Here is a 112,957-nt window from a genome sequence, read left to right on the forward strand (position 1 = left end):
GATGGCAAGGTGGTGTACGCCGCCGGGCACTTTAGCCCGCTGTCACCTCCGCCAATCCCGGTTGTGCCAGAATGGTCGCCGGTAGTTAAGGTGCCAGGACATTACCGTTCAGCTCCGCCTGCGGCCAGCAAGGTGGGCGCAGTGGTGCAGATGCACCAGTGTATTGGGAGCTGCGGCGTGCATGGGCACGCGCACGGCATTGCCCGCCAGTCGGATATTCCGGTGTCGGACGATCGGGCGTTCTGGGGCGTGCTGGGCTGTTCTTGCTTCGCGTTTTAGATTGTGCGGTTTGATGCCCTCTCCCCGTGGGAGAGGGAGAAAACAAAAAGGCCCGCATTAGCGGGCCTTTTTCGTAAACCGTGCCAATTACAGGCTGGATACGTTCTCGGTCAGGTACTTAGCAACACCTTCTGGAGATGCAGCCATACCTTCTTTCCCTTTTTCCCACTGAGCCGGGCACACTTCACCGTGCTCTTCGTGGAATTGCAGCGCGTCAACCATACGCAGCATTTCGTCGATGTTACGACCCAGTGGCAGATCGTTCACAACCTGGTGACGAACGATGCCGTTCGCGTCGATCAGGAAGGAGCCACGCAGTGCAACGCCAGCGTCCGGGTGTTCGATACCGTAAGCCTGCTGGATTTCGCGTTTGATGTCCGCAACCATTGCGTATTTCACCGCACCGATGCCGCCGTTGTCGACAGGGGTGTTACGCCATGCGTTGTGTACAAATTCAGAGTCGAAGGAGACGCCAACAACTTCTACGCCACGCTTCTGGAATTCTTCGTAACGTTTGTCGAACGCGATCAGCTCAGACGGGCAAACGAAAGTGAAGTCCATTGGCCAGAAGAACAGAACGGTCGCTTTACCGTTGGTGTGCTGTTTGAAGTTGAAGTTTTCAACGATTTCACCGTTGCCCAGAACTGCTGCAGCTGTAAAATCCGGAGCCGGACGAGTTACCAGAACCATATGATTCTCCTGTAGATACTAAGGTTATTTGGAACGCAACGCGGGCCAGTATAGAGAGTGCCCGCTAATAAGACAAAGAGGTGGTGACAATCGTTCCACAAGCTTTCGCCTATCAATCATTCTTTAATTAAAGTTGCTTACTTTTGGCCTGGGCCATCATGCGCGGATAAAACTGCCAGAAACGCGTTTCCAGCGCATCGTAATGTTCGTCCAGGTCATGCCAGGAATCACGCAGCGCATCCAGTCGCGGGCGACGGCTCGCCATGCCGTTCAACACGTTCTGGATAAAGTCCATCTCGCGATAGCGCTCAAGCCAGCGTTCAGACCACAGGTAATTATTCAGATTCACAAAGCGCGGCGGCGACTCTGGCAAAATAAGAGAAACCTGCTGATGGGCATAGTGCACAAACTCCGGCAATGGCATCTCCGGCGAGAGTTGTGCCCAGTGGCGCGACAGAAAGTGGTCCCACATGACATCGAGCGTAATCGGCGCAACGCGGCGCGTTTCGGGGCGGAACCAGGCTTTGGCTTCCGTCACTTCGGGCAGATTATCAGTCAGCACGTCGATACGGCGGTGCATAAAAATCCCGTCGACTATCTCTGGAGCATAGTTCTCGGCAGGGTTGCCACGGACAAAATCGGCCAGCAAATTGCCGGAAAGAGAGCTGTCAGCGAGATGAGCGAGATGCAGGTGAGCGAGAAAATTCATGCGTTTTATTTGTCCGGTGGCGGCTAGTTGTTGCAGCAAAAGAGTGTGAGCACTAGACTATGCCGCCTGTTTTTAAGTCACGAGTATACGTCATGCGCGTCGCCGATTTTTCCTTTGAACTACCTGATTCCCTGATTGCTCACTATCCAATGCCTGAGCGCAGCAGCTGTCGCTTGCTGTCACTGGACGGGCCAACGGGCGCGCTGACGCACGGTACTTTCACCGATTTGCTCGACAAGCTCAACCCTGGCGATCTGCTGGTCTTTAACAATACCCGCGTGATCCCGGCGCGTCTGTTTGGCCGTAAAGCCAGCGGCGGGAAGATTGAAGTGCTGGTCGAACGTATGCTCGATGATAAACGTATTCTGGCACATATTCGCGCATCCAAAGCACCGAAGCCGGGGGCCGAGCTGCTGCTGGGCGACGACGAGAGCATTAAAGCGACCATGACCGCGCGCCACGATGCGCTGTTTGAAGTGGAGTTCAACGACGAACGCACGGTGCTCGATATTCTGAACACCATCGGCCACATGCCGCTGCCGCCGTACATTGAGCGCCCGGACGAAGAGGCCGACCGCGAGCTTTACCAGACCGTCTACAGCCAGAAGCCTGGTGCGGTAGCCGCGCCGACGGCGGGCCTGCACTTTGATGAACCGTTGCTTGAAAAACTGCGCGCAAAAGGCGTTGAGATGGCGTTTGTGACGCTTCACGTGGGCGCGGGGACTTTCCAGCCGGTTCGTGTCGACAGCATCGAAGACCACATCATGCACTCCGAATATGCTGAAGTGCCGCAGGACGTTGTTGATGCGGTGCTGGCGGCGAAAGCCCGCGGCAGCCGCGTAATTGCTGTAGGGACGACCTCAGTACGTTCGCTGGAAAGCGCCGCGCAGGCCGCCCAAAATGGCCTGATCGAGCCGTTCTTTGGCGATACGCAGATCTTTATTTACCCGGGCTACCAGTACAAGGTGATTGACGCGCTGGTGACCAACTTCCATCTGCCTGAATCCACGCTGATTATGCTGGTTTCCGCATTTGCGGGTTATCAGCACACGATGACCGCATACAAGTCTGCGGTAGAACAAAAATATCGCTTTTTTAGCTACGGGGACGCGATGTTTATCACGTACAATCCGCAGGCTTTGAATGAGCGTGTCGGGGAATAAGTCCGCGGCACCAGAATAATGTGTCGGACTGTTTTTCTGGCACAGAGGAATAAAAATGAAATTTGAACTCGATACCACCGACGGCCGCGCGCGTCGCGGTCGCCTGGTGTTTGATCGCGGCGTGGTGGAAACCCCCGCGTTTATGCCTGTGGGCACCTACGGCACCGTAAAAGGGATGACGCCGGAAGAAGTTGAAGCCACTGGCGCGCAGATTATCCTCGGCAATACCTTCCACCTGTGGCTGCGTCCTGGTCAGGAGATCATGAAGCTGCACGGCGACCTGCATGACTTCATGCAGTGGAAAGGGCCAATCCTCACCGATTCCGGTGGTTTCCAGGTCTTCAGCCTCGGTGATATCCGCAAGATCACCGAGAAGGGCGTTCACTTCCGTAACCCGATCAACGGCGATCCGATTTTCCTCGATCCGGAAAAATCGATGGAGATTCAGTACGATCTCGGTTCCGACATCGTGATGATCTTCGACGAATGTACGCCATACCCGGCGGACTGGGATTACGCGAAACGTTCCATGGAGATGTCTCTGCGTTGGGCGCAGCGTAGCCGCGACCGTTTTGACTCTCTTGAAAACAAAAACGCGCTGTTCGGCATTATCCAGGGCAGTGTTTACGAAGATTTACGCGATATCTCTGTTAAAGGTCTGGTAGAGATAGGTTTTGATGGCTACGCTGTCGGCGGTTTGGCTGTGGGTGAGCCAAAGGAAGACATGCATCGCATTCTTGAACATGTCTGCCCGCAAATCCCGGCAGATAAACCACGTTACCTGATGGGTGTGGGTAAACCAGAAGATCTGGTTGAAGGTGTGCGCCGCGGCATTGATATGTTCGACTGCGTCATGCCAACCCGTAACGCGCGTAACGGTCATCTGTTTGTTACCGATGGCGTGGTGAAAATCCGTAACGCGAAGCATAAGAGTGACACCAGCCCGCTCGATTCTGAGTGCGATTGCTATACCTGTCGCAATTATTCCCGCGCATATTTGCATCATCTCGATCGTTGCAACGAGATTTTGGGCGCGCGTCTCAATACCATTCATAATCTTCGTTATTATCAGCGCTTAATGGCTGGTTTACGTAAGGCTATCGAAGAGGGTAAATTAGAGAGCTTCGTGACCGATTTCTACCAACGTCAGGGTCGGGATGTTCCACCTTTGAACGTTGATTAATTTTAATAATGAGGGAATTTGAATGAGCTTTTTTATTTCTGATGCGGTAGCAGCAACAGGTGCTCCAGCGCAGGGCAGCCCAATGTCTCTGATTCTGATGCTGGTTGTGTTCGGCCTGATCTTCTATTTCATGATCCTGCGTCCACAGCAGAAGCGCACCAAAGAGCACAAAAACCTGATGAACTCCATTGCGAAAGGCGATGAAGTACTGACCAACGGTGGCCTGGTGGGTCGCGTAACCAAAGTAGCTGAAAGCGGCTACATTGCTATCGCACTGAACGACACCACTGAAGTGGTTATCAAACGTGACTTCGTAGCTGCCGTTCTGCCGAAAGGCACCATGAAGGCGCTGTAATCCCAACTTTTCCCAAAGGGAACTGCCGTGTTAAACCGTTATCCTTTGTGGAAGTACATCATGCTGGTCGTCGTGATTCTCGTCGGCCTGCTGTACGCGCTTCCCAACCTGTATGGTGAGGATCCGGCCGTTCAAATCACTGGCGCGCGCGGTGTCGCCGCCAGTGAGCAAACGCTGATCCAGGTCCAGAAAACGTTACAAGAAGAAAAAATTACCGCTAAGTCTGTGGCACTGGAAGAGGGCGCTATTCTTGCTCGCTTCGACACCACCGACACGCAGCTCCGCGCTCGTGAAGCGCTGATGGGCGTGCTGGGTGATAAATATGTCGTGGCGCTGAACCTTGCTCCTGCAACCCCGCGTTGGCTGGCTGCATTAAACGCAGAGCCAATGAAACTCGGTCTTGACCTGCGTGGTGGTGTTCACTTCCTGATGGAAGTGGATATGGACACCGCACTGGGCAAATTGCAGGAACAGAATATCGACAGCCTGCGCAGCGATCTGCGTGATAAAGGCATCGCGTACACCACCGTGCGTAAAGAAGATAACTACGGCATGAGCATCACGTTCCGCGACAGCGCGGCACGCGACCAGGCTGTAACTTACCTGTCTCAACGTCACCGTGATCTGGTGATCACCTCTCAGGGCAGCAACCAGCTGCGTGCGGTGATGACGGATGCACGTCTGAGCGAAGCGCGTGAATACGCGGTTCAGCAGAACATCAACATTCTGCGTAACCGTGTAAACCAACTGGGCGTGGCTGAACCACTGGTACAGCGTCAGGGTGCTGACCGTATTGTGGTTGAACTGCCAGGTATCCAGGACACTGCGCGTGCGAAAGAGATTCTGGGTGCGACTGCAACGCTTGAGTTCCGTCTGGTTAACTCTAACGTCGATCAGTCCGCTGCTGCCGCGGGCCGTATCCCGGGCGACTCTGAAGTGAAACAGACGCGTGAAGGCCAGCCAGTTGTGCTGTACAAACGCGTGATCCTGACCGGTGACCATATCACCGACTCCACTTCAAGCCAGGATGAATACAACCAGCCGCAGGTTAACATCTCGCTGGATAGCGCGGGTGGTAACATCATGTCTAACTTCACCAAGGACAACATCAATAAACCGATGGCGACCCTGTTCGTGGAGTACAAAGACAGCGGTAAGAAAGATGCCAACGGCCGTGCCGTGCTGGTGAAAGAGGAAGAGGTGATTAACGTCGCCACTATCCAGTCTCGTCTGGGTAATAGCTTCCGTATCACCGGTATCAGCAACCCGAACGAAGCACGTCAGCTCTCTCTGCTGCTGCGTGCCGGTGCGCTGATTGCGCCAATCCAGATTGTTGAAGAACGTACCATTGGTCCTACTCTGGGTATGCAAAACATCCAGCAGGGTCTGGAAGCGTGTCTGGCCGGTCTGGTGGTCTCTATCCTGTTCATGATCTTCTTCTATAAGAAGTTTGGTCTGATTGCGACGTCCGCGCTGCTGGCTAACCTGGTGCTGATCATCGGCATCATGTCCCTGCTGCCGGGTGCAACGCTGACCATGCCGGGGATTGCGGGTATCGTTCTGACCCTTGCGGTGGCGGTCGACGCCAACGTACTGATCAACGAACGTATCAAAGAAGAACTGAGCAACGGTCGTTCTGTGCAGCAGGCGATTGAAGAAGGCTATAAAGGCGCTTTCAGCTCTATCTTCGATGCGAACGTAACAACACTGATTAAGGTTCTTATCCTGTATGCAGTGGGTACTGGCGCGATCAAAGGCTTTGCGATTACTACCGGTATCGGTGTTGCAACGTCGATGTTTACTGCTATTGTCGGCACCCGTGCCATCGTGAACCTGCTGTACGGCGGCAAGCGCGTCAAAAAGCTGTCTATCTGAGGAGTGCGTTGTGGCACAGGAATATACTGTTGAACAATTAAACCACGGCCGTAAAGTCTGGGACTTTATGCGCTGGGACTACTGGGCCTTCGGCATTTCAGGTTTTCTGCTGATTCTGTCCATCGTCATTATGGGTGTGAAAGGCTTTAACTGGGGTCTCGATTTTACCGGCGGTACGGTAATTGAAATTTCCCTGGAAAAACCGATTGATATGGACCAGATGCGCGAATCGCTGCAGAAAGCGGGCTTTGAAGAGCCGCTGCTGCAAAACTTCGGCAGCAGCCGCGACATCATGGTGCGTATGCCGCCGGTACACGATGCCAACGGCAGCCAGGAGCTGGGCAGCAAGGTCGTTAGCGTGATTAACGAAACGACCAGCCAGAACGCAGCGGTTAAGCGTATTGAGTTCGTGGGCCCAAGCGTCGGTGCTGACCTGGCGCAAACCGGTGCAATGGCGCTGATGGTGGCGCTGATTTCCATCCTGGTTTACGTGGGTTTCCGCTTCGAATGGCGTCTGGCGGCTGGTGTGGTTATCGCACTGGCGCACGACGTGGTGATCACCATGGGTGTACTGTCTCTGTTCCACATTGAGATTGACCTGACTATCGTGGCATCCCTGATGTCCGTTATCGGTTACTCACTGAACGACAGTATCGTGGTATCTGACCGTATTCGTGAAAACTTCCGTAAGATCCGTCGCGGTACGCCGTACGAAATCTTTAACGTGTCGTTGACCCAGACGCTGCACCGTACCTTGATCACATCCGGTACAACCTTGATGGTTATCCTGATGCTGTATCTCTTCGGTGGCCCGGTGCTGGAAGGCTTCTCACTGACCATGCTTATTGGTGTGACTATCGGTACTGCTTCGTCTATTTACGTTGCATCCGCTCTGGCACTGAAACTTGGCATGAAGCGCGAGCACCTGCTCCAGCAGAAAGTCGAAAAAGAAGGGGCGGATCAGCCGTCAATTCTGCCGTAAGACATGGTCTTATGCGTGATAAAAATCCCGGTCTGTTGGCCGGGATTTTTTTTATCTGCTGCTGACAAACACTCCTGACAGTATGCTGTCAGGAGGGCTGTCATACACTCCTTCTGAACCCAAACAACAGGCAGGAGGAAGTATGAAAAGTGTCATTAACTGGTTTGAAATCCCCGTCGCAGATATGGATCGTGCCGTCAAATTCTACGAGCCGGTCATGCAGGTCGCGCTGCGTCGTGAAAAAATGGATTGTGCAGAGCTGGCGGTATTCCCGCATGAAGACCCGGCGACGGGCGGCGCGCTGGCTAAATTTGATGGCATTACACCCTCACAGCAGGGCGCTATTATTTATCTGCATACTGACAATCTGGCCGCCACGCTCGACAGGATCGCGTCTGCGGGCGGTGAATGCGTGTTTGGCCCGCTAGAGCTGCCACGCGGTATTGGCACCATTGCCCTGTTTACCGACAGCGAAGATAACCGGGTTGGCCTCCATCAACCTGCCTGAGAGCTGAAGAGACTATGACCCGACGCGCTGACCGTTTATTTCAGATTGTGCAGATCCTGCGGGGCAGGCGTCTGACGACGGCAGCGCATCTGGCAGAGCGGCTCGGGGTTTCTGAGAGAACCGTTTATCGCGATATCCGCGACCTTTCCCTTTCTGGTGTGCCGGTGGAGGGTGAGGCTGGGAGCGGTTATCGTCTGATGTCTGGTTTTGATTTACCGCCGCTGATGCTGACAAACAAAGAGTCTGAAGCGCTAATGGTGGCCATCCGACTGCTGAAAACCTGGGGCGGGGAGTCACTGTCGCGTGAGCTGGAATCGGCCCAGGAAAAGGTGCTGGCGATCCTGCCGGAAGAGAGTCGTCGTAAGGCGGAGCAAACGCGAATTTATGCGCCAGATATTGCCCTGCAAAACCATTCCCGCAATCACTTCGATGTGATTCATCAGGCGATATCTGCCCAGCGGGTTCTGGCACTGCATTATCGGGATGAAGCCGGGCAGCTCTCAAAGCGTGAGGTTCAGCCGCTGGGGTTGTTCTTCTGGGGGGAACGCTGGCTGCTGGCAGCCTGGTGTGAGCGGCGCGATGACTATCGCTGCTTCCGGCTCGACAGGTGTCTTAACATTGTGCAGACAGAACGGCGGTTTAGCGAGAGTGCGGACAGGTCGCTGGCGGATTTTTTACGTAAGGTTAAGCAGTAAAAAAGCCGGGTGGCAAGGTAAAAGCAAAACGGCAACGTGTGTTGCCGTTTTTAGTGTTTATTCCCTCTCCCTGTGGGAGAGGGGCAGGGTGAGGGCATCAGCCCGCACAATCCCGCAGTGATTAGAAGTTGTAACCTACCACCAGGTAACCACCCCAACCGGTAGAACGAACGCTGAAGTCACCGTCGCCGAAGTTCAGGCTGGCGTCGTCGTTCCACTGACCACCGTTGTGCCAGTAACGCGCAACAACAGAGTAGTGCCAGTGATCGTAGTTCAGCGCCAGGATGTGGCTGGAAGCGATGGAGTTGTTGGTACGCGCTTTCTTACCGTTCAGGTCACGGAAGTCGTTGTCGCCCAGGTCTGAACCCCAGTCAAAGTTGGTGAAGCCGATGTAGCTCAGGTTGCCGCCCCACAGCTGGGTGATTGGCACAAAGTATTTCACTTTGAAACGGTAGCCATCCCACTCGTTCTCGTTCGCGGCACCGTAGTTCTGCCACTGGTATTTCGCGTAGACGTTCATGGACAGGCTCATCGGCAGGCCGGTGTCGATGTCGGTACCCAGACCCATATACCAGGTGCTCTGACGACCGGACTTGTTGCGGCCCATGTCGTAGATGTAGTTGTTTGCGAAGTACCATTCTTTGAATGGACCGAACGCCAGGCTGGTGCCGGTCAGCTTATCAATGGAGAAACGTGGTTCAATTTCCATGAACAGCGGGGAACCGTGGTTCCAGATACCTTTCGCATCGGTGTTACCACCGAAGAATACAGGCGCATCCATATAACCGTAGAAATCAAACCAGTCTTTCTTGGCGAAAGCTTCGTACTCAAGGTAGGTATCGTTACGGATCTGCGGTCCGAAACGGGTGTGGTAGCTGCCTACCACGTTTACGCTCTGGTGCCACCAGTCGGAAAGATATTGTGGTTTGTCGTTTTCCGCTGCGTTAGCAGTGAAAGAGGAGGAAAGTGCCAGTACTGCGCCGGCTGCAAGTAATGTTTTTTTCATAATCATGCCACTGATTGAAATTCCCTTCCGGGAGTGAAAAATGCGCGATTTGCGTTTCAAAATATTTCGTGTTTCTGCGGAGCCTATTATAGGAATCCTTGCTCACAAAAATATGTGTTGTTTCACATATCTCTCACATGCGTAATCGATTGCGTTCACGTTTGCGTACTTTAAACGGCCGGGATTGTAACGGCAAACATTTATGTTGCCAATCCATACGAAATGTAAATGTTAGCGGAGTGACATTGCACCCCGCTGAAAAGGAGGGTTATTGCGCGGCGGGCTGGATATCGTGAATGCGGATAAAACCTAACTGGTCCGGGGTAAGACCGCTCAGCTGAAGCGGAATATCAACATCGCTCGGCGCCAGTGTGCTGGCGGGGGCCGTGAAAAGTTGGTTCTTCACGTTCACTTCCTGGTAGCTCTCGGTGGTGCCCTGGATCTGACCCCACTCTACAGTGCCGCTAAATGCAGGCAGCGGATCGTTGGACTCGCCGTGAATGCGCAATGTTACTCGCGTACCATCTGCATTGGCCGCCACGTTGACCATCGACATTTTCAACGTGCCAATCTGGCTATTGAGCCGGGCAGGGGTATTTGCCCCTGGCAGCAGATAAACGCCGCTGGTGGATTTCACATTCAGTGCGTTTTGTTGAGTGATCTTCACCGTCTCTTTATTCAGCTTATCCATGGCTGAATTGAGCGTGCTCACGCTTTGTTTCATCTCGTGAACTTCAGTTTGCTGTGCACAGGCACTGAGTGTGAAGAGGCTTCCCACCAGGAAAATTCTTATGTAACGTCTTGTCATTGCGTTAATTTCCTTGAAATAACGGATTACCGTAATGGTAGCCAGCATCTTACCGTCAGGTATAGATCCTTTGTCTCAAAAAGCTCTTCCTTTGTTGTCAGCCCAGATCAGGGTAAAATAGAGGAAAGTTAACCGCATAGTCAGGACACCGTATGCATTGCCCATTCTGCTCCGCCGTGGATACCAAAGTAATCGACTCTCGTCTTGTGGGCGAAGGCTCGTCTGTACGCCGTCGTCGGCAATGTCTGGTGTGTAACGAACGTTTCACCACTTTCGAAGTGGCTGAACTGGTGATGCCGCGCGTGGTGAAAAGCAACGACGTGCGTGAGCCATTCAACGAAGAAAAACTGCGCAGCGGGATGCTAAAAGCACTGGAAAAACGGCCAGTCAGCGCAGATGACGTTGAAACAGCGTTAAATCACATTAAATCCTATCTTCGTGGTTTAGGGGAGCGTGAGGTGCCGAGCAAAATGATCGGCAACCTGGTGATGGAGCAGCTTAAAAAGCTCGATAAAGTCGCGTATATCCGCTTCGCCTCTGTGTACCGCAGTTTCGAAGACATCAAAGAGTTCGGCGAAGAGATCGCCCGCCTACAGGATTAAGCTCATGCAGGATGAGATTTACATGGCGCGAGCGCTGAAACTGGCGCAGCGCGGGCGTTTTACCACCCATCCCAACCCGAATGTCGGCTGTGTCATTGTGAAAGATGGCGAAATTGTCGGTGAGGGTTTCCATTATCGTGCCGGTGAGCCTCATGCTGAAGTTCATGCCCTGCGCATGGCCGGTGAAAAGGCGCGTGGCGCGACAGCGTACGTCACTCTTGAGCCTTGCAGCCACCACGGGCGTACCCCACCGTGCTGCGAAGCGCTGATTGCCGCGGGCGTCTCGCGAGTCGTCGCGGCGATGCAGGATCCCAATCCACAGGTTGCCGGGCGCGGTCTTTACCGGCTGCAACAAGAGGGCATCGACGTCAGCCATGGCCTGATGATGCACGATGCCGAAACCATTAATAAGGGTTTCCTTAAGCGTATGCGTACGGGGTTCCCGTATATTCAACTGAAGCTGGGCGCTTCGCTTGACGGCCGTACGGCGATGGCGAACGGTGAAAGCCAGTGGATAACGTCACCGCAAGCAAGGCGCGATGTGCAACGTCTGCGCGCGCAAAGCCATGCTATCCTCACCAGCAGTGAAACCGTTCTGGCTGACGACCCGGCGATGACGGTTCGCTGGGATGAACTGAATGCCGATACTCAGGAGCTGTATCCGCAGGAAAATCTGCGCCAGCCGCTGCGTATTGTGATTGATAGCCAGAATCGCGTAACGCCTGAGCACCGTATCGTCCAGCAGCCAGGTGAAACCTGGTTTGCCCGGACCAAAGCAGACGATCGTAACTGGCCGGAAGGCGTGCGCAGCATTATGGTGCCGGAGCACAACGGGCATCTCGATTTAGTGGTGCTGATGATGCTGCTTGGCAAACAACAGGTGAACAGCATCTGGGTGGAAGCGGGCCCAACGCTTGCCGGTGCGCTGCTCCAGGCTGGGCTTGTGGATGAACTGATTGTCTATGTTGCACCTAAACTGTTAGGAAATGCTGCGCGCGGGTTGTTTGTGCTGCCTGGCCTTGAAAAACTGGCCGATGCCCCACAACTCAAATTCAGCGAGATTCGTCCGGTGGGTCCGGATGTCTGCCTCCATTTAACGACAGCGTAATTGCACCTGAAATAGGGAAGCAGTGCGCAAAGTATTATGATAAAATCCGCCCCCCTGCGGGGCCAAATGAACCCGTAAAGGAAGAGTATGAACATTATTGAAGCTGCTGTAGCTACCCCGGACGCTCGCGTCGCCATCACCATTGCGCGTTTCAACAACTTCATCAACGACAGCCTGCTGGAAGGTGCAATTGACGCCCTGAAACGTATCGGCCAGGTTAAAGATGACAACATTACCGTTGTTTGGGTTCCAGGTGCTTATGAACTGCCACTGGCAGCAGGCGCGCTGGCAAAAACCGGTAAATACGACGCGGTGATTGCACTGGGTACTGTTATTCGTGGCGGCACTGCGCACTTCGAATACGTTGCGGGCGGTGCAAGCAATGGTCTGGCACACGTAGCGCAGGATGCTGAAATTCCTGTCGCGTTCGGCGTGCTGACCACCGAAAGTATTGAACAAGCCATCGAACGCGCTGGCACCAAAGCCGGTAACAAAGGTGCAGAAGCTGCACTGACCGCGCTTGAAATGATCAATGTATTGAAAGCCATCAAGGCCTGATTTTTTTGTAAGGGGAATTCCGTGAAACCTGCTGCTCGTCGCCGCGCCCGTGAATGTGCCGTCCAGGCACTTTACTCCTGGCAGTTGTCCCAGAACGACATCGCTGATGTTGAATACCAGTTCCTGTCAGAGCAAGACGTGAAAGACGTTGATGTTCTGTACTTCCGTGAACTGCTGTCGGGAGTGGCGACTAATAGCGCGTATCTCGATGGTCTGATGAAGCCATACCTGTCTCGTCTGCTCGACGAGCTGGGTCAGGTTGAAAAAGCAGTGTTGCGTATTGCGCTGTTTGAGCTGTCTAAACGTGATGATGTGCCGTACAAAGTGGCCATCAACGAAGCCATCGAACTGGCGAAAACCTTCGGTGCTGAAGACAGCCACAAATTTGTAAACGGCGTGCTGGATAAAGCCGCACCTGCGATCCGTCCCCACAAAAAGTGATCCGCAAACCGGAGCTTCGCATTGCCTTGCCGGCAGTGCGGCTCCGGTTTTTTCTTTTATCTGCTGAGGCATAACGCATGGCATGTGGAGAATTTTCCCTGATTGCCCGTTATTTCGACCGTGTCAGAACCTCTCGTCTTGATGTTGAAACTGGAATCGGCGACGACTGCGCACTTCTCAATATTCCCGAAAAACAGACGCTGGCGATCAGCACCGACACCTTAGTGTGCGGACGTCATTTCTTACCCGATATCGATCCTGCCGACCTGGCCTATAAAGCGCTGGCGGTAAACGTGAGCGATTTGGCGGCAATGGGTGCCGATCCTGCGTGGCTAACGCTGGCATTAACTCTGCCGAATGTGGATGAAGCCTGGCTCGAAACGTTCAGCGATGCGCTGTTTGAACAACTCAATTATTACGATATGCAGCTGATTGGCGGTGATACCACTGCGGGTCCGCTGTCGATGACGCTGGCTATCCACGGCTATGTGCCTGTTGGGCGAGCGCTTAAGCGCTCGGGAGCAAAACCGGGTGACTGGATCTACGTCACCGGTACGCCGGGTGATAGCGCCGCAGGGCTGGCTATTCTTCAGGATCGTTTAACGGTTGACGATGCCGAGGACGCAGACTATCTGGTGAAACGTCATCTGCGCCCAACGCCGCGAATTCTTCACGGCCAGGCACTGCGCGAGCGCGCGAGCTCGGCCATCGATCTTTCTGACGGGCTGATTTCCGATCTGGGTCATATCCTGAAGGCCAGCGGAACAGGTGCGCGTATTGACCTGGATCTGTTCCCGCTTTCAGCGCAGATCCGTCGCCATGTCGAACCCGAGCAGGCCCTGCGCTGGGCGCTCTCTGGTGGCGAAGATTATGAGCTGTGCTTTACCGTCCCGGAACTGAATCGCGGTACGCTGGATGTGGCGCTGGGTCACCTTGGTGCACCGTTTACCTGCATCGGACAGATCCTTCCTGAAAGTGAAGGGATGCAGTTTGTTCGTGAAGGCGCGCCGGTCACGCTCGACTGGAAAGGATACGATCACTTCGCGTAAGTTTCTTGCCGGGTGGCGGCTTCGCCTTACCCGGCCTACAAAACAGCTAAAGCGAAGCCGCCACCCGGCGTTTGTTTATTTAAATCCCACCACCGGATGCGGCTCATACGGCGTTTCCAGCTCGGCAATCTGCTCCGGCGTCAGGGTTAAATCCACGGCATTGAGCAACTCGTCCAGTTGCTCTTCCCGCGATGTACCAATGATCGGTGCCGCAACCCCACGCTTGCTCAGCAACCACGCCAGCGCCACCTGAGCTCGTGTAGCCCCGGTATCGTCAGCTATTCCCGCCAGACGTTCGGCAATAAGGGCATCGCTGGCCTCTGTGGCGTCATACAGCGTTTTACCAAATGCATCCGACACTGAACGGGCGGTGGTTTCGCCCCACGGGCGGGTTAAACGTCCGCGAGCCAGCGGGCTCCATGGAATAACCGCGACGCCTTCCTGATAGCAGAGCGGCAGCATCTCGCGCTCTTCTTCGCGATAAATCAGATTGTAGTGATCCTGCATGGTGACAAAGCGCGCCCAGCCATGCTGTGCCTGGAGGTTTAACGCGGTAGCAAACTGAGCTGCGTGCATGGAAGAGGCGCCGATGTACCGTGCTTTGCCAGCTTTGACCACATCATTAAGCGCTTCCAGCGTTTCTTCAACAGGCGTGTTGTAATCCCAACGGTGGATTTGCAGAAGATCGACGTAATCCATATTCAGGCGTCTGAGGCTATCATCAATGGAACGCAGGATCTGCCCGCGTGAAAGCCCTTCCGGTAAATCGCCAGTCTTATGGAAGACCTTTGTCGCCACCACCACGTCATCGCGGCGGGCAAAGTCACGCAGGGCGCGCCCGACAATCTCTTCACTGCTGCCGTCTGAGTAACTGTTGGCGGTATCAAAGAAATTAATGCCGCCGTCGATAGCGCGTTTGATGATAAGACGGCTGCTCTCTTCCGGTAGTGTCCAGGCGTGATTTCCCCGGTCAGGCTCGCCAAATGTCATACAGCCGAGACATAGTCGGGAAACCTTAAGGTCTGTTTTTCCTAATGTATTGTATTGCATGGTTCCACTCCTGCTGATTGCGTAAAGCGTTACCTTTAAGCATAGCAGGAGCGGAAAGGGGAGGGTTTAGGCCAGCCAGGCGTGAAGTTTACCTGTATCGCTCAGAGCGTGCCGGAGAGCGAAGGGCTGAAGATTGCCCGGGAATGTGCTCCGGTAATACTTGACTGGAAAGGATTTGATCACTTTGCATAAATCAGAGCTTGTCCTGCTTAATACATCCCCACGTAACCTCAAGATGCAGATTTCATCTCTGAATAAACACGGATTACTGAAATAACGATTGTTCCGGGTATGCACGTTCATTAACTTCCACTTTCACGCTATCGGATTCAGGTTAGGGTTGTAAGGTAATGAAGTTATATTTTTTTAAAAACGGATCGCAAAGTTTAATTAGGTTATTGGATTTATTAGAGGGGTGTTATTCATTGCGTGAATGTCGTTGATATAATTTCTCTGTTTGATTTGTTTACTCTGTTTTTATCTTGATGTGTGGCATATGATGTTCCTGGCGTGAGGGCATAATTTACAGGATTGTTGGTTCGTATACTCTGAGGGACGAATATGTATAGTATGAATTTTCCGTGCGAGTTACTATTTCAGACAGAAAATAGAATTAATGATGCAAGTACAGATGATATGCGGCATAGTGATTTGTCTGCTTTAGAACTGCAATCATTAGGGTTAAACGATGTTTCGACTATAGTTGATCCCTATAGCATGACCTTCAAAGATAACACTGTTAAATACCTTAACTATCCATTTATTACAGGGTATTCCTTTAAAGACGATCAAAGCGTTACTCATGATGAATGTGTCAGTATTCTTTTTGATGAAATGAGAGAGTTGTCTGGATTGTTTGCTTCTGGGAGTTATAAACATTTAATTGGAGAGATGATTAACCATTTTCAACATGGAAATGGCAGACCTTTTGGCTATAACGCGTTACTCAACGGAGCATTTTCTGATCTTCTCAGGGCAAAGCAATATAAAGAAACTACGCTCGGTGTTATCAGAGATGTAATTAATGATTATGTCAGTGACAGGCGTAAACAAGTTGGTAGTCAGAATTTCATATGGGATGTACGAAAAGAAATATTAGGGAAGAAATTGCCTAAGTTTAATGATTTCGAAGACAGATTCAACGGAATGGGGATCGCCGTCCATGATATCTATTTCCAGAGAATTGTTATGCTTAATTTTAGACGATACCAGATAGGGTGGGAGGCGGATATATTATTTGAAGCGCAGGATCATTTTGGCCTGGGGCGAGAAGATATTACTAAAAAACTATACCAAAGCTTCAGGTTTTTTCGGATATGGTTTGTTCTTCAGCGATACAACTGCTTTTCATTTAAACCTTTTGTGACGAACTTCAATGCTTCTGTAAAACTGACGGGGCGATAATGATATGAAAAAATCCTGGTTTATTTATGCTGCGATTGCTTTGGCTGTGATTGTTTTTAGTTTCTGGGATCATATTTATCCTGTAAAAATCATTGATGTTCATCGCAGTACTGATAGCTTTGGCTATGATTATATTATCGTTGACCATTTCCCGTTAACGGATCGGGGGCGAATTAACTGGTGGTTATCTCAGCGGGATATGCTTAAGAAAAAATACAACATTCCCTCCGGGCGGAGATTTGTTTTGACGGTCTGGGATGTGGGGGACGGGTATCTGCGGGACTCGCCGCGAGAGGATTATTTCTGTTTTCCTGACATGAAAGCCGAGAAAAATTGTATTGAGAAAAATGAACTTCTTGAGGTTACTTTCAGATTTCCTGAAAGTAATAAGATCAGGTTTATCGTTGGTGGTACTCGATACATTATGAATAAAAAAGATGGTTCGATGACTAAGGAGCGGTACTGAAAGCCGCGATTGGGCAGTATCAAATTATCGGAGCGATAATGCTATGAAAAAATCCTGGTTTATTTATCTGGCAATTTCAGTAGTTGTGATTGCTTTTAGTCTTTGGGATGATATTTACCCTGTAAAAATCATAGATGTCCATCGCAGTACTGATCACTCTGGCTATGATGATATTATCGTTGACCATTTCCCGTTAACGGAACGGGGGAGAATTAACTGGTGGTTGTCTCAGCGGGATATGCTTAAGAAAAAATACAACATTCCCTCCGGGCAGGAATTTGTTTTGACGGTCTGGGACGTGGGGGAGGGGTATCTGCGGGACTCTCCGCGAGAAGATTATTTTTGTTTTCCTGATATGACATCAGAGAAGAACTGTATTGAAAAAAACGAACTCCTTGCAGTTGATACCAGATTTTCTGATGAAAACAAAGTTAATTTTATTATCGGTGATAATAAGTACATCATGGATAAAAAAGATGGCTCGATGACTAAGGCTCGGTATTAAAAACCGTGATTGGGCAGTATCGAATTATCGGAGCGATAATGATATGAAAAAATCCTGGTTTATTTATTTGGCGATTGCGCTGGTTGTGATTGCTTCTAGTTTTTGGAATGATATTTACCCTGTAAAAATCATTGATGTCCATCGCAGTACTGATAAGTTTGATTATGATGACATTATCGTTGACCATTTCCCATTAACGGATCGGGGGCGAATTAACTGGTGGCTATCTCAGCGGGATATGCTTAAGAATAAATATAACATCCCCTCCGGGCAGGAATTTGTTTTGATGGTCTGGGATGTGGGGGACGGGTATCTGCGGGACTCTCCGCGAGAGGATTATTTTTGTTTTCCTGATATGACATCAGAGAAAAACTGTATTGAAAAAAATAATCTTCTTAAGGTTGATGCCAGGTTTTCTGATGAAAACAAAATTAATTTTATTATCGGTGATAATAAGTACATTATGGATAAAAAAGATGGTTCGATAACTAAAGAGCGGTACTGAATGCTACTTTGGCGATGTGTTCAACGGCTTGATTAATTCCGCTCTGCTCCCGCTAACAAAATAAGTCTAACAGGAGCAGTGGGGAAGGTGTTATGCCAGCCAGGCGCGGATTTTAGCTTCAATACCTGCGGCATCAAGGCCGATGGCTGCACGGGCTTCGTCTTGCGTCCCTTGCGGGATAAAGTGATCCGGCAGACCGAGGTTCAGCACTGGAACTGCTTTACGGTGTGCCATCAGCACCTCGTTCACGCCACTGCCAGCCCCGCCCATGATGGCGTTCTCTTCGAGCGTCACCAGCACGTCATGGCCTTCAGCCATGCTCAGGATCAGAGATTCATCAAGCGGCTTCACAAAACGCATATCCACCAGGGTGGCATTCAGCGTTTCGGCAACCTTAGCAGCTTCCGGCATCAGCGTACCGAAGTTCAGAATCGCCACTTTTTCACCGCGACGTTTCACCAGACCTTTGCCAATGGTCAGTTTTTCCAGCGGTTGCAGCTCCACGCCCACTGCGTTGCCGCGCGGGTAGCGAACGGCACTTGGGCCATCCTGATAGTGGTAGCCGGTAAACAGCATCTGGCGACATTCGTTTTCGTCGCTTGGGGTCATGATAACCATGTCCGGGATGCAGCGCAGGAAGGAGAGGTCAAATGCCCCCTGATGCGTCTGCCCGTCGGCCCCAACAATCCCTGCGCGGTCGATGGCGAACAGCACCGGCAGTTTCTGGATGGCGACGTCATGGATCACCTGGTCATAGGCGCGTTGCAGGAAGGTGGAGTAAATCGCGACAACCGGTTTGTAGCCGCCGATCGCCAGCCCTGCCGCGAACGTCACCGCGTGTTGTTCCGCAATCGCAACGTCGAAATACTGGTCAGGGTATTTTTTCGAAAACTCCACCATGCCAGAGCCTTCGCGCATGGCCGGGGTGATGGCCATCAGCTTGTTATCTTTGGCCGCCGTTTCGCACAGCCAGTCGCCGAAGATTTTTGAATAGCTCGGCATCCCGCCGCTGCTTTTTGGCAGGCAGCCGCTGGTTGGGTCAAACTTCGGTACCGCGTGGAAGGTAATTGGATCTTTTTCCGCAGGTTCGTAACCACGCCCTTTTTTGGTCATGATGTGCAGGAACTGCGGGCCTTTCAGGTCGCGCATGTTCTTGAGTGTGGACACCAGCCCCAGAACGTCGTGGCCGTCGACCGGGCCGATATAGTTAAAGCCCAGCTCTTCAAACAGCGTGCCAGGCACAACCATGCCTTTGATATGTTCTTCGGTACGTTTGAGCAGCTCTTTGATAGGCGGAACGCCAGAGAAGACTTTTTTGCCACCTTCGCGAAGCGTGGAGTACAGCTTGCCGGAGAGCAACTGCGCCAGGTGGTTATTCAGCGCGCCAACGTTCTCCGAGATGGACATCTCGTTGTCGTTGAGGATAACCAGCATGTCCGGTTTGATATCACCCGCATGGTTCATGGCCTCAAACGCCATACCGGCGGTGATCGCCCCGTCGCCAATCACGCAGACGGTGCGGCGCTGCTTGTTCTCTTTTTCGGCAGCGACAGCAATACCGATACCCGCGGAAATGGAGGTAGAAGAGTGGCCGACGCTTAATACATCGAATTCGCTCTCTCCGCGCCACGGGAACGGATGCAGGCCGCCTTTCTGGCGAATAGTGCCAATCTTATCGCGACGGCCGGTCAGAATTTTGTGCGGATATGCCTGGTGACCCACGTCCCAGATTAACTGATCAAACGGCGTGTTATAGACGTAATGCAGCGCCACGGTCAGTTCAACCGTGCCAAGCCCGGAGGCGAAATGGCCGCTGGAGCGGCTAACGCTGTCGAGCAGGTAGCGACGCAGTTCGTCGCACAATTTCGGCAGGCTCTCTTTCGGCAACAGGCGCAACTCCTGAGTGGAGTCAACTAACGCCAGTGTCGGGTATTTGGCAATATCAAAACTCATCAAAGGCTCATCGAGATATATAGTTTATTTATCACGCTGGATTATATAGTCCGCTAGCGCTTCCAGTGCCGAGGTATCCAGTGATTGCGCGGCCAGTTGATTCAGTGACTGGCGGGCATCATCAATCAGGTCCCGGGCTTTTCGTTGGGCTTGCTCAAGGCCCAGAAGGGCGGGATAGGTGCTTTTGCCAAGCTGCTGATCGGCACCCTGACGTTTACCCAATGTTGCAGTATCGCCCACCACATCCAGAATGTCATCCTGAACCTGGAACGCCAGACCGATACTTTCTGCGTATCTGTCCAGAATCGGCAGGGCTTTGCGTCCCTGTTCACCCGCACTCAGCGCGCCCAGACGAACGGCAGCGCGGATTAACGCACCCGTTTTGTGGCGGTGAATACGCTCAAGCTGTTCCAGATTAACCTGACGTCCTTCGGCCTCAAGATCCAGCGCTTGTCCACCGCACATCCCTGCAACGCCACTGGCCATGGCCAGTTCGGAAACCATTGCCAGGCGATCGCGATCGGCCACTTCGGTCATTGGCGCATCGCTTAAAATCGAAAATGCCAGCGTTTGCAGGGCATCGCCCGCCAGAATGGCATTCGCTTCGCCAAACTTGATGTGGCAGGTTGGCTGACCACGACGCAAATCGTCGTCGTCCATGGCCGGCAAATCATCATGGATCAGCGAATAAGCGTGGATGCATTCAACGGCAGCAGCCGGAGCATCCAGGGTGTTTTCGCTGATGCCAAACATCTTTCCGGTGGCATAGACCAGGAACGGGCGCAGGCGCTTTCCACCCAAGAGTGCGCCATAGTGCATGGCCTCAACCAGTGGAGTGTTCTGAAAAGGCTGCGGTTCAATAAAGCGGCGCAACGCATCGTTGGCACGCACAACGCACGCCTGAAGCTGTGTGGAAAAATCCATTTACTCGGCGTCCGGTGTGAAAGGTGTTGTCGCGGCATCTTCGGCTTCGGAGAGCAGGATCTGCACGCGCTGCTCAGCCTGCTGTAATTTAATCTGCCCCTGGCGTGCGAGCTGCACCCCACGTTCAAATTCGTTAAGTGCGTCTTCCAGCGGCAGATCGCCACTCTCAAGACGGGTGACAATTTGCTCCAGTTCACTCAGCGCAGTTTCGAAACTGGCCGGTGCGTCATTTTTCTTCGGCATAGTGAATGTCTGACTCTCATATTTTCTGCCCTGTCATGGTAACGGACTCGGGCGGATAAGCAAATAACGCGCAATGTGCACAGGAGCCGCGCGATGGTGGTATACTTGCGCGCCTGGATGCAGCCTTCGGTATAGGGGCTGTTGTACTTTTCCATTACAAGCCTTAATAAGCTTGCCTAAGAAACATTGCCGCCATGAAGTTTATCATTAAATTGTTCCCTGAAATCACTATCAAAAGCCAATCTGTGCGTTTGCGCTTTATTAAAATTTTGACCGGGAACATCCGTAACGTTCTGAAGCATTATGACGAAACGCTGGCCGTTGTTCGTCACTGGGATCACGTTGAAGTTCGCGCCAAAGACGAAAACAAACGTCTTGATATCCGCGATGCGCTGACCCGTATCCCGGGGATCCACCATATTCTGGAAGTGGAAGATGTCCCGTTCACCGATATGCACGACATCTTCGAAAAAGCGTTGGTGCAGTACCGCGACCAGATCGAAGGCAAAACCTTCTGTGTCCGCGTGAAGCGTCGTGGCAAACACGAATTCAGCTCCATTGAAGTGGAACGTTACGTGGGCGGTGGTCTGAACCAGCACGTTGAGACTGCGCGCGTGCGCCTGACCAACCCGGACGTGACCGTTAACCTGGAGATCGAAAACGATCGCCTGTTGCTGGTGAAAGGCCGCTACGAAGGTATCGGCGGCTTCCCGATCGGGACGCAGGAAGATGTGCTGTCCCTGATTTCCGGCGGTTTTGACTCCGGTGTTTCCAGCTACATGCTGATGCGCCGTGGCTGCCGCGTTCACTACTGCTTCTTTAACCTGGGCGGCGCGGCGCATGAAATCGGTGTCCGTCAGGTGGCGCATTACCTGTGGAACCGCTTCGGCAGCTCGCATCGTGTGCGTTTTGTCGCGATCAACTTTGAGCCGGTGGTTGGCGAAATCCTCGAAAAAGTGGACGACGGCCAGATGGGCGTGGTGCTCAAGCGTATGATGGTACGCGCAGCGTCCAAAGTGGCGGAGCGTTATGGCGTGCAGGCGCTGGTGACCGGTGAAGCGCTGGGCCAGGTGTCCAGCCAGACGCTGACCAACCTGCGTCTTATCGACAATGTGTCTGATACCCTGATCCTGCGTCCGCTTATCTCTCACGATAAAGAACACATCATCGATCTGGCACGCGAAATCGGCACCGAAGATTTTGCCCGCACTATGCCGGAATACTGTGGCGTTATCTCAAAAAGCCCAACGGTAAAAGCGGTGAAGGCGAAGATCGAAGCGGAAGAAGAGAACTTCGATTTCGCTATTCTGGAGAAGGTGGTGGCGGAAGCGTCCAACATCGATATCCGCGAGATTGCCCAGCAGACCCAGCAGGAAGTGGTTGAAGTTGAAACCGTCAGCGGTTTTGGCGCCAACGATGCGATTCTGGATATCCGTTCTGTTGATGAGCAGGATGATAAGCCGCTGAAAGTTGACGGTGTGGAAGTGGTTTCCCTGCCGTTCTACAAGCTGAGCACGAAGTTTGGTGACCTCGACCAGAGCAAAACGTATCTGCTGTGGTGTGAACGTGGGGTGATGAGCCGCTTGCAGGCGCTGTATCTGCGCGAGCAGGGCTTTGCTAATGTGAAGGTGTATCGCCCGTAGGGAAGTGCGGCCTGATGCCCTCACCCCGACCCTCTCCCACAGGGAGAGGGCGCAAACATTAAAAACGGCAACCTTTGGTTGCCGTTTTGCTTTTACCTCGCGCCACCCGGCTTTTCTATGCACTATTCTTCATAGTAGTTATAAATTCCCGCAGGCATGACCAGCGACGACGCCACTTCGTACGCCTTCTCCCGCCCGACCAGCAGGTCAATGATCTTTAAGCCAAAATCAATCGCAGTTCCAGGCCCCTGGCTGGTCAGCAGGTTGACGCGCGGATCCCAGACAACGCGTTTATCCACCCAGTGCGCTTCCGGGATCGTATCCTTAAGCCCTGGGAAACCGGTCATATTGCCGATGGGGAAGATATCATGAGGAATCAGAACCGTTCCGGCTGCGGCGCAAATTGTGGCGACGATACGGCCAGAGAGGTGAAACTGCCTGACCGTTTCGACGAGCAGTGGGCTGTCGCGAAAACACTCTGCGCCCTTCAGGCCGCCGGGCAGAACGATAATGTCGTAATCACCGTCAGCCACCTGTACCAGTGGGGCATCCGCAAGGATTTTCACCCCTCGTGAGCAGGTGATAGCCAGATTACCGTCGCTGGCAACGCTCGCGGTGGTGACATTAATACCGCCACGCACCATCAGGTCGATGGTGGTGACGGCTTCCATTTCTTCGCTACCAGGGGCGAGGCATACCAGTGCCGACGCGCTCATACTCACTCTCCTTACGTTTAACCAGGTCATACAGGCGGGCGTTTTCCGGTACGGCAATACCGTGCGCGCGGGCGCGCTTTAACAGATAGCCGGTGATGTAGTCTACCTCGGTGTGGCGCAACGCCCGAACGTCCTGCAACATCGAAGAGATATTTTCTGCCGTACTATCAATAACCTGCTCAACATAATAGCGTAAATCGTCTGCCGACGTGTGTAAGCCTTCACGTTCGATCACAGAGGCCACTTCAGCACAGAGGGTGGCGACCTCTTGCGGATGGTTTTTTAGCTCGCCGTTAGGGCAATCCCACAGCGCAGTAAGTGGGTTAATGACGCAATTAACTGCCAGCTTGCGCCACAGCTGAGGGCGAATGTTGTTGTGCCAGGCGACATCTGGCAGCACCTTTTGCAGAACATCAGCCAGATAACTGTAATCACCATCCTGTTCGCGGGCCGGGCCAATATGGGTAACACCGCTGGCGACATGCACAATGATATTGCCATCACGCCGTGCAGCATGGGTGGTTGTCGCCATCAGCAGCGGCTGCGGGATGCTTTTCAGCTCATCAATGGTTCCCATGCCGTTATGCAGCAGCAGGATGGGGGATGTCGGGGGCAGTTGCGCCGCCAGCGCTTTCACGGCATCCGACACCTGCCACGCTTTGAGCGTGACCAGCAGTAAGTCGCTTTGCGCCAAAAAATCAGGATCGTTTGCAGTGAGTGATTCGTTAAAGATGCTTCCGTCTTCATCTATCAGGTTTACACTACAGTAGGGCTGGGGCACACGCAGCCAACCTTGTACCTCGTGTCCGTGTTTGCATAGTGCCGTCAGCCATAATTGACCAAGGGCTCCGCATCCGAGCACTGTAATTTTCATTGTTCCTCCTCACCTGCAACTGCGCCAGGTGTTACGGCCTAAGTATAGCGCCGTCAGCTAAGCTTCTCGTTATGCCTCGTTGCGGGTATTATGCAACGCAACAAAAATGAAGGGAGAAGAAAAGATGCCATCTTTCGATATTGTTTCCGAAGTTGATATCCAGGAAGTTCGTAACGGCGTTGATAACGCAAGCCGTGAAGTTGAGTCACGTTTTGATTTTCGTGGCGTAGAGGCGACTTTTGAGCTGAACGATGCAAATAAGACTATCAAGGTTCTGAGCGAGTCTGATTTCCAGGTCAATCAGCTGCTTGATATTCTGCGTGCCAAGTTGCTGAAACGCGGCATTGAAGGCGCGTCTCTTGATGTACCAGAAGAGTTCGTGCATAGCGGTAAAACCTGGTTTGTTGAAACCAAACTGAAGCAGGGCATTGAGAGCGCGGTGCAGAAAAAGCTCGTTAAGCTCATCAAAGACAGCAAGCTGAAAGTGCAGGCGCAGATTCAGGGTGAAGAGATCCGTGTGACCGGGAAATCCCGTGACGATCTGCAATCCGTTATGGCGCTGGTTCGCGGCGGCGATCTGGGACAACCGTTCCAGTTTAAAAACTTCCGCGATTAAGACAAAAATGCCCGGTTTTACCGGGCATTTTTTCAGGCTTTCAACGCTTGCTCGACTTCAAAGCGGTTGGTCACTTTGCTGTCGATTTTGACATACGCACTGCGTTCATCCGGCACAATCATCACTTCATTCACGCCGTCTGTGGCTTCCAGTCGCTGCTTCAGCGCATCGCTAATTTCAACGTCATCCGGGATTTCTATACGCAGACTGCTGACATAGCGCGGCTCTTTCATGGTGCTGGCGACCAGTAGCCAGACCATTGCCAGCAGTGCGCCCGCCAGGAACACGGTTTGCGAATCAAACAGGCCATCCACCCAGCCGCCGAGCGAGCCGCCAATAGCGACGCCGATAAACTGGCTGGTGGAGTAAATACCCATTGCCGTGCCTTTATATCCCGCCGGAGATTCTTTGCTGATAAGCGAAGGCAGCAAGGCTTCCATCAGGTTAAATGCCAGGAAGAAGAGCTGAACGCCCGCCACCAGTTCCCAGAAGTGAGGGCCGGAACCCCACAATACGATCTCCGCAATCAGCAGTAGCGCAACGCAGGCGAGAAATACGCGTTTCATCTTGCGCTTCACTTCGGCGTAAATGATAAACGGCACCACGGAGACGAACGAAATCAGCATTGTCACCAGATAAATTTTCCAGTGCTCAGACGCCGGGAAACCCGCTGCCGCCAGTTGGCCGGGAAGGGCAACGAAGGTCGACATCAGCAGAATGTGCAGGCACATAATGCCAAAATTCAGCTTCAGCAGGCGCGGCTCGACAATGACTTTGCTAAAGCAGCCTTTGACCATGCCAGACTCGCGATTCAGCACGTGGTTTTTGCTGTCCGGTACGACCCACAGCGTTAACGCAATGCCGATAGTCGCCAGAATGGCAATCATCCAGAACAGGGCATGAAGACCCAGTTGATGCGTAATGATCGGACCGAGCACCATTGCAATCGCAAAGGTCACGCCAAAGCTTACGCCAATAAACGCCATGGCTTTGGTGCGGTTTTGTTCGCGGGTTAAATCCGACAGCAGCGCCATTACCGCGGCGGCAATCGCCCCGGAACCTTGCAACGCGCGGCCAAGAATAATGCCCCAGATAGAGTGGGAGAGGGCGGCTATTACGCTACCGAGCACAAAGACCAGCAGCCCGCCGACAATCAGTGGTTTACGACCTACGCGGTCAGAAAGCAGGCCAAAGGGGATCTGGAATACTGCCTGCGCTAAACCATAGATACCAATCGCCAGGCCAATCAGCGCTTCGCTGGCGCCTTGCAGTGCCATACCGTACGTGGTCAGAACAGGCAGGACCATAAACATGCCAAGCATCCGCAGCGAGAAAACAGTCCCTAAACCCCAGGTCGCGCGCAATTCGCCTGGCGTCATTTTATTATCGTTCATTACCACCTCAGTTCAAAAGCAGGCCATAGTGTAGTGCGGGGAAGGGGCGGGGTAAATAAAGGGTTATTTAACAAATATTACATGCGCTATTAATAGATTTAGTGAATAAAAAAGGGTGCCGAAGCACCCCTTTTTTATTCACTTGCTATGGCTTACCAGACGTAAGTCAGCAGATTGTGAGAATCTGGCACCATAAAGTCTACAGACATCATTACGGACAACGAGGTGATGGCAACGATTGAGAACACAAACAGTTTGCGCGCCCAGACTTTGTCATCTTCCACTTTGTAACCGCGCAGAGCCATACCGAGCCACCAGACGCTTACTGCGGCTGCCACCACCAGATATTTGTATCCAGCGTAACCGCCCAGAGAGAGCATCAGCGTCGCTACTGCGAAGGCAATGATGTACAGCGTGATATGGTTTTTAGCAACCGAGATGCCTTTCACGACCGGCAGTACCGGAATGTTCGCTGCCTGATAATCCTTGAAGCGGAAAATGGCAATGGCGTAGGAGTGCGGCATCTGCCACAGGCTAAAGATAGCCAGCAGGATCAGCGCACCGCTGTCGAACTCGTTCGTGACGGCACAGTAGCCAATCACCGGCGGCGCAGCGCCGGAGAGAGAACCAATCAGCGTACCGTAGACGGAGTGACGTTTCATATACAGGCTGTAAACGCCCACATAAACCACGAACCCCATCACCCCCAGCCAGCAGGCCAGAGGGTTAGCACCAAACCACAGCAGCATAAAGCCAGCAATACCCAGCAAGGTGGCGTACACCAGCGAGACGGAAGGGGCGATCAGGCCTTTAACCAGCACCCGATTTTTAGTCCTTTCCATCTTCTTGTCGATATCCATGTCGATGTAGTTGTTAAATACACAACCGGACGCAACAACCAGTGACACACCGACCAGCGTGTAGATAAAGAGGGTGTAATCAATGCTGCCCTTAGAGGCCAGCAGGAACCCTCCGATCACGGAGATCAGGTTGCCAAAGATGATGCCTGGTTTCGTTACTTGCAGGTATTGCTTAAACATACTCGCCGCTCTTAGTGAACCATCATGTTGTAGTTGAGGTTCCACATAATCCAGATGGAACCGACTACCAGGATAGCGATGATAATCACGGTAAAGATAAAGGCCGTCATATTCCAGCCTTCATCGGACTTGGTGTTCATGTGCAGGAAGCAAACCAGATGCACCAGAATCTGTACCACTGCGGTGACCAGGACAGTGCCCAGAATCGCCGCGTGAGAAGCAGAACCGCTCATCACCATCCAGAACGGGATAACCGTCAGGATGATCGACAGGATGAAACCTGTCATGTAGGTTTTTACGCTACCGTGGGAAGCGCCATGATCGGTTGAATGACTCATTACATCGCCCCCATCAGATAGACAACAGAGAACACGCAGATCCATACCACGTCCAGGAAGTGCCAGAACAGGCTCAGGCACATGATACGGGTACGGTTAGTGCTGGTCAGGCCGCGACGGGATACCTGGAACATCAGTACCGCCATCCAGATAAGACCAGAGGTCACGTGCAGACCGTGAGTACCTACCAGTGCGAAGAACGCAGACAGGAAGCCACTACGATCCGGGCCCATACCTTCAGCAATCAGGTGATGGAATTCATAGAGTTCCATCCCGATAAATCCAGCACCAAACAACCAGGTCAACGCCAGCCAGGAGACAACCTGGCTCTTGTTGTTTTTGTACATGGCGATAGCCGCCATGCCGTAGGTGATGGAGCTGAATAACAGCAGTGCGGTTTCTACCAGGACGAACGGCAGTTCAAAAATGTCCTTACCGGTCGGGCCGCCAGCAGTGCCGTTCACCAGAACGGCATACGTCGCGAACAGACAGCAGAACAGAATGCAGTCGCTCATCAGGTAGATCCAGAAACCGAATACTTTCGTCGGCCCTGTATCGTGGTGCGCATGGTCATGCGCGTGGGCAGTTGAGTGTGCCAAAGTATCAGTTGCCATTTTTCAGCCCCGCTTTAGAAATCTCATCGAAATGCTGGTTTTCCAGTTTTTCGACTTCACGGACTGGTACGTAGTAGTCCACGTCCTCGTCAAAGCTCTTCACAATCCAGCTGATCAGGATGCCGGCAAAGCCAACAATCGCCAACCACCAGATGTGCCAGATCATTGCGAAACCAAATACCGTTGCGAAGGCGGCAATAACAATGCCCGCGCCGCTGTTTTTCGGCATGTGGATCTCTTCGTAATGAGCAGGTTGCTTGTACGCTTCACCTTTTTCTTTCATTTCCCAGAATGCGTCGCGCTCATGGATCTGCGGCACAATGGCGAAGTTATAGAACGGAGGTGGAGAAGAGGTCGCCCACTCCAGCGTACGGCCACCCCATGGGTCACCGGTCAGGTCACGGTTCTGTTCGCGGTCGCGAATAGACACGTAGTACTGAATCAGCTGGCACGCGATACCACAGGCAATCAGCACCGCACCACATGCTGCAACAACCAGCATTGGGTGGAATTGCGGATCAATCTGCTGGCTCAGACGACGGGTCATACCCATGAAGCCCAGCACGTACAGCGGCATAAATGCAACGAAGAAGCCGATGATCCAGAACCAGAACGCGCGTTTACCCCAGGTTTCGTTCAGCGTGAAGCCAAACGCTTTTGGCCACCAGTAGGTTACGCCAGCGAAGCAGCCGAAGACCACACCACCGATGATAACGTTATGGAAGTGCGCAATCAGGAACAGACTGTTGTGCAGAACGAAGTCAGCACCCGGTACAGCCAGCAGTACGCCGGTCATACCACCCACGGAGAAGGTCACGATGAAGCCGATGGTCCACAGCATTGCTGAGTGGAACACGATGCGACCCTGATACATGGTGAACAGCCAGTTGAAGATCTTAACCCCGGTAGGGATTGCGATAATCATGGTGGTAATACCGAAGAAGGCGTTTACGTTCGCGCCGGCACCCATAGTGAAGAAGTGGTGCAGCCAAACGATGAACGACAGAACGGTAATACACACAGTTGCCCACACCAGAGAGGTGTAACCGAACAGGCGCTTACGCGAGAAGGTTGCTGCGATTTCGGAGAACACACCGAACACAGGCAGAACCAGGATGTACACTTCAGGGTGACCCCAGGCCCAAATCAGGTTGATGTACATCATCATGTTGCCACCCATATCATTCGTGAAGAAATGGGTGCCCAGGTAGCGGTCCAGGGTCAGCAGCGCGATGGTGACAGTCAGAATCGGGAATGAAGCAATAATCAGGATGTTTGCGCACAGAGATGCCCAGGTAAACACTGGCATCTTGAACATGGTCATGCCAGGGGCACGCATCTTGATAATGGTCACGAAGAAGTTAATACCGGTCAGGGTTGTACCGATACCGGAGAGCTGAAGCGCCCAAATCCAGTAGTCGACACCTACGCCAGGACTGTATTCAATTCCTGAAAGCGGCGGGTAGGCCAGCCAGCCGGTCTGTGCGAATTCGCCCACACCCAGTGACAGGTTAACCAGGATTACACCGACAACCGTGAACCAGAAGCTCAGGTTGTTCAGGAACGGGAACGCAACGTCGCGCGCGCCGATTTGCAGCGGCACAACCACGTTCATCAGACCGATAACCAGCGGCATCGCCACGAAGAAGATCATGATAACGCCGTGAGCGGTAAAGATCTGATCGTAGTGGTGCGGCGGCAGGAAGCCCGCTTCGCCCGCAGAGGCAAGCACCTGCTGGCTACGCATCATGATAGCATCCGCAAAGCCACGAATTAACATGACGATACCGACGATGCAGTACATGATGCCGAGTTTTTTGTGGTCAACCGAAGTCAGCCACTCGTTCCACAGGTAGCTCCACTTACCGAAGTAAGTGATTAAGGCCAGTAAGGCCGCACCACCGATGATAATTGCAGCCACCGTAACCACGATAATGGGTTCATGGTAGGGCACTGCATCCAGTGTCAATTTTCCGAACATTTTCTTCCTCGGCCCCTTAGTGAGCGGTTTCCGCGTGGCTCATGTCCATGCCTTCCATACCTTCGTGCGCGCTATGCTCGCCTTCTGGCTGGGACATATTCATGCTCTTGCCGTGATCCATAAATTTGCCAATAACTTCTTTGAACAAATCTGGTTTCACGTTAGAGAAGTACTCCACCTTGTTGTATTCGCTAGGTGCAGCCACTTTGTCGAACGCCGCCATGTCAGACATGGTGTTCTGAGACTGCTTCGCTTTTTCAACCCACTGGTCGAATGCGGCACGGTCTGGCGTCGCGATAGCTTTGAACTTCATACCTGAGAAGCCCGGGCCGCTATAGCTGGCGGAGATACCATCGTAGGTGCCTGCTTCATTCGCGATCAGGTGCAGGTTCGTCTGCATCCCAGCCATCGCGTAAATCTGGCTACCCAGACGCGGGATGAAGAAGGAGTTCATCACGGAGTTGGAGGTCACTTTGAACTGAACCGGAGTGTTCGCCGGGAAGGCGATTTCATTCACGGTAGCAATGCCCTGTTCCGGGTAGATGAAGAACCATTTCCAGTCCATGGAGACGACTTCGATGGTAATCGGTTTTTCATCGTGAACCAGCGGTTTGCTTGGCTCAAGCGAGTGAGTGGTTTTCCATGTCAGCACGGCAAGGAACAGGATGATCAGAATAGGCACTGTCCAGACCACAGCTTCCACTTTATTGGAGTGTGACCAGTTAGGGCTATACTTCGCATCTTTATTGCTCGCACGATACTTCCAGGCGAAACCAACAGCCATCAAAACGGCAGGAATAACCACAATCATCATCAGGCCAAAAGCCGTCAGAATCAATGAACGTTGTTCCAGTCCAATCTGTCCTTTGGGGTCAAGTAGTGCAGAATCGCAGCCACTGAGTAATACAGTGCCTGCAAATAATGACAACCATCCCAAACTTTTATTGTATTTCCTGAGTCTCATTTAACGACCTCAATTCCACGGGAGTCTGGTGGCGTTTAAAGTGTGGGGGCATTTTACGGGAAGGTTACATTACTGTAAACATCATTAGGCCTGTGTCAGGAAGGTGTTACCGGGTTCTGCCGCACATGTCACAAGTGTTGCAAATTATGTCGGTTTTTAAGGCGAAAGCCGCGCGGCACGGGCGTTATAACGAAAGGACCCCCAAGCATACCCTAAAAGGGGCAATTGGTATAACCATTATCAAAAATATACAAATAATTAACAATTAATTATCAATAAAAAGACAACTGAAAAACGAAAATTCAATCTTTCAAATGCTGAATCGTTTAATGAAAAATAGCGCAGCGTAATGGGCTCCAATAATTTCCAAATTCTATCCCGCACAAAACAACAAATATTTTTTTTGCCGGCTGGCGGTTATTTCACCGTTATAATTTCGCTTAGTGATTACAACGGGAAATAACCTTTCGTTTTTTACTTCAGGTTGTGGGCATTTTACGTAATGCCAGGAAATCGAGCGCGCCGCCAGTCAGGATCCCGGCGATAGCCAGCAGGGCTCCAGCGTCGAGCAGAAGGGCTTCGAAGGGAAGCGTAAGAGGGGTTGTTGCATTAATAATTAACACCACGAGCCATAATGCCAGCGCCAGGCAACCCACCATCAACAGGCGTAAAGCAAATCGATAGGCATGTTGATATTCGGTGCGCGGCATAAAATGTTCGGTTTTCTGCGTATATTCCAGCGTCTGACGACAAACCAGTAACAATAAGATCCCCGGCACCGCAGCGACGACAGAGAAAAGATAGAATGTCGGCCAGCCGTGTGCTTCAACAAACCAGCCTGCAATCGGGCCAACATAAACACGCCCTACGGCCGAAAGCGCCGAGAGCAGGGCAAACTGGGTGGCGGAAAACGACTTGTTGCACAAGGTCATCAGCAGCGCGACAAATGCCGCAGTTCCCATGCCGCCGCACAGGTTTTCAAAGAAAACGGCGGTGGCCATACTGATCATGTGCTTGTCGGTAATCGACAACATCCAGTACCCGGCGTTTGAAATACCCTGCAAGATACCGAAGATTAGCAGCGCCCGGAACAGCGTCAGCCGTTGCATCAACACACCACCGTAAAGCGCGCCGACGATAGTGGCAAAGAGGCCCAGCGTTTTGTTGACCACGCCGACTTCACCCGCATCAAACCCGACGCCACGGATCAGGAAGGTGGTTGTCAGGCTCATGGCGAATGCATCGCCAAGCTTATAAAGGACAATCAGCAGCAGAATAAGCCAGGCATTATTGCGGCCAAAGAAGTCACGCAGGGGTTCGGCTACCGCCTGTTCCAGGGAACGAGGCACGGGGATCACATCGCTCGGTTCTGGTGCGAACAGGGTGGCGATAATGCACGGGATAAGCAGGGCGGCCATCAGCCAATACATGCCCTGCCAGCCGAGGTAACGGTCGGCAAGCCACAGCGCCAGCCCGCCTGAAACCAACATGCCCAGGCGATAGCCCAGCACGCTGATAGCCGCGCCAGCACCGCGTTCCTCTGCGGGTAGAACGTCCGTTTTCCAGGCATCAAACACGATGTCCTGAGAGGCTGAACAGAATGCGATCACCACGGCCAGCGCCGCCATCCAGCGCAGCTGGGACGTTGGCTCAAGGAACCCCATAGCGGCAATTGCCAGCAACAGCAGAATTTGGGTCATCACCAGCCAGCCGCGCCGACGCCCCAGGAACGGAGGGGTGTAGCGGTCCATAACCGGTGACCACAAGAATTTGAAAACGTAAGCCTGCCCCACCAGAGAGAAGAAACCGATGGTTTTAAGATCGATGTTTTCTACGGTCATCCAGGCCTGAAGCGTGCCGGAGGTGAGCGCGAGCGGTAAACCGGAGGCGAAGCCGAGGATCAGCAGAATGGCTGATTTCGGTTGCTGGAAAATGCGTAAGTAGTGACTGGACATGAGTCTATAGCGCTGACCCGGCGAAGCGCCGGGTCAGGAAGCAGGATTAACGAGCGTTCTGCTTGATAAAGTCGTGGATGCTGGTGTCCTGAGCCATATCTGCGATGGTGTCGGTCAGCACGCTGTTAACAGCGTCAGCAATATTTTTGTTGGAGGCCTGGAAAGCTCCTTCAACGGAATAGCTGGCGCGGTAGTTTTTGTTCATCTTGTTACCGTTTTTCGCGGTAGCAATGATGGCGATATCCGCTTTGGTGGCGATGTTGTAACGCACGTTACCCTGGGAAACGTCTGCGTACAGGTTGTTCACGATGATCTGCAAATCAACAGCGCCGCTTGGGCCAACCATATAACCGCGTGCGGTCATTTGCTTCTCGAGCACTTCCTGCAACAGGAAGCGCAGGTCGCGTGAGGCGGTCAGCGTTACCTGCTGGTTGTCACGGGTCACTTTTGCCAGTGCTTGATCCTGACGCTGGTCAGCGCCGTTAATGCTCACGGTCACGCCCATCAGACTAGGATCCTGCTGAGGCAGGGTGATTTTTGGTGAGACATCAATAGTTGTTGGCGGGGTAGCGCAGCCTGCCAACATAAAAAGTGCTACCAACGGAAAGAAGATTTTTTTTAACATTTTCAGGTTCTCAACGAATCGTAAGCATATAGAGAGAAAAATTGCCGCCATCATAACATCGCCAACGGCCAGGGGAAGTGGTCAACGCATGTAAATTCATCGCCTTGTCTGAAAACTGACCAGCTTACTGTTTTTCTCCGCCTGTGAATGACAAAACGTATGAGCCTCACAGTGAACTTCATTCGTTTGGCTGAGAAAATCAGACGAAAGCTAAATATTTGTTGTGTTGTTGTAATGGAACCGGTAAAAGCGGCTAACATTTAAAGGGATGGGTGACATCTTAGCGTTGTCGGAGGAGTAATTTCATGATGATACGTGAGCAAATAGAAGACAAATTAAGGGCAGCGTTCAACCCCGTTTTCCTCGAAGTCGTCGATGAAAGCTATCGTCACAACGTACCGGCAGGGTCTGAAAGTCATTTTAAAGTGGTGTTGGTAAGTGACCGCTTCGCTGGAGAGCGTTTTCTTAATCGACACCGTATGATCTACGGCACGTTAACTGAAGAACTTTCGGCAACGGTTCATGCACTGGCGCTTCATACTTACACCATCAAAGAATGGGAAGGCTTGCAAGATACGGTTTTTGCATCGCCACCTTGTCGTGGTGCAGGCACCATCGCCTGAAAAATCGTATTTGCAACCGCTGGAGTTTTTCCAGTATGTTGCTAGCAGATTACGTCAAAACGGCCTTCGGGCCGTTTTGTTTTGTCTGAGTTTTGAGCGTATGGTGCGTTTTTAAGGCTAAAAATAGCCTTAAAGTGTGAAAAAAGCCGCAGCAACATACCCTAACCGTTCTCGACTCACCTAAGTGATGCCGCTATAATGCCGCGTCTTAATGAATGTCTTCGGGATGATTCTGGCGACAGGGAATGTGAATCTGCTAAATAGAGAGCATCCCGGTATTGCGAGACAGATTCAGAGTTGACCGAGCACTGTGATTTTTTTGAGGTAACAAGATGCAAGTTTCAGTTGAAACCACTCAAGGCCTTGGCCGCCGTGTAACGATTACTATCGCTGCTGACAGCATCGAAACTGCTGTGAAAAGCGAGCTGGTCAACGTATCCAAAAAAGTACGTATTGACGGCTTCCGTAAGGGTAAAGTACCGATGAATGTTGTTGCTCAGCGTTATGGCGCCTCCGTGCGTCAGGATGTGCTGGGTGACCTGATGAGCCGCAACTTTATCGATGCGATCATCAAAGAAAAAATCAATCCAGCTGGCGCGCCGAACTACGTTCCAGGCGAATACAAACTGGGCGAAGACTTCACCTACTCTGTAGAGTTCGAAGTGTACCCAGAAGTTGAGCTGAAAGGTCTGGAATCTATCGAAGTTGAAAAACCGATCGTTTCCGTTACCGACGAAGACGTAGACGGGATGCTGGACACCCTGCGCAAGCAGCAGGCGAACTGGAAAGATAAAGAAGGCGCTGTTGACGCGGAAGACCGTGTAACCATCGACTTCACCGGTTCTGTAGACGGCGAAGAGTTCGAAGGCGGTAAAGCGTCTGACTTCGTACTGGCAATGGGCCAGGGTCGTATGATCCCAGGCTTCGAAGACGGTATCAAAGGCCACAAAGCTGGCGAAGAGTTCACTATCGACGTGACCTTCCCGGAAGAATACCACGCTGAAAACCTGAAAGGTAAAGCAGCGAAGTTCGTTATCAACCTGAAGAAAGTTGAAGAGCGCGAACTGCCAGAACTGACTGAAGAATTCATCAAACGTTTCGGCGTTGAAGATGGTTCTGTAGCTGGTCTGCGTACCGAAGTACGTAAAAACATGGAACGCGAGCTGAACGGCGCTGTGCGTAACCGTGTGAAATCTCAGGCGATCGAAGGCCTGGTGAAAGCGAACGAAATCGACGTTCCAGCTGCACTGATTGACAACGAAATCGACGTTCTGCGCCGTCAGGCTGCTCAGCGTTTCGGTGGCAACCAGCAACAAGCGATGGAACTGCCGCGCGAACTGTTCGAAGAGCAAGCTAAACGCCGTGTGGTTGTTGGCCTGCTGCTGGGCGAAGTGATTCGTACCCACGAACTGAAAGCTGACGAAGAGCGTGTGAAAGGCCTGATCGAAGAGATGGCTTCTGCATACGAAGATCCGTCAGAAGTTGTCGAGTTCTACGGCAGCAACAAAGAACTGATGGACAACATGCGCAACGTAGCGCTGGAAGAGCAGGCTGTTGAAGCGGTACTGGCGAAAGCTAAAGTGTCCGAAAAAGCGACCTCTTTCAACGAACTGATGAACCAGCAGGCGTAATTTCGTCTCAACGGTTTAAAGTTTGAACAAAAAACCCGTTGCCTTCCGGCGACGGGTTTTTTTTATCGCACCAATAGCCCAGGAAGAGTGCTAAAACGCCCTTTCAGTGTTAGCGTAACAACAAAAGGTTGTTATGCTTGAAATAGGGCGATGCGAACCCCATAAGTATGTAATCACGATGAATGAGACTGGCTGATAATCCGTCCATAAGGTTACAATCAGTACAGCAGGTGTTTTCAATTTTGATCCAGGAGACGGAAATGTCATACAGTGGCGAACGAGACAACTTTGCACCCCATATGGCTCTGGTGCCAATGGTTATTGAACAGACCTCACGTGGTGAGCGTTCTTTTGATATCTATTCCCGTCTGCTCAAGGAACGCGTTATCTTTCTGACCGGCCAGGTGGAAGACCACATGGCTAACCTGATCGTCGCGCAGATGCTGTTTCTGGAAGCGGAAAACCCGGAAAAAGACATTTACCTGTATATCAACTCACCTGGTGGCGTGATCACGGCGGGTATGTCTATCTACGACACCATGCAATTCATCAAGCCGGATGTGAGCACCATCTGTATGGGACAGGCGGCATCAATGGGTGCCTTCCTGTTAACCGCAGGTGCGAAAGGTAAACGTTTCTGCCTGCCAAACTCCCGCGTGATGATTCACCAGCCGCTGGGCGGATATCAGGGCCAGGCGACGGATATCGAAATCCACGCCCGCGAAATTCTGAAAGTAAAAGCGCGCATGAATGAACTTATGGCGCAGCATACGGGTCAATCCCTTGAGCAGATCGAGCGCGATACCGAGCGCGATCGCTTCCTCTCTGCACCAGAGGCAGTTGAGTACGGCTTAGTCGACTCCGTATTGACCCATCGTAATTGATGCCCGCGACGCGAGTGTGCCGCTATACTAAGGTAGGGCGGCACGCTGCTTGATAGCAGCTTGCGTCTGAGAATGGCATTTGCGTCGTCATGTGCGGCACAAAGAACTTAAAAAGAGGTTTGGACTCATGACAGATAAACGCAAAGATGGTTCGGGCAAACTGCTGTACTGCTCTTTTTGCGGCAAAAGCCAGCATGAAGTGCGTAAACTGATTGCCGGGCCGTCCGTGTATATCTGCGACGAATGTGTCGACTTATGTAATGACATCATTCGCGAAGAGATTAAAGAAGTAGCACCTCACCGTGAGCGTAGCGCGTTGCCAACCCCGCATGAGATTCGTCATCACCTTGACGACTATGTCATCGGTCAGGAACAAGCTAAAAAAGTGCTGGCGGTGGCGGTTTATAACCACTACAAACGCCTGCGTAACGGCGATACCAGCAATGGCGTAGAACTGGGTAAAAGTAACATTCTGCTGATCGGCCCTACCGGGTCCGGTAAAACGCTGCTAGCTGAAACGCTGGCTCGCCTGCTGGATGTTCCGTTCACGATGGCTGATGCCACCACGCTGACCGAAGCCGGTTACGTGGGTGAAGATGTTGAAAACATCATCCAGAAATTGTTGCAGAAGTGCGATTACGATGTGCAGAAAGCGCAGCGTGGGATCGTTTATATCGATGAGATCGATAAAATCTCCCGCAAGTCCGACAACCCATCCATTACGCGTGACGTGTCGGGCGAAGGCGTGCAGCAGGCACTGCTGAAGCTTATCGAAGGTACCGTTGCTGCTGTTCCACCGCAGGGTGGTCGTAAACATCCGCAGCAGGAATTCCTGCAAGTGGATACCTCCAAGATCCTGTTTATCTGTGGTGGTGCGTTTGCGGGTCTGGACAAAGTTATCTCACACCGCGTTGAAACTGGCTCAGGCATCGGTTTTGGCGCGACGGTGAAGTCGACGTCTGAAAAACCGAACGAAGGCGAACTGCTGTCGCAGGTTGAACCCGAAGATCTGATCAAATTTGGTCTGATCCCTGAGTTCATCGGCCGTCTGCCAGTTGTTGCAACGCTGAACGAACTGAGCGAAGACGCTCTGATTCAGATCCTGAAAGAACCGAAAAATGCACTGACTAAACAGTATCAGGCGTTGTTCAATCTGGAAGGTGTTGAGCTGGAGTTCCGTGACGAAGCGCTGGATGCCATTGCGAAAAAAGCAATGGTGCGTAAAACCGGTGCTCGTGGTCTGCGCTCCATCGTTGAAGCTGCGCTGCTTGATACCATGTACGATCTTCCCTCTATGGAAGACGTCGAAAAAGTGGTTATTGATGAGTCAGTCATTGGTGGTCAAACGAAGCCGCTGCTGATTTACGGTAAGCCTGAAGCACAGCAGGCATCTGGCGAATAATTCACCAAATCATACAAGCAGTTATTAAAAAAGGGGGGATTTTATCCCCCCTTTACTTTTTCCGTATTCATGGCGTTGAATGTGTGGGAAACATCCCCATATACTGCTTACATGTTAATGGTTGTGTGAAGCACAGTTACACAACCTGATTACCTGGCGGACACTAAACTAAGAGAGAGCTCTATGAATCCTGAGCGTTCTGAACGCATTGAAATCCCCGTATTGCCGTTGCGCGATGTGGTGGTTTATCCGCACATGGTCATACCCTTATTTGTAGGGCGGGAAAAATCTATCCGTTGCCTTGAAGCCGCCATGGATCATGATAAAAAAATCATGTTGGTTGCGCAGAAAGAAGCTTCAACGGATGAGCCGGGTGTAAACGATCTTTTCACCGTCGGGACCGTGGCCTCTATTTTACAAATGCTGAAACTGCCAGACGGCACCGTCAAAGTGCTGGTCGAAGGTTTGCAGCGTGCGCGTATTACCACTCTGTCTGACAATGGCGAACACTTCTCTGCAAAAGCAGAGTACCTCGATTCGCCACAGCTTGATGAACGTGAGCAGGAAGTGCTGGTGCGCACGGCCATTAGCCAGTTTGAAGGCTATATCAAGCTGAACAAGAAAATCCCACCAGAAGTGCTGACGTCGCTGAACAGCATTGACGATCCTGCACGTCTGGCCGATACCATCGCTGCTCACATGCCGCTGAAACTGGCAGATAAACAGTCTGTGCTGGAGATGTCCGACGTGAATGAACGTCTGGAATATCTGATGGCAATGATGGAATCCGAAATCGATCTGCTCCAGGTTGAGAAACGCATTCGCAACCGCGTGAAAAAGCAGATGGAGAAATCCCAGCGCGAGTACTATCTGAACGAGCAAATGAAGGCGATTCAGAAAGAGCTCGGCGAAATGGACGACGCTCCGGACGAAAACGAAGCGCTGAAGCGTAAGATCGACGCGGCAAAAATGCCGAAAGAGGCGAAAGAAAAAGCGGAAGCAGAACTGCAAAAGCTGAAAATGATGTCTCCGATGTCGGCTGAAGCGACCGTTGTCCGCGGCTACATTGAGTGGATGGTTCAGGTTCCGTGGAATGCCCGCAGCAAGGTCAAAAAAGACCTGCGTCAGGCTCAGGAAATCCTCGATACCGACCACTACGGCCTTGAGCGCGTCAAAGACCGTATCCTTGAGTATCTCGCGGTGCAGAGCCGTGTGAATAAGCTGAAGGGCCCAATCCTGTGCCTGGTAGGGCCTCCAGGGGTAGGTAAAACCTCTTTGGGTCAGTCTATTGCCAAAGCGACCGGGCGTAAGTACATCCGTATGGCGCTTGGCGGCGTGCGTGATGAAGCTGAAATCCGCGGCCACCGTCGTACTTACATCGGTTCAATGCCGGGCAAACTGATTCAGAAGATGGCGAAAGTGGGGGTTAAAAACCCGCTGTTCCTGCTCGATGAAATCGACAAAATGTCGTCTGACATGCGTGGCGATCCTGCGTCAGCACTGCTTGAAGTGCTGGATCCAGAGCAGAACGTTGCATTCAGCGATCACTATCTGGAAGTTGACTACGATCTGAGCGATGTGATGTTCGTAGCGACCTCTAACTCCATGAACATTCCGGCTCCATTGCTGGATCGTATGGAAGTGATCCGTCTGTCCGGTTACACCGAAGACGAAAAACTGAACATCGCCAAACGCCATCTGCTGTCTAAGCAGATTGAGCGTAACGCACTGAAAGATAGCGAGATCACGGTTGACGATAGTGCCATTATCAGCATTATTCGTTACTACACGCGTGAAGCGGGTGTCCGTAGTCTTGAGCGTGAAATCTCTAAACTGTGCCGTAAGGCGGTTAAACAGCTGCTGCTGGATAAAACCCTGAAGCACATCGAGATTAACGGCGACAACCTGCACGAATATCTGGGTGTTCAGCGTTTCGACTACGGTCGTGCGGACAGCGAGAACCGTGTAGGTCAGGTTACCGGTCTGGCATGGACGGAAGTGGGCGGCGATCTGCTGACCATCGAAACCGCCTGTGTTCCGGGCAAAGGTAAGCTGACGTACACCGGCTCCCTGGGTGAAGTGATGCAGGAGTCCATTCAGGCTGCGCTGACTGTGGTGCGCGCGCGCGCGGAAAAACTGGGTATCAACCCGGATTTCTACGAAAAACGCGATATCCACGTCCACGTACCTGAAGGTGCAACACCGAAAGATGGCCCAAGCGCCGGTATTGCCATGTGCACGGCACTGGTTTCGTGTCTGACCGGGAACCCGGTGCGTGCCGATGTGGCGATGACGGGCGAAATCACGCTGCGTGGTCAGGTTCTGCCAATAGGCGGTCTGAAAGAAAAACTTCTGGCTGCACACCGTGGTGGGATCAAAACCGTATTAATTCCGCACGAAAATAAGCGCGACCTGGAAGAGATTCCGGACAACGTTATTGCCGATTTGGACATCCATCCGGTGAAGCGTATTGAGGAAGTTCTGACTCTCGCATTGCAGAATGAACCCTCTGGAATGCAGGTTGTAACTGCAAAATAGTGACCTCGCGCAAAGAGCGTCAATAAAAACAAGGCTGGTAAGTCATTTCGGACTTGCCAGCCTTTTTTTGTATAGCTAATTTAGATTGCTGATTGGGCTAGCCATCAACAACGGGTGTTGTAAGGTCATGGCAGGCCTGATATAACTGCTGCGCGGTCGCGCTGTGAAGGATTCAGGTGCGATATAAATTATAAAGAGAGGAAGAGAACAGTGAATAAATCTCAACTGATTGACAAAATTGCTGCGGGTGCTGATATTTCTAAAGCTGCAGCTGGACGTGCGTTAGATGCTTTAATTGCTTCTGTTACTGAATCTCTGCAAGCTGGGGACGATGTTGCACTGGTAGGTTTCGGTACTTTTGCGGTTAAAGAGCGTGCTGCCCGTACTGGCCGTAACCCTCAGACCGGTAAAGAGATCACCATTGCTGCTGCTAAAGTGCCGGGCTTCCGTGCCGGTAAAGCGCTGAAAGACGCAGTAAACTGATTGCTTTCTCGTTTCAGGGAAGCTGAAAAGTACAAGGGCGCATCATTTGATGTGCCTTTTTTGTTTGTCCAGACCTGATTTGTTCGAGTTTATGCGAGTTGTGGGCTGACAATTGCCCCGGTTTCTTGTCACAATACGACTTTACGCGCGACGGTCAGGATTTTCCGTCAGCGTCAGGTAACCAGTCACCTACAGCGGAGTGTTGTTACACCATGATGGACAGCTTACGCACGGCTGCTAACAGTCTCGTGCTCAAGATTATTTTCGGTATCATTATCGTGTCGTTCATTTTGACCGGCGTGAGCAGTTACCTTATCGGCGCTGGCGCCAACTATGCCGCAAAAGTGAATGGCCAGGAAATCAGCCGTGGACAGTTCGAGAACGCTTTCGCGGGTGAACGTAACCGTATGCAGCAACAGCTGGGCGATCAGTTCTCAGAGCTGGCGGCAAATGAAGGTTACATGAAAACTCTGCGTCAGCAGACGCTGAACCGCCTGATTGACGAAGCGTTGCTTGACCAGTATGCCAGGAATCTGGGTCTGGGTATCAGCGACGAGCAGGTTAAAAAAGCCATTTTCTCTACGCAGGCATTCCAGTCTAACGGCAAATTCGATAACGCACGCTACAACAGCATCGTTAATCAGATGGGCATGACTGCTGACCAATACGCCCAGGCGCTGCGCAATCAGCTGACAACTCAGCAGCTGATCAATGCCGTGGTGGGTACTGATTTTATGCTCAAAGGCGAAACTGACGAGCTGGCTGCACTGGTGTCTCAGCAGCGTGTTGTCCGTGAAGCAACCATTGATGTTGCTGCCCTGGCTGCGAAACAGCAGGTGAGCGATGACGAAGTTAACGCTTACTATGAGCAGAACAAGAACGCCTTCGTTGCGCCAGAACAGTTCCGTGTAAGCTACATCAAACTGGATGCTGCTGCGTTGCAGGAAACGGCCTCTGACGCGGACATTCAGTCTTACTACGATCAGCATCAGGATCAGTTCACTCAGCCTCAGCGTAACCGTTACAGCGTGATTCAGACCAAAACTGAAGCTGATGCTAAAGCCGTGCTGGATGAGCTGAACAAAGGTGCTGATTTCGCGACAGTAGCCAAAGCAAAATCCACTGACATTATCTCCGCAAAAAATGGCGGTGATATGGGCTGGCTGGAAGACGCAACGACTCCGGATGAACTGAAAAACGCCGGCCTGAAAGAGAAAGGCCAGCTGTCTGGTGTTATCAAATCTTCCGTTGGCTTCCTGGTTGCACGTCTTGACGACATTGAAGCGGCGAAAACCAAACCACTGGCTGACGTTCGTGACGATATCGCCTCGAAAGTGAAACAGGAAAAAGCGCTGGATGCCTTCTATGCCTTGCAGCAGAAAGTGAGTGACGCTGCCAGCAATGACAACGAATCACTGGCGGGTGCAGAGCAGGCTGCCGGCGCGAAAGCGGTTGAGACGGGCTGGTTTGGTCACGACAACCTGCCGGAAGAGCTGAACTTTAAACCGGTTTCTGATGCCATCTTCAACGGTGGTCTGGTGGGCGAGAACGGCACACCGGGTAGCAACTCTGACATCATTACCGTAGACGGCGACCGCGCATTCGTTCTGCGTGTGACCGAGCACAAAGCAGAGGCGGTAAAACCGCTGGCAGAAGTGAAAGATCAGGTTGTCGCACAGGTTAAGCACAACAAAGCAGAGCAGCAGGCGAAACTGGATGCTGAGAAGATCCTGGCCGACCTGAAAGCAGGTAAAGATGATGCGCTGAAAGCGGCGGGTCTGAGCTTCGGTGAGGCGAAAACGCTGAGCCGCACGGGTCAGGATCCTGTCAGCCAGGCGGCATTTGGTCTTAGCCTGCCTGCGAAAGATAAGCCAAGCTTCGGCACAACCTCCGACATGCAGGGTAACATTGTTCTGCTGGCGCTGGATGAAGTGAAAGCAGGCACCATGCCAGAAGCGCAGAAGAAAGCGATGGTTCAGGGCATTACGCAAAACAATGCCCAGATCGCATTCGAAGCAATGATGAGCAACCTGCGTAAAGAAGCCAAAATCAAGCTGGGTGACATCATTACTCAGCAGCAATAATTACGTATCTGCTCGCAGATTTTCGTAACGTACTGCAATATCTAAAGGCCGCTTTCGCGGCCTTTTCCATTTCTGCAATCTGCTGTTTGTACCTGTTTTGCGGCGCGGCTATCGTGACGTGGCTGTCAACAAACAAGGAGATAACAGCATGAAACGTGGAATCAAAGCGCTCTTCATTACTCTGGCGCTTGCCAGTGGTGGGATTGTACAGGTGGCAAATGCTGCCACGGCAGTTGATAAAACACCGGCTGTGCAGACTAAAGCCGAGTCATCGGTAAATGGGCAGACGGCTTCTCCATCAAAAGCAGTGCCTGGCGCCAAAAGCGTAAATGATGACGGTACGCGAGTCAGTATCAACTCAGCTTCTGCGGAAGATCTCGCCCGCGCAATGAACGGTGTCGGGCTGAAAAAAGCGCAGGCTATCGTCAGCTACCGTGAAGAGTATGGTCCTTTTAAAACCATCGACGATCTTAAGCAAGTTCCGGGCATGGGCAGTTCACTGGTTGAGCGCAATCTCTCACACCTGACGTTGTAATCACGCAATTACTTGCACAGCGGCAAAAATTTGCCAGGATAAAGAGGTCATACCAGTTATGACCTCTAATCCTATAACAACAGTAAAGGCTATTGCGCTATGCAGACAAAAATCAAAGTCCGCGGGTATCACCTCGATGTGTACCAGCATGTGAATAACGCCCGCTATCTCGAATTTCTTGAAGAGGCTCGCTGGGACGGGCTGGAAAACAGCGAAAGCTTTCAGTGGCTGACCGCGCACAACATCGCATTCGTGGTCGTCAATATTAATATCAACTACCGTCGTCCGGCCGTGTTGGGAGATGTCCTTACCGTCACCAGCCAGGTTCAGCAGCTAAACGGGAAAAGTGGTGTGTTAAGCCAGGTGGTAACACTTGATCCTGAAGGGCAGGTGGTTGCCGATGCGCTGATCACCTTTGTCTGTATTGATCTTAAAACCCAGAAAGCGCTGCCGCTGGAAGGTGAACTGCGTGAAAAGCTGGAGTTGATGATCGTGTAGATTTTTTGTCTTTTATAAAAGACAAAAGGTTTTGTCAGGGATAGAATAATGGACAGGGACTACGTCGTTGTACGTTACCAGACCCGTGATGGGAAAATTCCGTGTGAGGAATGGGTAACGAAAATGCAGAAGAAGGATCCGGAGTTAGCATTTCGGATCCTTCTGCGAATAGACCGGGCGGAAAAAGGCAATTTCGGGAATTATCGTTATCTGAGAAGCGGCGTCTGGGAAATGAAAATGGATTTTGGTCCCGGTTATCGAGTCTATTTTGCTGTTGAACATCGGGAGGTCCTGTTGCTGCTAGTTGGCAGTGACAAAAAGGGCCAATCATCGGACATAAAACTGGCAATAGGCTATTGGAAAGACTATCAAAAGGATAAACCGGATGAGAAAAAGTGAACGAAACTATCCTGCTTCCGTCAGCCATGATGAGGCCGTCGTTAAGATGCTTCGAGAAAATCCGTCTTACGCTCAGCTATACCTTCAGGTTGCTTTGGAGGAGATTTACGAAGACCAGGGGATCCCGGCATATTTAATTGCGTTAAGGCGAGTCATTGAAGCCCAGGGCGGTATTGGCGAAATCTCTGCAAAAGCAGGGCTTTCCCGTCAACAGCTTTACCGAACCCTGTCAGGAAACGGCAACCCAACGCTGACAACGCTGGTGAAAGTCACCCGTGCTGCCGGCGTAAAACTGTTCGACAGCACGGCGAAGTAACTTATTTCAGCCCGGTCTTTTTCTGCAAGGCTGCCATCACGCCAGCTTTATCAGCCAGATAGTGGTTCAGCCCATTCGCACGCAGATTACAGGCCGCGCACTGGCCGCAACCGTCGCCCTTAATGCCGTTGTAGCAGGTGAGGGTTTCGCTGCGGACCATATCCAGTTTGCCCCAGTAGTCGGCCAGCGCCCAGGTCTCTGCTTTATCGAGCCACATCAGCGGCGTTTCAAAGCGGATATCTTTCGCCATCCCCAGATTTACCGCGTGATTGAGCGCTTTAACAAACTCATCGCGGCAGTCCGGGTAGCCGGAGAAGTCGGTTTCACAGACGCCGGTGATCACGGCTTCGGCTTTTACCTGATAGGCGTAAATCGCAGTCAGGGTCAGGAACAGGATGTTACGGCCTGGTACGAAGGTATTCGGAATGCCGCTGGCATCAGGTTCGTAGTCAGGAACAGGAATACTGTCGCGGGTGAGGCTACTGACGGCCAGTTCATTTAGCAGCGTAACGTCCAGTACCTTGTGCGCACGCGCCCCCAGTTTCAGCGCCAGTTCGCGGGCAACGTCGATTTCAGCACGATGACGCTGGCCATAATCGAAAGTTACACAGTGAACTTCATCATACTGATGAAGGGCCTGAACCAGGCAGGTAGTGGAATCTTGTCCTCCGCTGAACACGACGACGGCACGTTTCATAAATTATCTCGACAGTGACGGTAAAGCGTCATGTTACCGCCTGACCACGACGGCGACCAGCTTCTTCACGATTTCGGTGCTGGCAACCAGGCCTGCGTGAAATCAAACCAGCCACGGGTATTCAGTTGGATACCGTTCACACCCGGAGGGGCGCTGATTTGATACTGGTAGTTGAACAAGGGCGTCAGCACTGCGCTCTCCATTAATCCAGTGAATATAGTTTTAAGACCGATATGCCGTGCTTGCTCATCGGCCTGGGTCTGAACGGCATCCAGTGTAGCCTGCAAATGGGCAAACTGAGGGGCGCTCAGCAGATGCGGCCAGAGCGCATCGCAGCGTAGCCACTGCTCAAGCGTATATTCCGGTGCTTCGCCGATTAATCTGTCACCCATCATGATGTCCGCATCTGCAAGCCTCAGACAGCCATCCCACGTTTTCGCGTCGTGGAATATCACCGTAAGGTCACATCCTTGCTGCGCAAGATATTGTTTTAACTGGTTCGCCATCGTGTGTAGCTCGACGGGCAGATGGTAAATCAGGGTCAGCGTTTTCGGCAGTTGAACATCCCTGAGCGCCGGCCACTGCGGAATACTCCATCCGGGGAGCATTTCCTGCGTTGGGGTAATCAGCCCCTCGTTCAGCGGCAGCGTATGCAAGAGTTCAGTGAGGTGGATGATATTGATCAGCCGTCTTGCCTGCATTTCGCTTAATCGTGGGCTCTGTTTCAGGGTGAGATAGCAAAAGCCCAGGCTGGTGCTATTACTCACCAGACGCAGGCTGGCCAGTTCGTCAGGCTCCCCAATGGCGATTTGCACGGGATGACGGCAGCTTGTACCCAGCCCATAGTCAAAGAGTGTCGGTGTTATCCAGAACTCAATCGCTTTTAACAGGGGATGGCTCAGGTGATATTGCTCGTGACTCTCCAGGCGAACCAGATCGGGATCATACACGGTCAGACGGAACGGCCCGCTGCCCGTCATGGCCTGTTCAGGATGCGCCAGGCGACTGCAATACGTCGCCAGCCGGTGCGCAAGCCAGTAATCCGGCTGATGCAAAATAAAGGTCAGGCACTGGGGATGCGTCACGTCGATGCGCGAGACACTCTGGAACAGTTTACGCAGGGCCGGTAAGGCCAGCAGTGCTGTCAGACTTTGCTGTAGCTGCACCGTTTCGACTTTATCGCCGTTGTGCCAGTGCAGCGTGGAGCGGATGTAAAAATCCCAGCGTAGCCCATCGGCTGATACCTCCCAGTGGTGAGCAAGATCGCCCGTGGGTTCGCTGCTGGTGCCGTTAAAACGCGTCAGCCCGGAGAACACTTGCCCTGCCAGGTGCTGCTCAGCTCGCCCGGGTAAAAAGCCCGGGACAAGTGGATCCAGGGAGCGGTAATAGGGGATCCGCAGCGTCGGGGTGTCATTTTGCCAAAGCCCGCCCAGATAAGGGTGGAGCAGCGCGCGCAAATCTTCAGGCGCAAGCTGCGCCAGTTCCAGCGCGTTATGCTGGTGCCCGCTTTTGAGTGCCTCTTCCATCATCTCATTACGCAGCGATTCTGGCGTGACATGAAACGTGAGAGTGCCGCGCTTACCGCGCCCGGACTGGGCCTGCCAGCTTAACCAGCCTGCCTCCTGTGCCTGGCGCAGGAGTGTGCGCACATGCCGCTCACTGCAAAAACAGCGGCTGGCGAGCTCGGTAATGGTGACCTGCTGCGGCGCACCTGCTGAAGGTTGCCACAGGCGTTGATACTGATTGAGGCGATTAAGCTGGCGCATGATAAACCCGGAACAATAATTTCCATCTATTCACTATTACTTCCGTATATCTCAGGCAATACTGATGCACAAGTTAAACGCATCACATTTTCGGGAGTAATCATGGCCAGGCTCGCTGCATTTGATATGGACGGCACTCTGTTAATGCCGGATCACCGTTTAGGCGATAAAACCCTGAATACCCTGAAGCGCCTGCATGAGCATGATATTACCCTGACTTTTGCCACGGGCCGCCATGTGCTGGAAATGCGCCATCTGCTCGGGGCTTTTTCGCTGGATGCGTTTCTGATAACCGGCAACGGGACGCGAATTCACTCCGTTGAAGGGGATGTATTGCATCGTCAGGATCTCAGCCCGGAAGTGGCGGATATTGTGCTGCACAGTACCTGGGATACCCAGGCCAGCGTGCATGTCTTTAATGACGAAGGGTGGTTTACCGGGCGAGAAATACCGGAAATGCTGCACGCACATGTCTATAGCGGTTTTAAATATCAGTTAATCGATCTGCGCCGTATTCCCGCGCACTCGGTGACGAAAATCTGTTTCTGCGGCGATCATGACGATCTGTGCCGTCTGCGCATTCAGCTTAATGAGGCATTAGGCGACCGTGCACATTTGACGTTCTCGGCGGTTGATTGCCTGGAGGTGCTGCCAGTGGGCTGCAATAAAGGCTCGGCGCTGGCGGTACTGAGCAACCATCTGGGCTTCACGATGCAGGATTGTATGGCGTTTGGCGACGCCATGAACGACCGCGAGATGCTGGGAAGCGTCGGCCGCGGTCTGATTATGGGGAATGCGATGCCGCAGCTTAAAGCGGAGCTACCTCATCTGCCCGTTATTGGACACTGCCGTAACGAAGCGGTGTCCCACTTTTTGACTCATTGGCTGGACAAAAACAACCTCCCATATTCCCCCGAATAGTGAGACCCTTCCAGCAAGCCAGACTTCGGTCTGGCTTTTTTTATTTCAGCAGCTGCGCGATTTGCGCCTTCCAGGGTTCAATATCACCGATATTCGCCTGCACCCACTCTGCGTTGTAATAGGTATCAAGATAACGCTCGCCGCTGTCGCACAGCAGCGTAACGATAGAGCCGGTGCGACCTTCATCGCGCATCCGCACGGCCAGTTGCAACGCGCCCCACATGTTTGTGCCCGTAGAGGCACCCACTTTGCGGCCGAGCTGTGTTTCCAGCCAGTGCGCTGTCGCAACGCTTGCTGCATCAGGTACGCGCAGCATTTCGTCGACGACATCGGGAATAAACGAGGGCTCAACGCGCGGGCGGCCAATACCTTCAATTTTACTCCCCACCGGGCTACGCAGTGCGGCATCTCGGGTTTGCCAGTAGTCGAGAAATACGGAGTTCTGCGGGTCAACCACCATCAGCTGTGTGTCGTAACCCTGGCAGCGGATGTAGCGGCCAATGGTGGCCGACGTACCGCCCGTGCCTGCGCTCATCACAATGTATGAAGGAACGGGATGAGGTTCGTGCGTCATCTGGCGGAAGATACTGTCCGCGATGTTGTTATTCCCGCGCCAGTCCGTCGCTCGCTCGGCAAAGGTGAACTGATCCATATAGTGACCATTCAGCTCGCGAGCCAGCATTTCAGAAGCGGCGTAAATTTCGCAGGCGCTTTCGACAAAGTGGCAACGCCCGCCGTAAAACTCAATTTGCTCAATTTTGCGTTTGGCCGTGCAGTAGGGCATGACGGCGATAAACGGCAGGCCTAACAGCCGGGCAAAATAGGCTTCGGATACCGCGGTGGAGCCTGATGACGATTCAATGATCGTGGTGCCTTCTTTAATCCAGCCGTTACACAAACCGTATAAGAATAGCGAACGGGCCAGGCGATGTTTCAGGCTACCGGTAGGATGGGTGCTTTCATCTTTCAGGTAGAGCTGAATGCCCGCAAATCCAGGCAGAGCGAGGCGGATTAAATGGGTATCTGCCGAGCGCTGATAGTCGGCATTTATTTCGCTGATGGCATGTTTGACCCAGGTGCTATTCATCGTATGTATCCGTTTGTCATTTTGTGCCCAGCATAGCGAAAAGCACAGAAAAAATTGTTGCTATCTGACCTTTAAAATAGAATGAAGGGAGAAAAATTTTCTCTGCGAGGTGGGTATGCTAGATAAAATTGACCGCAAGCTTCTTTCATTGTTGCAAAGCGACTGCACCCTCTCTTTGCAGGCGCTGGCAGATGCCGTTAATCTGACCACCACACCGTGCTGGAAGCGCCTCAAAAAGCTGGAAGATGACGGCATTTTGCTGGGGCGTGTTGCACTTTTAGATCCCGAAAAATTGGGGCTTGGACTGACCGCATTTGTCCTGATAAAAACGCAGCATCACAGCAGCGACTGGTATTGCCGCTTTGTCACTCAGGTCTCTGAAATGCCGGAGGTTCTCGGGTTCTGGCGCATGGCAGGGGAATATGACTATCTGATGCGCGTCCAGGTGGCCGATATGAAGCGTTACGATGATTTTTATAAGCGACTGGTCAACAGTGTACCGGGCTTGTCGGACGTCACATCGAGCTTCGCTATGGAACAAATAAAATACACCACAGCATTACCTATTGAATAACTTCGTAAAATACCTTCAGGAAAATACCGCGTGCGATTATTTGCCCAACTAAGCTGGTACTTTCGTCGGGAGTGGCAACGCTATCTCGGCGCAGTCTGCCTGCTTATTATCATTGCCATTCTGCAACTGATCCCGCCCAAAGTGGTGGGATATGTGGTGGATGGCGTCACCGAACAGCATTACACCACCGCACGGGTGTTGATGTGGATTGGCACGCTGGTGCTGACAGCGGTGATAGTCTACCTGCTGCGCTACGTCTGGCGCGTCCTGTTATTCGGGGCGTCTTATCAGCTCGCCGTTGAGCTGCGTGAAGACTTTTACCGCCAGCTGAGCCGCCAGCATCCCGAATTTTACCTGCGTCACCGTACCGGGGATTTAATCGCCCGCGCCACCAACGACGTTGACCGTGTGGTGTTTGCCGCCGGGGAAGGGGTGTTAACCCTGGTGGACTCTCTGGTGATGGGGTGCGCGGTACTGATTGTGATGTCGACGCAAATCAGCTGGCAACTGACGCTGCTGGCTCTGCTGCCGATGCCGCTGATGGCGCTGGCGATCAATCGCTACGGCGAAAAACTGCATGAGCGTTTCAAACTGGCGCAGGCGGCGTTTTCATCACTCAACGACCGCACCCAGGAGAGCATGACCAGTATCCGCATGATCAAAGCCTTTGGTCTGGAAGACAGACAGTCCGCGCTGTTTGCTGCCGATGCGGCGGATACCGGAGCGAAAAACATGCGGGTGGCGCGGATCGACGCGCGTTTTGACCCGACGATTTATATCGCTATCGGTATGGCGAACCTGCTGGCTATCGGCGGCGGTAGCTGGATGGTGGTACACGACATGATGACGCTTGGCCAGTTAACCAGTTTCGCGATGTATCTGGGGCTGATGATTTGGCCAATGCTGGCGCTGGCCTGGATGTTTAACATTGTTGAGCGAGGCAGCGCTGCCTACAGCCGCATTCGCGCCATGCTGGCCGAAGCGCCAGTGGTTAACGACGGCAGTGAAACGGTGCCGGAAGGGCGCGGGATAATGAAAGCGGATATCGGTTCGTTTTCCTACCCGCAAACGGAACACCCGGTGCTTGAAAACGTCAATTTCACGCTGCAACCGGGCCAGATGTTGGGCGTTTGCGGCCCGACGGGTTCCGGCAAAAGCACTCTGCTTTCGCTTATTCAGCGTCACTTTGATGTGACTCAGGGGGATATTCGCTTCCACAATATCCCGCTGACGCGCCTGCTGCTGGACGACTGGCGCAGCCGCCTGGCGGTGGTCAGCCAGACACCGTTTTTATTCTCTGACACTGTGGCGAATAACATTGCTCTCGGCCACCCAACGGCGACGCAGGAAGAGATTGAACATGTCGCGCGTCTTGCCAGCGTTCATGACGATATTTTGCGTCTGCCGCAGGGCTATGACACCGAAGTGGGCGAACGTGGCGTGATGCTGTCCGGTGGGCAAAAACAGCGTATTTCGATTGCCCGCGCGCTGCTGCTGAACGCTGAAATCCTGATCCTGGATGATGCGCTTTCGGCGGTGGATGGCCGTACTGAACATCAGATCCTGCACAACCTGCGCCAGTGGGGCGAAGGGCGTACGGTGATCATTAGCGCGCATCGTTTGTCGGCGCTGACCGAAGCCAGTGAAATTCTGGTGATGCAGCACGGGCACATCGCCCAGCGCGGGCAGCACGACCAGCTGACAGAACAACCCGGTTGGTATCGCGATATGTATCGTTATCAGCAGCTTGAAGCTGCGCTGGATGATGCTCCGGAGCAGGATGAGGAGACCACCAATGCGTAAGCTGGGAACGATGTGGCCAACGTTAAAACGACTGCTTTCCTATGGTTCGCCGTGGCGCAAACCGCTGTCGATTGCCGTCCTTCTGCTGTGGATCGCGGCGATTGCTGAAGTGAGCGGCCCGCTGCTCATCAGTTATTTCATCGATAACATGGTGGCGAAACACTATCTGCCGCTGGGGCTGGTGGCGGGATTAGGCGTTGCCTACATTGGGCTACAGCTGACGGCTGCCGGGCTGCACTATACGCAGTCGTTGCTGTTTAACCGCGCGGCCGTCGGCGTCGTGCAGCAGTTACGCACGGACGTGATGGATGCGGCGCTGCGCCAGCCGCTGAGCGAATTCGATACTCAGCCTGTCGGGCAAGTTATCTCGCGGGTGACCAACGATACGGAAGTTATCCGGGATCTGTATGTCACCGTCGTGGCGACGGTATTACGCAGTGCGGCGTTGATTGGCGCAATGCTGGTGGCGATGTTTAGCCTCGACTGGCGCATGGCGCTGGTGGCGATCACCATCTTCCCGGCAGTGCTGATTGTGATGGTTATCTATCAACGCTACAGCACGCCGATTGTTCGTCGCGTGCGTGCGTATCTGGCCGATATCAATGATGGCTTCAACGAAGTGATCAACGGCATGAGCGTCATCCAGCAGTTCCGCCAGCAGGCACGTTTTGGCGAGCGAATGGGGGAGGCCAGTCGTTCACACTACATGGCGCGAATGCAGACGCTGCGCCTGGATGGTTTCCTGTTACGTCCTTTGCTGAGTCTTTTCTCTGCGCTGGTGCTCTGCGGCTTGCTGATGCTGTTTGGTCTGACGTCAGGCGGCACTATTGAAGTGGGCGTGTTGTATGCCTTTATTAGTTATCTTGGGCGTCTCAATGAACCGCTGATTGAGCTCACCACGCAGCAATCCATGCTGCAACAGGCCGTGGTTGCGGGAGAGCGCGTCTTTGAGCTTATGGACCGGCCGCGTCAGACCTACGGTGATGATGACCGTAGTCTGCAAAGCGGTGCTATTACCTTTGATAATGTCTCATTTGCTTATCGTGATGACCGGCTTGTCCTCCAGGACGTTAGCCTTGATGTGCCGTCACGCGGCTTTGTGGCGCTGGTGGGCCATACCGGTAGCGGTAAGAGCACCCTCGCCAGTTTGCTGATGGGTTACTACCCGCTGACAAAAGGGGAGATCCGCCTGGACGGGCGTCCACTGTCTTCCCTGAGCCACAATGTGCTGCGTAAAGGGGTGGCAATGGTGCAGCAAGACCCGGTGGTACTGGCGGATACCTTCTACGCCAACGTCACGCTGGGTAGGCCTTATACGCATGAGCAGGTCTGGGCGGTGCTGGAAACCGTGCAGCTGGCAGAGCTGGCACGCGGTCTGCCCGAGGGTATCGACACCCGACTGGGCGAGCAGGGGAACAATCTCTCGGTTGGGCAAAAACAGCTGCTGGCGCTGGCGCGGGTACTGATTGAAACGCCGCAAGTGCTCATTCTTGATGAGGCAACCGCCAGTATCGACTCCGGTACGGAGCAGGCTATCCAGCAGGCGCTGGCAGCCGTGCGCGATCATACAACGCTTGTCGTCATCGCCCACCGCCTGTCAACGATTGTTGATGCCGATACTATTCTGGTGCTGCATCGCGGCCAGGCCGTTGAGCGCGGGACGCATCGCCAGCTGTTAGAGGCGAAAGGGCGTTACTGGCAGATGTACCAGTTGCAGCTGGCGGGTGAAGAGCTGGCTGCCAGTGCGCGCGAAGAGGAGTCGCTCAGCGCCTGATGCACCAAAATCAGGCAAGGCGCTAACACTCACAACTGTTGGTGCAAAACTGAAACGCATCATGCACTGTCATGGTGCGTTTTTTTTCGCCACTCCATCACAGAATGCCCTGCCGTGCTCATTGCGCCGCTTTTTCCCCCTTTTTTCAATTCTGGCACACCCCTTGCAATATCTCCTGCGTGTTAGCTGCGGCCATTACCGAATTCTGACTGGAGGGGATTTATGAAGCTGGTTACGGTTGTAATCAAACCATTCAAACTTGAAGACGTTCGTGAAGCATTGTCTTCCATGGGTATTCAGGGACTGACTGTCACCGAAGTGAAAGGCTTTGGTCGTCAGAAAGGTCATGCCGAGCTTTATCGTGGGGCGGAATACAGCGTTAACTTCCTGCCTAAAGTGAAGATTGATGTCGCAATCGCTGACGATCAGCTTGATGAAGTGATTGATGTCATTAGCAAAGCGGCCTACACCGGCAAAATTGGCGACGGCAAAATTTTCGTTGCCGAGTTGCAGCGCGTGATTCGTATCCGTACGGGCGAATCCGACGAAGCGGCATTGTAAGTAACTCCTGGCACACAGTGATAGGGATCGAGAAAATGAAGATAGCAACAATCAAAACGGGTCTGGGTTCGCTGGCACTGCTGCCAGGCCTGGCAATGGCTGCCCCTGCGGTGGCAGACAAAGCCGATAACGCCTTTATGATGATCTGCACCGCGCTGGTGCTGTTCATGACTATCCCGGGCATTGCGCTGTTCTACGGCGGCCTGATCCGCGGTAAAAACGTCCTCTCCATGCTGACGCAGGTTGCCGTGACGTTCGCACTGGTGTGCGTGCTGTGGGTGGTCTACGGTTACTCGCTGGCTTTTGGCGAAGGCAACGCCTTCTTCGGCAACCTCAACTGGGCGATGCTGAAAAATATCGAACTGACCGCGCTGATGGGCAGCTTCTATCAGTACATCCACGTTGCCTTCCAGGGGTCGTTCGCCTGTATCACTGTGGGGCTGATTGTGGGTGCACTGGCTGAGCGTATTCGCTTCTCTGCGGTGCTGATCTTTGTGGTGGTCTGGTTGACGCTCTCCTACGTGCCGATTGCGCATATGGTGTGGGGCGGTGGTCTGCTGGCGACGCACGGTGCGCTGGACTTCGCGGGCGGTACTGTTGTGCACATTAACGCTGCGGTAGCAGGCCTGGTTGGTGCATACCTGATTGGCAAACGTGTGGGCTTTGGCAAAGAAGCCTTCAAACCACACAACCTGCCAATGGTGTTTACCGGTACGGCTATCCTCTACTTTGGCTGGTTCGGTTTCAACGCCGGTTCAGCAAGTGCTGCGAACGAAATCGCTGCGCTGGCCTTCGTGAATACCGTTATTGCCACGGCGGGCGCTATCCTCTCCTGGGTATTTGGCGAGTGGGCTGTTCGCGGTAAACCTTCTCTGCTGGGTGCATGTTCTGGTGCGATCGCCGGTCTGGTTGGTATCACCCCTGCGTGTGGCTATGTAGGTGTAGGTGGCGCGCTGCTTATCGGTCTGGTTGCGGGGCTGGCTGGCCTGTGGGGTGTGACTGCGCTGAAACGTGTTCTGCGCGTTGATGACCCTTGCGATGTGTTCGGCGTGCACGGCGTGTGCGGCATCATCGGGTGTATCATGACCGGTATCTTTGCGGCGAAATCACTGGGTGGAGTGGGTTACGCAGAAGGCGTCACCATGGTTCACCAGGTGCTGGTACAGCTGGAAAGTATCGCCATCACCGTTGTCTGGTCTGCCGTTGTGGCCTTTATCGGCTATAAACTGGCTGACATGACCGTCGGTCTGCGTGTTCCCGAAGAACAGGAACGCGAAGGTCTGGACGTCAACAGCCACGGCGAGAATGCGTATAACGCCTGATAAACAGCAAAACGGCAACCTCAGGTTGCCGTTTTTCATGTTTGTACCCTCTCCCGGTGGGAGAGGGTCAGGGTGAGGGCATCAGGCCGCACAAAATTACCCCCGATTACGCATTACCCCTTCCTGCACCGTCGATGCCACCAGAACGCCATCCTGAGTATAAAACTCGCCGCGTACAAACCCGCGAGCGCTGGATGCCGACGTACTTTCCACGCTGTAGAGTAACCAGTCATTCATATTGAACGGGCGGTGGAACCACATGGAGTGGTCAATCGTCGCAACCTGCATCCCTTTTTCCAGGAACCCAACGCCGTGCGGTTGTAGGGCAACCGGCAGGAAGTTGAAGTCTGATGCGTAACCCAGCAGATACTGATGGACGCGGAAATCCTCCGGCACAGTGCCGTTGGCGCGGATCCACACCTGACGCTTTGGCTCAGCAACATGGCCTTTCATCGGGTTATGGAACTCGACAGGGCGAATTTCCAGCGGCTTATCGCACAGGAATTTCTCTTTCACCTGCGGTGGCAGCAGGTGCGCCAGCGCACGCGCGATATCGGTTTCTGATTTAAGCTCTTCTGGCGATGGGGATGGCGGCATCACTTTCTGATGCTCATAACCCGGTTCCGGCGCCTGGAAAGAGGCTGTCATATAAAAGATAGGTTTGCCATTCTGAATGGCGGCCACGCGGCGGGCACTAAAACTGTTGCCGTCACGCAGCACTTCAACGTCATAAACAATCGGTTTGGCGCTGTCGCCAGGGCGTAAGAAGTAGCTGTGGAAAGAGTGCACCAGACGGTCTGCCGGGACGGTCTCTTTAGCGGCATACAATGCCTGTCCAACGACTTGCCCGCCGAAGACCTGGCGTAAGCCCAAATCTTCGCTCTGTCCGCGAAAGAGTCCTTCCTCAATTTTTTCCAGGTTCAGTAATGTCAGCAGATTGTTCAGTGCCTGACTCATAGTTGTCCTCAATAAAACGCCGTGGCGAAAGATAAGCAGAGTATAACGCAGATTTGAAAGTGGTCCGATGGGTAGAATAATCTGAATATCGGGCTGAAATTAGGCATTAATCAGTGATTTGTGCCACACTTGTTACGTTATCTAAATGTTAACGACATCGGATGGGATCGATCCCGCTGGTGCATTGATGATAAGGAGACTTCAATGAAACTCGTGCACATAGTAAGTGGTTTAGCGGTAGCGGTGGCATTGACGGCCTGCGCAGGTAAGCACGCCAATACCCAGGCGCCAGCGCCGGATCCAAATACTGTTGACACGCTTTCGCAGCAGACCTCTCAGCCTAACGTTTCTGGTACGGTATGGATCCGTCAGAAAGTGGCTTTACCGCCAGACGCTGTGTTAACGGTCACCCTGTCGGATGCCTCCCTGGCTGATGCACCTGCCAAAGTGTTGTCGCAAAGAGCGGTGCGTACCATCGGTAAACAGGCTCCGTTCAGCTTCGTGTTGCCGTACAACCCGGCTGAGATCCAGCCTAATGCGCGTATATTGCTGAGTGCAGCAGTCACCGTTAACGGTAAACTGATGTTTATCACTGATACGGTTCAGGAAGTGATTAACCACGGTGGGACAAAAGCCGATCTGAATCTGGTTGCGGTACAGCAGACAGAAGTTCCTGTTTCAGCGCAGCCGCCAGTTGCCGCTGAGCCACCTGCCTCAATCCAGCAGTAATGACCTATGCCCTCTTCCCGGTGAAGAGGGCAGCTTTCTAGTACACCCAGCGATATTTCTGTAAATCGATTTTCCCGCCCCCCGACACCTGTACACCTTCAGCAAGCAATGCCTGACGCTGGCGCTGTAAATCCGGGCCTGTCAGTGAGATGGTCCCGTGACGATTAACCACCCGATGCCAGGGTAGGGTGCTGCCTTCCGGTAACCGTTTCAATACGCCGCCGACCTGACGTGCCGCGCGGGGTGAGCCTGCCAGTCGGGCGACATCTCCGTAAGTGGTTACGTAGCCTTCGGGTATTGAGGCGACAATCTGCCAGACTCTGACAGGGAATGAGTCAGGTAACGGTTCGGGAATCGAATCGAAAGCGTCCATTGTGTTTACCAGACAAGAAAAACCACAGGATAAGCGACCCCTGGTAGATTGTGAAGGCGCAATAACCCTGCTCAGGAGGGCTGCTGGACGGTGAATTCCAGTGCCAGGCCGATCACTTTTGTGCTGCTGGCAGCGGGCTGTTCACGCATTGCCACCAGGCTTTCCAGAAACTTCAGTTTCCTTGCCTGGGTATTGATGATGAGTTTGGCACGCAGGTCGGGCAGGGCCTGCGAGCAGATTGGATAAATCACCCGCCCGGAAACGGCGACAGGAATTCTGCGCAGATTGACGTAACGCACCACACCGACCGTGGAATAGAGCACGGCAACAGGCGTGACAAAAAGCATCGGCTGTTCGCTGATGGTCACGAAATCCAGCAGCAGTTCAGGACGCAGGTAATTCAGCCCCTTGTGGTGAAGGGTTACGCCATCGATGGCCGGCATAGCGAGCGTCAGTGTCTGGGGTAATGTGCTAATCATGGATGTGCCCTGCATGAATGAAACGCATTCGAACAGTGTGGCATAGGCGCGCTAATTTACTGCGAAGAGACTCGCAATCTGTACTTCTCTGGCTGTTACCTGCCTTAAGTTGCATCACGGTTGTGCAATAAACCGTCATCCGAATGCCAGCGGCTTGCAATTGCCGGACAGCACAGGGATAATGCGCCAGCGCGTTGGTTAACAACGCTCTCAATGGGGGCTCTGTTGGTTCTCCCGCAACGCTACTCTGTTCACCAGGTCAGGTCCGGAAGGAAGCAGCCAGGGCAGACGACGTGTGTGCCGGGATGTAGCTGGCAGGGCCCCCACCCATTTCTGCTCTCCTCAGATTTTACCGAATCTTTTTCGTTCCCCAACCTTGTGCTTGTTGCCTAATTCCACAGGAATTAAAGGTATTTAATTCAATATGTAATATATCATTCATTCAACTGAAATATTATTGTCATAAACATGTAATAATAGACTGCCATTTTATATTCGGATGTCTTTTTTCTGTCATAAGTAAAAAATATAAATCTGGATTACATTGTTAACTTCGTGTATTAAATAAAGAACTTATTCCGAAGGGAAGTGACAATCATGGCTACTGCGGTATTAAACGTTAAGATTGATGAAGCGCTAAAAGAAAGACTTCGCCACTACGCAGAAGTAAATAATGAGAATTTAAGCGTGACCACAGAGAAACTGCTACAGCTGGCATTTGAAGCGGTAGAAGAGGTGGGAGTATCGGAAGAGGATATTGATAATCAGCATACGGAAGAAGAGAGTGTAACTCCTTTTACTCCTAAAGAAATCAAGGCTCTACGTAAACTTCTGAAGAAGAGAAAATGAAACAACAACTGTCAACTGCCAATGACTACAAAGAGGCCTGCGATTTGTTGCGTTCAGGCTATGTGAAGCATGTACGTCTTGGCTGGAATGTAGGTAGTGATGAGTTCTTTCGGATTGCGTCTGACTGGTGTGATACTGGCGCAAAAATAAAGAAAGAAGGAGAAAGCTTCGTTATTTCTCTTAAGGGTTTCCCTATTCCTCCTCAGCACTAAGTACCATTCTGTGAAAACTGCTGACTGCATTCATTTCAGTCAGCAGTTTTTATTCTTAATTTCGCTGTGAAATTATTTGTGATAATAATCACGGGTCATTATGTAACCAGCGTAAATTTCAACCCCAGATTTAATCTTCATCACATTAAACAATGCTCCTTTTTATGGCAGGGGCCGTGGTTTTATTTAATGCCGTCCACAGCGGCTTGATTCTCATCAGCGCGCCCTCAAGCTCTGCCGGGTCAAGCGTAAAGGGCATACGCAAATAGCGGTCAAACGCCCCCGACAGGCCAAATCGTGTTCCGGTACCCAGATTAATCCCCAGCGTTTCTGCCCGTGCGGCAAGCTGTGTTGCCTGCATTCCTGGCAGTTCCACCCAGTAAGAAAGCCCGCCTTCCGCGTCGTAGAAAGACCACTCCGGGAAATGTTCACGCAGCAGTTCACCGCACCGCTTACGGCGTTCGGCCAGCATTTGCCGTCGGGCAGGCAAAAACGTGTCGCCGTTTTCGATAAGCCACAGCGTTGCCAGCTGTTCCAGCACCGGTGAGCCCAAATCAAGGGTATCGCGAGTCTGGGCGAGGGTAGCAATGGTGCGCGATGACGCGCGGATCCAGCCCAGACGCAGGCCACCCCAGAAACTTTTTCCTGCCGAGCCCAGGGTGATGACCGTCGCCTCCGGGTTAAAGGATGCCAGCGGCGGGGGCGGTGGAGAATCAAACCAGAGATCCACCATGGTTTCATCGACAACCAGTGTGGTGCGGGTCTGTGCGGCAATGTCGGTTATCGCTTTGCGGGTCGGGATGTCCATACAGCGCCCTGTCGGGTTATGGAAATCCGGCATCAGGTAGGCCAGGCGTGGCGCGGTTTGCGCAAGCGTTGCGGCGAAACCGTCGGTATCCCAGCCCGTTTGTGGTAAGGAGACGCCTACCGGACGACACAACGCCCCCTGGATAGCGGCGATGGCCAGCGGGTAGGTTGGATGATCCACCACAACGCGGTCACCGGGGCCCGTCATCATGCGTAACACCAGCGCGAAGGCGCTGACTGCGCCGTTGACGACCATCACTTCGTCTGCTCGAGTCGCCAGCCCGCGTGCGGTATAGCGTGCGGCAATGGCTTCCCGTAGGGCCAGTAATCCGGACTGATCGTAACCCGTGAGCGAAAGATACTGCGTAATGGCCGATAGCGCGTACGTATAGGCCTGGTGAATTTCCGGCCCGGCGTTGAGTGCCGCGGTGGAAAGATCCAGTGCTACGCTTGCCGCAGAGAGAGTCGGTACGGCCCGGGAATCCGGCAGGATCACGCGTGAACCACTGCCATGACGACTCTCCAGATAACCCTCATCCCGTAGGCGGGCTAATGCACTGCTGATGGTGGTACGACTGACGTCCAGCGAAGAGGCCAGTTCACGCTCGCCCGGCAAACGGGTGTTAAGTGCCAGCCGGCCATCAAGAATAAGCAGGCGCAAGGCATCTGCCAGCTGTCGCCAGAGTGGTGTGCGGGATGTGGTTTGCTGCCAGTGGCCTAACAAGCGTACCAGTGACTGACTACCAAAACGACGAGATGACATATGCAGTCCACTATTTGAAAACTGGACATTAATCATAAGACCATTTTCGCCGAAGATGAAAGCCTGGTTCTTCGGAGAAGATAAAAATGTTACGTCGTCTGGTACAACTTTATGTCGGATTAGGGCTGTATGGTCTTTCAACCGCAATGTTTATTCGTTCCGATCTGGGTGTCGATCCGTGGGACGTATTTCACCTTGGGGTGGCAATACAGCTGGGTATGAGCATTGGTACAGTGATTATTTTAACCGGTGCTGCGGTGCTGCTGTTTTGGGTCCCGCTGCGGCAGTGGCCTGGGCTTGGCACGATAAGTAACGTCATTTGTATTGGCCTGGCTGCCGATGCGACGATGGCGCTGATCCCTGAGCTGACTTCACTTCCCCTGCGTATTGCTCTGCTGGTAGCGGGCATTGTGGTTAATGCGATAGCGACAGGGATGTATATTGGCGCCGGTTTTGGGCCTGGCCCCCGCGACGGCCTGATGACAGGCATTCATGCCCGACTGGGCTGGTCTATCCGCAGTGTGCGTACGTCCATTGAGGTATCGGTGTTACTGATTGGTATCATGCTTGGTGGGTCGTTCGGTGTCGGTACGGTGCTGTATGCATTAACCATTGGCCCGCTGATCCAGATCTGCCTGCCCTGGTTTCGCCAGAAGCCGCAGGTGCAAAAGATACCTCAGCCTGAGCAAGTTGTTTAATTATGCGAAGCGCTCACAAGTATTAACGGCGCGGCTGTGCCAGAATATCGGCATCTCTTGTCGCGATGTCAGAATGCATGAAAGCTATCACTCTTTATGACGTAGCCCTCCTCGCTGGGGTTTCTTATCAGACCGTTTCCCGCGTGATAAATGATGCGGAGCATGTCTCCGCCCGCACGCGGGAAAAGGTGCAGCAGGCCATGGCGGAACTGAACTATGTGCCCAACCGTGGCGCGCAACAGCTGGCGGGTAAACGCACCCGAACGCTGGGTCTGATTACAACCGATCTGGCGCTTCACGCCCCTTCGCAAATTGCTTCTGCGGTAAAAACTCGTGCGGTGGAGAAGGGGGCGAGTGTGCTGATTTCTATGGTGGAACACCCACAACGCTGTCAGGCCGCCGTGCAGGAACTCCTGGCGCAACGTGTTGACGGGCTGCTGGTGAACGTGCCGCTGGAAGACGCTGAAGCCGAACAACTCAGGGCGCTGGCATCACCCGTGCCGGTGCTGTTTTTGGATGTTTCACCCTCTGCGCCGGTTAATAGCCTGGTCTTTGATGCAGCCCAGGGAGCACAACTGGGGGCTGAACATCTTATCTCGTTGGGCCATCAGCGTATTGCCCTGCTGAATGGGCCTGAAAGCTCTGTCTCTGCCAGAGCACGCCGGGTCGGGTGGCAGGCTTCGCTGGCGCAGGCCGGGCTTGAACCTGCCGGTGTAGCATTCGGTGACTGGAGTGCCGCCTCCGGTTACGAAAAGGGTCATCAGCTTATATCGGGCCCGGCGCTGCCGGAGGCGATTCTGGTAGCGAACGATCAGATGGCGTTAGGGGTGATGCGCGCCTGCGCGGAAAAAGGCATTGCTGTGCCCGGGCAGATCTCCGTTGTGGGTTTTGATGACACAACCGATAGCGCCTGGTTCTCTCCGCCATTGACCACGGTTCGCCAGGCATTTCGTGAGGCAGGCGAACGCAGCGTTGAGTGGCTACTGACCGCGTCTTCCGGCAACGAATGCTGGCAAACGCAACTTCCGGTGACCCTTATTACCCGTCACTCCAGCGCCCGCCGCACGTCGCAGCAGGCGGATCGTGAAGATCTGGCCCGGCAGCTGAAAACCCTGGCACTCCTGGCTGAACAATTAGCACGCGAATAGGACTTTTGTGATCTGACTCGCTTCGCCGCGATCGGACGCTTTACCGCAAGGTTTTGCCAGGGCATGTTGACATAAATTGTGAGCGCTTCGCATAGAGGATAATATGTCAAACACATCGCCGCTGACACTCAGCGCACTTCTGGCTCGTCGGGACTGGGAAAATCCTGGTGTTACACAGTGGAACCGGCTGGCGGCCCACGCACCGTTTCACAGCTGGCGTGATGAACAACACGCCAGAGATGAGCAGAAAGCCTTGAATAAGCGTTCTCTTAACGGGGAGTGGCGTTTCAACTTTTATGCCGCGCCAGAACGTGTTCCGCAAGAATGGGTAGATGAAAACTGCGACGACGCTGTTCCGATGCCCGTGCCGTCTAACTGGCAGATGCAGGGCTTTGATACCCCAATTTATACCAACGTCACTTACCCTTTTGCCGTTAACCCGCCCTTTGTCCCGCAAGAAAATCCTACGGGTTGTTATTCGCTCACATTTGAGGTGGACGATGCATGGCTGTTGAGCGGGCAGACCCGAATTATCTTTGATGGGGTGAATTCAGCTTTTCATCTGTGGTGTAACGGCCACTGGATTGGCTATTCCCAGGACAGCCGTCTGCCTGCTGAATTTGATCTCTCGACAGTACTTCGTCCGGGCCTGAACCGCGTAGCAGTCATGGTGCTGCGCTGGTGTGACGGGAGCTATCTTGAAGATCAGGACATGTGGCGGATGAGCGGTATCTTCCGCGATGTGTCGTTACTGCATAAACCGGAAACGCAGATTGCGGATTACCATGTTGTCACTGAGTTAAATACCGAATTAGACCGGGCGGTGCTCAGGGTGGACGTGGCACTTGCCGGAAGCCAATACGCTGAGTGTGACGTGGCGCTTACCCTGTGGCGAAACGGTGAGCCGTGCGCCACGGCAACCCAGCGCCCCGGCTCGGAAATTGTGGATGAGCGCGGCAACTGGGCCGAGCGCTTAACGGTGTCGATGCCTGTTGTGGCACCTGCATTATGGAGCGCCGAAATTCCGGCGCTGTATCGCCTGACGATTGCGCTGAGGGATGCGCAGGGGCGGGTCATCGAGTGCGAGGCCTGTGACGTGGGCTTTCGACGTGTAGAGATAAGCAACGGCCTGCTTAAACTCAATGGCAAACCGTTACTGATTCGCGGCGCTAACCGGCATGAACATCACCCTGAAAACGGGCAGGTGATGGATGAAGCCACCATGCGCCGCGACATCGAGTTGCTGAAGCAGCACAACTTTAACGCGGTGCGCTGTTCGCATTATCCCAACCATCCGTTATGGTACACGCTTTGCGATCGCTATGGCCTGTACGTGGTAGATGAAGCCAACATTGAAACGCACGGCATGGTGCCGATGAGCCGTCTGGCTGACGATCCGCGCTGGTTGCCCGCCATGAGCGAGCGCGTCACCCGCATGGTGCTGCGCGACCGTAATCATCCGTCGATTATCATCTGGTCGCTCGGAAACGAATCCGGCCACGGTGCTAACCACGATGCGCTCTACCGCTGGCTGAAAACCACCGATCCGACCCGTCCGGTGCAGTACGAAGGCGGTGGCGCAAATACCGCAGCAACTGACATTGTGTGCCCGATGTATGCGCGCGTTGATCAGGATCAGCCGTTCCCGGCCGTACCGAAATGGTCAATCAAGAAATGGATCGGGATGCCGGATGAAACACGTCCGCTGATCTTGTGCGAATACGCTCATGCAATGGGCAACAGTTTCGGTGGCTTTGCAAAATACTGGCAGGCGTTTCGAACCCACCCGCGTTTGCAGGGCGGGTTCGTCTGGGACTGGGTTGACCAGGCGCTGACGAAGAAAGACGAAAGCGGCAATGTGTTCTGGGCGTATGGTGGTGATTTTGGTGATAAACCGAATGACCGACAGTTTTGCCTGAACGGACTGGTGTTCCCTGACCGCACGCCGCATCCGGCATTGTATGAAGCCCAGCGCACGCAGCAATTCTTCACCTTTAGCCTGGTAAGTACCTCGCCACTGGTGATTGAGATTAAAAGTGACTACCTGTTCCGCAACACCGATAACGAACAGCTGAGATGGACGATCACCCGGGAAGGGAATGTGCTGGGAGCGGGCGACATTACCCTGAGTATGCCCCCGCAGGGTACACAGCATGTAGAGATCGCACTGCCAGAATTACAGGCTGCGCCGGGCGATGTTTGGCTGAATGTCGAGGTGTATCAGACGCAAAGCACGCCGTGGTCGTCGGCAAATCATCGCTGCGCCTGGGAGCAGTGGCCGCTTCCTGCGCCACTGTATATTGCGCCAGCCCCGCAGCCGGGCGTAACGCCGTTGTTAACGGTGAAAGAGACAGTACTGGAAATAACCCATCAGCAGCAGCGTTGGCACTTTGACCGTGTTTCAGGGGATCTGACGCAGTGGTGGAATGAGGGCGCTGAAACCCTGCTTTCCCCGCTAACGGATAACTTTACCCGTGCGCCGCTGGATAATGATATTGGCGTGAGTGAGGCCACCCGCATTGATCCTAATGCCTGGGTCGAGCGCTGGAAAGCGGCGGGCATGTACGATATGTCTGCCCGGTTATTGCAGTGTGACGGTGAACAGCATAGCGGCGATGTTGTTGTCAGCACGCTTCATGCCTGGGAACACCAGGGCAAAACGCTGTTCCTTAGCCGCAAAACCTGGCAGGTCGATAGCAACGGGGTATTGTATGGTGATGTGCGGGTGCAGGTTGCATCTGATATTCCTGAGCCTGCGCGTATCGGGCTGGATTGTCAGCTTGCCCAAACGCCTGAAACCGTGAGCTGGCAGGGGCTTGGGCCGCACGAAAACTACCCGGACCGAAAACTGGCGGCGCAACAGGGGCGCTGGGAATTACCGCTTAATGCCCTGCAAACGCCTTATATTTTCCCGACGGAGAATGGCTTGCGTTGCGATACCCGTGCGCTTGAATTTGGCGCTCATCGGTTCGCCGGGGATTTCCATTTCTCGTTGAGTCGTTACAGCCAGCAGCAGCTGCGTGATACCACACATCAGCATCTGCTGAGGGAAGAGCCGGGTTGCTGGTTAAATCTGGATGCTTTCCATATGGGCGTGGGTGGCGATGATTCGTGGAGCCCGAGCGTGTCGCCAGAATTTATCCTGCATACCCGCCAGTTGCACTACACCTTTAGCTGGCAGCAAAAGACGCAGTAACGCAAAAGATGCGGCCACGTTTTGTGGCCGCATGGCTCAGGCAAGGATCCCGGTTAACCCGTGAATGCTCATATAAATTCCCACCACTGTTATCAGTGCCGCTGAGATCCACGGCGCTTTTCGTGAAAACTCACTGAATCCCGGCCAGCGTTTGGTGGCATGTTTAAGGCTCAGGGCGGCAATGGCGCCTGAGGCAACCAGCGTTAATGCCAGACCAATACTGAAACTCAACACCAGCGTAGCGCCCAGCGCGAAATGCTTCAGTTGCAGGCAGATCAATAGCACCGTAATGGAGGCCGGGCAGGGGATGAGTCCACCGGTCAACCCGAACATGGCTATCTGCCCTGTCGTGACGTTCTGCCCCTTAAAGCGACGGTTAATGTCCTGAGCATGTGCGCGCTGGTGGGCGTCTTGCCACGCTTCATCAACCAGTTGATGCGAATGATCGTGGTGAGCATGATGGTGATGTTCGTGTTCATGGTGGTGGCCGTGTGGCTGGTTCTCTTTCCAGGTTCTCCATGCCATCCATAGCGCGATCAGAATAATCATCACGCCTGAAATCAGCTGGAACCAGGGTTCAGAGGTATTTGCATCCCAGCCACGGCCAAACCATAAACCTGCCATCGCAATGATCCAGACCACCGCCGTATGGGAAAACGTTGCTGCCAGCCCCAGCAGGATCGCCTGTTTAAGCGTACCGCGGATCGCCACAATAAACGCGGCCATCATCGTTTTTGAGTGCCCAGGTTCAAGGCCATGCAAAGCACCCAGCAGAATTGCGCTCGGCACAAACAGCCACGCGTTGCCTTGTTGCAGGAGTGAAGTGAAATCGTTCATTAAGAATACCGGGGAAGAAAAAGTGCTCTGATACTACTCCCCCCCAGTAGTCTAATACTACCCCCCAGTAGAAAAATACTCAGGGGGAGTAGAGCGTGTTATGCTTCAGTGGCAAAAAATAAGGGAGAGTGAGATGTCGCATACGGTTCGCCACAAGAAGATGTTATTGACCCGCCTGAAGAAAATTCAGGGGCAAAGTTCCGCACTGGAAAAAATGCTCAACAGCGATCATGAGTGCGCAGAGGTGCTTCAGCAGCTGGCGGCGATCCGCGGTGCGGTGAACGGCATGATGATGCAGGTGATCGAAGGGCACTTAACCGATCATGTGGTCAAAGAACCCGAAGAGGCGCAGCGCGAAGCCGATCTTGGCGTGGTTTTGCAGGTGATGAAATCCTATCTCAAATAGAGATTGCGCCTTATGTGTGCTCGAGGTTGTGCTCAGCCCAGAGTATAAATTCCAGTTTCGGGAGTGCCTTACTGTAATACCACCCCTGTCCGTACTGCACGCCGTGGCTGCGCAGCCACGTAAGCTGCCCCTGCGTTTCGATGCCTTCCGCCACCATCGCCAGATCAAGAGACTTCGCCATTTCAATGATATGCGGCGTCACGTTTTTGTACTCCAGCGCATCGACGAAGGATTTATCAATTTTGAGCGTGTCGACATCCAGATCCTGAAGATAGCTGAGGCTGGAATAGCCGGTTCCAAAATCATCAATGTAAATCGCGTGCCCGGAACGACGGAATGCCGCAATGGCCGGTGCGCTGATTTTCGGATCGGCAAAGCCGCGTTCGGTCAGTTCAAGGGCAATTTGCTGCGGGTGAACTCGCCACTGGTTCAACAGGCGGCTTAACAGTGGCGGCAGCTTACCGGACGTCAAATCGGCGGGGGCCAGGTTAACAGAGATATGCTGGCCTGGGTGCTGCTGTAACCAGCTTCCCATATCCTCGAAAACTTTCTCGAAAACCAACTGGGTTAATTGCGAAATAAGCCCGGTCTGCTCGGCCAGCGGCACAAAAATATCGGGTGAAAGGTGACTTCCGTCCGGCTGCGGCCAGCGCGTCAGCGCCTCGGCACCCACCAGTTTCCCACTGCCCAAAGCGATAATCGGCTGATAGTGAACGACAAATTCACGGCTGTTAATGGCGTCAAGCAGGCGATTTCCTGGCGACTGGATCCGGCGCAAGATACGCAGCACAAAAAGCGCGGCGATAAGGCTCACCAGAATGCCAAAAGGGAGCCAGAACAGAAGCTGCTGATGCCAGCTTTCATCGAGTGGTTTTAGCGTGGCCCAGGCGACAATGGTAAAGCCCAGATCGGGGACCGGCTTCGTAACATACATCGCGCCCTTGTATTGCAGATGTGTCACGCCCCGGTTTTCCAGGAGTTCACGGACGTGGGGATCAAGCGTGCTGCTGCTGGCAAAAACGCTGTTGCTGGCAACGCCTACCAGGGCGGCATCAACAGGGAGTGCGCCAAAAGGAATCACATCGACCAGCGAGGCGGGGTCGACCATCACCAGGTAATGCCCGTGTCCCAGCGCGGCCATGTAGCGATTAAATCCAAGATCGTTTTGCTGGGTCAGCCAGGCGTTATAGCCATCAGCAGTGATCCGCATCGGCGGTGGGAACGAAGAGGCGTTACTGGCTTGCTCAAGGGAAGAGCATAGCGGTTTCAGGTTATTGAGGTACATCACTTCCTGGATGTAGCGTGCAGAGAACGCTACCCGACGCATTTCGCGCATTTGCAGCGGGCTACAGGGAACGCCTTCGAAACTCTCTAATTGCTTCAGCGCATCTTTAGCCTGCTGAACAACCCTTTCCGTGCGAACCAACACGCGTGATGAATAGCTGTCCAGCGCGTCGATAAATTCATGTTCCGCCTGGCGGTGGGCCAGCCAGACGCTGAGACAAATGGGAACGAGCACGGAAAAGATCAGAATGCCGGTCACCAGGCTGACCAAATGTCGGGTTCTCATGCTGCTGTTTCCTTTCTCAGATGCCCGCTTCCGGGGCACAGAGTCTGCTCGCCAGAGGAGAAATATTTTATTGCGAAATGATATAGTTATAGCACGTGATGGGGATGGATTTCAGTCCAGCGAAGGCGAATCAGAAAAAAACAATGGCAGGATGAAGCATTGTGCGGGGTTGTTTTTGCAGCATGACTCGGATAGTATTTTGTTATGTTATAACAAAACATGAAGAGTCTACGATGAAACCCAATATCCACCCAGCCTATCGCACCGTCGTTTTCCACGACACCAGTGCCAATGAATATTTTAAAGTCGGTTCGACTATCAAAACCGATCGCGAAATTGAACTCGACGGTGAAACATTCCCGTATGTCACCATCGAGGTATCGTCAAAATCGCATCCGTACTACACCGGTAAGCAGAAGTCATTCTCAACCGAAGGCAGTGCGGCACGTTTCCGCCAGCGCTTTGGTGGCTTTCTTAACGCCAAACGAGGCTAATCATGCAGGTACTTAACTCACTACGCAGTGCAAAACAGCGCCATCCCGATTGCCAGATAGTCAAACGCAAAGGGCGCTTGTACGTTATTTGTAAGTCCAACCCACGTTTTAAAGCGGTGCAGGGACGTAAGAAAAAACGCTAAAAACGTGTTTCGCGCCAACTTTCCAGGGATCTTATCTGCTTGCCATCGGCGGTAAAATTGTCGGTGGCAAGCCAGCTCTGAAAAGCACACTCCAGGGCCTGCCACTCTTTATCAAGGATGGAAAACCAGTCGGTATCCCGGTTATGGCCTTTTACCACCAGCGCCTGACGAAAACGCCCTTCATACTGGAACCCCAGACGCAGTGCGGCGCGACGTGAGGGTTCGTTCAGGCTATTGCACTTCCACTCGTAACGGCGGTATCCCAGCTCGTCAAACACGTAACGCATCAGCAGGTATTGCGCTTCTGTGGACAACGGTGAGCGGCTCATGAGCGGTGAAAAATGCACATGCCCGACTTCCACCACGCCATTCTTAGGATCAATGCGCATCAGGGCCAGAGAGCCCACCGGCAACTGCGTTTGGTTGTCGATGACGGCGAAATGAATCGGGTCGGATAGCTCACATACGCTGGCAATCCACTGAGAATACTCAGCAACCGTTGTATCCGGTTCACGTAATAGCCAGGTCCAGCTGCGGGTGTCTTCAGCCTGCTGATAGGTGGTAAACAGCGCCCCGGCGTGCTCTACACGCAGCGGCTCAAGGCGGCAGTAACGGCCATTAAGTACCACTCTGTCCGGATGCTGGCGTGGCTGCCAGTCGACAAGTTCTTCCCCGATGGGTTGCCCAAACTGATTGAATGTATTCATGTTAATTTCCGTGGTGGTGTAAAGACATTCAGGTTATGAAATAACTGGTTCCTTAAAAAGAACCACCAGGATATGTTTTGTTGGTACCACGGAGGAGAGATGAATATACCTGGCGATGAATTTTATACCCTGATCCTGGATACGCTGAAAAAGCGCGGAGCAGAAACGCTGCAACGCGCGCTCTATCTCGCTTTGCGGGAGGCTATTTTGCACGGACGGCTGCAGGCGGAATCGCGATTGCCAGGCTCTCGCGTCATCGCGCGGCAGCTTGGGCTTTCACGTAACACGGTGAATGCCGCGCTGGAGCAGCTCACGCTTGAAGGCTATTTGCTGCGCAACCGACAGGGTACGCGGGTTGCACAGCTGGCAAAGCGCAATATTGCCCATCCGTCACCCGAGCCTGCCGTCGCGCTCGCAAAACGCGTTTCATTATTGCCTGTGCCTACGCCACGGGGAACGCCGGTTCCTGCATTTACTCCGGGAACGCCCGCCATTAACTATTTTCCACTGCCACTATGGCGGCGTTTATACGACAGGGTACTGCGGGAAGAGGGCAGTGCCCTATTGGGCTATGGGGATCCCGCAGGGGAGCTATCCTTGCGAGAGGCCATTGCCCGGCACCTTGCGTTATCACGCGGTATCACCTGCGATGCCAGCCAGATTGTCATCACCGAAGGCGCGCTCGAAGGCGTTAACCTTTGCACGTTGCTCCTGAGCGAACCCGGGGGTATCGCCTGGATTGAAGATCCCGGTTATGCAGGGGCAAAAAGCGCGTTCGCCAAAACAGGGCTCACGATGGTCGGGATGCCCGTTGATGATGAAGGGATGTGCTGGGAGGGGCAGCATTCAGACGCTCCCTCACTCATTTTTACTTCACCTTCACACCAGTTTCCTTATGGCAGTGTACTCAGCGCCCGTCGGCGTCTGGCGCTGCTGGAGCTGGCTCAGGCGCAAAAGGCGTGGATTGTGGAAGATGACTATGACAGTGAATTTCGCTACACCGGTGAGCCGGTTCCGGCTATGTCAGGCATGATAAAGCACGCGCCGGTGGTCTATCTGGGCACCTTCAGCAAAACGCTTTTTCCCTCGCTTCGTATTGGCTTTATGGTGTTACCCCCTGCGCTGGCGAAGGCGGCACAACCGGCAATTGGCGCATTGTTGCGCGGCGGGCATCGCGCGGAACAGCGTACTCTGGCGTTGTTTATTGAAGAGGGACATTATGCGCGACACCTTGCGGCAATGCGTCGACTTTATCGTAAACGGTACAGACAGTTACGTGAGGTGCTGAATGCTGAACTTAGCGTGGAGCACCGCGTTCTGGCAGGCGAGGGCGGAATGCATCTGACGGTGGCTATTGACGGGATTGATGATAAAGCCATTGTGCAGCAGGCAAGGGCTTTTCAGCTGGCACCTGCTGCATTGAGCGGATACTACCTTGATACAAATAAGGGGCAAACCGGCCTGGTATTAGGATACGGCAATACCTCTGCTTCTCAGTTCACGTCCGGTATCCGACGTTTACAACACCTGATTACGCTGCAACAGGGCGGGACAGCGTAAATACATCGTAGAATGAGAGTTCACCTTTGGTGGCGACCATTTTTTGCAGCTTCTCTTTTTGCCCGGAGTTTACGTCGGGTGAGTGGAGAATGCTGTCGATGAGCTCAGAGGGCACAAAGCGAGTGTTGTACCATTCGCCGTTATAGCAGACGCGAAAATCGAGTACATCGATATCTTCGTAACGATAACGAGGATTAACGTCGAAGAAGAAGAACGCGTTAAACACCACAAACAACACAACCAGAAGCCAGACCGAATCCACCAGGGTTTCGGAACGCAGCATCACAATCAGCGTGGCAAGCCAGGCGGCGTACATCGCAACAAACAGACCAGGATGCTTACGAATAAAGCTAATGCTAAAGCGCGGGCGATTGTCGCGCTTTTCGCGAATGTTCAGGTCGTCGATGGTGGCGGTGAGCAGGCGCTGTATCTCTGTCATTTTTTACCTTCATGAATTTTGAAAATACAGGGGATCTGCCTATTTTAGTGGAGCGGGTGGGGTGAAAAAAGTAACAGTTATGCGGGGAAAGATCATAACAGTTACCCGACACACCCTTACAGCATTTTGATGATTTTGGCGGGATTACCCCCGACGACCGAATTGGCGGGGACATCTTTCGTGACAACGGCCCCAGAGGCCACCACCACATTATCACCAATCGTCACGCCAGGGTTTATCACCGCACGCCCGCCGATCCAGACGTTATTACCGATGGTCACCGGCTTACCGTATTCAACACCGCTGTTGCGCTCGATGGCATCCAGCGGATGTGTTGCCGTATAGATGTGAACGCCCGGCGCGAGCATACAGTTATCACCAATATGGATTGGGCAGACGTCGAGCATCACGCAGTCAAAGTTAGCGTAAAACGCTGTGCCAAGATAGATATTGTAGCCGTAATCACAGCGGAAACTGGGCTCAATATAGGCCCCTTCGCTTTGTCCCAGTAATTCAGCCAGGATCGACTGCCGTTCTGGTTTGTCGTCTGGAGACGTGTGGTTGTAACGATGAACCAGCTGGCGGGCACGCAAGCGATCGGCCCGTAATGTATCGTCACCGGGACGGTAGTGTTCACCTGCAATCATCTTTTGCTTTTCTTCACTCATGGGAGCCTCACTGGAAAAATCGATCACCTACAGGGTAATGGTCATAAACCAGAATGGGAACGTTCCCGAAAAAGGAGTGTGATTACAGTCACAACATTGTTGCGGATAAGCACATTTGTTAAGGGGGCCTGTCCGGCTCACAGGGTTAGCAATACGAAAGGTGAATTCAGCTTAGAAAGTGGTGTTCAGTCTCAACGGTCAGCAGTTCGTGATTAACGTACAAACTTCCATACAGAAGAAGGGATTTTGTCATACAACTTATTCATGGTGAGTTCTGCAAGACGGTGGTCAGCCGCTGAATAAAATACAGCCAGTTCATTATCAGAAAGCTCGTATTTATTTTTTTCAATAACACGTTCAAGCGTGTCTATTGACTGACAACGTCGCAAACGCAGCAAATAATCGATTTTGGTTAATGGTTTATCAGACATAAAATTCACCTTAGTCATTGTAATAATTTTAACAGGATAAGCTAACAGGGTTCGCTCTGCTCACGTTGACGAAACAGCGGAATAGGCGGTTTCCCGATTTACGCCATTTTTGCAAATCCTGTGCGTTAATGCCGTAGCTGCTGAACAACATAAAGGTGTCATCCAGGTATTCGTCAATTTGCTCAATCAGTTTATTATCTTCATTGTACTTAATTTTATAATTAAGTGCGAAGGTCGCTATATGCTCTATCAACTCATTTAGCTGTAAATTGATGGCAGACGTTGGATCATTCACCCAGCCGTGGTTACTTTCATCGAGATTGGCAAGGCAGTCATGGTACAAGGATTCGCAGAGAAATTTCAACTGCGCGATATCATGCCTTTTTGGCGAGTACTCGTCCATAGCGCATCCCCTTCTGAGTGATTTCTTACTCACCGAGCATCAATGTCGGGATGGATACAACATACTTAGCCGCAACGTGCTGTGTTCCTGATATCTCTAACTATAAGCCACTCCGTTCAAGATTTCATCGCGCTATTACGAAAAATTACAATTAAAAAGCGAGTTTGCGAGCGTTTACGCAATAGTCTGGTTTGGACGTGATTTTTTTAACTTAATCAGACCTTGTCTTTTACGGCTTCCTTATGTTTCATCGAGTTAGCATTTACCTTCAAATGAAGTCCAGATTCGGATTTTCTGCAGCTTCGCGTCATTTATTAGGAATATTCCTAATAATCTAAGAGGCGAAATGAAATTAAAAAAACCATAAGCTCTTCGATTAAGTTAACGGTTAAATATGATATGCCTTATTAAGATGGCAGAAAATAAATAATCCGACAATAAGCGTAATTTATGATTTTTAGTGCGAATGAAAAAGGCCGCTAATGCGGCCTTTTTATCGGGTGAAACCGGTATCAGTGATGTTCTACTGAATGACTATGCTCAACATCTTCATTCTTACGGCTGAAGCGGCGACGAACCACCACGAAGAACACCGGTACGAAGAAGATAGCGAGAACGGTCGCGGTGACCATACCGCCCATTACACCTGTACCTACTGCGTTCTGCGCACCGGAGCCAGCACCAGAGCTGATAACCAGCGGCATAACGCCGAGGATAAACGCCAGAGACGTCATCAGGATTGGGCGCAGACGCATACGAACTGCATCAAGCGTCGCCTCAATCAGGCCTTTACCTTCTTTCTCCATCAAGTCTTTGGCGAATTCCACGATAAGTATCGCGTTCTTCGCCGACAAGCCAATGGTTGTCAGCAGGCCCACCTGGAAGTAAACGTCGTTAGTCAGACCACGGAACGTTGCGGCAAGCAGTGCGCCGATAACACCCAGTGGAACAACCAGCATAACGGAGAACGGAATCGACCAGCTCTCATAGAGCGCTGCCAGACACAAGAACACGACAATCAGTGAAATTGCGTACAGGGCAGGGGCCTGGTTACCGGACAGACGTTCCTGATAGGACATCCCCGTCCAGTCATAGCCAATACCCGAAGGCAGCTTGCTGGCCAGTTGCTCCATCATTGCCATCGCTTCACCGGTACTCTTGCCTTCAGCAGCCTGACCGAGGATTTCCATCGATGGCAGACCGTTGTAACGCTCCAGACGCGGTGAACCGTATTCCCAGTGCGACGTAGAGAAGGCGGCGAACGGTACCATCTGGCCGTTAGTGCCGCGTACGTACCAGTTATTGATATCGTTCGGCAACATACGGTATTGCGCTTCAGACATAACGTACACTTTCTTCACACGACCACGGTCGATGAAGTCGTTGACGTAGCTTCCGCCCCAGGCTGCACCCAGCGTGGTATTAATATCGCTGATGGAAACACCCAACGCCTGCGCTTTCTCTTGATCGATATCGACCTTGAACTGCGGCGTATCTTCCAGACCGTTCGGACGAACACCGACCAGCAGATCAGGATGTTTAGCAATTTCACCAAACAGCTGATTACGTGCCTGCGTCAGTTTTTCATGACCCAGACCAGCCTGGTCAATCAGCTGGAAGTCAAAGCCGGTAGCCGTACCCAGTTCGACGATTGCTGGCAGGTTAAAGGCGAAGACCATCGCATCTTTAATCTGCGCGAAGGTGCCCATCGCACGACCGGTGATGGCTTCAACCTTGTTCTCTTTACCAGGACGTTCTGACCAGTCTTTCAGAGAAACGAAGGCGATACCGGTGTTCTGACCACGACCCGCAAAGCCAAAGCCGTTAACCGCAAACACGGATTCAACGTTGTCTTTCTCTTTGGTGAGGTAGTAATCGGTCACTTCATCCAGCACTTTCTGGGTACGCTCTTGCGATGCACCCGCCGGAAGCTGCGCCATTGTCAGGAACACGCCCTGGTCTTCATCTGGCAGGAACGAGCTTGGCAGACGAACAAACAGGTAAGCCATGCCCACCACGATGATGATATACAGCACCAGGTAACGACCGGTACTGCGCAGGATGTTACCTACGCTGTCGGTGTAGTGGTGGGTGCTCTTATCAAACATGCGGTTAAACCAACCGAAGAAGCCTTTATGTTCGCCATGGCCGCCTTTTTGAACAGGCTTCAGCATGGTGGCGCAGAGTGCTGGCGTCAGAATCAACGCCACCAGGACTGACAGCGCCATCGCCGAAACGATGGTGATGGAGAACTGACGGTAGATAGCACCGGTGGAGCCACCGAAGAAGGCCATCGGGATAAATACCGCAGACAGCACCATTGCGATACCGACCAGCGCGCCCTGGATCTGCCCCATCGATTTACGGGTGGCTTCTTTCGGCGGTAGCCCTTCTTCGGCCATTACACGCTCGACGTTTTCTACCACCACGATGGCGTCATCCACGAGCAAGCCGATGGCCAGTACCATCCCGAACATCGTCAGGGTGTTTATCGAATAGCCAAATATCGACAGGATCGCAAAGGTCCCGAGCAGGACAACCGGTACGGCGATGGTTGGGATCAGCGTCGCACGGAAGTTTTGCAGGAACAGGTACATCACCAGGAATACCAGGATGATCGCCTCGACCAGCGTTTTAACCACTTCGTGAATCGAGATTTTTACGAACGGTGTGGTGTCATACGGGTAAACAATCTTCAGACCTGACGGGAAGAACGGTTCCATCTTCTTCAGTTCTGCACGGATAGCTGTCGCCGTGTCCAGGGCGTTTGCACCGGTGGCCAGTTTAATACCCAGACCCGAAGCCGGCTTGCCGTTAAACTTCGCCACGATGTCGTAGTTTTCACCACCCAGTTCGACTTTCGCCACGTCACGCAGGCGAACCTGTGAACCGTCCTGATTCACTTTCAGCAGAATTTTGCTGAATTCATCCGCTGAGGTCAGACGCGTTTGCGCGATGATGGATGCGTTAAGTTGCTGGCCTTTCACCGGTGGCGTACCACCTAACTGACCGGCTGCAACCTGGGCGTTCTGCGCTTTGATGGCGCTGATAACGTCGACAGGCGTTAACTGGAAGTTATTCAGTTTATTCGGGTCCATCCAGATACGCATCGCGTACTGAGAACCGAACAGCTGAACGTCACCCACACCAGAAGTACGGCTGATAGCATCCTTCATGTTGGCGCCCACGTAGTCGGAGATATCCTCCTGGGTCATGGTGCCGTTGGTGTTGATAACGCCGACAACCATCAGGAAGCTACTGGACGATTTCTCGACGCTCACACCCTGCTGTTGTACTTCCTGTGGCAGCAGCGGCATTGCCAGCTGCAATTTGTTCTGTACCTGAACCTGGGCGATATCCGCATCAGTACCTGACTGGAAGGTCAGGGTGATTTGAACCGTACCGGTTGAGTCACTGTTTGAGGACATGTACATCAGGTTATCGATACCGTTCATGTTCTGTTCGATAACCTGAGTCACGGTGTCCTGCACCGTTTTGGCATCAGCCCCAGGGTAGGTCGCGGTGATTGAAACGGCTGGTGGCGCAATCGTTGGATATTGCGCGACCGGCAGCTTCAGGATCGCCAGACCCCCTGCAAGCATGATGATAATGGCAATCACCCACGCAAATATGGGGCGATCGATAAAGAAATTAGGCATGTCTTAACGGCTCCTGTTTAAGTTAAGACTTGGTTTGTTCTGACTGACCGTCGGCTGCGGCTTTTTGTTGAGTGTCAGAAGCGACTTCCTGTGCTTTTACCTGTGCGCCAGGACGTACTTTTTGCAAACCAGTGACAATCACGCGATCGCCATCTTTCAGACCTTCCGTTACCAGCCATTTGTCGCCAATCGCCTGCGCTGCAGTGATATTGCGCGTTTCGACTTTGTCATCTGCACCCACAACCAGCGCGCTCGCATCGCCACGTGGCGTACGGGTCACACCCTGTTGCGGAACCAGAATCGCGGTTGGGTTGGTCCCTTCTTCCAGACGTGCGCGAACGAACATACCCGGTAAAAGGGTGTGGTCAGGGTTCGGGAAAATAGCACGCAGGGTGATGGAACCGGTGGTCTGATCAACGGTGACGTCGGAAAACTCAAGTGTACCCGCCTGCGGGAATTTAATGCCGTCACTGGTGACCAGCTCTACTTTCGCCTTACCGTTTTCCTGTTTCAGCGTACCGTTTGCCAGCTCTTGTTTCAGGCGCAGGAAATCGTTGCTGGATTGGGTAACGTCAACGTAGATAGGATCAAGCTGCTGCACGGTGGCCAGCGCAGTAGTTTGCCCGTTCTGGACCAGCGCGCCTTCCGTAACGGAAGACTTACCAATACGACCGCTAATTGGTGAGGTCACTTTGGTATACGCCAGGTTGATACGTGCAGTTTCAACGGCAGCTTTAGCCGCGACGACGGCTGCATTAGTCTGTTGTGCATCGGCCAAGGCAGTATCGTAATCCTGTTGACTAATGTACTGAGTACCAAGCAGTTTTTTGTAACGATTCAGCGTCAGCTGCGAAATTTTCGCTGCGGCTTCGGCTTTAGCCAGATCGCCTTTTGCGCTCTCGTAAGCGGCCTGATAGGTTGCTGGATCAATCTGATACAGAGAAACACCAGCTTCAACGTCACCACCCTCGGTGAAGTTACGTTTCAGGATGATACCGCTCACCTGAGGACGAACTTCGGCAACGCGATAAGCGCTGGTACGACCGGGCAATTCTGTTGTTATCTGGAGAGGTTCGGACTTGAGCGTCACCACACCCACTTCTGGTGTCTGATGAGCGCCTTGTTGAGCCTGTTTCTCGTCACATCCTGTTAGCGCTAAGCTGCCTGAGAGCATCAGAACGACCGCCAGAGGCGTTAACCCTCTGTTTTTGTTCATATGTAAACCTCGAGTGTCCGATTTCAAATTGATCAAGGGTCCTGAGTCTAAAAACCCATTGCTGCGTTTATATTATCGTCATGCTATGGTACATACATTCATAAATGTATGTAAATCTGACTCCTGTAAATTCACTGACGCATGGCACGAAAAACCAAACAACAAGCACTTGAAACTCGTCAACACATACTTGATGTGGCTATGCGTTTGTTCTCTCAGCAAGGTGTGTCTTCAACCTCACTGGCGCAGATTGCTCAGGCCGCCGGTGTGACGCGGGGAGCGATTTACTGGCATTTTAAAGACAAGTCAGATCTGTTTAGTGAAATCTGGGAGCTTTCAGAATCTAGCATTAGTGATCTAGAGACTGAGTATCGGGCAAAATTCCCCGACGATCCACTCTCAGTATTGAGAGAAATTTTAGTATATATCCTTGAAGCAACAGTCGTTGAAGAACGCCGCCGGTTAATGATGGAAATTATTTTCCATAAATGCGAATTCGTTGGCGAAATGGCGGTTGTCCAGCAGGCGCAACGAAGTCTGAGTCTGGAAAGCTATGACCGTATAGAATATACGCTAAATCAATGTATTCAGGCAAAAATGTTACCTGCCAATTTGCTCACCCGTCGGGCCGCTATCCTGATGCGCGCTTACATTTCGGGTCTGATGGAAAACTGGCTTTTCTCTCCCCAGTCATTTGATTTAAAAAAAGAAGCACGCGATTACGTCGTGATTTTTCTTGAGATGTGTCAGCTTAGCCCAACGCTTCGCGGTGAAACAACGTCCCTGTCGGCTTAAGTCATCCCAGGAATTCTCCCAGAGGTTACGGTTCGCGCTATTCTGCAAAACGCGGGCGTGATATCCTGCACGCCGGACTATTTTCGGTCATTCTCACACATCACATTCATGACTATGCTGCATTACAATCGCTCGCAACACTCTGTTTTTGCATTTATTTTTGTCATGTTGTTTTTCTTTGCGGCAACACCTGCTTCCTATGCCCGCGCAGATAACACCAATGACGTTCCCACGCGTGCCGATGTTCAGTCGCAACTCGATACCCTGAACAAGCAAAAAGATCTGTCGCCACAAGAAAAGCTCGTCCAGCAGGATTTAACCGAAACGCTGGAAACGCTTGATAAAATTGAGCGCGTGAAAGCAGAAACCGCCCAGCTTCGCCAGAAGGTTGCCCAGGCGCCGGACAATATGCGCAAGGCAACTGAGGCGTTGAATGCCTTAAGCGATGTCGATAACGATGATGAAACCCGCAAAACGCTCTCGACGCTGTCGCTGCGTCAGCTGGAGTCTCGCGTAGCGGATCTGCTGGACGACCTGCAAACCGGTCAGTCCGACCTGGCCACTTACAATAGCCAACTGGTGTCGCTGCAAACCCAGCCAGAGCGCGTGCAAAACGCGATGTATTCGGCATCCCAACAGCTACAGCAAATCCGTAACCGTCTGAATGGCACCACCGTTGGGGAAGGGGCTTTACGTCCTACTCAGCAGACGCTGCTGCTGTGCCAGCAGTCGCTTCTTAACGCGCAAATCGAGCAGCAACGTAAGAGCCTGGAAGGCAACACTGTCTTGCAGGATACGCTGCAAAAACAACGCGATTACGTCACTGCAAACATTAATCGTCTTGAGCACCAGCTTCAGCTGTTGCAGGAGGCGGTAAACAGCAAGCGCCTGACGCTCACGGAAAAAACCGCGCAGGAGGCCGTTTCGCCAGACGAGACGGCCCGTATTCAGGCCAACCCGCTGGTTAAACAGGAGCTGGAGGTTAACCATCAGCTCAGCCAGCGCCTTATTCAGGCGACTGAAAGCGGTAACTCGCTGGTTCAGCAAAACATTAAAGTGAAAAACTGGCTGGACCGTGCACTCCAGGCGGAACGCAATATTAAAGAGCAGATTGCCGTACTCAAAGGCAGCCTGTTGTTGTCACGCATTTTGTACCAGCAACAGCAGACGCTGCCGTCCGCGGATGAGCTGGAAGACATGACCAACCGCATTGCCGATTTGCGTCTGGAGCAATTTGACGTAAACCAGCAGCGCGACACGCTTTTCCAGAGCGACGCTTTTGTTGCCAAAGTGGAAGAGGGGCACTCCAGTGATGTGAACCCTGAAGTTCACGATGCGCTGTTGCAGGTGGTGGATATGCGCCGCGAGCTGCTTGACCAGCTCAACAAGCAGCTTGGTAACCAGCTGATGATGGCGATTAACCTGCAAATCAATCAGCAGCAGTTAGTTAGCGTCTCTAAAAATCTTCAGGAGATCCTGACTCAGCAAATTTTCTGGGTAAACAGCAACAAGCCAATGGACTGGGACTGGATTAAATCCTTCCCAGAAACGCTGAAAGCGCAGATCAAGAGCATGAAAATCACCGTGAACTGGGAGAAAGCCTGGCCTGCGGTGATGATTGCCTTCCTGGCCGGTTTGCCGTTACTGCTGATTGCAGGATTGATTCGCTGGCGCCTTGGCTGGCTGAAGAAATATCAGGAGAAGCTGGCTCAGGAAGTAGGCCAACTGCGTAACGACAGCCAGCTTCATACGCCAAAAGCGATCCTGATTGACCTGATCCGCGCCCTGCCGATCTGCCTGCTGATTCTGGCGGCCGGGCTGATCCTGCTTACCATGCAGCTCAATATCAGCGATTTGCTGTGGGCATTCAGTAAAAAACTAGCGCTGTTCTGGCTGGTGTTTGGCGTGTGCTGGAAAGTGCTGGAAAAAGACGGCGTTGCCGTGCGCCACTTCAATATGCCTGAGAAACTGACCAGCCACTGGCGTCGTCAGATTGTGCGTATCAGCCTTGCGCTTTTACCGTTGCACTTCTGGTCGGTGGTGTCTGAGCTTTCTCCGCTGCATCTGATGGATGACGTACTGGGTCAGCTGGTGATTCTGCTGAACCTGCTGCTGATTGCCGTTCTGATGTGGCCGATGTGCCGTGACAGCTGGCGCGATAAAGAGTCTCACAATATTCGTCTGGTCACCGTGACGGTACTGGCGATTATCCCGCTGGCGCTGATGGTGCTGACCGCAACGGGTTATTTCTATACCACGCTGCGTCTTTCCGGGCGCTGGATTGAAACCGTCTATCTGGTGATCGTCTGGAACCTGCTGTACCAGACGGTACTGCGTGGTTTGAGCGTGGCGGCTCGCCGTATCGCTTATCGCCGTGCGATCGCGCGTCGCCAGCATCAGGTGAAAGAGGGGGCCGAAGGCGCGGAACCACAGGAAGAGCCAACCATCGCCCTGGAGCAGGTGAACCAGCAGACGCTGCGTATCACCATGCTGGTTATGGTATCGCTGTTCGGGGTGATGTTCTGGGCTATCTGGTCTGATTTAATTACCGTATTTGCGTATCTCGACAGCATCACTCTCTGGCAGTACAGCGGTACTGAAGCCGGGGCGACGGTGATGAAAAGCGTCACAATGGGCAGCCTGCTCTTTGCGCTGGTGTCGTCGATGGTCGCCTGGGCGCTGATCCGAAACTTACCGGGGCTGCTCGAAGTGCTGGTGCTGTCGCGACTCAAGCTGCGTCAGGGGGCATCGTATGCCATTACCACAATCCTGAACTACGTGATCATTATTGTCGGTGCAATGACGGTCTTTGGCTCGCTTGGCGTGTCATGGGACAAACTGCAATGGCTGGCCGCGGCGCTCTCGGTTGGTCTGGGCTTTGGCTTGCAGGAGATCTTCGGTAACTTCGTCTCTGGCCTGATTATCCTGTTCGAACGCCCGGTGCGCATTGGCGACACCGTGACTATCGGCACCTTCTCCGGGACGGTCAGTAAGATCCGTATTCGTGCCACCACGATAACGGACTTCGATCGTAAAGAGGTGATCATCCCGAACAAAGCGTTCGTGACCGAGCGCCTGATCAACTGGTCGCTCTCCGACACGGTAACCCGCGTGGTGATCCGCCTGGGCGTGGCGTATGGATCGGATCTGGATAAAGTGAAAGAGGTTCTGCTGAAGGCGGCATCCGAACACCCGAAAGTGATGCACGATCCGGCACCGTCGGTATTCTTCACCACCTTTGGCCCGAGCACGCTGGATCACGAACTGCGCTTATACGTGCGCGAACTGCGCGATCGCAGCTATACCGTGGATGAGCTGAACCGCTCTATCGATCGTCTGTGTCGTGAAAACGACATCAATATCGCCTTCAACCAGCTTGAGGTTCACCTGCGTAATGAAAAAGGTGACGAGCATACGGAAGTGAAGCGCGAGATTAAGGGTGACGATCCTACTCCGGCATAATCTATTTTCCCTCTCCCGGTGGGAGAGGGTTAGGGTGAGGGCAACAGGCCTTCACCTTACCCTCAAAATCTTTGCGTACAATCTCCAGCGCCTTCAGCACTGTCTCTACCGGGATCTCATGATTCTCCAGCAGCATAATCAAATCAACGGCCAGTTTGACCTCATCGGGGGCATTTTCCAGTGACATTCGCGGCTCCTTTTAGCGGGTCAGACGTTCTATAACGCGTTCAATCTCATCCAGCGCCTGACGGCAGCGGACAAGGCGGCCTTCCAGGGCGCTAATTTCGCGCATCAATAGCTGCTGCTCTTCCAGCGTTTCACTGCTGTTCAGGCGCGTTTCCCGCTCGCGCTTCATTTCAAACAGGCGGCGTTCGAATTCCTGGTTCTCGAGCCGCTTGCGCTGCCATTTTCCCGCACCCGATGAAGCGCTGTCCCACATACGCAGCGGCCAGGCCGCAATTTCACGGTGCAGGGCGGTTATCTGTTCGGTGAGGTGCTCCGCAAGCCAGGCCACCTGTTCGGCGTGCTCGCTCTGTACCGCGTGGCGCAACTCATCGAGGTTCGCCTGTGCCTCATCAAGATAATCCTTTATCAAGGTGCTACGGGTACGAAAAAGCTGCCGATCAAAGCGCGGTTTCAGCGTTGCATGTCCCATCAGCGGTGTGGCCTGCTCACGCAGAAGCGCCATCTGATTTTGCAGCGTATTCAGAAGCAAGGCTGTTTTCAATCCGCTCTCCAGTGGTAAAGTAGCCGTTCAGTTTGATAACGATTCGCATTATGAAGCGTACTATTCTAATCATCATTGGCTGGCTCGCGGTAGTACTTGGCACTCTGGGCGTTGTTTTACCGCTCTTGCCTACCACGCCTTTTATTCTGCTGGCGGCCTGGTGCTTCGCCCGTTCTTCGCCACGCTTTCACCACTGGCTGTTGTATCGCTCATGGTTTGGCGGTTATCTGCGCCACTGGCAAAAACATCGTGCGATGCCGCCTGGCGCAAAGCCACGGGCGATTGCCGTTATCCTGTTAACCTTCGCCATATCGTTATGGCTGGTGAAAATGATGTGGGTACGCATCCTGCTGCTGGTGATCCTGACTTGTCTGCTCATCTTTATGTGGCGGATCCCGGTGGTTGATGAAAAGCAACAAAAGCACTGACGCCTTATAATGTCTGTTGCAATTATCTTGCGTAGCCAGTAAATTCGACCGTTTTCGAGCACAGGTGCACCTGGTTAAAGGTTAAACAATTGTTACCTTTGCCAACCTCTTACGTGCGCTGTGAGTAACACTGTTTTATTTAGGCACAAACCGATGACCGCAACTGCACAGCAGCTTGAATATCTGAAAAACAGCATCAAAAGCATCCAGGATTATCCAAAGCCTGGCATTCTTTTCCGTGATGTCACCAGCTTGCTGGAAGACCCGAAAGCGTACGCGCTCAGCATTGAACTGCTGGTTGAGCGTTATAAGAACGCCGGGATCACCAAAGTAGTAGGTACTGAAGCCCGTGGCTTCCTGTTCGGCGCACCGGTTGCGCTGGCGATGGGGGTTGGCTTTGTGCCGGTGCGTAAACCACGCAAATTGCCGCGCGAAACCATTGCTGAAAGCTATGAGCTGGAATACGGCACCGATCAACTGGAAATCCACGTTGATGCGATCAAGCCTGGCGACAAAGTGCTGGTGGTGGACGATCTGCTGGCGACTGGCGGCACGATTGAAGCGACCGTGAAGTTGATCCGCCGTCTGGGTGGTGAAGTGACTGACGCCGCATTCATCATCAACCTGTTCGATCTGGGCGGCGAGCAGCGCCTGGAAAAACAAGGTATTACCAGCTACAGCCTGGTGCCATTCCCGGGTCACTGATCCCGATAGTCACAACCTCGCTCAATGGGTGAGGTTGTGATAGCATTCCCCTCCATAAATTCACCTTCCAGCGTTGCAGAGCCTGCCCATGAGTTATCAGGTGTTAGCCCGTAAATGGCGACCACAAACCTTTGCTGACGTTGTCGGTCAGGAACATGTGCTGACGGCCCTGGCGAATGGCTTGTCGCTAGGTCGCATCCATCACGCCTATCTTTTCTCCGGCACCCGTGGCGTCGGTAAAACTTCTATTGCCCGTTTGCTGGCAAAAGGTCTGAACTGCGAAACCGGGATCACCGCGACACCCTGTGGCGTGTGTGATAACTGCCGCGAAATCGAGCAAGGCCGTTTTGTCGATCTGATTGAGATTGATGCCGCCTCGCGCACCAAAGTCGAAGATACCCGCGATCTGCTGGATAACGTCCAGTACGCACCGGCGCGCGGGCGCTTTAAGGTCTACCTGATCGATGAAGTGCACATGCTGTCGCGTCACAGCTTCAACGCCCTGCTGAAAACGCTGGAAGAGCCGCCTGCGCATGTGAAATTCCTGCTGGCGACCACCGATCCGCAAAAGCTGCCGGTGACGATTTTGTCTCGCTGTCTGCAATTCCATCTGAAAGCGCTGGACGTTGAACAGATCCGCGCTCAGCTTGAGCATATTCTCGATGAAGAGAAGATTGTTCATGAGCCACGTGCCCTGCAACTGCTGGCACGCGCGGCAGACGGCAGCCTTCGCGATGCATTAAGCCTTACCGATCAGGCGATCGCCAGCGGTGACGGTAAACTCTCGACCGATGCGGTCAGCACCATGCTCGGCACGCTGGACGATGACCAGGCGCTGTCGCTGATTGAAGCCATGATTGCCGCCAACGGCGAGCGTGTGATGTCGCTGGTCAACGCGGCGGCTGCACGCGGCGTTGAGTGGGAAGGACTGTTGGTTGAAATGCTCAGCCTGCTGCACCGCGTGGCGATGCTGCAACTTTCTCCATCGGCCATTGGTGCCGATATGGCGGTGATAGAGCAGCGGATGCGTGAACTTGCCCGCACCGTGCCGCCAACTGATGTGCAGTTGTATTATCAGACGCTGCTAATCGGCCGCAAAGAGCTACCGTTTGCACCTGACCGCCGTATGGGCGTTGAGATGACCCTGCTGCGCGCGCTGGCGTTCCACCCGCGGATGCCGCTGCCGGAGCCGGAAGTCCCGCAACAATCTTTTGCCCCGGTCGCGCCCACGGCTGTAATGTCGCCGCAGCAGGTGCCACCGCAGCCGACACCGCCGCCACAGCAAAATGTGCCGCTGTCGGACGCCACCAGTTCGGTGCTTGCCGCACGAAGCCAGTTGCAACGTGCGCAGGGAGCAACCAAACCAAAAAAGAGTGAACCGGCAGCGCCAGGCAGAGCGCGGCCGGTAAATAACGCCGCGCTTGAACGACTGGCTTCGGTAACGGAGCGCGTGCAGTCGCGCCCTGCGCCATCCGCGCTTGAGCAAAAAGCCCCGGTGAAGGAAGAGGCTTATCGCTGGAAAGCGACCACGATTATCGAAACGGTAAAGGAAGAGGTCGCGACTCCGAAAGCGCTGAAAAAGGCGCTGGAACATGAAAAAACGCCGGAGCTGGCCGCGAAGCTGGCCGAAGAATCTATTGAGCGCGATGCCTGGGCCGCAGAGGTCAGCAAATTACAGCTGCCGAAGCTGGTGGAGCAGGTAGCGCTTAATGCCTGGAAAGAGCAGGATGGCAATCAGGTTCGCCTGCATCTGCGTCCGGGGCAGCGGCACCTGAATTCCCCGGGGGCGCAAAAAGCGCTGGCTGAGGCGCTCGCCACATTACAGGGTTCGCCGGTTGAATTGACTATCATTGAAGATGATAATCCGGCGGTGCGAACGCCACTGGAGTGGCGACAGGCTATTTATGAAGAGAAGCTCGCGCAGGCGCGTGAGTCGATTATTGCGGATAACAACATCCAGACCCTGCGCCGGTTCTTCGATGCAGACCTGGATGAAGAGAGTATTCGCCCCATTTGATCGTGAGTCTGACTTACGGTTGTAATCATTAAACGTGAAAGAAGAGAGAAGCCTATGTTTGGTGGTAAAGGCGGTCTGGGTGGCCTGATGAAGCAGGCTCAGCAGATGCAGGAAAAAATGCAGAAGATGCAGGAAGAGATCGCTCAGCTGGAAGTCACGGGTGAATCTGGCGCGGGTCTGGTCAAAGTGACCATCAACGGTGCGCACAACTGCCGCCGCGTTGAAATCGATCCAAGTCTGCTCGAAGACGACAAAGAGATGCTGGAAGATCTGGTTGCTGCGGCGTTCAACGATGCTGCTCGCCGTATCGACGAAACTCAGAAAGAGAAAATGGCCTCTGTATCCAGCGGTATGCAACTGCCGCCGGGCTTCAAGATGCCATTCTGATGCAAACCAGTCCGCTGCTCACGCAGTTAATGGAAGCACTGCGCTGCCTGCCGGGTGTTGGCCCGAAGTCGGCGCAGCGCATGGCGTTCACGCTCTTGCAGCGCGACCGCAGCGGCGGGATGCGCCTGGCGCAGGCTTTAACCCGCGCCATGTCAGAAATTGGTCATTGTGCGGATTGCCGTACGTTTACCGAGCAGGACGTCTGTAACATCTGTTCGAACCCGCGTCGTCAGGAAAACGGTCAGATTTGCGTGGTGGAGAGTCCGGCGGACATCTACGCTATCGAACAAACCGGGCAGTTTTCGGGGCGCTATTTCGTGCTGATGGGGCATCTCTCACCTCTGGACGGTATTGGCCCGGATGATATCGGTCTTGACCGCCTTGAACAGCGTCTTAAGTCCGAAACGATCAAAGAGGTGATCCTCGCCACCAATCCAACGGTGGAAGGGGAGGCAACGGCCAACTACATCGCCGAACTGTGCGCAGAGGCAGGCGTTGACGCCAGCCGTATCGCCCACGGCGTACCGGTTGGCGGTGAGCTGGAAATGGTAGACGGTACCACGCTGTCGCACTCTCTGGCCGGACGTCACAAGATTATTTTCTGAACAAACGGAGGCTGCATTCGCGGCCTCCGCTTGAAAAATTTCTCTTCTATCCCCATCTCTCACTCAACGTTTTAAAACCCCATTAAATGGCATTGTTGAGGTCGACTTAGATGAAAGGACAAGAAACCCGTGGTTTCCAGTCAGAAGTAAAACAGCTTCTGCATCTGATGATCCATTCCCTTTATTCCAATAAAGAAATCTTCCTGCGTGAGCTGATTTCCAACGCCTCCGATGCGGCGGACAAGCTGCGTTTCCGCGCGCTGTCTAACCCGGATCTGTATGAAGGCGACGGCGATCTGCGCGTGCGCGTCTCTTTTAATCAAGAGAACCGCACGCTGACCATCGCCGATAACGGCATTGGTATGACCCGTGATGAAGTCATTGACCATCTCGGCACTATCGCTAAATCAGGCACCAAAGCGTTCCTGCAATCCATGGGCTCAGACCAGGCTAAAGACAGCCAACTGATTGGCCAGTTTGGTGTGGGCTTCTACTCTGCATTTATCGTGGCGGACAAAGTGACCGTACGCACCCGTGCTGCGGGTGAGAGCGCTGAAAACGGCGTGTTCTGGGAATCCCAGGGTGAAGGCGAGTACACCGTTGCGGATATCACCAAAGCGGATCGCGGGACTGAGATCACTCTGCACCTGCGTGAAGGCGAAGACGATTTCCTGAACGACTGGCGTGTACGTTCGATCATCAGCAAGTATTCGGACCATATCGCGCTGCCGGTTGAGATCGAAAAACAGGAAGAGAACGACGGCGAAACCGTAGTTTCCTGGGAGAAGATCAACAAGGCGCAGGCGCTGTGGACGCGCAACAAGTCTGAAATCAAAGACGAAGAATACAACGAATTCTACAAGCACATCGCCCACGACTTTACTGACCCGCTGACCTGGAGCCACAACCGTGTGGAAGGTAAGCAGGAGTACACCAGCCTGCTGTATATCCCGGCACAGGCGCCGTGGGATATGTGGAATCGCGATCACAAGCACGGCCTGAAGCTGTATGTCCAGCGCGTGTTCATCATGGATGAAGCCGAGCAGTTCATGCCGAACTACCTGCGTTTCACCCGTGGTTTGATCGATTCCAACGATCTGCCGCTGAACGTCTCCCGTGAAATCTTGCAGGACAGCACCGTCACCCGTAACCTGCGTAACGCGCTGACTAAACGCACGTTGCAGATGCTGGAAAAACTGGCGAAAGACGATGCCGAAAAATACCAGACCTTCTGGAAACAGTTCGGCCTGGTGCTGAAAGAAGGCCCGGCGGAAGATTCCGGCAATATCGAAGCCATTGCTAAGCTGCTGCGCTTTGCCTCCACGCATACTGACTCTTCAGCACAGACCGTGTCGCTGGAAGAGTACGTCGCGCGCATGAAGGAAGGGCAGGAGAAGATTTACTACATCACCGCCGACAGCTATGCCGCCGCGAAGAGCAGCCCGCACCTGGAGCTGCTGCGTAAGAAAGGCATCGAAGTTCTGCTGCTTTCCGACCGCATCGACGAATGGATGATGAACTACCTCACCGAGTTCGCCGGCAAAACCTTCCAGTCCGTTGCCAAAGCCGATGAATCCATCGACAAGCTGGCAGATGAAGTGGATGAAACCGCGAAAGAAGCCGAAAAAGCACTGGAGCCGTTCGTTGAGCGTGTGAAAACCTTGCTGGGCGACCGTGTGAAAGAGGTGCGTTTCACGCATCGTCTGACCGACACCCCGGCGATTGTCACCACCGATGCCGACGAAATGGGCACCCAGATGGCAAAACTGTTCGCTGCGGCGGGCCAGGCGATGCCGGAAGTAAAATATATCTTCGAGCTGAACCCGGATCACCCGCTGGTTAAACGCGCGGCAGATACTCAGGACGAAAGCCGGTTTGCCGAGTGGGTTGAGCTGCTGCTGGATCAGTCTCTGCTGGCCGAACGCGGTACGCTGGAAGATCCTAACCTCTTCATTAAACGTGTGAATGCGCTGCTGCTGGCGTAACTGACCACGCCTCCCCAGGTCTTCTCCCTCTCCCCGCGGGAGAGGGCCGGGGTGAGGGCACCAAATTGCACTAACCCAAATATTCTCCCTCATTAACCGTTTCAGCCGTCCCGCCTTCCTTGAGCCACGTCCGTTCTGGTGGTATTGTTTAGCGCTTTTGAAAAATTGAACCAACTTTTGAGGGGATTTTCGCAATGCGTATTATTCTGCTTGGCGCTCCGGGCGCGGGTAAAGGAACTCAGGCTCAGTTCATCATGGAGAAATACGGTATTCCGCAAATCTCCACCGGTGACATGCTGCGCGCCGCTGTTAAATCTGGCTCCGAGCTGGGTAAACAAGCGAAAGACATCATGGACGCAGGCAAACTGGTTACTGACGAACTGGTTATTGCTCTGGTAAAAGAGCGCATTGCTCAGGAAGACTGCCGTAACGGTTTCCTGCTGGACGGCTTCCCACGCACCATCCCACAAGCTGACGCCATGAAAGAAGCGGGCATCAACGTAGACTATGTTCTGGAATTCGACGTGCCAGACGAGCTGATCGTTGACCGTATCGTGGGTCGTCGCGTACACGCTGCTTCTGGCCGCGTTTACCACATCAAATTCAACCCGCCTAAGGTTGAAGGTAAAGACGACGTGACCGGCGAAGAGCTGACCACCCGTAAAGACGATCAGGAAGAGACCGTGCGTAAGCGCCTGGTGGAATACCATCAGATGACTGCGCCGCTGATCGGCTACTACTCTAAAGAAGCGCAGGCGGGTAACACCAAATACGCGAAAGTAGACGGCACCCAGGCTGTTGCTGACGTACGTGCAGAGCTGGAAAAAATCCTCGGCTAATTGCACCCCACAAAATCATTCGGTCTGCATCGCGGCGGCAAGCACGCGAATCCCCAGGAACATAGAAAACTATTTGACTGGGGTGAGCGTGCGCAGCCAACAAAGAGGCAGGCTGAAGGATGACGTGGGCTCACCCGGATCCCCGGGTGAGAAATCTTCTCAATTCCCTTTCGCTGTAATTGGTTTCGTTTAATCGCATTTCCGCTACAATTGACAACCATTCAAATGGTTAAGAGGCGTGAATGAGTCAGGCGAAAACCGGCATCCTGCTTGCCAATCTGGGCACTCCAGATGCACCCACTCCAGAAGCAGTAAAACGTTACCTGCGACAATTTCTGAGCGACACCCGCGTCGTGGATACCCCGAGACTGCTGTGGTGGCCGCTGTTGCGCGGAGCCATTCTGCCGATTCGTTCCCCGCGTGTGGCGAAACTCTATCAGTCCGTCTGGATGGAAGAAGGGTCGCCGCTGATGGTCTACAGTCGTCGCCAGGAAAAAGCCCTTGCGGCCCGTTTGCCGGATATGCCGGTGGCGCTGGGAATGAGCTACGGCAAGCCTTCGCTTGCCAGTGCGGTTGATGACCTGCTTTCACAGGGCGTTGATCATATCGTGGTGCTGGCGCTGTATCCGCAATACTCTTGCTCGACGGTTGCCGCGGTATGGGATGAACTGGCGCGTATTCTGGCCACTCGCCGCCGTATTCCGGGTATCACGTTCATTCGCGATTACGCTGATAACACACTCTATATTAAAGCGCTGGCAAGCAGTGCCCGGGCATCGTTTGCAAAACACGGTGAGCCGGATGTGTTGCTGCTCTCTTACCACGGTATTCCTCAGCGTTATGCCGATGAAGGTGATGATTATCCTCAGCGCTGCCGTGATACCACGCGAGAGCTGGTTTCAGCGCTCGGATTGCCGCCAGAGAAAGTGATGATGACCTTCCAGTCGCGCTTTGGCCGCGAGCCGTGGCTTACGCCGTATACCGATGAAACCTTGAAAATGCTGGGCGAGAAGGGCGTGAAACACGTTCAGGTGATGTCGCCGGGCTTCTCTGCAGATTGCCTGGAAACGCTGGAAGAGATCGCGGTGCAAAACCGGGAATTTTTCCTGGAGGCTGGTGGTACGAAATACGAGTACATTCCTGCACTTAACGACGATTCAGAGCATATCGATATGATGGTGTCGCTGGTGGCAAACAGCCGCTGATCGCGCTATAGGTCGGGTTTGTGCTACCATTCCCGGCCCATATTCTTTGCATAGCTCATACCATGAAATTTCCCGGTAAACGTAAATCCAAACATTACTTCCCCGTCAATGCCCGCGATCCGCTGCTGCAACAAATTCAGCCGGTAAACGAAACCAGCGCTGCATGGGTGGTCGGTATCGATCAGACCCTGGTGGATATTGAAGCGAAAGTGGATGACGCGTTTGTCGAACGTTACGGTTTGAGCGCCGGGCATTCACTGGTCATTGAAGACGACGTTGCCGAAGCGCTGTATCAGGAGCTGGTGCGCGAAAACCTGATCACCCATCAGTTTGCCGGTGGCACCATCGGCAACACCATGCACAACTATTCCGTACTGGCCGATGACCGTTCCGTATTGCTGGGCGTGATGTGCAGCAATATCGAGATTGGTGGCTATGCCTATCGCTACCTGTGCAACACTTCCAGCCGTACCGATCTGAACTATCTCCAGGGTGTCGACGGGCCAATCGGTCGCTGCTTTACGCTTATCAGCGATTCCGGTGAACGTACCTTTGCCATCAGCCCAGGCCACATGAATAAACTTCGCGCCGACAGTATCCCGGAAGAGGTGATTGCAGGCGCATCTGCGCTGGTATTGACCTCCTATCTGGTCCGCTGCAAGCCGGGTGAGCCGATGCCGGAAGCCACCATGAAGGCGATTGAGTACGCGAAGAAATATAACGTGCCAGTGGTACTGACTCTGGGCACCAAATTCGTGATTGCCGACAACCCGGAGTGGTGGCAGGCGTTCCTGAAAGAGCACGTCTCGATTCTGGCGATGAACGAAGAAGAAGCGGAAGCGCTGACAGGAGAAAGCGATCCGCTGCTGGCATCGGATAAAGCGCTGGACTGGGTGGATCTGGTGCTTTGCACCGCCGGGCCGGTTGGGTTATACATGGCAGGCTTCACTGAAGAAGAGAGCAAACGCAAAACCCAGCATCCGCTGTTGCCGGGCGCCATTGCCGAATTCAACCAGTACGAATTCAGCCGCGCTATGCGTCATAAAGATTGCCAGAACCCGCTGCGTATTTACTCGCACATCGCGCCGTATATGGGCGGGCCTGAGAAGATAATGAATACCAACGGCGCGGGCGACGGAGCGTTGGCCGCGCTGCTGCACGACATTACCGCCAACGCGTACCACAAAACCAATGTGCCTAACTCCAGCAAGCACAAGTTCAGCTGGCTGACCTATTCGTCGCTGGCGCAGGTGTGTAAGTACGCTAACCGCGTGAGTTATCAGGTACTGAACCAGCACTCCCCGCGCTTAACGCGTGGCCTGCCGGAAAGGGAAGACAGCCTCGAAGAGGCGTACTGGGACAGGTAAAAGCAAAACGGCAACCCAGTGGTTGCCGTTTTTAATGTTTGTTCCCTCTCCCTGTGGGAGAGGGCCAGGGTGAGGGCATCAGGCCGCACAAGGTCAAAGCAAAACGGCAACCCAGAGGTTGCCGTTTTTAGTATTTGTTCCCTCTCCCTGTGGGAGAGGGCTAGGGTGAGGGCATCAGGCCGCACAAGGTAAAAGCAAAACGGCAACCAGGTTGCCGTTTTTAGTGTTTGTTCCCTCTCCTTGTGGGAGAGGGTCAGGGTGAGGGCATCAGGCCGCACAATACTTACCCAGTCACCGCCTCTTCAACCGGCGGCTTCTCCAGCAGCGTCAGCATCGTATTCGCAATCTCACGCTCACCCATCACCACCTGATTGGCACCACGCTCAGTAATGTACTCCACTTCATCGTCATAATGGGCGCGGGCGATAATCTCAATATGCGGGCACTTCTCGCGGGCGGATGCCACAATCTCACCGGCTTCGTAGCCATTCGGAATGGTCAGCAGCAGCCAGCGGGCGCAGTCCAGATGCGCCAGGTTCATTATCTCTTCATTGGCCGCATTGCCCAGCACCGCGCGAATGCCGCGCTCGCGCAGCTCATCAACGCGGGTTCGTGAGGTTTCAATCACCACCAGCGGCACACCCTGCGCCATCAGCTTCTCACCCAGCAGGCTACCCACGCGGCCAAAGCCGACCAGCAGCGCATGGTTACAGATATCCACCGGGATCTGCTTCTCTTCTTCGATAGCCTCTTCCAGCGTCTGCTCTTCGAGCGTTTCGGTTTTATCGAGGTATTTTTCCAGCAGCGCGAACAGCACCGGGTTCAGCATGATGGACAAAATAGCCCCTGCCAGCACCAGGTTCTGCCCGGCCTGTGGCAGCAGGTTCAGCGCCATCCCCAGCCCGGCGAGGATGAAGGCGAACTCACCAATTTGCGCCAGGCTGGCGGCGATGGTCAGCGCCGTACGCGGCGAGTGGCCAAACATGCGCACCAGGAAGAAGGCGGCAACCGACTTACCAAAAATGATGATCGCCAGCGTGCCCAGCACCGCCAGCGGCTGCTGGATCAGGACAAGTGGATCGAACAACATCCCGACGGAGACGAAGAACAGTACGGCGAATGCATCGCGCAGCGGCAGGGTGTCGTGCGCGGCACGGTGGCTCAGCTCGGATTCGTTCAGTACCATCCCGGCGAAAAATGCACCCAGCGCAAAGGAGACATCAAACAGCTCCACGGCACCAAAGGCGATACCCAGCGCCAGGGCGAGCACGGAAAGGGTAAACAGTTCGCGCGAACCCGTCGCGGCGCTGCGGGACATGATCCACGGTACCAGGCGACGGCCCACCAGCATCATAATGGCGATAAACGCCACAACCTTACCGATGGTGATACTCATATCCAGCGCCAGAGAAGCAAAACCGACGTTATCTTTTTCCATCATCCCGGCAACCGCTGGCAGCAGAACCAGCGTCAGTACCATCACCAGATCTTCAACAATCAGCCAGCCTATCGCGATTTGCCCGCGCTGGCTGTCTATCAGCTGTCTCTCTTCAAGCGCGCGCAGCAACACCACGGTACTGGCGGTAGAAAGACACAGCCCAAAAACGATGCCGGTCATCAGTGACCAGCCAAGTACGGCCGAAAGCGCCATCCCCAGCAGCGTCGCCACCCCTATCTGGGCGATCGCTCCTGGTATGGCGATAGACTTTACCGCCATCAAATCCTTCAATGAGAAATGTAGACCAACCCCGAACATCAGCAGGATCACGCCCAGTTCTGCCAGTTCAGGAGCCAGTTTGGTATCCGCCACAAAGCCCGGCGTAAAAGGACCCGCCAGTACACCCGCTAACAAATAGCCCACAAGAGGAGAAATTCGCAGTTTATTGGCAATCATGCCGAGGATAAAAGCGAGCACAAGTCCACCAACAATGGTGGTGATTAGCGGTGTGGCGTGATGCATTCCGTCTCCTTTCGTGGTGGGGTGTTCCATTTTTGGTGAAAAACCAAAAAACCGAGTTACAGTTTATGACAATTTTTACCGACATGTTTATGAATAATTGTTGAAGTTTGAATAAAACAGCAATAAGCGTGAAAAAAAGCAGATTTTGACAAATTCAACAGGAAGAAGAAGAGAAAAGCCTTATAGCATCAGGGAGTTTGGCCGCCAAAGTAAAATTTTGACGGCCGGTAAATTACGCTTTGTGACGGTTGTCAGGCAGGAATATGGTCAACATCCCCAAAAGTGGCAGGAAAGCACAGATTTTATAAACCAGGAAGATACTGGTGTGATCGGCAACCATCCCTAACACCGCGGCACCCAGGCCGCCCATACCGAAGGCGAAACCGAAAAATAGCCCGGAAACCATACCGATACGCCCCGGAAGAAGCTCCTGCGCGTAGACCAGGATGGCGGAAAACGCCGAAGCCAGAATAAAACCAATGATGACGGTCAAAATGCCCGTCCATTCAAGGCTTGCGTACGGCAAAATGAGCGTAAAGGGAGCTACACCGAGGATAGAGCCCCAAATGACATATTTACGCCCAATTTTATCGCCAACAGGCCCGCCAATTACCGTACCTGCGGCTACCGCAAACAGGAACGCAAACAGGTGGAACTGCGCGTTTTGTACCGATAATCCGAACTTTTGCATCAGATAAAAGGTGTAATAGCTGCTGATGCTCGCCATATAGAAGTATTTCGAGAAAATCAGCACCAGCAGTACGCTAACTGCCAGAATAACCTTGTTGCGAGGCAGGGGATTGGTAACCTTTACTTTAGGTTTGCCCTTGTTCACCCGATGCTGAGCGGCGTACCAGCGGCTAATCTGCGCCAGCACGATAATCGCCAGCAGGGCGGCCAGGACAAACCATGCCACGTTGCCTTTGCCGTAAGGGGCAATGATCACCGCGGCCAGCAGTGGGCCGAGCGAACTGCCAAAGTTGCCGCCGACCTGGAACAGAGACTGCGCCAGCCCGTGACGCCCGCCAGAGGCCATACGCGCCACGCGGGAAGATTCCGGATGGAATACCGAAGAGCCAGTACCGACGAGCGCAGCGGCAATCAGCACCGCTTCAAAGCTGCCCGCCATCGCCAGCAATACCAACCCGCTTAAGGTGAAGCACATGCCAATCGGCAGTGACCACGGCATCGGATATTTATCCGTCCAGTAGCCCACCACAGGTTGCAGCAGCGACGAGGCCAGCTGGAAGGTCAGGGTGATCATCCCGATCTGTACGAAGGTTAATGAAAACTCAGACTGCAATAACGGGTAGATCGCCAGAATCAGAGACTGGATCATATCGTTGAGCAGATGAGAAAGACTGATTGCGCCTAAAACCTTAAAGGACGTGCGCGAGTGTGGCGGCGACGCCGGAGAGCCCGTAACGGGCTGGGTTGATTCACTGATTGCCATAGAGATGAATACCACGTCGTTTGTTATTAGAAATGCAGGGTGTAATTATTATCCAACTAACATACCCGTCTGTGACATTTGAAGAAAGTCGCAATTCTGAAAACTTATTTGTCTATTCTTGTTACTCATTGTAATTTTTGCGTTTGTCTATGGGTCAGGGAGAGAAGAGATGAAGTTAATGAAGCGTGGCGTGGCGCTAGCGCTGATCGCCGCATGGGGGCTGACAAGCCTGCCTGCACAGGCGTATGAAAAAGACAAAACCTACAAAATCACCATTCTGCATACCAACGATCACCACGGCCATTTCTGGCGCAGCGAATACGGTGAATATGGCCTTTCCGCCCAAAAAACGCTGGTGGATGGCATTCGCAAAGAGGTCGCCGCCGAAGGGGGCAGTGTGCTGCTGCTCTCGGGCGGGGATATTAATACCGGCGTACCGGAATCCGATTTACAGGATGCAGAGCCCGATTTCCGTGGCATGAATTTAATTGGTTACGATGCGATGGCCGTGGGTAACCATGAGTTTGATAATCCGCTGACCGTTCTGCGCCAGCAGGAAAAATGGGCCAAATTCCCGTTCCTCTCGGCCAATATTTATCAGAAAAGCACCGGTGAGCGCCTGTTTAAACCGTGGGCGCTGTTTAAGCGTCAGGATCTGAAAATCGCGGTTATTGGTTTAACCACCGACGACACGGCGAAAATCGGCAACCCGGAATACTTCACCGATATCGAGTTCCGTAAACCGGCAGACGAAGCAAAGCTGGTGATTCAGGAACTCCAGCAGAATGAAAAGCCGGACGTGATTATCGCCACCACGCATATGGGGCACTACGATAATGGCGAGCATGGCTCCAATGCACCGGGTGATGTCGAGATGGCGCGCAGCTTGCCTGCGGGCTCTTTGGCAATGATTGTGGGTGGTCACTCACAAGATCCGGTCTGCATGGCGTCTGAGAATAAAAAACAGGTGGATTACGTGCCAGGCACGCCGTGCGCGCCAGACCGGCAGAACGGTATCTGGATTGTTCAGGCTCATGAGTGGGGTAAATACGTTGGTCGCGCGGACTTTGAATTCCGTAATGGCGAGATGAAACTGGTGCACTACCAGCTGATCCCGGTCAACCTGAAGAAGAAAGTCTCTTACCCGGACGGGAAAAGTGAGCGCGTACTTTACACCCCAGAAATTGCTGAAAACCAGCAGATGCTCTCTCTGCTGACGCCATTCCAGAATAAAGGCAAAGCGCAGCTGGATGTGAAGATTGGCACGCTCAATGGCCGCCTGGAAGGCGATCGCAGCAAAGTCCGCTTCGTGCAGACCAACATGGGGCATCTGGTGCTGGCAGCGCAAATGGCGCGTACCAGCGCAGACTTCGGCGTGATGAGCGGCGGCGGTATTCGTGACTCCATTGAGGGCGGGAATATCACCTATAAAGATGTGCTGAAGGTTCAGCCGTTTGGCAACGTGGTGGTGTATGCCGACATGAGCGGTAAAGAGGTTATCGACTACCTGACCGCCGTGGCGCAGATGAAACCCGATTCGGGAGCGTATCCGCAGTTTGCCAACGTCAGTTTTGTGGCGAAAGACGGTAAGCTCAATGACCTCAAAATCAAAGGCGAGCCGGTTGACCCTGCCAAAACCTACCGCATGGCAACACTGAGCTTTAACGCCACGGGCGGCGATGGCTATCCGCATATTGATAATAAACCGGGCTATGTGAATACCGGCTTTATTGATGCGGAAGTGCTTAAGCAGTTTATTCAGCAGAATTCGCCGATTGACGTGAGTGTGTATGAGCCGAAAGGTGAGGTGAGCTGGCAATAACAGCGCTATTTTGTTCGCCATTTTGAACGCGGGCAATGCTCGGAATCCTCACGTACTTCGTGTACGCTCCGGTTCCTGCGCGTTGTCCGCGTCCAAACTGTCTTCACCAATAACGCGCTGTCCAGGACAATAATCAATCCCTACGCGCAATATCCGCAAATTTCGCGTCCAGCATTTTCGCCAGATCGCCCGCCGCCAGTTCAATATCCAGCCCGCGCTTGCCGCCTGAAATATAGATAGTGTCGAATTCCTGGGAAGGGGCATCAATCAGCGTTGGCAGACGTTTTTTCTGCCCCAGCGGGCTGATCCCACCCACCAGATAACCGGTGGTGCGTTGCGCAACCATCGGATCCGCCATGTCGACCTTTTTTGCGCCCAGCGCTTTGGCAACTTTTTTCAGATCCAACTGACCCGCCACCGGCGTTACCGCCACGGCGAGGTGTTTCATATCGCCATTCACTGCAACCAGCAGCGTTTTGTAAACCTGGTCGGCATTCAGCCCCAGTTTACGCACCACTTCATCACCAAAGTTAGTTTCATTCGGATCGTGATCGTAAGTGTGGATCCTGAAAGAGATTTTGTTTTTTTCGAGTAATTTAACGGCGGGAGTCATAGCTATCCTTCTTACGACAGACAATTCATGCCAAGAGCATACGCCTGACGTTTGTCTAAAAAATAGCACCATCTTGCGCAATAGTATTGGCAGTGATGGTCACTTTGAGCGACAATCGGCTCAACCGAAGGTCTCCTTCGGCATAATAAAAACGATGAAATTCCTCTTTGACGGGCCAATAGAAATATTGGCCATTTTTTTATTTCAGCAGTGACGGCAAATTCCCTTCTCCGTACAAATGTAACGCCCCCACGGCGACCACATAATGCCCGGCTGGCAGCGCATTCAGCGTATGTGTCCATGCCCGGTTACGCTCGTTCATCAGGACATCATACAACGACTGGCTGAACGTGGCGGGTAATTCTGGTTTGTCGTTTACGGGCGGCGTTTCGAGCCACCAGCTCACCATCACCTGAAGCAACCGCGCGTTGGTATGCCAGTGGGTCAGGGTATCATCCAGCAATAATAAGCCATCATCAGGAAGCTGGCGTAACAGCTCAACCTGGCTTTGTGCACCTTCCAGCTCAATGATCGGCAGGCTTCGTGCCCGGGCGGCGTGAAGGAGCTGGTAATCAATACCGTACTCGCCCCGCAATCCCAGACGCTGCGCCTGTGTCGCCTGAAGCACCATGGCAATTTGCCACAGGGGCTGGGTTTCCAGCATCGACAGTGATACGCCCAGCTCATCGGCTACGCGTGTCAGTTCGGCAAGCTGGGTGTCATTCAGGCGCTCGCTAAGCGGAGGAGGGATATCCAGATCGGCAAAAGGGGATTCACTGCCGGAAATATCGGCTTCAACAACCAGGGCATCCGCGTTACGCAGCAGTTTGAGCAGAGAAGGCGGGAGAGGCGACATCCCGGAAGTTCCCATATGGATGCTGCCAACCAGGTGCAGATGTTGTCCGCCAGAAAGTGAGATATCCATGCCCGGCCAGGCATAACGGCGGGGGAACAGGGCGCGAAACGATGTTTTTATACGATTAAACAGACTCATACGCGCTCCATGAATGGAAAGGTTCATGCTAGCGCGTAGAGATGGTTGCTGTAAATAATTTAATCTATACAATAAGAATAATCTTGTTTCATCTGGCTGTATTAGATCTAATTAACGAATGGAAAAATATTATGTCTCTTTTAAGAAAATTCTTGGAGAAAGGGTATTTCCCAAAAGAACTTCCTCCGCAATTTAATACATTGTCATATGCTAATGCTATTATGAGTAATGAAAACATACCTCAGCTCTTTAATTCAGGCTCTTTTCTCACTCGCCCCGCCATTCATAATATTTCTAGGAAAGGAGCGTTACGAAGAAAACTTAGCATCCCAAATCCTGTAAATTATTTCAGGCTAAGTAAAGCAATTGTAGATAATTGGCACGATATTAGCAATTTATTAAACATTTCAGAATTATCAATGACTAAACCAATTTTGAGTCTTGAAAATACTGAAAGAGCATTTCATCAAGACCATTCGCTGAATGAACTTCCTGAACTCCATGCAAAATTACGGAGTCAATATAAATATATTTTAAAAACAGATATATCGAGATTTTATCATACAATATATACACATAGTATACCATGGTGTTTACATACAAAAGCTGTTGCAAAAGCGAATCGCTCTGATGCGTTATATGGGAACTTACTCGATAAAATTTGCCGAGACTTGCAAGATCAGCAAACTATTGGTATTCCTATTGGTCCGGATACTTCATTAGTAATCGCCGAGTCTATTCTCTGTAAAGTTGATGAAGCTTTAAAAGAGAGAGGTATTGTAAATGGGTTTAGATATATTGATGACTATTTTCTTGGATTCAAAACGCTTAGCGAAGCGGAAAGTGCAATTGCAGTGTTACAGGAGCAACTAAATGTATATGAATTAGCATTGAATTCTTCTAAAACTGAAATTATTGTCCTGCCTCATGAGTTCGAAGATCTTTCTATTTCAGAGCTTAGAAATTTTTCCTTTAAAGATGCGAATTATAACCAACGTGCTGATTTGATTTATTATTTTAATAAGGTATTTACCGTTGCTAAATCATCGCCAGAAGAATCAATTATAAAATATGCTGTGTCGCGATTGTTATCTATTAATGTGTCGAATAACAATTACCCGTTGCTAGAAAAATTTTTATTACAATGTATAATATCCGATAGCAGTTCCATAAGATATGTCGTTAAGCATTTTTTGAAGTATAGTAAATTAGGATTTCAGCAGGATATTGAGGCATTGAGTTGTGTGTTGAAACAAATAACAACTAATGAAAGTGTGCATGTTCATGGTAGCGAGATATCCTATTGTTTGTGGATGTATATTTATTTTAATATTAACCTTCCTGAAGAGGTTTTCTTATCAATAAATAAGCTTAGGGATCCTTTTGTTGCCATATTGGTGTGTGATTGTTTTGATAGTGGTTTAATTGATTACACGTGCGATTTGTCATTTTATAACGAACTTATGAGTATGGAAGAATTAAAGGGAGATATGTGGGTTTTTGTATATGAAATGCTCTTTCGAGAGTGGTTTCAACCAACTGGTGATCAAAATCCAATACTGCAAAATGAGTGTTATAATTTTTTAAGAGGCAATGATGTTTCTTTCTATGATAATACCAGAAATGATTTTGATGCATATGTCAAAGCCGATGTGTTAGGTTATGAAATGATCAATTTACATTTGTGAAATTCATTGAAGTGTAAATATTTGGGCGGGTATTTTATTACCCGCCATGGTAATCAATCTTTCGGTTTGAACCGCAACAGCCGGTTTGCGTTACTGACTACAGTAATGGACGACAGTGCCATTGCTGCGCCTGCCACTACCGGGTTGAGTAGCGTGCCGGTCAGCGGCCACAAAATCCCGGCGGCAATCGGAATGCCGAAACTGTTGTAGATAAATGCCCCTAACAGGTTCTGCTTCATATTGCGCAACGTGGCTTTTGAGATGGCCAATGCATCCGCAACGCCCATCAGACTGTGGCGCATCAGGGTGATTGCCGCTGTCTCGATGGCGACATCGCTGCCGCCGCCCATCGCAATCCCCACATCGGCCTGAGCCAGTGCTGGTGCATCGTTGATCCCGTCTCCGACCATGGCCACCTGGCGTCCCTGGCTTTGCAGCGTTTTGATGGCGTCGGCTTTACCCTCTGGCAGCACCCCGGCAATCACCTCATCAATACCGGCCTCGCGGGCAATGGCGTTTGCCGTTGTCGGGTTATCCCCGGTCAGCATCACCAGGCGATAGCCCGCACGGTGCAGGCGTTTCAGGGCATCCACGCTGTCCTGGCGCAGCGGATCGCGTACGGCAATCAGAGCCGCCGCTTTGCCGTCTACAGCCAGCAGTACCGGTGTCGCGCCCTGAGATGCCTGCGCTTCCAGTTCACTGTCCAGTGCTGACGTATCGATACCTTTTTCATTCAGTAGCGCCTGGTTACCCAGCAGCAGCGCGTGTCCTTCTGCTTCACCGCTGACGCCCAGTCCACGCAGGGTGCGGAAGTTATTCGCTTGCGGCAGGGCTGCATCCGCTGCTTTATCGAGAATGGCGCGGGCCAGAGGATGACTGGAACCTTGTTCCAGCGCAGCCGCCAGACGCAGCGCATCGGCTTCGGCGATGCCAGCGGTGTGCACCGCGACCACCTGCGGTTTGCCTTCAGTCAGCGTACCGGTTTTATCAAAGACCAGCGTGTCGAGCGTGCTGGCGCGTTGCAGGGCGTCGGCGTCACGGACCAGAACACCAAACTCAGCGGCACGACCCACGCCTGAGATAATCGACATCGGCGTGGCCAGGCCAAGTGCGCAAGGACAGGCGATGATCAATACCGTGGTGGCAATCACCAGGGTGTAGACAATCTGCGGCGCCGGGCCGAAGAAATACCAGATAGCGGCGCTCAGCAGGGCGATACAGACCACCACGGGCACAAAAATGGCGGAGATTTTATCAGCAAGCTGGCCAATCTCAGGCTTACTGCTCTGGGCCTGACGCACCATACGGATAATGCGCGACAGTGTGGTGTGGCTGCCAACTGCATTGGCGCGGAACAGTACGCTACCGTCCTGCACCACCGTACCGGCGTGTACGGTATCCCCCTGGGATTTTTGCTGTGGGATAGGTTCCCCGGTCAGCATGGCTTCATCAAGCCAGGCATCACCCTGAGTGATTTCGCCGTCAACAGGGACACGGTCGCCGGTGGTCAGGCGCAGCGTCATACCCGGCTGAACTTCAGCCAACGGGACATTTTTCTCGCCGTCGTCTGTGACGACACGTGCGGTTGGCGGCGTTAAATCAAGGAGTCTTTCCAGCGCCTTAGAGGAGCGCTGACGCGCGCGGGCTTCAAGCATATGACCTAAGTTAATCAGGCCGATAATCATCGCGCTCGCTTCATAGTAGAGATGACGCGCTTCCATCGGGAACCACTGCGGCCAGACGTTGACGCTCATCGAATAGAGCCAGGCCGCGCCCGTGCCAAGTGCGACAAGCGTATCCATCGTCGCGGTGCGATTTTTGAGGCTTTTCCAGGCGCTGGAATAGAAGTGACCCCCGGCGAAAATCATGACGCCGAGCGTAATCACACCAATCACCAGCCACAGCGTGCGGTTATCGTCAGTGACCATCATGTTGTCACCGATCATGCCCCACACCATGACCGGAATACCGACCAGCAGCGCGACAATCGCCTGCCAGCGGAAGCGTTTCATGGTGGCTACCGCCGTTTCCTGCTGGCGTTCGCGGCGTTTGGCATCATCTTCGATGGCCTCTGCGCCATAGCCTGCTTTTTCGACGGCCTGCACTAAATCTGCGGCGGAGGCACTGCCCATAATCAGCGCAGTACGCTCCGCAAGGTTGACCCGTGCCTGTGCGACGCCCGGTACGGCCTGCAATGCATTTTGTACCCGGGAAACGCAGCTGGCGCAGCTCATGCCGTTGATCAGCAGCTGTTGGCTGTCATCAATATCATCAGCTACCGGAAGCTCAGGAGTGGCCGCTGTCAGTGCTTCCGACGGGAGTGATGACTCTGCCAGCGGTTTAGCCTTTGGGTGGCTTAACTCCGCTCCGTAACCGGCTTGTTTGATGGTGTCGATCAGCGCATCGGCGCTGGCGCTACCGGTGACGGCAGCATGATCGATAGTCACGTCCGCGCTTTCCACATCAGGACGCTGTTCCAGGCTTTCTTTAACGCGTTTGACACAGTGACCGCAGGAGAGGCCGTCCAGTGTCAGATCAATTGTGTGAGACATAACAAAACTCCCGTATAATTATCTGGTCAGTTATTGACCTTCATAGTGCTTTTCGCTAACTGTTATGAAGGTTAAACCTTCCATCAAGGGGAAGGTCAAGGGGGAAATGTGAATATCAGTGATGTTGCGAAAAAAACCGGATTGACCAGCAAAGCGATTCGTTTTTATGAAGAGAAAGGGCTGGTTACACCGCCACTGCGCAGCGAAAACGGCTACCGCAGTTATACGCAACGGCATCTTGATGAGCTGACGTTACTGCGTCAGGCAAGGCAGGTGGGTTTTAACCTGGAAGAGTGCGGCGAGCTGGTGAACCTGTTCAACGATCCGAAACGTCACAGCGCAGACGTCAAAAAACGTACTCTGGAGAAGGTCGCTGAAATTGAGCGCCATATCATTGAGCTACAGGCGATGCGGGAACAACTGCTGGGGCTGGCAGCTTCCTGTCCGGGGGATGACAGCGCCGATTGTCCGATTATTGATAATCTTACCGGCTGCTGCCATCGCAAGGCCAATGCTTAACAGGCTTTCACGCGCAGGGTAATACCTTCCACCGCAATGACCTCAACCCGCGTTCCAGCGCTGAGGTCATCATCTGCCACCACCGGCCACGAGCTATCACCCACGCGCATGTGTCCGCGGCCATTCACCAGCGTGGTGTCCAGCGTAAAACGCTTGCCGACAATCTGCTGCCCGCGCTGATTCAGATGGGCATCCACCGGTTTCTGCGCCTTCACTCGCGTGCTCAGCCAGCGCCACCACAGCCAGGCCGCAACCAGCGTCAGCACGGCAAACAGCGCACCCTGCCATGCCCAGTCCAGCGGGATAAGCCAGACCAGCAACCCGGTGATCACGGCTGCGATACCGCTCCAGAGCAGGTAACCGTTGCCGCCAAGCATCTCGGCTGCCAGCAATAAGCCACCAAGACTTAGCCAGAAGGCATGAGGATGTGCAACGATAAGCTCAATCATTTCTTACGCTCGTTTCCGCTATCCTTAATGAGCTCGGCAATCCCGGCAATTGAGCCCATCAGGCTGCTGGCATCCAGCGGCATCATCACCACTTTGCTGTTATTCGCAGAGCCAATCTCTTTCAGCGCATCGGTATATTTTTGCGCCACGAAGTAGTTAACAGCCTGGATATCACCGGCAGCAATAGCTTCGGACACCATCTGGGTTGCGCGGGCTTCCGCTTCTGCGGAACGTTCACGCGCCTCAGCCTGAAGAAACGCAGACTGGCGATCGCCTTCCGCTTTCAGGATCTGCGATTGTTTTTCCCCTTCTGCTTTCAGGATCTCTGCCTGACGTACACCTTCGGCCTCAAGGATATAGGCACGCTTGGTACGTTCGGCCTTCATCTGGGCGTTCATCGATGCGATCAGTTCCGCTGGTGGGCGCACGTCACGGATTTCAATACGGGTGACTTTAATTCCCCACGGATTTGTCGCCTCATCCACAATGTGCAGCAGACGTGTATTAATGCTGTCGCGCTGGGAGAGCATTTCGTCCAGCTCCATCGAACCGAGCACGGTACGGATGTTGGTCATCGTCAGGTTAACAATCGCCAGTTCGAGATTGCTGACTTCATACGCCGCTTTAGGCGCATCAATCACCTGAATAAAGCAGACCGCATCAATGGTGACGTTAGCGTTATCTTTGGAGATGATTTCCTGAGAGGGAATATCCAGCACCTGCTCCATCATGTTGATCTTACGACCGATTCTGTCCATGAAAGGCACGATAAGGCTTAAACCAGGCTGCAACGTATTGGTGTAACGACCAAAGCGTTCAACGGTCCACTGATACCCCTGCGGGACAATTTTGACACCCGCACCGACGATAACCAGTGCAACGAAAATAAGGACAGGAATAACGATGAGCATAAAACCTCCTGTTTTGAATGCTGTGATGAGAAGAATTGTGTGTTTGTTATTCGTAAGTATATCGGCTATTGGCCAGAAATTCGCCCCTGTAAAGAGGTGGGAAGTGGATGATAGCTAATAAAAAGCCCTGCCAGATGGCAGGGCCAGAGGATCAGGCTACCGGGTGGGTGTAAGAAAAGTCAGCGATAAACTGCTCGCCCGCATCGGCGATGGCTTTGGATAAACCCTGGTAGTAATTTTCCAGCCCAATGGCTTCAATTTGCTGGATATGCTCGCGGACGGGGGCGCAGAAAAGTACTGCGTTACCCGCCTCAACACGTTTGTTGTTTGGGGGAAGATCGCCTGCGATCGCTTTAAACCATGTTCTGATCCCCTGTTTTAAGCTGTGTGGGGCTTTCGACAGGTTTTCGATACCGGTCAGCACTTGCAGGGTAGGGAACTCATCGGCAAAAACGGCCGTTTTCATGCGTTCGAAGAACTGATTGAAAAGCTCAAATGAGCCCAGATCGGTGACACGAGGCTTGGTGGTTTTACCGTTTTTGTTACCGAGCTTGCTGGCTTCTGGCGTGGCTGCCGGAACTGCGTTGACCTTGTGCAGATCCAGGCCGAACAGCAGGTTACAGTGCGCGCGGCGCTCTTTAAGCGGGTAGGACATCAGCACATCGATAAACTGGGTGGCTTTTACATCCGCAAGATCGTGGTTGATGAGCCACTGTGAACGCGCGAATTCAGCCGGAGTGACAAACCAGTCTGGCACTTCATCGTAACGTTTTGATTTGCCCTTACCGTCAAACTCAATAAAGTGCGCGCCATCATCAAAGGCGAATTTGCAGTTTTTGAAACTCCCGATCGTGGTATTAACGATGAGCGCCTTTTTGACGAAATCAACAACCTCTGCACCGATGACAAAACTTGTGAGTTCCGAAGAATTGATGACTTCCATTAATGTTTCTACAGTAGGAACACCAGGCTTCAGGGAAGAGAACTCATAAAAGATATGTGTCATGCTGCATACTTCCTATAGTGATAAGCGTGCCAATTTGTCCGCCAAAAAGTGTAACACCACTCTATGTCTGAGGCTATTAGCTCTGCGTGCGGGAACTCTGGCGAGATCACAAATGGAAGATATACGTTACTTTTTAATGTCAACATGTCAAACAGGATTGACATATTAAAGACTCATTTTTTTAAGAATCGTGTCTTTTTCTCATCTGAGTAGATGAATACATTAAATACACTTAACTAAGTCTGTGCTTAGATAAAAAAAGCCGCCAGAGCGGCGGCTTTATTACGATACGTTTATGTGCGGCGTGAGGGTTATTTCAGGTAGCCGACGAACCCTTCGCCCTGCTTTAGTAGCGCAACTTTGCCGCTCTTACAGACAACAATGTTGTAAAGACCCTGACGATAGCTTTTCGCTGAAGCGTTGTTTTTATCCAGCGCGGTAAGCATCTTCAATTTCATCCTGACACCTTAATTAATAAGAAAAAGTTAACAGGTCGTGTTTATGACGACCCGAGCATGGCATGGTGAGGGAAATCAGAAATCGCCAGAAATACCGGCACCTGCCATCCAGCCGCTGTCGAAGGATGTTGACGCCTGCATGTTTACCGCGACATGGCTGGTCAGCCCTTTCTGAAGACCGCCTGCCAGTGCTGCTCCGTCGCCGTTTGCCGTGCCGGTGGAAAGTGCCCATGCATTGTCGGAGTGATAGTGCAGGCTGGACATGGCTGCCGCGTTGTTCAGGCCACGCTTCAGATCGTCGCGGGTGTCCTCAATATCTTTCGCGTTATGATCGATTTTCTCACTGTTTTGAGAAATCGCGTCCGAGTTGTTGCTCACTTTGCTGCGTGTGGCCTGATCAATGTAGTAGGTATTTACATGCTGAACCGTTGTGACCGTATTTGTGCCACTCGTCGGGGTAACCGGGACTTTGGTGGACGGCTTCAGGCTGGTTACCGGAATAACAGTCCCATTTGTGGTCGGAGTAATGACCGGCGGCGCGATCAGGGTAGCCTGCTTTTTGGCGATATCCTGGCGGTAAAGTGTCGGGTTCACGGTTGGTACGGTCTGCGTGACAGGCGTTGGCACCTTCATTGGCTTAGGCGTCAATTGAGTCGGCAGCACTGGGGTTTTCTGTGGTACAGACTGGGCGATCCGCGTTGGCACCTTCATTGGCTGCGGGGTCAGCTGGTTTGGCAGCACCGGTGTTTTCTGTGGCACGGACTGTGTAATCTGCGTCGGCACCTTCATTGGTTGCGGTGCGAGCTGAGTCGTCAGCACCGGTGTTTTCTGTGGCACGGACTGTACGATCGGCGTTGGTACCTCGATTGGCTGCGGTGTGAGCTGAATTGGCAGCACCGGTGTTTTCTGCGGCACGGACTGTGTAATCTGCGTCGGCACCTTCATTGGCTGCGGGGTCAGCTGGTTCGGCAGCACCGGTGTTTTCTGCGGCACGGACTGTACGATCGGTGTCGGTACGTTCATTGGCTGCGGTGTCAACTGGGGAAGTAATTTTTGTGGTGCCGCTGTGCGAAGTGCAAACTGCGCGGCATCAACCTGAAGCCTGCCTAATCGGGCATCCTGGCGTGTCTGAGCCACTCGCTTGAGTGCCGCATCGTATGCTTGTGACGCATCTATGGCTTGTGTCGAGTTTGGGCCGTGCATAACGAGCGCATTCCCCTTCGCAAGATTGGCAAGATGCTCGTTATACATCGCCGTGCTATACGATTTATTCGCAAGGTGGGAGAATTGCTGCGCGCCCTGAAGGTTTGCGAGTGCTTGTTCAGGGGTTATTGCATATGTCGCTGGCACAATGCACAGAGCAACAGCAGAGGCCAACAATTTAACGGTGGTTTTCATCTTTTATTTCCTGACGGTAGTACCGGGAGTTAATTTAAGTCAGTTAATTTTTATGACTTTTGAATTGAGTTCTTTCGCTTATTGCAGGCATTATGTTTATGTTTTATAGACTTTTTGATGTCTTTTATTTGGCTGATTCTAGAGTGTGTAAAAGTGTGAAATTTTGACTTCAATCATTAAAAAGTGTTTGCTAAGTTAATATTTAATCACTTTAACTCTGCATTTAGTCTTGTGGTTTCAGATGAAGTGCGCGGTTTTTTTGATCGAAAAATCGTTTAAACCTGCTCTTTACGAGGTTTTTTGGCGGGGAATGGGAAAAAAGAGGCGTTTCTGAAGCGGCTTTTTTGTGTCAGTAGGTCATTCGAATGTATACATTAAGTCTTTTTAAAGTCTTAATGTATACAATCACTGGAAACAATATGAACGACAAAAACGTGATTTTGCATATCAAGGATGTCGGGTATCGTGCCGGAGAGAACACCATTCTTCAGCATGTCGATTTTTGCCTTTCTCCTGGTGAATTCAAACTGATAACAGGTCCGTCAGGCTGTGGCAAAAGTACACTGCTGAAGATTGTTGCGTCCTTACTCAGCCCAACCGAGGGGACAATTCTGTTTGAAGGAAAGGACATCGCTTCACTGTCGCCCGAAAGCTATCGGCAGAAGGTGTCATACAGCGTGCAAACACCTTCGCTGTTTGGCGACACGGTTTACGACAACCTGATCTTTCCGTGGCAGATCCGCGGGAAATCACCAGAACCCCAAAAACTGATTGCCGACCTCGCCCGCTTCGGATTGCCGCAAGAGACTCTGACAAAATCGATAACGGAGCTGTCTGGCGGGGAAAGGCAGCGCGTATCCCTGATCCGTAATTTGCAGTTTTTACCGAAGGTACTACTGCTGGATGAGATAACCAGCGCGCTCGATGAGAGCAACAAGCGCAATGTTAACGACATCATCCATCGGTATACCCGCGAGCAGAACATCGCTGTGCTGTGGGTTACGCACGATGCAAACGAAATTACCCATGCGGATGATGTCATCAGGCTTCAGCCGCAGGGCGGGAAAATGCAGGAGGCAAACCGTGGGTGAGCATAATATAACCAACGAATCGCTGGCGCTCTCTCTGGTGTTGGTGCTGGTGGCGATTGTCGTCAGCTACCGTGAAAAACTGGGGCTGGAAAAAGACATTCTGTGGAGTATCTGCCGGGCGGTCGTTCAGCTCATTATTGTTGGCTATGTGCTGAAGTACATTTTCAACGTCAACAACGCGGTACTGACTCTGCTGATGGTGCTCTTTATCTGCTTCAACGCGGCGTGGAATGCGCAGAAGCGGAGCAAATACATCGATAAGGCGTTTGTTTCGTCGTTTATCGCGATCACGACCGGCACCGCGTTAACGCTGGCGGTGCTGGTGTTGTCAGGCTCGATTGAGTTTACGCCTATGCAGGTTATCCCCATTTCAGGGATGATTGCGGGAAATGCCATGGTGGCCGTGGGGCTATGCTACAACAACCTGGGGCAGCGCTTTAGCAGCGAACAGCAGCAGTTACAGGAAAAACTAAGCCTGGGTGCGACACCGAAAGTGGCCTCGGCACGCCTGATCCGCGAGAGTATTCGTTCGTCTCTGATCCCAACGGTCGATTCCGCAAAAACGGTCGGGCTGGTGAGTTTGCCCGGGATGATGTCAGGGCTGATTTTTGCCGGGATCGACCCGGTAAAAGCGATCAAATATCAGATTATGGTGACGTTCATGCTGCTGTCTACCGCGAGCTTGTCGACCATTATCGCCTGTTATCTGACGTATCGTAAATTCTACAACTCACGCCATCAGCTGGTGGTGACGCAGTTGAAAAAAGCGAAATAAGGGCGGGTATTGTAGGCCCGGTAAGCGTAGCGCCACCGGGCTTTTTTTCTTAGTAGAGCAGCGCGTAAAGCTGGCGGCGATACTTCGATGCCAGTGCATCACCCGTGCCCAGCGCGGCAAGGATCTCCTGGAACATCTTACGCGCCTGGCCATCCGCGGCGGCCAAATCTTTTTGCAGATGGCTGAACAGCAGTTCCAGCGCCTCTTCGTTACGCCCCACCTGATGCAGCTGCAACGCCAGCTGGCTTGCCAGCGCAGCATCGCCCGGATTACTGGCAACCTGCTGCTGGAGCTGCTGAATTTCAGGAGTATCCGCCGCCTGTTTCAGCAGTTCAATCTGCGCGACCAGACCCTGATAGCGCGTATCCTGATCCTGAAGCGGGACCGTTTTCAGCACCGCTTCCGCATCTTCTGAGCGGTGCAGGGCAATCTGCGTTTCTGCCAGCAGCAGGCCAATCTGGCTATTCTGATTCGACAGCTGCCAGGCGTCTTTCAACAGTGGCAGGGCTTCGTCGTACTTGCCTTCCTGCATCAGCGCGACGGCTTCCTGAGCTTTCAGCTCTTCTTCACGCGGCAACACTTTATCCAGCAGCGCACGAATAACCTCTTCAGGCTGCGGCCCCTGGAAACCATCGACAGGCTGACCGTTCTGGAACAGATAGACCGTAGGGATTGAGCGCAGGCCAAACTGAGAAGCCACCATCGGCTCGGCGTCGCAATCCAGCTTCGCCAGAATAAACTGACCATTGTATTGCGCGGCCAGGCTTTCCAGTACCGGCGTCAGTTGCAGACAGTGTTGGCTGCGTTCAGACCAGAAGTAGAACAGCACCGGTTTGGTCATCGACTGTTCGAGTGTCTGATGCAGGTTAGCTTCAGTAATGTTTACGATATTCTGTGCGGACATACGTCATTCTCTGTTTATCAGTTTGTTCTTACATGGGGGGCAAGCCGCGTTGCTTCAACTCAACCGTGTAAAATTTTGTCCATCATCCGGCCAGGAAGCAGGCGTTTTAACCAGCCGACGGCATGGGTGACCAGCGTCACCGGATAGCGCATTTTGGGGCGATCGCTTTCGAAAGCATGGCGCACTTTGGCGACAACCGCTTCCGGGCCCAGCGTAAAACGTGCGGCAATACCGGGATTTTCGACCGGTTTGTCTGACTGCGTCTGGTTAACGTTGTCGGTAAAGCGGGTACGAATCGGGCCGGGTTCAATCAGGCTCACCTTAATCCCGCTGTGACGCAGCTCCATACGTAATGCGTCAGACCAGGCTTCCAGCGCATACTTACTGGCGGCATAGGCACCGCGGCCGGGGGTAGAAATCAGCCCCATCACGGAAGAGGTCATCACGATACGCCCTTCACCGTGTGGCAGCATAGCGGGGAGCAGACGCATGGTGAGCTGATGCACGCCAAAGAAGTTAGCCGAAAACTGCTGCTCCAGCTGTTCACGGGAGATGGTGGGGAGTGGGCCGTAAACACCGTATCCTGCATTGTTGAAAAGACCGAACAGGCGATTGTTGGTCAGGGCAATGACCTCATCGGCCGCGTGCTCAATACTTTCCGGTGAATCCAGATCCAGCAATACGCCGGTAAAACCCATGCCCTTCATGCGTTCGACATCTTCGGGTTTACGGCAGGCTGCCAGAACCCAAAATCCCTGACGTTTTAATTCGAGGGCACTTTCAAGACCAATACCGCTGGAACATCCTGTTATTAAGACCGATTTTTGCATAACTTTACCTGTCAGGATCTCAGCTGTGTGACGAGTCATGTTTAACTAAAGGGGCCAGTCGTGTTGCCATCCAGTCGGCAATAAACGGCTGAGCATCGCGATTGGGGTGGATACCGTCGTCCTGCATCCATTGGGGTTTCAGATAGACCTCTTCCATGAAAAATGGCAGCAGCGGAATATCAAACTCTTTGGCAAGCTTCGGGTAGATCGCGCTAAAGGCCTCATTATACCGACGACCGTAGTTGGCGGGCAGACGAATTTGCATGAGCAACGGTTTTGCATTCGCGGCCTTTATGTCCTGCAAAATAGTGCGCAGCGTTTGTTCCGTCTGCTGTGGCTGGAAGCCGCGCAATCCGTCATTACCGCCAAGCTCCACCAGCACCCAACGTGGCTGATGTTGTTTGAGAAGGGCAGGCAGACGCGCCAGCCCCTGTTGTGAAGTATCGCCGCTGATGCTGCCATTAATGACCGGTGTTTTTGTCTGCCATTTGTCATTAAGCAGCGCAGGCCACGCTGCGTTAGCGGCCATGCGATAGCCGGCGCTCAGGC

Annotated in this window: 111 protein-coding genes, 1 other RNA gene, 2 pseudogenes and 1 other annotated feature (2 of these 115 only partly in view); of the genes and pseudogenes, 64 read left to right on the forward strand and 50 right to left on the reverse strand. The window is 52.9% G+C overall.

Features of this window, described 5'->3' with window-relative positions:
- Positions 1–279: the final stretch of an amidohydrolase gene (locus F3J30_RS10630; protein ID WP_166717225.1), read on the forward strand. The gene continues 1,590 nt to the left of window position 1, outside the view; 279 of the gene's 1,869 nt are visible here — the last part of the coding sequence; the start codon falls outside the window, past its left edge; it ends in the stop codon at positions 277–279.
- A gap of 87 nt (positions 280–366) precedes the next feature.
- Here F3J30_RS10630 and F3J30_RS10635 read toward each other — a convergent pair whose 3' ends face one another.
- Together F3J30_RS10635 and acpH are read right to left on the reverse strand one after the other, a co-directional pair.
- Entirely contained in the window at positions 367–969 is a 603-nt protein-coding gene (locus F3J30_RS10635) for a peroxiredoxin C (protein WP_166717226.1), read from the reverse strand.
- Between the two features lie 127 nt (positions 970–1,096).
- A complete protein-coding gene (gene acpH, locus F3J30_RS10640; protein ID WP_166717227.1) occupies positions 1,097–1,678 on the reverse strand; it encodes an ACP phosphodiesterase in 582 nt (193 codons plus the stop codon).
- Between the two features lie 92 nt (positions 1,679–1,770).
- Between acpH and queA the strand changes: the two genes are divergently transcribed.
- The 7 genes from queA to F3J30_RS10675 all read left to right on the forward strand — a co-directional run bounded on the left by queA (position 1,771) and on the right by F3J30_RS10675 (position 8,439).
- A complete protein-coding gene (gene queA / locus F3J30_RS10645; protein WP_014069097.1) occupies positions 1,771–2,841 on the forward strand; it encodes a tRNA preQ1(34) S-adenosylmethionine ribosyltransferase-isomerase QueA in 1,071 nt (356 codons plus the stop codon).
- Between the two features lie 55 nt (positions 2,842–2,896).
- The gene (gene tgt, locus F3J30_RS10650) at positions 2,897–4,024 is read left to right on the forward strand and encodes a tRNA guanosine(34) transglycosylase Tgt (protein WP_014069098.1); all 1,128 of its coding nucleotides are present in this window, start codon (positions 2,897–2,899) and stop codon (positions 4,022–4,024) included.
- 22 nt (positions 4,025–4,046) lie between these two features.
- Positions 4,047–4,379 (forward strand): preprotein translocase subunit YajC, encoded by a 333-nt coding sequence (yajC, locus tag F3J30_RS10655; RefSeq protein WP_003021544.1) that lies wholly within the window; start codon positions 4,047–4,049, stop codon positions 4,377–4,379.
- Positions 4,380–4,406: 27 nt separating this feature from the next.
- On the forward strand, positions 4,407–6,254 hold the full coding sequence (gene secD, locus F3J30_RS10660) for a protein translocase subunit SecD (protein ID WP_166717228.1): 1,848 nt from the start codon (positions 4,407–4,409) through the stop codon (positions 6,252–6,254).
- Positions 6,255–6,264: 10 nt separating this feature from the next.
- Positions 6,265–7,236: a protein translocase subunit SecF gene (gene secF, locus F3J30_RS10665; protein WP_166717229.1), complete on the forward strand. Its 972-nt coding sequence runs from the start codon at positions 6,265–6,267 to the stop codon at positions 7,234–7,236.
- 142 nt (positions 7,237–7,378) lie between these two features.
- Entirely contained in the window at positions 7,379–7,744 is a 366-nt protein-coding gene (locus tag F3J30_RS10670; RefSeq protein ID WP_166717230.1) for a VOC family protein, read from the forward strand.
- Positions 7,745–7,758: 14 nt separating this feature from the next.
- On the forward strand, positions 7,759–8,439 hold the full coding sequence (locus F3J30_RS10675) for a YafY family protein (RefSeq protein ID WP_014069102.1): 681 nt from the start codon (positions 7,759–7,761) through the stop codon (positions 8,437–8,439).
- A 121-nt stretch (positions 8,440–8,560) separates the two neighbouring features.
- Here the strand turns inward: F3J30_RS10675 and F3J30_RS10680 are convergent, their stop codons facing one another.
- Both F3J30_RS10680 and F3J30_RS10685 read right to left on the reverse strand, forming a co-directional pair.
- Entirely contained in the window at positions 8,561–9,445 is an 885-nt protein-coding gene (locus tag F3J30_RS10680; protein ID WP_041162195.1) for a nucleoside-specific channel-forming protein Tsx, read from the reverse strand.
- Between the two features lie 268 nt (positions 9,446–9,713).
- Entirely contained in the window at positions 9,714–10,253 is a 540-nt protein-coding gene (locus F3J30_RS10685) for a DUF3251 domain-containing protein (protein WP_014069104.1), read from the reverse strand.
- Between the two features lie 152 nt (positions 10,254–10,405).
- Between F3J30_RS10685 and nrdR the strand changes: the two genes are divergently transcribed.
- From nrdR to thiL, 5 genes are all read left to right on the forward strand, one after another.
- Positions 10,406–10,855 (forward strand): transcriptional regulator NrdR, encoded by a 450-nt coding sequence (gene nrdR / locus F3J30_RS10690; RefSeq protein WP_014069105.1) that lies wholly within the window; start codon positions 10,406–10,408, stop codon positions 10,853–10,855.
- 4 nt (positions 10,856–10,859) lie between these two features.
- Positions 10,860–11,963: a bifunctional diaminohydroxyphosphoribosylaminopyrimidine deaminase/5-amino-6-(5-phosphoribosylamino)uracil reductase RibD gene (gene ribD / locus F3J30_RS10695; protein WP_166717231.1), complete on the forward strand. Its 1,104-nt coding sequence runs from the start codon at positions 10,860–10,862 to the stop codon at positions 11,961–11,963.
- Between the two features lie 87 nt (positions 11,964–12,050).
- Positions 12,051–12,521 carry a 6,7-dimethyl-8-ribityllumazine synthase gene (gene ribE / locus F3J30_RS10700; RefSeq protein ID WP_006176874.1) on the forward strand — a complete coding sequence of 157 codons (471 nt, stop codon included), beginning with the start codon at positions 12,051–12,053 and terminating at the stop codon, positions 12,519–12,521.
- A gap of 21 nt (positions 12,522–12,542) precedes the next feature.
- Complete coding sequence (gene nusB / locus F3J30_RS10705; protein WP_014069107.1) at positions 12,543–12,962, forward strand: transcription antitermination factor NusB; 420 nt, start codon at positions 12,543–12,545, stop codon at positions 12,960–12,962.
- Positions 12,963–13,039: 77 nt separating this feature from the next.
- Positions 13,040–14,011, forward strand: a complete 972-nt coding sequence (thiL, locus tag F3J30_RS10710) for a thiamine-phosphate kinase (protein WP_166717232.1) — start codon at positions 13,040–13,042, stop codon at positions 14,009–14,011.
- A gap of 75 nt (positions 14,012–14,086) precedes the next feature.
- Here thiL and F3J30_RS10715 read toward each other — a convergent pair whose 3' ends face one another.
- On the reverse strand, positions 14,087–15,061 hold the full coding sequence (locus tag F3J30_RS10715; RefSeq protein ID WP_166717233.1) for an aldo/keto reductase: 975 nt from the start codon (positions 15,059–15,061) through the stop codon (positions 14,087–14,089).
- Between the two features lie 66 nt (positions 15,062–15,127).
- Between F3J30_RS10715 and F3J30_RS22645 the strand changes: the two are divergent.
- A pseudogene (locus F3J30_RS22645) lies at positions 15,128–15,253 on the forward strand (thiamine-phosphate kinase); the annotation flags it as partial.
- Between the two features lie 42 nt (positions 15,254–15,295).
- Here F3J30_RS22645 and F3J30_RS22650 read toward each other — a convergent pair.
- Positions 15,296–15,409 (reverse strand): annotated as a pseudogene (locus tag F3J30_RS22650) (IS630 family transposase); the annotation flags it as partial.
- Positions 15,410–15,622: 213 nt separating this feature from the next.
- Here F3J30_RS22650 and F3J30_RS10720 point away from each other — a divergent pair.
- The 4 genes from F3J30_RS10720 to F3J30_RS10735 are packed head-to-tail and all read left to right on the forward strand — an operon-like array spanning position 15,623 to position 17,941.
- Complete coding sequence (locus F3J30_RS10720; protein ID WP_166717234.1) at positions 15,623–16,465, forward strand: DUF3289 family protein; 843 nt, start codon at positions 15,623–15,625, stop codon at positions 16,463–16,465.
- A gap of 4 nt (positions 16,466–16,469) precedes the next feature.
- A complete protein-coding gene (locus F3J30_RS10725; RefSeq protein WP_166717235.1) occupies positions 16,470–16,931 on the forward strand; it encodes a DUF943 family protein in 462 nt (153 codons plus the stop codon).
- A 43-nt stretch (positions 16,932–16,974) separates the two neighbouring features.
- Positions 16,975–17,436, forward strand: coding sequence for a DUF943 family protein (locus F3J30_RS10730; RefSeq protein ID WP_166717236.1), 462 nt, complete (start codon positions 16,975–16,977; stop codon positions 17,434–17,436).
- Between the two features lie 43 nt (positions 17,437–17,479).
- Entirely contained in the window at positions 17,480–17,941 is a 462-nt protein-coding gene (locus F3J30_RS10735; RefSeq protein WP_166717237.1) for a DUF943 family protein, read from the forward strand.
- 90 nt (positions 17,942–18,031) lie between these two features.
- Here the strand turns inward: F3J30_RS10735 and dxs are convergent, their stop codons facing one another.
- The 3 genes from dxs to xseB are packed head-to-tail and all read right to left on the reverse strand — an operon-like array spanning position 18,032 to position 21,061.
- Positions 18,032–19,894 (reverse strand): 1-deoxy-D-xylulose-5-phosphate synthase, encoded by a 1,863-nt coding sequence (gene dxs / locus F3J30_RS10740; protein ID WP_166717238.1) that lies wholly within the window; start codon positions 19,892–19,894, stop codon positions 18,032–18,034.
- A 24-nt stretch (positions 19,895–19,918) separates the two neighbouring features.
- Positions 19,919–20,818, reverse strand: a complete 900-nt coding sequence (gene ispA, locus F3J30_RS10745; RefSeq protein WP_166717239.1) for a (2E,6E)-farnesyl diphosphate synthase — start codon at positions 20,816–20,818, stop codon at positions 19,919–19,921.
- The gene (gene xseB / locus F3J30_RS10750; RefSeq protein ID WP_014069112.1) at positions 20,819–21,061 is read right to left on the reverse strand and encodes an exodeoxyribonuclease VII small subunit; all 243 of its coding nucleotides are present in this window, start codon (positions 21,059–21,061) and stop codon (positions 20,819–20,821) included.
- 194 nt (positions 21,062–21,255) lie between these two features.
- Between xseB and thiI the strand changes: the two genes are divergently transcribed.
- On the forward strand, positions 21,256–22,704 hold the full coding sequence (gene thiI / locus F3J30_RS10755; RefSeq protein WP_166717240.1) for a tRNA uracil 4-sulfurtransferase ThiI: 1,449 nt from the start codon (positions 21,256–21,258) through the stop codon (positions 22,702–22,704).
- A gap of 122 nt (positions 22,705–22,826) precedes the next feature.
- Here the strand turns inward: thiI and yajL are convergent, their stop codons facing one another.
- Positions 22,827–23,420 carry a protein deglycase YajL gene (gene yajL / locus F3J30_RS10760; protein WP_166717241.1) on the reverse strand — a complete coding sequence of 198 codons (594 nt, stop codon included), beginning with the start codon at positions 23,418–23,420 and terminating at the stop codon, positions 22,827–22,829.
- Entirely contained in the window at positions 23,383–24,294 is a 912-nt protein-coding gene (panE, locus tag F3J30_RS10765) for a 2-dehydropantoate 2-reductase (RefSeq protein WP_166717242.1), read from the reverse strand. Before panE ends, yajL begins: the two co-directional genes overlap by 38 nt.
- Before the next feature lie 124 nt (positions 24,295–24,418).
- Between panE and F3J30_RS10770 the strand changes: the two genes are divergently transcribed.
- Complete coding sequence (locus F3J30_RS10770) at positions 24,419–24,910, forward strand: YajQ family cyclic di-GMP-binding protein (protein WP_014069116.1); 492 nt, start codon at positions 24,419–24,421, stop codon at positions 24,908–24,910.
- 32 nt (positions 24,911–24,942) lie between these two features.
- On the opposite strand, the gene F3J30_RS10775 is transcribed toward F3J30_RS10770, so the two are convergent.
- The 8 genes from F3J30_RS10775 to F3J30_RS10810 all read right to left on the reverse strand — a co-directional run bounded on the left by F3J30_RS10775 (position 24,943) and on the right by F3J30_RS10810 (position 33,821).
- Positions 24,943–26,304 (reverse strand): MFS transporter, encoded by a 1,362-nt coding sequence (locus F3J30_RS10775; RefSeq protein WP_166717243.1) that lies wholly within the window; start codon positions 26,302–26,304, stop codon positions 24,943–24,945.
- 152 nt (positions 26,305–26,456) lie between these two features.
- Positions 26,457–27,344, reverse strand: coding sequence for a heme o synthase (cyoE, locus tag F3J30_RS10780; RefSeq protein WP_010428092.1), 888 nt, complete (start codon positions 27,342–27,344; stop codon positions 26,457–26,459).
- An 11-nt stretch (positions 27,345–27,355) separates the two neighbouring features.
- On the reverse strand, positions 27,356–27,682 hold the full coding sequence (locus F3J30_RS10785; RefSeq protein ID WP_014069118.1) for a cytochrome o ubiquinol oxidase subunit IV: 327 nt from the start codon (positions 27,680–27,682) through the stop codon (positions 27,356–27,358).
- Entirely contained in the window at positions 27,682–28,296 is a 615-nt protein-coding gene (locus F3J30_RS10790) for a cytochrome o ubiquinol oxidase subunit III (protein ID WP_014069119.1), read from the reverse strand. Before F3J30_RS10790 ends, F3J30_RS10785 begins: the two co-directional genes overlap by 1 nt.
- Positions 28,286–30,277, reverse strand: coding sequence for a cytochrome o ubiquinol oxidase subunit I (cyoB, locus tag F3J30_RS10795; protein WP_014069120.1), 1,992 nt, complete (start codon positions 30,275–30,277; stop codon positions 28,286–28,288). Before cyoB ends, F3J30_RS10790 begins: the two co-directional genes overlap by 11 nt.
- A 16-nt stretch (positions 30,278–30,293) precedes the next feature.
- On the reverse strand, positions 30,294–31,241 hold the full coding sequence (cyoA, locus tag F3J30_RS10800) for a cytochrome o ubiquinol oxidase subunit II (protein ID WP_014069121.1): 948 nt from the start codon (positions 31,239–31,241) through the stop codon (positions 30,294–30,296).
- A gap of 479 nt (positions 31,242–31,720) precedes the next feature.
- Positions 31,721–33,196, reverse strand: coding sequence for a muropeptide MFS transporter AmpG (gene ampG / locus F3J30_RS10805; protein WP_014069122.1), 1,476 nt, complete (start codon positions 33,194–33,196; stop codon positions 31,721–31,723).
- 46 nt (positions 33,197–33,242) lie between these two features.
- Positions 33,243–33,821, reverse strand: coding sequence for a lipoprotein (locus F3J30_RS10810; RefSeq protein WP_014069123.1), 579 nt, complete (start codon positions 33,819–33,821; stop codon positions 33,243–33,245).
- A gap of 305 nt (positions 33,822–34,126) precedes the next feature.
- Here F3J30_RS10810 and bolA point away from each other — a divergent pair, with 305 nt between their 5' ends.
- The 11 genes from bolA (at position 34,127) to F3J30_RS10865 (ending at position 45,214) form a co-directional block, all read left to right on the forward strand.
- Positions 34,127–34,444 carry a transcriptional regulator BolA gene (bolA, locus tag F3J30_RS10815; protein WP_041162004.1) on the forward strand — a complete coding sequence of 106 codons (318 nt, stop codon included), beginning with the start codon at positions 34,127–34,129 and terminating at the stop codon, positions 34,442–34,444.
- Positions 34,445–34,776: 332 nt separating this feature from the next.
- Positions 34,777–36,075, forward strand: a complete 1,299-nt coding sequence (gene tig / locus F3J30_RS10820; RefSeq protein ID WP_014069125.1) for a trigger factor — start codon at positions 34,777–34,779, stop codon at positions 36,073–36,075.
- Between the two features lie 260 nt (positions 36,076–36,335).
- Positions 36,336–36,959, forward strand: a complete 624-nt coding sequence (gene clpP, locus F3J30_RS10825; protein WP_014069126.1) for an ATP-dependent Clp endopeptidase proteolytic subunit ClpP — start codon at positions 36,336–36,338, stop codon at positions 36,957–36,959.
- A 127-nt stretch (positions 36,960–37,086) separates the two neighbouring features.
- A complete protein-coding gene (clpX, locus tag F3J30_RS10830; protein ID WP_010428107.1) occupies positions 37,087–38,361 on the forward strand; it encodes an ATP-dependent protease ATP-binding subunit ClpX in 1,275 nt (424 codons plus the stop codon).
- Between the two features lie 183 nt (positions 38,362–38,544).
- On the forward strand, positions 38,545–40,899 hold the full coding sequence (lon, locus tag F3J30_RS10835) for an endopeptidase La (RefSeq protein WP_014069127.1): 2,355 nt from the start codon (positions 38,545–38,547) through the stop codon (positions 40,897–40,899).
- A gap of 210 nt (positions 40,900–41,109) precedes the next feature.
- Positions 41,110–41,382: a nucleoid-associated protein HU-beta gene (gene hupB, locus F3J30_RS10840; RefSeq protein WP_002444653.1), complete on the forward strand. Its 273-nt coding sequence runs from the start codon at positions 41,110–41,112 to the stop codon at positions 41,380–41,382.
- 212 nt (positions 41,383–41,594) lie between these two features.
- Positions 41,595–43,466, forward strand: coding sequence for a peptidylprolyl isomerase (gene ppiD / locus F3J30_RS10845; protein WP_166717244.1), 1,872 nt, complete (start codon positions 41,595–41,597; stop codon positions 43,464–43,466).
- A 148-nt stretch (positions 43,467–43,614) separates the two neighbouring features.
- Complete coding sequence (locus F3J30_RS10850; RefSeq protein ID WP_166717245.1) at positions 43,615–44,001, forward strand: helix-hairpin-helix domain-containing protein; 387 nt, start codon at positions 43,615–43,617, stop codon at positions 43,999–44,001.
- Positions 44,002–44,100: 99 nt separating this feature from the next.
- Positions 44,101–44,499 carry a YbgC/FadM family acyl-CoA thioesterase gene (locus F3J30_RS10855; protein WP_014069130.1) on the forward strand — a complete coding sequence of 133 codons (399 nt, stop codon included), beginning with the start codon at positions 44,101–44,103 and terminating at the stop codon, positions 44,497–44,499.
- A gap of 48 nt (positions 44,500–44,547) precedes the next feature.
- On the forward strand, positions 44,548–44,898 hold the full coding sequence (locus F3J30_RS10860) for a type II toxin-antitoxin system RelE/ParE family toxin (RefSeq protein ID WP_166717246.1): 351 nt from the start codon (positions 44,548–44,550) through the stop codon (positions 44,896–44,898).
- Positions 44,885–45,214: a helix-turn-helix domain-containing protein gene (locus tag F3J30_RS10865; RefSeq protein WP_166717247.1), complete on the forward strand. Its 330-nt coding sequence runs from the start codon at positions 44,885–44,887 to the stop codon at positions 45,212–45,214. Before F3J30_RS10860 ends, F3J30_RS10865 begins: the two co-directional genes overlap by 14 nt.
- A gap of 1 nt (position 45,215) precedes the next feature.
- On the opposite strand, the gene queC is transcribed toward F3J30_RS10865, so the two are convergent.
- Together queC and F3J30_RS10875 are read right to left on the reverse strand one after the other, a co-directional pair.
- Positions 45,216–45,911 carry a 7-cyano-7-deazaguanine synthase QueC gene (queC, locus tag F3J30_RS10870; RefSeq protein ID WP_014069131.1) on the reverse strand — a complete coding sequence of 232 codons (696 nt, stop codon included), beginning with the start codon at positions 45,909–45,911 and terminating at the stop codon, positions 45,216–45,218.
- 65 nt (positions 45,912–45,976) lie between these two features.
- On the reverse strand, positions 45,977–47,677 hold the full coding sequence (locus F3J30_RS10875; RefSeq protein WP_166717248.1) for an SgrR family transcriptional regulator: 1,701 nt from the start codon (positions 47,675–47,677) through the stop codon (positions 45,977–45,979).
- A gap of 102 nt (positions 47,678–47,779) precedes the next feature.
- On the opposite strand from F3J30_RS10875, the gene cof reads away from it, so the two are divergent.
- Positions 47,780–48,598, forward strand: coding sequence for an HMP-PP phosphatase (cof, locus tag F3J30_RS10880; protein ID WP_014069133.1), 819 nt, complete (start codon positions 47,780–47,782; stop codon positions 48,596–48,598).
- A gap of 40 nt (positions 48,599–48,638) precedes the next feature.
- Here the strand turns inward: cof and F3J30_RS10885 are convergent, their stop codons facing one another.
- On the reverse strand, positions 48,639–49,685 hold the full coding sequence (locus F3J30_RS10885; RefSeq protein WP_166717249.1) for a PLP-dependent cysteine synthase family protein: 1,047 nt from the start codon (positions 49,683–49,685) through the stop codon (positions 48,639–48,641).
- 115 nt (positions 49,686–49,800) lie between these two features.
- Here F3J30_RS10885 and F3J30_RS10890 point away from each other — a divergent pair, with 115 nt between their 5' ends.
- The 5 genes from F3J30_RS10890 to amtB all read left to right on the forward strand — a co-directional run bounded on the left by F3J30_RS10890 (position 49,801) and on the right by amtB (position 55,719).
- Positions 49,801–50,259, forward strand: a complete 459-nt coding sequence (locus F3J30_RS10890) for an Lrp/AsnC family transcriptional regulator (RefSeq protein ID WP_014069135.1) — start codon at positions 49,801–49,803, stop codon at positions 50,257–50,259.
- A 30-nt stretch (positions 50,260–50,289) separates the two neighbouring features.
- Positions 50,290–52,062 (forward strand): SmdA family multidrug ABC transporter permease/ATP-binding protein, encoded by a 1,773-nt coding sequence (locus tag F3J30_RS10895; protein ID WP_166717250.1) that lies wholly within the window; start codon positions 50,290–50,292, stop codon positions 52,060–52,062.
- Entirely contained in the window at positions 52,055–53,836 is a 1,782-nt protein-coding gene (locus F3J30_RS10900) for a SmdB family multidrug efflux ABC transporter permease/ATP-binding protein (RefSeq protein WP_166717251.1), read from the forward strand. The genes F3J30_RS10895 and F3J30_RS10900 overlap by 8 nt, the downstream gene beginning before the upstream one ends.
- Before the next feature lie 222 nt (positions 53,837–54,058).
- The gene (glnK, locus tag F3J30_RS10905; RefSeq protein WP_008503304.1) at positions 54,059–54,397 is read left to right on the forward strand and encodes a P-II family nitrogen regulator; all 339 of its coding nucleotides are present in this window, start codon (positions 54,059–54,061) and stop codon (positions 54,395–54,397) included.
- A 35-nt stretch (positions 54,398–54,432) separates the two neighbouring features.
- Positions 54,433–55,719 carry an ammonium transporter AmtB gene (amtB, locus tag F3J30_RS10910; RefSeq protein ID WP_014069138.1) on the forward strand — a complete coding sequence of 429 codons (1,287 nt, stop codon included), beginning with the start codon at positions 54,433–54,435 and terminating at the stop codon, positions 55,717–55,719.
- Between the two features lie 96 nt (positions 55,720–55,815).
- On the opposite strand, the gene tesB is transcribed toward amtB, so the two are convergent.
- Positions 55,816–56,676 (reverse strand): acyl-CoA thioesterase II, encoded by an 861-nt coding sequence (tesB, locus tag F3J30_RS10915; RefSeq protein WP_166717252.1) that lies wholly within the window; start codon positions 56,674–56,676, stop codon positions 55,816–55,818.
- Positions 56,677–56,880: 204 nt separating this feature from the next.
- Here tesB and F3J30_RS10920 point away from each other — a divergent pair, with 204 nt between their 5' ends.
- Positions 56,881–57,405: a YbaY family lipoprotein gene (locus tag F3J30_RS10920; RefSeq protein WP_166717253.1), complete on the forward strand. Its 525-nt coding sequence runs from the start codon at positions 56,881–56,883 to the stop codon at positions 57,403–57,405.
- Between the two features lie 37 nt (positions 57,406–57,442).
- On the opposite strand, the gene F3J30_RS10925 is transcribed toward F3J30_RS10920, so the two are convergent.
- Positions 57,443–57,778 (reverse strand): MGMT family protein, encoded by a 336-nt coding sequence (locus F3J30_RS10925; protein ID WP_166717254.1) that lies wholly within the window; start codon positions 57,776–57,778, stop codon positions 57,443–57,445.
- Between the two features lie 71 nt (positions 57,779–57,849).
- A complete protein-coding gene (locus F3J30_RS10930) occupies positions 57,850–58,257 on the reverse strand; it encodes a hypothetical protein (RefSeq protein ID WP_014069142.1) in 408 nt (135 codons plus the stop codon).
- A gap of 223 nt (positions 58,258–58,480) precedes the next feature.
- Between F3J30_RS10930 and ffs the strand changes: the two genes are divergently transcribed.
- The 3 genes from ffs (at position 58,481) to F3J30_RS10945 (ending at position 59,318) form a co-directional block, all read left to right on the forward strand.
- Positions 58,481–58,577: signal recognition particle sRNA small type (ffs, locus tag F3J30_RS10935), an RNA gene on the forward strand.
- A gap of 277 nt (positions 58,578–58,854) precedes the next feature.
- Complete coding sequence (locus F3J30_RS10940; RefSeq protein WP_014069143.1) at positions 58,855–59,106, forward strand: hypothetical protein; 252 nt, start codon at positions 58,855–58,857, stop codon at positions 59,104–59,106.
- Entirely contained in the window at positions 59,103–59,318 is a 216-nt protein-coding gene (locus tag F3J30_RS10945; protein WP_166717255.1) for a hypothetical protein, read from the forward strand. The genes F3J30_RS10940 and F3J30_RS10945 overlap by 4 nt, the downstream gene beginning before the upstream one ends.
- Positions 59,319–59,463: 145 nt before the next feature.
- Here F3J30_RS10945 and F3J30_RS10950 read toward each other — a convergent pair whose 3' ends face one another.
- Entirely contained in the window at positions 59,464–60,888 is a 1,425-nt protein-coding gene (locus F3J30_RS10950; RefSeq protein ID WP_166717256.1) for a PLP-dependent aminotransferase family protein, read from the reverse strand.
- Positions 60,889–60,974: 86 nt separating this feature from the next.
- On the opposite strand from F3J30_RS10950, the gene F3J30_RS10955 reads away from it, so the two are divergent.
- From F3J30_RS10955 to F3J30_RS10965, 3 genes are all read left to right on the forward strand, one after another.
- Positions 60,975–61,586 carry a hypothetical protein gene (locus tag F3J30_RS10955; protein ID WP_166717257.1) on the forward strand — a complete coding sequence of 204 codons (612 nt, stop codon included), beginning with the start codon at positions 60,975–60,977 and terminating at the stop codon, positions 61,584–61,586.
- 77 nt (positions 61,587–61,663) lie between these two features.
- Positions 61,664–62,734: a LacI family DNA-binding transcriptional regulator gene (locus F3J30_RS10960; RefSeq protein ID WP_166717258.1), complete on the forward strand. Its 1,071-nt coding sequence runs from the start codon at positions 61,664–61,666 to the stop codon at positions 62,732–62,734.
- A 103-nt stretch (positions 62,735–62,837) separates the two neighbouring features.
- Positions 62,838–65,930 (forward strand): beta-galactosidase, encoded by a 3,093-nt coding sequence (locus tag F3J30_RS10965; RefSeq protein ID WP_166717259.1) that lies wholly within the window; start codon positions 62,838–62,840, stop codon positions 65,928–65,930.
- A gap of 36 nt (positions 65,931–65,966) precedes the next feature.
- Here F3J30_RS10965 and F3J30_RS10970 read toward each other — a convergent pair whose 3' ends face one another.
- On the reverse strand, positions 65,967–66,767 hold the full coding sequence (locus F3J30_RS10970) for a nickel/cobalt efflux protein RcnA (RefSeq protein WP_166717260.1): 801 nt from the start codon (positions 66,765–66,767) through the stop codon (positions 65,967–65,969).
- A 133-nt stretch (positions 66,768–66,900) separates the two neighbouring features.
- Here F3J30_RS10970 and F3J30_RS10975 point away from each other — a divergent pair, with 133 nt between their 5' ends.
- Complete coding sequence (locus tag F3J30_RS10975) at positions 66,901–67,173, forward strand: metal/formaldehyde-sensitive transcriptional repressor (RefSeq protein WP_014069150.1); 273 nt, start codon at positions 66,901–66,903, stop codon at positions 67,171–67,173.
- A 10-nt stretch (positions 67,174–67,183) separates the two neighbouring features.
- Here F3J30_RS10975 and F3J30_RS10980 read toward each other — a convergent pair whose 3' ends face one another.
- Positions 67,184–68,743 (reverse strand): EAL domain-containing protein, encoded by a 1,560-nt coding sequence (locus tag F3J30_RS10980; protein ID WP_166717261.1) that lies wholly within the window; start codon positions 68,741–68,743, stop codon positions 67,184–67,186.
- Positions 68,744–68,976: 233 nt separating this feature from the next.
- Here F3J30_RS10980 and F3J30_RS10985 point away from each other — a divergent pair, with 233 nt between their 5' ends.
- On the forward strand, positions 68,977–69,237 hold the full coding sequence (locus F3J30_RS10985; RefSeq protein ID WP_166717262.1) for a type B 50S ribosomal protein L31: 261 nt from the start codon (positions 68,977–68,979) through the stop codon (positions 69,235–69,237).
- A 2-nt stretch (positions 69,238–69,239) separates the two neighbouring features.
- Positions 69,240–69,380: a type B 50S ribosomal protein L36 gene (gene ykgO, locus F3J30_RS10990; RefSeq protein ID WP_006818844.1), complete on the forward strand. Its 141-nt coding sequence runs from the start codon at positions 69,240–69,242 to the stop codon at positions 69,378–69,380.
- On the opposite strand, the gene F3J30_RS10995 is transcribed toward ykgO, so the two are convergent.
- Positions 69,377–70,087: a GNAT family protein gene (locus F3J30_RS10995; protein WP_166717263.1), complete on the reverse strand. Its 711-nt coding sequence runs from the start codon at positions 70,085–70,087 to the stop codon at positions 69,377–69,379. The two genes, ykgO and F3J30_RS10995, sit on opposite strands and share 4 nt — an antisense overlap.
- Before the next feature lie 99 nt (positions 70,088–70,186).
- Between F3J30_RS10995 and F3J30_RS11000 the strand changes: the two genes are divergently transcribed.
- Complete coding sequence (locus F3J30_RS11000; protein ID WP_166717264.1) at positions 70,187–71,647, forward strand: PLP-dependent aminotransferase family protein; 1,461 nt, start codon at positions 70,187–70,189, stop codon at positions 71,645–71,647.
- On the opposite strand, the gene F3J30_RS11005 is transcribed toward F3J30_RS11000, so the two are convergent.
- From F3J30_RS11005 to acrA, 6 genes are all read right to left on the reverse strand, one after another.
- Positions 71,619–72,086, reverse strand: a complete 468-nt coding sequence (locus F3J30_RS11005) for a YlaC family protein (RefSeq protein ID WP_166717265.1) — start codon at positions 72,084–72,086, stop codon at positions 71,619–71,621. The two genes, F3J30_RS11000 and F3J30_RS11005, sit on opposite strands and share 29 nt — an antisense overlap.
- 116 nt (positions 72,087–72,202) lie before the next feature.
- Positions 72,203–72,754 (reverse strand): maltose O-acetyltransferase, encoded by a 552-nt coding sequence (gene maa / locus F3J30_RS11010; RefSeq protein ID WP_166717266.1) that lies wholly within the window; start codon positions 72,752–72,754, stop codon positions 72,203–72,205.
- A 212-nt stretch (positions 72,755–72,966) separates the two neighbouring features.
- Positions 72,967–73,185: an HHA domain-containing protein gene (locus F3J30_RS11015; RefSeq protein WP_014069157.1), complete on the reverse strand. Its 219-nt coding sequence runs from the start codon at positions 73,183–73,185 to the stop codon at positions 72,967–72,969.
- Positions 73,186–73,213: 28 nt separating this feature from the next.
- Positions 73,214–73,588 carry an Hha toxicity modulator TomB gene (gene tomB / locus F3J30_RS11020; RefSeq protein WP_008499288.1) on the reverse strand — a complete coding sequence of 125 codons (375 nt, stop codon included), beginning with the start codon at positions 73,586–73,588 and terminating at the stop codon, positions 73,214–73,216.
- A gap of 512 nt (positions 73,589–74,100) precedes the next feature.
- Positions 74,101–77,247 (reverse strand): multidrug efflux RND transporter permease subunit AcrB, encoded by a 3,147-nt coding sequence (gene acrB / locus F3J30_RS11025; protein ID WP_166717267.1) that lies wholly within the window; start codon positions 77,245–77,247, stop codon positions 74,101–74,103.
- A gap of 22 nt (positions 77,248–77,269) precedes the next feature.
- Positions 77,270–78,463 (reverse strand): multidrug efflux RND transporter periplasmic adaptor subunit AcrA, encoded by a 1,194-nt coding sequence (gene acrA / locus F3J30_RS11030; protein WP_014069159.1) that lies wholly within the window; start codon positions 78,461–78,463, stop codon positions 77,270–77,272.
- 141 nt (positions 78,464–78,604) lie between these two features.
- On the opposite strand from acrA, the gene acrR reads away from it, so the two are divergent.
- Positions 78,605–79,258 (forward strand): multidrug efflux transporter transcriptional repressor AcrR, encoded by a 654-nt coding sequence (acrR, locus tag F3J30_RS11035; protein WP_014069160.1) that lies wholly within the window; start codon positions 78,605–78,607, stop codon positions 79,256–79,258.
- A gap of 114 nt (positions 79,259–79,372) precedes the next feature.
- A complete protein-coding gene (mscK, locus tag F3J30_RS11040; RefSeq protein WP_166717474.1) occupies positions 79,373–82,720 on the forward strand; it encodes a mechanosensitive channel MscK in 3,348 nt (1,115 codons plus the stop codon).
- A 1-nt stretch (position 82,721) separates the two neighbouring features.
- Here the strand turns inward: mscK and rsmS are convergent, their stop codons facing one another.
- Both rsmS and priC read right to left on the reverse strand, forming a co-directional pair.
- On the reverse strand, positions 82,722–82,907 hold the full coding sequence (gene rsmS, locus F3J30_RS11045; protein ID WP_166717268.1) for a pleiotropic regulatory protein RsmS: 186 nt from the start codon (positions 82,905–82,907) through the stop codon (positions 82,722–82,724).
- 12 nt (positions 82,908–82,919) lie between these two features.
- Entirely contained in the window at positions 82,920–83,447 is a 528-nt protein-coding gene (gene priC, locus F3J30_RS11050) for a primosomal replication protein N'' (RefSeq protein WP_166717269.1), read from the reverse strand.
- 50 nt (positions 83,448–83,497) lie between these two features.
- Here priC and F3J30_RS11055 point away from each other — a divergent pair, with 50 nt between their 5' ends.
- The 9 genes from F3J30_RS11055 to F3J30_RS11095 all read left to right on the forward strand — a co-directional run bounded on the left by F3J30_RS11055 (position 83,498) and on the right by F3J30_RS11095 (position 92,985).
- Complete coding sequence (locus F3J30_RS11055; RefSeq protein ID WP_014069164.1) at positions 83,498–83,875, forward strand: DUF454 family protein; 378 nt, start codon at positions 83,498–83,500, stop codon at positions 83,873–83,875.
- A 153-nt stretch (positions 83,876–84,028) separates the two neighbouring features.
- On the forward strand, positions 84,029–84,580 hold the full coding sequence (gene apt / locus F3J30_RS11060) for an adenine phosphoribosyltransferase (protein WP_000127359.1): 552 nt from the start codon (positions 84,029–84,031) through the stop codon (positions 84,578–84,580).
- An 88-nt stretch (positions 84,581–84,668) separates the two neighbouring features.
- On the forward strand, positions 84,669–86,597 hold the full coding sequence (gene dnaX / locus F3J30_RS11065) for a DNA polymerase III subunit gamma/tau (RefSeq protein ID WP_166717270.1): 1,929 nt from the start codon (positions 84,669–84,671) through the stop codon (positions 86,595–86,597).
- Positions 85,927–85,991 (forward strand) — a sequence feature (DnaX frameshifting element). It overlaps the preceding gene by 65 nt.
- Positions 86,598–86,651: 54 nt before the next feature.
- Entirely contained in the window at positions 86,652–86,984 is a 333-nt protein-coding gene (locus F3J30_RS11070; RefSeq protein ID WP_003858972.1) for a YbaB/EbfC family nucleoid-associated protein, read from the forward strand.
- The gene (recR, locus tag F3J30_RS11075; RefSeq protein WP_166717271.1) at positions 86,984–87,589 is read left to right on the forward strand and encodes a recombination mediator RecR; all 606 of its coding nucleotides are present in this window, start codon (positions 86,984–86,986) and stop codon (positions 87,587–87,589) included. Before F3J30_RS11070 ends, recR begins: the two co-directional genes overlap by 1 nt.
- Before the next feature lie 110 nt (positions 87,590–87,699).
- Positions 87,700–89,574, forward strand: coding sequence for a molecular chaperone HtpG (htpG, locus tag F3J30_RS11080; protein WP_166717272.1), 1,875 nt, complete (start codon positions 87,700–87,702; stop codon positions 89,572–89,574).
- Between the two features lie 194 nt (positions 89,575–89,768).
- The gene (adk, locus tag F3J30_RS11085) at positions 89,769–90,413 is read left to right on the forward strand and encodes an adenylate kinase (RefSeq protein ID WP_014069168.1); all 645 of its coding nucleotides are present in this window, start codon (positions 89,769–89,771) and stop codon (positions 90,411–90,413) included.
- A 242-nt stretch (positions 90,414–90,655) separates the two neighbouring features.
- A complete protein-coding gene (hemH, locus tag F3J30_RS11090; protein WP_166717273.1) occupies positions 90,656–91,618 on the forward strand; it encodes a ferrochelatase in 963 nt (320 codons plus the stop codon).
- A gap of 62 nt (positions 91,619–91,680) precedes the next feature.
- The gene (locus F3J30_RS11095) at positions 91,681–92,985 is read left to right on the forward strand and encodes an inosine/guanosine kinase (protein WP_014069170.1); all 1,305 of its coding nucleotides are present in this window, start codon (positions 91,681–91,683) and stop codon (positions 92,983–92,985) included.
- A 283-nt stretch (positions 92,986–93,268) separates the two neighbouring features.
- Here the strand turns inward: F3J30_RS11095 and ybaL are convergent, their stop codons facing one another.
- Both ybaL and F3J30_RS11105 read right to left on the reverse strand, forming a co-directional pair.
- A complete protein-coding gene (gene ybaL, locus F3J30_RS11100) occupies positions 93,269–94,945 on the reverse strand; it encodes a YbaL family putative K(+) efflux transporter (protein WP_014069171.1) in 1,677 nt (558 codons plus the stop codon).
- A gap of 232 nt (positions 94,946–95,177) precedes the next feature.
- Positions 95,178–96,398: an MFS transporter gene (locus F3J30_RS11105; RefSeq protein WP_166717274.1), complete on the reverse strand. Its 1,221-nt coding sequence runs from the start codon at positions 96,396–96,398 to the stop codon at positions 95,178–95,180.
- Between the two features lie 169 nt (positions 96,399–96,567).
- On the opposite strand from F3J30_RS11105, the gene ushA reads away from it, so the two are divergent.
- Positions 96,568–98,220 (forward strand): bifunctional UDP-sugar hydrolase/5'-nucleotidase UshA, encoded by a 1,653-nt coding sequence (ushA, locus tag F3J30_RS11110; protein ID WP_166717275.1) that lies wholly within the window; start codon positions 96,568–96,570, stop codon positions 98,218–98,220.
- A 133-nt stretch (positions 98,221–98,353) separates the two neighbouring features.
- On the opposite strand, the gene ybaK is transcribed toward ushA, so the two are convergent.
- Together ybaK and F3J30_RS11120 are read right to left on the reverse strand one after the other, a co-directional pair.
- Positions 98,354–98,833: a Cys-tRNA(Pro)/Cys-tRNA(Cys) deacylase YbaK gene (ybaK, locus tag F3J30_RS11115; RefSeq protein ID WP_014069174.1), complete on the reverse strand. Its 480-nt coding sequence runs from the start codon at positions 98,831–98,833 to the stop codon at positions 98,354–98,356.
- Positions 98,834–99,032: 199 nt separating this feature from the next.
- Positions 99,033–99,827 carry a TraB/GumN family protein gene (locus F3J30_RS11120; protein WP_166717276.1) on the reverse strand — a complete coding sequence of 265 codons (795 nt, stop codon included), beginning with the start codon at positions 99,825–99,827 and terminating at the stop codon, positions 99,033–99,035.
- A gap of 41 nt (positions 99,828–99,868) precedes the next feature.
- Here F3J30_RS11120 and F3J30_RS11125 point away from each other — a divergent pair, with 41 nt between their 5' ends.
- Positions 99,869–101,515, forward strand: a complete 1,647-nt coding sequence (locus F3J30_RS11125; RefSeq protein ID WP_211053219.1) for an RNA-directed DNA polymerase — start codon at positions 99,869–99,871, stop codon at positions 101,513–101,515.
- 53 nt (positions 101,516–101,568) lie between these two features.
- On the opposite strand, the gene copA is transcribed toward F3J30_RS11125, so the two are convergent.
- Positions 101,569–104,067, reverse strand: a complete 2,499-nt coding sequence (gene copA, locus F3J30_RS11130; RefSeq protein ID WP_166717278.1) for a copper-exporting P-type ATPase CopA — start codon at positions 104,065–104,067, stop codon at positions 101,569–101,571.
- Between the two features lie 108 nt (positions 104,068–104,175).
- On the opposite strand from copA, the gene cueR reads away from it, so the two are divergent.
- A complete protein-coding gene (gene cueR / locus F3J30_RS11135) occupies positions 104,176–104,586 on the forward strand; it encodes a Cu(I)-responsive transcriptional regulator (RefSeq protein ID WP_166717279.1) in 411 nt (136 codons plus the stop codon).
- On the opposite strand, the gene F3J30_RS11140 is transcribed toward cueR, so the two are convergent.
- From F3J30_RS11140 to F3J30_RS11160, 5 genes are all read right to left on the reverse strand, one after another.
- Positions 104,583–105,035 carry an NfeD family protein gene (locus F3J30_RS11140; RefSeq protein WP_014069178.1) on the reverse strand — a complete coding sequence of 151 codons (453 nt, stop codon included), beginning with the start codon at positions 105,033–105,035 and terminating at the stop codon, positions 104,583–104,585. The genes cueR and F3J30_RS11140 overlap by 4 nt on opposite strands.
- Positions 105,032–105,946 (reverse strand): SPFH domain-containing protein, encoded by a 915-nt coding sequence (locus F3J30_RS11145; RefSeq protein WP_014069179.1) that lies wholly within the window; start codon positions 105,944–105,946, stop codon positions 105,032–105,034. The genes F3J30_RS11140 and F3J30_RS11145 overlap by 4 nt, the downstream gene beginning before the upstream one ends.
- A 151-nt stretch (positions 105,947–106,097) precedes the next feature.
- Entirely contained in the window at positions 106,098–106,952 is an 855-nt protein-coding gene (locus F3J30_RS11150; RefSeq protein WP_166717280.1) for a hypothetical protein, read from the reverse strand.
- Between the two features lie 311 nt (positions 106,953–107,263).
- Positions 107,264–107,410: a hypothetical protein gene (locus F3J30_RS11155; RefSeq protein ID WP_166717281.1), complete on the reverse strand. Its 147-nt coding sequence runs from the start codon at positions 107,408–107,410 to the stop codon at positions 107,264–107,266.
- 75 nt (positions 107,411–107,485) lie between these two features.
- Complete coding sequence (locus F3J30_RS11160) at positions 107,486–108,808, reverse strand: hypothetical protein (protein ID WP_166717282.1); 1,323 nt, start codon at positions 108,806–108,808, stop codon at positions 107,486–107,488.
- Positions 108,809–109,227: 419 nt separating this feature from the next.
- On the opposite strand from F3J30_RS11160, the gene fetA reads away from it, so the two are divergent.
- Positions 109,228–109,899: an iron ABC transporter ATP-binding protein FetA gene (gene fetA, locus F3J30_RS11165; protein ID WP_166717283.1), complete on the forward strand. Its 672-nt coding sequence runs from the start codon at positions 109,228–109,230 to the stop codon at positions 109,897–109,899.
- Positions 109,892–110,674: an iron export ABC transporter permease subunit FetB gene (gene fetB, locus F3J30_RS11170; protein ID WP_014069183.1), complete on the forward strand. Its 783-nt coding sequence runs from the start codon at positions 109,892–109,894 to the stop codon at positions 110,672–110,674. Before fetA ends, fetB begins: the two co-directional genes overlap by 8 nt.
- 49 nt (positions 110,675–110,723) lie before the next feature.
- Here the strand turns inward: fetB and F3J30_RS11175 are convergent, their stop codons facing one another.
- The 3 genes in view from F3J30_RS11175 to tesA are tightly spaced (at most 59 nt apart) and all read right to left on the reverse strand, a layout consistent with a single transcriptional unit that may run on beyond the window.
- Positions 110,724–111,578: a co-chaperone YbbN gene (locus F3J30_RS11175; RefSeq protein WP_166717284.1), complete on the reverse strand. Its 855-nt coding sequence runs from the start codon at positions 111,576–111,578 to the stop codon at positions 110,724–110,726.
- Between the two features lie 59 nt (positions 111,579–111,637).
- Positions 111,638–112,447, reverse strand: a complete 810-nt coding sequence (locus tag F3J30_RS11180) for an SDR family oxidoreductase (RefSeq protein ID WP_211053220.1) — start codon at positions 112,445–112,447, stop codon at positions 111,638–111,640.
- A protein-coding gene (gene tesA / locus F3J30_RS11185) for a multifunctional acyl-CoA thioesterase I/protease I/lysophospholipase L1 (RefSeq protein WP_166717286.1) crosses the window boundary here: on the reverse strand, positions 112,428–112,957 show its 3' portion. Its footprint extends 103 nt past the window's final position; only the last 530 of its 633 coding nucleotides appear in the window; the start codon falls outside the window, past its right edge; it ends in the stop codon at positions 112,428–112,430. The genes F3J30_RS11180 and tesA overlap by 20 nt, the downstream gene beginning before the upstream one ends.

It is taken from the genome of Enterobacter sp. Tr-810 (assembly GCF_011752765.1).
Lineage (GTDB): Bacteria > Pseudomonadota > Gammaproteobacteria > Enterobacterales > Enterobacteriaceae > Enterobacter > Enterobacter soli.

What these genes read in the sequence shown, in the direction of transcription:
- F3J30_RS10635 (WP_166717226.1), bottom strand. Translation starts at nt 969, where the DNA reads ATGGTTCTGGTAACTCGTCCGGCTCCGGATTTTACAGCTGCAGCAGTT.
- acpH (WP_166717227.1), bottom strand. Translation starts at nt 1,678, where the DNA reads ATGAATTTTCTCGCTCACCTGCATCTCGCTCATCTCGCTGACAGCTCT.
- queA (WP_014069097.1), top strand. Translation starts at nt 1,771, where the DNA reads ATGCGCGTCGCCGATTTTTCCTTTGAACTACCTGATTCCCTGATTGCT.
- tgt (WP_014069098.1), top strand. Translation starts at nt 2,897, where the DNA reads ATGAAATTTGAACTCGATACCACCGACGGCCGCGCGCGTCGCGGTCGC.
- yajC (WP_003021544.1), top strand. Translation starts at nt 4,047, where the DNA reads ATGAGCTTTTTTATTTCTGATGCGGTAGCAGCAACAGGTGCTCCAGCG.
- F3J30_RS10670 (WP_166717230.1), top strand. Translation starts at nt 7,379, where the DNA reads ATGAAAAGTGTCATTAACTGGTTTGAAATCCCCGTCGCAGATATGGAT.
- F3J30_RS10675 (WP_014069102.1), top strand. Translation starts at nt 7,759, where the DNA reads ATGACCCGACGCGCTGACCGTTTATTTCAGATTGTGCAGATCCTGCGG.
- F3J30_RS10680 (WP_041162195.1), bottom strand. Translation starts at nt 9,445, where the DNA reads ATGAAAAAAACATTACTTGCAGCCGGCGCAGTACTGGCACTTTCCTCC.
- F3J30_RS10685 (WP_014069104.1), bottom strand. Translation starts at nt 10,253, where the DNA reads ATGACAAGACGTTACATAAGAATTTTCCTGGTGGGAAGCCTCTTCACA.
- nrdR (WP_014069105.1), top strand. Translation starts at nt 10,406, where the DNA reads ATGCATTGCCCATTCTGCTCCGCCGTGGATACCAAAGTAATCGACTCT.
- ribD (WP_166717231.1), top strand. Translation starts at nt 10,860, where the DNA reads ATGCAGGATGAGATTTACATGGCGCGAGCGCTGAAACTGGCGCAGCGC.
- ribE (WP_006176874.1), top strand. Translation starts at nt 12,051, where the DNA reads ATGAACATTATTGAAGCTGCTGTAGCTACCCCGGACGCTCGCGTCGCC.
- thiL (WP_166717232.1), top strand. Translation starts at nt 13,040, where the DNA reads ATGGCATGTGGAGAATTTTCCCTGATTGCCCGTTATTTCGACCGTGTC.
- F3J30_RS10715 (WP_166717233.1), bottom strand. Translation starts at nt 15,061, where the DNA reads ATGCAATACAATACATTAGGAAAAACAGACCTTAAGGTTTCCCGACTA.
- F3J30_RS10720 (WP_166717234.1), top strand. Translation starts at nt 15,623, where the DNA reads ATGTATAGTATGAATTTTCCGTGCGAGTTACTATTTCAGACAGAAAAT.
- F3J30_RS10725 (WP_166717235.1), top strand. Translation starts at nt 16,470, where the DNA reads ATGAAAAAATCCTGGTTTATTTATGCTGCGATTGCTTTGGCTGTGATT.
- F3J30_RS10730 (WP_166717236.1), top strand. Translation starts at nt 16,975, where the DNA reads ATGAAAAAATCCTGGTTTATTTATCTGGCAATTTCAGTAGTTGTGATT.
- F3J30_RS10735 (WP_166717237.1), top strand. Translation starts at nt 17,480, where the DNA reads ATGAAAAAATCCTGGTTTATTTATTTGGCGATTGCGCTGGTTGTGATT.
- dxs (WP_166717238.1), bottom strand. Translation starts at nt 19,894, where the DNA reads ATGAGTTTTGATATTGCCAAATACCCGACACTGGCGTTAGTTGACTCC.
- ispA (WP_166717239.1), bottom strand. Translation starts at nt 20,818, where the DNA reads ATGGATTTTTCCACACAGCTTCAGGCGTGCGTTGTGCGTGCCAACGAT.
- xseB (WP_014069112.1), bottom strand. Translation starts at nt 21,061, where the DNA reads ATGCCGAAGAAAAATGACGCACCGGCCAGTTTCGAAACTGCGCTGAGT.
- thiI (WP_166717240.1), top strand. Translation starts at nt 21,256, where the DNA reads ATGAAGTTTATCATTAAATTGTTCCCTGAAATCACTATCAAAAGCCAA.
- yajL (WP_166717241.1), bottom strand. Translation starts at nt 23,420, where the DNA reads ATGAGCGCGTCGGCACTGGTATGCCTCGCCCCTGGTAGCGAAGAAATG.
- panE (WP_166717242.1), bottom strand. Translation starts at nt 24,294, where the DNA reads ATGAAAATTACAGTGCTCGGATGCGGAGCCCTTGGTCAATTATGGCTG.
- F3J30_RS10770 (WP_014069116.1), top strand. Translation starts at nt 24,419, where the DNA reads ATGCCATCTTTCGATATTGTTTCCGAAGTTGATATCCAGGAAGTTCGT.
- F3J30_RS10775 (WP_166717243.1), bottom strand. Translation starts at nt 26,304, where the DNA reads ATGAACGATAATAAAATGACGCCAGGCGAATTGCGCGCGACCTGGGGT.
- cyoE (WP_010428092.1), bottom strand. Translation starts at nt 27,344, where the DNA reads ATGTTTAAGCAATACCTGCAAGTAACGAAACCAGGCATCATCTTTGGC.
- F3J30_RS10785 (WP_014069118.1), bottom strand. Translation starts at nt 27,682, where the DNA reads ATGAGTCATTCAACCGATCATGGCGCTTCCCACGGTAGCGTAAAAACC.
- F3J30_RS10790 (WP_014069119.1), bottom strand. Translation starts at nt 28,296, where the DNA reads ATGGCAACTGATACTTTGGCACACTCAACTGCCCACGCGCATGACCAT.
- cyoB (WP_014069120.1), bottom strand. Translation starts at nt 30,277, where the DNA reads ATGTTCGGAAAATTGACACTGGATGCAGTGCCCTACCATGAACCCATT.
- cyoA (WP_014069121.1), bottom strand. Translation starts at nt 31,241, where the DNA reads ATGAGACTCAGGAAATACAATAAAAGTTTGGGATGGTTGTCATTATTT.
- ampG (WP_014069122.1), bottom strand. Translation starts at nt 33,196, where the DNA reads ATGTCCAGTCACTACTTACGCATTTTCCAGCAACCGAAATCAGCCATT.
- F3J30_RS10810 (WP_014069123.1), bottom strand. Translation starts at nt 33,821, where the DNA reads ATGTTAAAAAAAATCTTCTTTCCGTTGGTAGCACTTTTTATGTTGGCA.
- bolA (WP_041162004.1), top strand. Translation starts at nt 34,127, where the DNA reads ATGATGATACGTGAGCAAATAGAAGACAAATTAAGGGCAGCGTTCAAC.
- tig (WP_014069125.1), top strand. Translation starts at nt 34,777, where the DNA reads ATGCAAGTTTCAGTTGAAACCACTCAAGGCCTTGGCCGCCGTGTAACG.
- clpP (WP_014069126.1), top strand. Translation starts at nt 36,336, where the DNA reads ATGTCATACAGTGGCGAACGAGACAACTTTGCACCCCATATGGCTCTG.
- clpX (WP_010428107.1), top strand. Translation starts at nt 37,087, where the DNA reads ATGACAGATAAACGCAAAGATGGTTCGGGCAAACTGCTGTACTGCTCT.
- lon (WP_014069127.1), top strand. Translation starts at nt 38,545, where the DNA reads ATGAATCCTGAGCGTTCTGAACGCATTGAAATCCCCGTATTGCCGTTG.
- ppiD (WP_166717244.1), top strand. Translation starts at nt 41,595, where the DNA reads ATGATGGACAGCTTACGCACGGCTGCTAACAGTCTCGTGCTCAAGATT.
- F3J30_RS10850 (WP_166717245.1), top strand. Translation starts at nt 43,615, where the DNA reads ATGAAACGTGGAATCAAAGCGCTCTTCATTACTCTGGCGCTTGCCAGT.
- F3J30_RS10855 (WP_014069130.1), top strand. Translation starts at nt 44,101, where the DNA reads ATGCAGACAAAAATCAAAGTCCGCGGGTATCACCTCGATGTGTACCAG.
- F3J30_RS10860 (WP_166717246.1), top strand. Translation starts at nt 44,548, where the DNA reads ATGGACAGGGACTACGTCGTTGTACGTTACCAGACCCGTGATGGGAAA.
- F3J30_RS10865 (WP_166717247.1), top strand. Translation starts at nt 44,885, where the DNA reads ATGAGAAAAAGTGAACGAAACTATCCTGCTTCCGTCAGCCATGATGAG.
- queC (WP_014069131.1), bottom strand. Translation starts at nt 45,911, where the DNA reads ATGAAACGTGCCGTCGTCGTGTTCAGCGGAGGACAAGATTCCACTACC.
- F3J30_RS10875 (WP_166717248.1), bottom strand. Translation starts at nt 47,677, where the DNA reads ATGCGCCAGCTTAATCGCCTCAATCAGTATCAACGCCTGTGGCAACCT.
- cof (WP_014069133.1), top strand. Translation starts at nt 47,780, where the DNA reads ATGGCCAGGCTCGCTGCATTTGATATGGACGGCACTCTGTTAATGCCG.
- F3J30_RS10885 (WP_166717249.1), bottom strand. Translation starts at nt 49,685, where the DNA reads ATGAATAGCACCTGGGTCAAACATGCCATCAGCGAAATAAATGCCGAC.
- F3J30_RS10890 (WP_014069135.1), top strand. Translation starts at nt 49,801, where the DNA reads ATGCTAGATAAAATTGACCGCAAGCTTCTTTCATTGTTGCAAAGCGAC.
- F3J30_RS10900 (WP_166717251.1), top strand. Translation starts at nt 52,055, where the DNA reads ATGCGTAAGCTGGGAACGATGTGGCCAACGTTAAAACGACTGCTTTCC.
- glnK (WP_008503304.1), top strand. Translation starts at nt 54,059, where the DNA reads ATGAAGCTGGTTACGGTTGTAATCAAACCATTCAAACTTGAAGACGTT.
- amtB (WP_014069138.1), top strand. Translation starts at nt 54,433, where the DNA reads ATGAAGATAGCAACAATCAAAACGGGTCTGGGTTCGCTGGCACTGCTG.
- tesB (WP_166717252.1), bottom strand. Translation starts at nt 56,676, where the DNA reads ATGAGTCAGGCACTGAACAATCTGCTGACATTACTGAACCTGGAAAAA.
- F3J30_RS10920 (WP_166717253.1), top strand. Translation starts at nt 56,881, where the DNA reads ATGAAACTCGTGCACATAGTAAGTGGTTTAGCGGTAGCGGTGGCATTG.
- F3J30_RS10925 (WP_166717254.1), bottom strand. Translation starts at nt 57,778, where the DNA reads ATGGACGCTTTCGATTCGATTCCCGAACCGTTACCTGACTCATTCCCT.
- F3J30_RS10930 (WP_014069142.1), bottom strand. Translation starts at nt 58,257, where the DNA reads ATGATTAGCACATTACCCCAGACACTGACGCTCGCTATGCCGGCCATC.
- F3J30_RS10940 (WP_014069143.1), top strand. Translation starts at nt 58,855, where the DNA reads ATGGCTACTGCGGTATTAAACGTTAAGATTGATGAAGCGCTAAAAGAA.
- F3J30_RS10945 (WP_166717255.1), top strand. Translation starts at nt 59,103, where the DNA reads ATGAAACAACAACTGTCAACTGCCAATGACTACAAAGAGGCCTGCGAT.
- F3J30_RS10950 (WP_166717256.1), bottom strand. Translation starts at nt 60,888, where the DNA reads ATGTCATCTCGTCGTTTTGGTAGTCAGTCACTGGTACGCTTGTTAGGC.
- F3J30_RS10955 (WP_166717257.1), top strand. Translation starts at nt 60,975, where the DNA reads ATGTTACGTCGTCTGGTACAACTTTATGTCGGATTAGGGCTGTATGGT.
- F3J30_RS10960 (WP_166717258.1), top strand. Translation starts at nt 61,664, where the DNA reads ATGAAAGCTATCACTCTTTATGACGTAGCCCTCCTCGCTGGGGTTTCT.
- F3J30_RS10965 (WP_166717259.1), top strand. Translation starts at nt 62,838, where the DNA reads ATGTCAAACACATCGCCGCTGACACTCAGCGCACTTCTGGCTCGTCGG.
- F3J30_RS10970 (WP_166717260.1), bottom strand. Translation starts at nt 66,767, where the DNA reads ATGAACGATTTCACTTCACTCCTGCAACAAGGCAACGCGTGGCTGTTT.
- F3J30_RS10975 (WP_014069150.1), top strand. Translation starts at nt 66,901, where the DNA reads ATGTCGCATACGGTTCGCCACAAGAAGATGTTATTGACCCGCCTGAAG.
- F3J30_RS10980 (WP_166717261.1), bottom strand. Translation starts at nt 68,743, where the DNA reads ATGAGAACCCGACATTTGGTCAGCCTGGTGACCGGCATTCTGATCTTT.
- F3J30_RS10985 (WP_166717262.1), top strand. Translation starts at nt 68,977, where the DNA reads ATGAAACCCAATATCCACCCAGCCTATCGCACCGTCGTTTTCCACGAC.
- ykgO (WP_006818844.1), top strand. Translation starts at nt 69,240, where the DNA reads ATGCAGGTACTTAACTCACTACGCAGTGCAAAACAGCGCCATCCCGAT.
- F3J30_RS10995 (WP_166717263.1), bottom strand. Translation starts at nt 70,087, where the DNA reads ATGAATACATTCAATCAGTTTGGGCAACCCATCGGGGAAGAACTTGTC.
- F3J30_RS11000 (WP_166717264.1), top strand. Translation starts at nt 70,187, where the DNA reads ATGAATATACCTGGCGATGAATTTTATACCCTGATCCTGGATACGCTG.
- F3J30_RS11005 (WP_166717265.1), bottom strand. Translation starts at nt 72,086, where the DNA reads ATGACAGAGATACAGCGCCTGCTCACCGCCACCATCGACGACCTGAAC.
- maa (WP_166717266.1), bottom strand. Translation starts at nt 72,754, where the DNA reads ATGAGTGAAGAAAAGCAAAAGATGATTGCAGGTGAACACTACCGTCCC.
- F3J30_RS11015 (WP_014069157.1), bottom strand. Translation starts at nt 73,185, where the DNA reads ATGTCTGATAAACCATTAACCAAAATCGATTATTTGCTGCGTTTGCGA.
- tomB (WP_008499288.1), bottom strand. Translation starts at nt 73,588, where the DNA reads ATGGACGAGTACTCGCCAAAAAGGCATGATATCGCGCAGTTGAAATTT.
- acrB (WP_166717267.1), bottom strand. Translation starts at nt 77,247, where the DNA reads ATGCCTAATTTCTTTATCGATCGCCCCATATTTGCGTGGGTGATTGCC.
- acrA (WP_014069159.1), bottom strand. Translation starts at nt 78,463, where the DNA reads ATGAACAAAAACAGAGGGTTAACGCCTCTGGCGGTCGTTCTGATGCTC.
- acrR (WP_014069160.1), top strand. Translation starts at nt 78,605, where the DNA reads ATGGCACGAAAAACCAAACAACAAGCACTTGAAACTCGTCAACACATA.
- mscK (WP_166717474.1), top strand. Translation starts at nt 79,373, where the DNA reads ATGCTGCATTACAATCGCTCGCAACACTCTGTTTTTGCATTTATTTTT.
- rsmS (WP_166717268.1), bottom strand. Translation starts at nt 82,907, where the DNA reads ATGTCACTGGAAAATGCCCCCGATGAGGTCAAACTGGCCGTTGATTTG.
- F3J30_RS11055 (WP_014069164.1), top strand. Translation starts at nt 83,498, where the DNA reads ATGAAGCGTACTATTCTAATCATCATTGGCTGGCTCGCGGTAGTACTT.
- apt (WP_000127359.1), top strand. Translation starts at nt 84,029, where the DNA reads ATGACCGCAACTGCACAGCAGCTTGAATATCTGAAAAACAGCATCAAA.
- dnaX (WP_166717270.1), top strand. Translation starts at nt 84,669, where the DNA reads ATGAGTTATCAGGTGTTAGCCCGTAAATGGCGACCACAAACCTTTGCT.
- F3J30_RS11070 (WP_003858972.1), top strand. Translation starts at nt 86,652, where the DNA reads ATGTTTGGTGGTAAAGGCGGTCTGGGTGGCCTGATGAAGCAGGCTCAG.
- recR (WP_166717271.1), top strand. Translation starts at nt 86,984, where the DNA reads ATGCAAACCAGTCCGCTGCTCACGCAGTTAATGGAAGCACTGCGCTGC.
- htpG (WP_166717272.1), top strand. Translation starts at nt 87,700, where the DNA reads ATGAAAGGACAAGAAACCCGTGGTTTCCAGTCAGAAGTAAAACAGCTT.
- adk (WP_014069168.1), top strand. Translation starts at nt 89,769, where the DNA reads ATGCGTATTATTCTGCTTGGCGCTCCGGGCGCGGGTAAAGGAACTCAG.
- hemH (WP_166717273.1), top strand. Translation starts at nt 90,656, where the DNA reads ATGAGTCAGGCGAAAACCGGCATCCTGCTTGCCAATCTGGGCACTCCA.
- F3J30_RS11095 (WP_014069170.1), top strand. Translation starts at nt 91,681, where the DNA reads ATGAAATTTCCCGGTAAACGTAAATCCAAACATTACTTCCCCGTCAAT.
- ybaL (WP_014069171.1), bottom strand. Translation starts at nt 94,945, where the DNA reads ATGCATCACGCCACACCGCTAATCACCACCATTGTTGGTGGACTTGTG.
- F3J30_RS11105 (WP_166717274.1), bottom strand. Translation starts at nt 96,398, where the DNA reads ATGGCAATCAGTGAATCAACCCAGCCCGTTACGGGCTCTCCGGCGTCG.
- ushA (WP_166717275.1), top strand. Translation starts at nt 96,568, where the DNA reads ATGAAGTTAATGAAGCGTGGCGTGGCGCTAGCGCTGATCGCCGCATGG.
- ybaK (WP_014069174.1), bottom strand. Translation starts at nt 98,833, where the DNA reads ATGACTCCCGCCGTTAAATTACTCGAAAAAAACAAAATCTCTTTCAGG.
- F3J30_RS11120 (WP_166717276.1), bottom strand. Translation starts at nt 99,827, where the DNA reads ATGAGTCTGTTTAATCGTATAAAAACATCGTTTCGCGCCCTGTTCCCC.
- F3J30_RS11125 (WP_211053219.1), top strand. Translation starts at nt 99,869, where the DNA reads ATGGTTGCTGTAAATAATTTAATCTATACAATAAGAATAATCTTGTTT.
- copA (WP_166717278.1), bottom strand. Translation starts at nt 104,067, where the DNA reads ATGTCTCACACAATTGATCTGACACTGGACGGCCTCTCCTGCGGTCAC.
- F3J30_RS11140 (WP_014069178.1), bottom strand. Translation starts at nt 105,035, where the DNA reads ATGATTGAGCTTATCGTTGCACATCCTCATGCCTTCTGGCTAAGTCTT.
- F3J30_RS11145 (WP_014069179.1), bottom strand. Translation starts at nt 105,946, where the DNA reads ATGCTCATCGTTATTCCTGTCCTTATTTTCGTTGCACTGGTTATCGTC.
- F3J30_RS11150 (WP_166717280.1), bottom strand. Translation starts at nt 106,952, where the DNA reads ATGACACATATCTTTTATGAGTTCTCTTCCCTGAAGCCTGGTGTTCCT.
- F3J30_RS11155 (WP_166717281.1), bottom strand. Translation starts at nt 107,410, where the DNA reads ATGAAATTGAAGATGCTTACCGCGCTGGATAAAAACAACGCTTCAGCG.
- F3J30_RS11160 (WP_166717282.1), bottom strand. Translation starts at nt 108,808, where the DNA reads ATGAAAACCACCGTTAAATTGTTGGCCTCTGCTGTTGCTCTGTGCATT.
- fetA (WP_166717283.1), top strand. Translation starts at nt 109,228, where the DNA reads ATGAACGACAAAAACGTGATTTTGCATATCAAGGATGTCGGGTATCGT.
- F3J30_RS11175 (WP_166717284.1), bottom strand. Translation starts at nt 111,578, where the DNA reads ATGTCCGCACAGAATATCGTAAACATTACTGAAGCTAACCTGCATCAG.
- F3J30_RS11180 (WP_211053220.1), bottom strand. Translation starts at nt 112,447, where the DNA reads ATGACTCGTCACACAGCTGAGATCCTGACAGGTAAAGTTATGCAAAAA.